Below are 115,343 nucleotides of genomic sequence, written 5' to 3' on the forward strand. Positions count from 1 at the left end.
TGAGGAACACAAAGATTACCTGAGTGGTTTACAGAATCTCGAATATGATATTCTATATGGTGACCAGTTAGTATATAGTGGTGTTAGTCCTTATAGTCCTACGGATATGACTATGGGAGTAGAGGAAATAGAGATAACTAAGATAGAACCTGTTACAGATGGTGATACAGAATATGTTGAGATTAAAGGTAAGAATTTTACAAAGTTTAGTAAAGTTTTTGTAAATGGTGATAAGCGCGATACTGAATTCATAGATACCTCGACACTTAGAATTAAGTATTCAGGATTACAGACACTGGATTCCTTTGTAGTCAGCCAGGTAGATAAAGATAGTGGCTATGTTGTAGGTTCGACAAAAGAATGTCTGTATTATGGTCAATAATATACAAAACAATATAAATTATAAAAAAGTATGATATATGAAAGAATGCATTTGATATAATTAGTGTATTTTGATATTATGATTTAAGAACTTATTAAGTAAGAAAAATAGAATATAAAAGTAAAATCCCCATATAATTAATTAAAAATATTAGTTAGTGGGGATTTTTTTGAAAAGAAACATAGTAGCCATACTACTTGTACTTACTATATTGATATGTAATAACCCGTATATTCAGAGGGCAGAAGCAAATCAGCCTGATATGATTGCAGTTAATGGAGAAAATTCAACAGATTTAGGAATTCAGTCAAAAGCTGCAATTTTAATGGAAGCATCCACAGGTAAAATTTTATATGAGAATAATGCGGATGAGATTGTATCGCCTGCGAGTATAACTAAGATAATGACTCTGATACTGATATTTGATGCGATTAACGAGGGCAAAATAGATTATGATGATGTAGTAACAACAAGTGAATATGCAAAATCAATGGGTGGTTCACAGGTTTTCTTAGAGACAGGTGAGAAACAGACTGTGGAAACACTTGTAAAATGTATTGTCGTAGCCTCTGGAAATGATGCAAGTGTATGTATGGCAGAGTACATAGCAGGAAGTGAAACAGAATTTGTCAGAATGATGAATGAAAGAGCCAGAGAATTAGGAATGACAAATACTGTGTTTAAGGATTGCTGTGGACTATGTGATTCTATGGAACATCATACTTCCGCGAGAGATGTCGCTATAATGAGCAGGGAGCTTATTACAAAATATCCTGAGATTCATAATTATTCTAAAATATGGATGGAAAATATCACACATGTTACTAATAAGGGAAGCATTGAATTTACACTTGCTAATACAAATAAGCTATTGAAACAATATGAATGGGCAACAGGACTTAAAACAGGAAGTACATCACTTGCAAAATATTGTCTTAGTGCAACTGCATGTAAAGACAATATTGAATTAATAGCTGTTATAATGGGAGCACCAGATTATAAAGTACGTTTCTCGGAGGCTGTCACGTTATTAAATTATGGTTATTCTGTAGTATCAATGTATAGTGATAAGAATGATGAAATTAATAGAGAGATTAAAATTTCAGGTGGAGTAAAAAAGACAGTTAAAATTGAACCTGAGAAAGAATTTGTATACATTTGTGGGAAAGATGAGGTGATAAATAATATTACGAAAAAGGTAAAATTAGAAAAGAAAGTTAAAGCACCGGCTAAATCAGGAAGTGTTGTGGGTAAAACTGAATATTATATTGGAGATAATATGATAGGCGAAGTAAACATATGTCTCATAGAAAATGTAAGAAAAGCAGGTTATGTGGACTATTTAAAAAAAATGTGGTATAAATATATAATGTAAAAAAGTATCATTAAATATTTGGTTGACTGATATATAAAAGGTATGCTTTATTTATCTGCTAACATTTAGAAATAATATACAATATATAAAATCATATATGTCATAATCAGAAAGACGAGGATAATTTACATATGAACTTAGAATTTAAGCTGCAGGTATTCGAGGGTCCGCTAGACCTTTTATTGCATTTGATAGATAAAAATAAAGTAAATATATATGATATTCCTATTGTTGAAATCACTGCACAATATATAGAATATGTTCAAAATATGGATAAACAGGATTTGAATCTTGTGAGTGAGTTCCTGGTTATGGCCGCAACTCTTTTAGATATAAAGGCTAAAATGTTACTTCCAAAAGATCCTGAAAACGAAGAGGAGGAAGAAGATCCAAGAGCTGAACTGGTTGAAAAACTTTTAGAATACAAAAGATATAAGTATATGTCATATGAATTGAGAGACAGACAGTTAGATGCAGAGAAAAGTATGTACAAGAAACCGACAGTTCCCGATGAAGTAAAAAAATATGAGCCACCGGTTGATTTAGACAAACTATTAGATGGAATTACATTGCGAAAGCTTAATGCTATTTTTAATGAAGTACTTCGCAGACAGGAGAATAAGATTGATCCTATAAGAAGTAAATTTGGTAAAATAGAGAAAGAAGAAGTAAACTTAGAGGATAAGATGTCTTATGTAGAAGAATATGCAATAAGAAATGGACATTGCAGTTTTAGACAGATTCTTGGCAGACAAAAATCCAAGATGCAGGTTATAGTAACTTTCCTTGCAATATTAGAGTTAATGAAAACAGGTAAAATTCATATAAAGCAGGATAATATATTTGATGATATCGAAATAGAAGCAGTCAGTGAAAATACACAACAAAATACAACTCAGGAGGAAAATTAATTGGAAATATCAAAGATAGAAGCAGCTATAGAAGCGATACTTTTCACGATGGGTGATTCAGTGGAAATAGAAAAGATTTCTATGGCTATTGGACATGATATAAAAACAACACGAAAAATAATACACAATTTAATGGATAAGTATGAGAGCGAAGAACGTGGAATTAAGATATGTGAACTTGAGAATTCGTATCAGATGTGTACTAAGAATGATATGTATGAATATCTGATAAAGGTGGCTTCTCAACCTAAAAAGAATGTGCTTACAGATGTATTATTAGAGACGTTATCGATAATTGCATATAAACAGCCGGTTACCAAAACAGAGATTGAGAAAATCAGGGGTGTAAAATGTGACCATGCGGTTAATAAACTTGTAGAATATAATCTTGTAGGAGAAGTTGGACGACTTGATGCACCGGGACGGCCAATATTATTTGGGACAACAGAGGAATTCCTAAGACAGTTCGGAGTATCTTCTATAGAAGATCTGCCTGAAATAAATGCTGAAAAAGATGAAGAATTTAAGGAAGAAGCAGAAGAAGAGGTGCAGCTTAAGTTAAATGTATAATTTGAATATATTAATAACTCAAAATCTGCATAGACATAACGCAGAAAAGTTAAATGTCAGACATTTTAAGATTTTAATATATGAAAAATATATAAAATAATGAGAAAAAAAACACAGGACGATTTTATGCAATATGCACAAAAAAATGTCCTTTTTTCTTGCTAATAATATTGACAATAATATTAGTGAATGATATACTTACAAAGAACAGTAATAAATAGTGTCAGGTTTTGCACATTTTTACTATTATTCAGTAATAAGGCACTTAATTTTATTAAGTAGTTATTGTGAATATTTACTAGAAATTATGCTTTATACGACATTTAATTTGCTGGGTGAAACATTTAGCTATTGTATATTTTTACTAATGTTAGTCACACCAAAGTTATGTAACAGTCTGCGAACGGACTATTATATGAACGAAAAGATACTGTTCGCAACAAGAAAATTTAAAGAACGTATAGTTCGGAAAGGTAAAAGGTATGAAAAAGAGAATTTTATCAGTTGCCTTAGTAGTAGCGATGGCAACAACAATGTTTGCTGGTTGTGGAAAAAAATCAGACAAGGAAGTTAAAGATGCTGTTTCAGGTATTGATGTAAAAGCAATCGATTTCAAGACAAATCAGCAGCTTACAAGCGACAAAGTTGAACTTACAGTTTGGGAGTCAACAGGTGGACCAGATAAGTTTATTGAAGCAGCAGGAAAGTGCTTCACAAAATTATATCCAAATATCACAATCAAATACGTTAATGTTGAGTCAAGAGATGCTAACTCAAAAATCGTATTAGATGGCCCTGGTGGAAATGGTCCTGACCTTTTCGCTACAGTTCATAACAATGCTGGTGTTATGGCAGCAAGTGCTTCTATTGCTCCAGTTCCAGATTCAGAAAAAGAAATCTTATCTGCTTCATGTAATGCAGCAACATTAGCAGGTGCTACACTTAGTAAAGCAGATGGTACAACACAGCTTTACGGTTATCCGGTATCAGTTGAGACATATGCTTTATTCTACAACAAAGATTTAATTAAAGAGGAAGAAATTCCTAAAACAATGTCAGATTTAGTAACATACATTCAGAATTATGATAAGAAAAGTGGTGTTCAGCCATTCTTATTTGATGCAGGTAATGCATACTATAGTGTAATGTTTACTTCAACACCAACAATTCATCTTTATGGTGAGAATGGTAACGATATCAAGAATACATATATGAATTCAAAAGAGTCAGTAGCACAGATGGCAGATTTCACAGCATTAGCTAAAGCAATTAATCAGAAATCTGGAGATATCGATTATAAACATAACGACTCACTTTTCGCAGCAGGCCAGTTAGCAATGAATGTTTCAGGTGCTTGGAATATCAGAATATTTGAAGAGAGTGGTATTAACTTCGGTATCACTTCAATTCCAGCTTTAACAGGTTCTACAAACCCACCTACAAACTTCATGGGTGTTAGATGTATGTTCGTTTCAGCATATTCTAAACATCAGCCAGAAGCAACAGCATTTGCTGAGTTCTTAATGACTAAAGAAATGCAGGCATTAAGATGTGAACTTACAAGCACAATGCCATCTAGAGATGATGTACTTGACATGATCGATAATGATAAAATCAAAACATACATGGAAGGCATAAATAAACAGATAGCATACTCTTATCCAATGCCAAATATGGCACAGGCAAGTTTATTCTGGACAGCATTTGAATCAGCATTTGCTAACATCTGGAATGGTGAAACAACAGATATCCAGGCAGAACTTGATACAGCTAATAAGTCAGCAACAAAGAAATAATTAAATATAGAATTTTAAATTGTTGTCAAATATGCCAACCAGATAATCTGGTTGGCATAATATAAAAAGGACTCTAGTAGTTACATGAATATGAAAGATAGGTGAGTTGAATGGGAGCATCACTTAAGACTGATGGTTCTTCAAGAAAAAACGTACTTGTATCATCTTGTATATTTATGGGATTAGGTCATATAATTTATCTTAAACAGTACATAAAAGGTGTGCTGTTCGCAATTATTGAAGTGATTATGTTATGTGCATCACCAAAACTTGCACAGATGATTAAAGATATGATTGAAATTTCAAGATGGTATCCAAAAATCAGACCAGCTACATTCAGATTAGTAGATGGTATTATGGCTTTGGCAGTAATAGCAGTATTCGTTATAGCATATATTATATCTGTAAGAAGCGCTTTAGCAGGATATGAGGATTATTGCCTTGATGGCAGATGTAAGAGTAATAAAGAATCAATGCAGGGTGCAGTTGGTAAAGCTTTCCCATTATTGGGATTAGCTCCATCGTTATTGCTTGTGGTATTCTTTGTTATTATACCACTTTTATTCTCTGTAATAGTTGGTTTTACAAACTGGTCGATGCCAGATCACTTGACACCAGGTGCACCAGTTAACTGGGTAGGACTTAAGAACTATTTCAATATGTTCGGTGGTGATTCAAGCTGGACTTCAGCATTTGGTCGTGTTGCAGCATGGACAGTTATCTGGGGATTTTTAGCAACATTTACATGTTACTTTGGTGGTATGGTATTAGCTACATTCTTATATGAAGCTAAATTAAAAGTAACACCAGTTTTCAGAGCTATCTTAATTTTACCATATGCTATTCCTTCAATTTTAACACTTAAGGTATGGCAGAACTTATTAAATGGTACAACAGGTGCAATTAATGCAACATTAAGAGATTTGAATATTATTCAGAATAACATTCCTTGGCTAACAGATAAAACGTTAGTTAAAGTAGTATGTATTCTTATAAATATGTGGGTTGGTGTTCCATACTTCATGCTTCTTATTACAGGTCAGATGACAGCTATTTCAACTGATGTATTTGAAGCAGCCACAATTGATGGAGCTAATAAGTTCCAGATATTCAAGTGTATTACATTACCACTTGTTTTATATCAAACAATTCCACTTGTTATTATGTCATTCACACATAATATCAACAACTTCGGTGCTATCTACTTCTTAACAGGTGGTGATCCAAAGATTAGAGATACTACTGTAACCGGTGCCGGTGCTACCGACTTGTTAGTAACGTGGATATACAAGTTGACTATGGATCAACAGAAATATTGTAATGCATCTGTACTTGCGATGCTCGTATTCGTTGTATTAGCTCCATTTGCAATATTTAACTTTAAAAATACGAAGTCTTACAAGGAGGGTGAATTATAATGAATACTAAAACAAAACAGACTGTATTTAAGACATTAGTTATAGTAATATTAACCATCTGCTCCTTGGTTGTATTATATCCAATTGTTTATGTTATAAGTAATGCATTTTCGCCAAAAGCAACAGCAGCAAACAGTAATCCAATACCATTTGCTGATGGATTTAGTACAATACAGTTTGAAAAGTTATTTAATGAGACAAATTATTTGCTTTGGTTCCAGAATACATTTATTATTGCGCTTTGTACAGCAATCTTAACAGTTATATGTTGTTCATTAGCAGCATATGTATTCTCAAGATTCAAATTTATGTTTAAAAAAAGTATGATGATGGCTATGTTAATCCTTCAGATTTTCCCATCATTTGTTGGTATGATAGCTATATTCGTTATTATTAACAGAATACATGCATACAACCAGTTATGGGGATTAGTACTTGTATATGTTGCAGGTAATATTCCATATAACACTTGGCTCGTTAAGAGTTACCTTGATACAATTCCTAAGTCACTTGATGAAGCAGCAAGAATTGATGGTGCTAACCACTTAAAGATTTTCTTCAGAGTCATTCTTCCAATTGCAAGACCAATGATTATTTTCCTTGCAATTACAAGTTTCACAGGACCATGGATGGATTGGATCTTCCCTAAGATGGTATTAGGACAGAATGAAAAGTATACGCTTGCAATCGGTCTTATCAGCTTTATCGATGGTACAAGAAACCAGTTTACATTATTTGCAGCAGGTGCATTAGTAATTTGTATTCCATTTGTTATTTTCTTCATCATTTCACAGAAAGCAATGACAACTGGACTTGGTGCAGCAGCTGTTAAGGAATAATTTTTCGAATTATTTAGTAATAAGCATATTAAGAACCTCTGGTTATACAGAGGTTCTTTGTTATATAGAAGTATTTTGTCCAATATAGAAATTGTGTGTATGCGATTCTATGTGATTCTATATAGAAAAAAGTATTGACAAATAAATACATATGAGGTAGTATGTATAAAAATAAATATGTAAACCGTTGATGTGGAGATAAAAATGGTTGTGCATTTACAGAGAGTCGTGATGCTGAGAATCGACAAAACGCAGATTATTAAATGGACCACAGAGGGCATGATGAAAAGTGTTTTACTTAGTATCTCATGACGTAGTGCATACGTTAGTTGCTAGGAATATGTTAGTATTCTGAATAAGGTGTACGATTTATCGTAAATCAAGGTGGTACCGCGAAAGTATATTCGTCCTTGACAGAACAGAGATGTTTTGTCAAGGACTTTTTTATTTACCAGGAAATTTCGTTGAAATTGTCCTGGTAAGTAAAAAATGCTCCGCGAGGATCGCACTGCGGCTGAGAATGTCGCAAGCAACATTCTTTATTCTTTAATATGAAAACAATACACAACAAAATACAAAATCAGAATAGAATGTAGTTTATTACCATATGATTTTACAGATAATTAAACATAATATACAACCTTCATTTTGGAATGTCTGACATAAAGAAATGGAGGTTTTTTAATATGAAATTTTTACCATCACTTGAAGAAGCGATTGAATTAAAGAAGTTAGAAGAATATAAGATTGTACCAATAAGCACAGAGATTTTATCAGATATAAAGACACCGATTGAAGTTATGAGATTATTAAAGAATGTAAGCAGTCATTGCTATATGTTAGAGAGTATAGAGGATAATAGAAACTGGGGAAGATATACATTCTTAGGTTATGAACCAAAGATGGAGATAACCTGTACAAATTCAAGATTAGTTATAAAAGGAGAAAAGAAATTAGAAGTTCTTACAAGTAACCCGGGACAATACATAAGAGAAATACTTAATGACTATAAGAGCAAGAAATATGATTATCTTCCAACATTTACAGGTGGACTGGTAGGATATTTTTCATATGACTATATAAAATACGCAGAACATTCATTAAATCTTGATTCTAAAGATGAAGAACACTTTAAAGATGTAGATTTAATGTTATTTGATAAGGTAATAGCATTTGATCATTTCAGACAGAAGATAATACTTATACAAAATGTTAAATTAGAAAATATCGAAAATGATTATGACAAGGCTGTTAAAGAGTTAGAAAAAATGATTGAACTTATTACAAATTATAAGGCTAAGGAGATACCTAAAGGAAGAAAGACTTCAGATTACAGATATCTGTTTGAAGAAGATGAGTATAAAAAAAAGGTTGAAATCACAAAGAATCATATTAAAGAAGGAAATATATTTCAATTAGTTTTATCTAATAGAATTGAAGCAGACTATGAAGGAAGCCTTTTTGATACATATAGAACTCTTAGAACACTTAATCCATCACCATATATGTTCTATTTTTCAAGTGGTGATATAGAAATGGCAGGTGCGTCACCAGAAACACTTGTTAAAGTAACAAACGGTGAAGTCAGAACATTTCCATTAGCGGGAACCAGACCAAGGGGAAAAGATGATGAAGAAGATAAGAAATTAGAAAAAGAACTTCTTGCTGATGAGAAAGAATTGTCAGAACATAATATGTTAGTCGATTTAGGAAGAAATGATTTAGGAAAGATTTGTAAATATGGAAGTGTTAAGGTAGAAAAATATATGGAGATACAGAGATATTCACACGTAATGCATATCGGTTCGACAGTATATGGAAAGATAAGAGATGATAAAGATACAGTAGATGCGATTGAAGCAGTGTTACCGGCAGGAACATTGTCGGGAGCACCTAAAATCAGAGCATGTAAGATAATAAATAAACTTGAGAACAATAAGAGAGGTGTATATGGTGGTGCAATCGGATACCTTGATTTCTCTGGAAATATGGATACATGTATAGCAATCAGACTTGCATTTAAGAAAAATGGTAAAGTATTCATAAGGTCAGGTGCAGGAATAGTGGCAGACAGTGTTCCGGAAAATGAATTTAAGGAATGTATTAATAAAGCAAAAGCAGTATTAACAGCACTTGAAATGGCAGAAAATATTTAAGAAATGGAGGAAAAGACAAATGATTTTATTAATTGATAATTATGATAGTTTTTCGTATAACCTGGTTCAGTTAATTGGTGAAATAAACAGTGACATTAAAGTTATCAGAAATGATGAACTATGTGTTAAAGAAATAGATGAACTACAACCGGAAGCAATCATTATTTCACCAGGTCCGGGACGTCCGTCGGAAGCAGGTGTATGCATAGATGTTATAAAAGAACTTGGCAGCAAATATAAGATTCTAGGCGTATGTTTAGGACATCAGTCAATCTGTGAAGCATTTGGAACAAAAATTATTTATGCTAAACAGCTGATGCATGGTAAACAATCAGAAATTACATTAGACAGTGATTCAAAGATATTCAAAGGACTTGATAATAAAATAAGAGTAGCCAGATATCATTCACTTGCAGCAGATAAAGGGTCTTTAGGTGATGAATTAAAGATTATTGCGTTGACAGATGACGATGAGATTATGGCAGTAGAACATAAGAAATATGATATATATGGTGTACAGTTTCATCCGGAATCAATACTAACACCAGATGGAAGAACGATAATTGAAAATTTCTTAAATATATAAAAATATGTAAGGCATATAGAAAAGAGGTAAATTATGATTAAAGAAGCAATATTAAAATTAGCAAAAAAAGAGGATATAGGATATGATATGGCAATGGAAGTAATGGACGAAATAATGAGTGGAAAAGCTACTGATGTTCAGATAAGTTCATTTCTTACAGCAATGAGTATGAAAGGTGAAACAATTGAAGAGATAACAGGCAGTGCTAAAGGTATGAGAGCGCATAGTGTAAAACTATTAGACCATCAGAATGTACTTGAAATTGTGGGAACAGGTGGAGATGGTTCTAACTCAATTAACATATCAACAATTGCATCAATTATTGTCTCGGCAGCAGGAGTTAAAGTTGCTAAACATGGTAACAGGGCAGCTTCAAGTAAATGTGGTACTGCTGATGTATTAGAAGCCTTAGGAGTAAATATTACTATTTCTCCTGAAAAAAGTACAGAAATACTTGAAAAGATTGGAATCTGCTTCTTGTTTGCCCAGAGTTACCATGCGTCTATGAAATATGTAGGTCCGGTAAGAAAAGAACTGGGAATCAGAACAATATTTAATATTTTAGGACCTTTAACTAATCCGGCAGGTGCAAATATGCAGTTGCTTGGTGTATATGATGAAGAACTTGTAGAACCACTTGCAAAAGTATTATTTAATCTTGGTGTAAACAATGCAATGGTAGTCTATGGTCAGGATAAGATTGATGAGATTTCGATGAGCGCACCTACAACTGTATGTGAGGTGAGAAATGGACATTATACTTCATATGAGATTAAACCTGAAGATTTTGGTTTCACAAGATGCGATAAGAAAGATATTGAGGGTGGAACTCCACAAGAAAATGCAGCTTATGCATTAGAAATTTTGAAAGGTGCAAAAGGACCAAAGACAGATGCTGTACTTATCAATGCCGGAGCTGCCATACATATTGCAAAACCTGATGTTAGTATAAGCGAAGGTATAAAAATTGCAAGAGAAACATTAGAGAGTGGAAAGGCATTAAAACAATTAGAAGAATTTGTTAAATTTTCCAATATGTAAAAAGGAATGAACTAAAATGATATTAGATAAGATAGTTGAAAGCACGAAGATTCGTGTCAATAAAATTTACGAGAATGAAAATGTTAATAAAATCAAGGAAGATGCAATAGAACTCGCAAAGAATGATAAGGATAAATACAGGTTTGAAAAGTCACTTAAGACAAAACCAATTGCATTTATATGTGAAGTTAAAAAGGCATCTCCATCAAAAGGCATTATAGCAAAAGATTTTCCGTATGTAGAAATTGCAAAAGAATATGAAGCTTCAGGTGCAAATGCGATTTCTGTGCTTACAGAGCCGGATTACTTTAAAGGAAGTGTGGATTTTCTTAAAGAAATAAGTAAAAATGTAGATATTCCATTGTTAAGAAAAGATTTTATAATAGATGAGATTCAGATATATGAAGCAAAGGTAATAAGAGCAAGTGCAATATTACTTATTTGTGCAATATTAGATGAAGATACATTAAAGAGATATTTTAAAATTGCAGATGACTTAGGAATGTCGGTACTTGTTGAAGCCCATGATGAAGAAGAAATACAGAAGGCTATAAGATGTGGAGCAAGAATCATAGGTGTTAATAACAGAAATCTTAAAGACTTTACTGTGGATATTAATAACAGTATTAATCTGCGAAAGTCAGTTGATGAAGATATTATATTTGTTTCAGAAAGTGGAATTAAAAATTCTAAAGATATAAAGAGACTTGTTGAAAATAATGTTAATGCTGTATTAATAGGTGAGACATTAATGAAATGCAGTGATAAGGCAGCAATGATTAAAGATTTAAAATCTGAAGTAGTCTGACCAGAAATAATCTAAGAAAGAAAAATAAGTTGCCTTATACATTTAAGAATGGAGAAATATATGTCTAAGATTAAGATATGTGGATTATCAAGAAAATGTGATATTGATTATGTAAATGAATTAATGCCTGACTATATTGGCTTTGTATTTGCAAAGAGCAGACGACAGATTGACAGAAGAAAAGCTGAGAAATTAAGAGAAATGCTTAATGAAAATATACAGACTGTAGGTGTATTTGTAAATGAAGACATTAACAAGGTTGCGTATATGGCAAATAATAGTATAATAGATATGATTCAACTTCATGGAAGTGAGGATGAAACATATGTTAAAAGTCTTAGATATAAGACTGATGCTAAGATTATTAAGGCATTTAAGATTAATTCATATGAAGATATTAAGATGGCTAATGAATCAGATGCAGAGTATATATTGCTTGATAATGGTAATGGTGGAACAGGTGAATGCTTTGACTGGAGTTATGTTGATAATATAGACAGGCCGTATTTCTTAGCAGGTGGAATTAACGAAAGTAATTTAGGAGCAGCGCTTAGGTTACAACCATATGCAATAGATCTTAGCAGTGGCATTGAAACGGATGGTTTTAAGGATTATAATAAGATTAAAAATGTCATAAGAACTGTAAGAGGTTCATTGCCTGACCACAATAAATATTAAATACCAAACCAAAATGACGGAAAGGATATACAATAATGGAAAACAGTTACTTGAAAAATGGACGATTCGGAGATTTCGGTGGACAATACATACCGGAAACACTGATGAATGAGATAAAGAAATTAGATGAAGCATATGCTTTTTATAAAAATGACAAAGAATTTAATGATGAATTGAATACATTATTAAAAGAATATGCAGGCAGACCATCACTTTTATATTATGCTGAAAAGATGACTAAAGATTTAGGTGGTGCTAAAATATATATTAAACGAGAAGACTTGAATCATACAGGTTCTCATAAGATTAATAATGTATTAGGTCAGGTCCTTATGGCCAAGAAGATGGGTAAGACAAGAGTTATAGCTGAAACAGGAGCAGGTCAGCATGGTGTGGCAACAGCTACAGTAGCAGCACTTCTTGGAATGGAATGCGAAATATTTATGGGAAAGGAAGATACCGAACGTCAGGCACTTAATGTATACCGTATGGAATTATTAGGAGCTAAAGTGCACGCAGTTACAAGTGGTACAATGACACTTAAAGATGCAGTTAATGAAGCATTTAAGGAATGGACAAGACGAGTTGACGATACTCAGTATGTTTTGGGTTCAGTTATGGGACCACATCCATTTCCTATGATAGTAAGGGATTTTCAAAGTGTAATAAGTAAGGAAGCAAGGGAACAGATATTAGATAAAGAGGGACGTTTACCAGATGCAGTAGTAGCTTGTGTAGGTGGTGGAAGCAATGCAATGGGAATGTTCTATAATTTCATAAATGATGAGAATGTAAAGCTTATAGGTTGTGAAGCAGCAGGACGAGGAATTGATACTGATAAACATGCGGCAACAATTGCAAAAGGAAGCCTTGGTGTATTTCATGGTATGAAATCGTTATTCTGTCAGAATGATGAGGGACAGATTGCACCTGTATATTCGATATCAGCAGGTCTTGATTATCCGGGAATAGGTCCAGAACATGCATATCTTAATTCTGTTGGCAGAGCAAAATATGTAAGCATTACTGATGATGAAGCTGTAAATGCATTTGAATATATTGCAAGAACAGAAGGAATTATATGTGCGATTGAAAGTGCTCATGCAGTTGCAGAGGTTATTAAATTAGCACCAACAATGAAGAAAGATGAGATAATAATAGTATGCCTGTCAGGACGTGGAGATAAAGACGTTGCGGCAATAGCAAGATATAGAGGAGTGGACTTACATGAGTAGAATAGAAAATGCATTCAAGAATGGTAAAGCATTCATAGGATTTCTTACAGCAGGAGATCCCAGTCTTGATAAAACAGAAGAATTTGTATTAGAAATGGCAAATGCAGGAGCAGACCTAATAGAAATAGGCGTACCTTTTTCTGATCCGATAGCTGAGGGTTCAGTAATACAGGAAGCTAATATAAGAGCGCTTAGTGCGGGTTGTACTGTAGAAAAAGTATTTGAAACAGTTAAGAAGATAAGAACTAAGACAGATATTCCACTTGTATTTCTTACATATTTAAACCCTGTATTTCATTATGGATATGAGGCATTTATGAAGAGATGTAATGAATGTGGAGTTGACGGATTAATTATACCTGATATGCCATATGAAGAGAAAGGAGAGATACTTCCTTTTGCAAAATCACACAATATAGATATTATATCAATGATTGCACCTACATCAGCTAAACGTATTGAGATGATAGCTAAAGAAGCAACAGGCTTTATATATGTAGTATCTTCAATGGGGGTAACAGGTGTACGTTCAGAAATTAAGACAGACCTTGAGTCAATAATAAAGGTAATTAAAGAAAGTACAAATACACCTGCAGCGATTGGTTTTGGTATAAGCACACCAGAGCAGGCTAAACATTTCTCGGAATTTGCAGATGGTGTAATAGTTGGAAGTGCAATTGTAAAAATTATTGCAGAATATGGTGAAGATGCAACACCACATCTTTATGATTATGTCAAATCAATGAAAGAAGCTAATGTGAAAAATACAGATTGATATCTGATTTTTCATACAGTTATTTATGTCGCAGGAATCACAAATAGCATCTTTCATAGAGCAAATTCTGAAATTTATCCTGCGATTCCTCCGGCGTTTTGCAACTGCAGAATGGAGAATATTATATAGATACGAATATTATATAGATAATATCTAATAGTTAACAAAAATTTTACTTTTTTATATAGATTAAAATTATGAATTGTAATATAATATGCCTGTCGTTTCGTGTAAAAAAATAATATGAATAGATTGGTGTGGAAATATGAATCAGAAGAAAAGTATTAAAAATATAATTATGCATGGCGGAATTCTTGCAATGGCCGGAATATTTGTAAGAATAATTGGTCTTGTATATAGAATTCCTATGGTAAATATAATAGGTGCAGAGGCTAATGGTATATATGGAGCAGCATTTAATGTATATAATATAATGTTAGTTCTGTCATCATATGGTTTACCTATGGCAGTTTCTAAATTGATTTCGGGACGTTTAGCTAACCACAGATACAGAGATGCCAGAAAGATATTTATTTCATCTGTAACAGTATCAATTTGTACGGGTGGAACGGCAGCATTTATTCTATATTTTGGTGCGAACTTTATTGAAAAACATTTCTATTCGGCATATTCAGGAATAGCTCTTCCTCTAAGAGTACTTGCACCTACAATATTTATAGTTTCGGTATTAGGTGTGTTAAGAGGTTTCTACCAGGGACAGGGTACTACAATTCCAACTGCCATTTCACAGCTTATTGAACAGATAGTAAATGCGGTTGTAAGTATAGCTGCGGGTGCATTTTTAGTAAAAGCATATAAAGGAACAGCAAAGGTTGATGGTTATGGTGCAGCAGGTGGTACTATGGGTACAGCCTTTGGTGCATTCTTTGGACTTGCATTCCTATTGATTTTATTTATTGTTTATTATCCTACATTTAAGAGAAAAGTTAAACGTGACATATATAGTGTTGATGAACCATACAAGAATATATACAAGGATATTATATTTACAATGATTCCAATAATTATTGGTCAGACTTTCTATCAGATAAGTGCATTGATAGATGATATATTATATGGAAAATTAATGACTGGTGCAGGTATGACTTCATCAGAGATAAAGACAAGTATCGGCAATTTTAATTCAAGTTATGTAATACTTACAGGTGTTGTAATGGGAGTAGCATCAGCGATGTCGGCATCATTACTTCCTAGTATTGTTGCATCAAAAGAGAAAAAGGAATATTCTACAATACGCGAGAAGATTTCAGCAACAATTGGTGCCAATATGTTCATTGCGATGCCATCATTTGTTGGTCTTGTAGTTCTTGGTAAACCAATGGTTCAATTATTATTTTCAAGATATGACAGTGATCAGGGTGGAATGATGCTAAAGATTGGTGCAATTGCAGTTGTATTTTATACTGTTTCAACGGTTACAAGTTCAGCACTTCAGGGCATTGATAAAATGAATATACCTGTAATTCACTCTTGTATATCTCTTATAGTTCATATTGTACTGGTATTTGGTCTGCTTAAGTTCACAAATCTTGGAATATATGCAATTGTAATAGGTAATGCAACATTTCCGATTGTTGTACTTGCACTTAATCTGGTAGCTCTTAATAAATATGTTGGATATACGCAGGAATATATTAAAACATTTCTTATACCAATGATTTGCTCAATATTTATGGGCGTTGTTACGGCACTTACTTATAAAATCTTCAATATTATAAGCGGACATAATATAGTTGCATTATTCTTTGCATTTATAATGGCTGCGATATCTTATTTTGGCTCGATATTTATATGTAAGAAAAAGAAATTATATTAACTTGCTTTTTTTCAGAATTTGAGATACACTATTCAAGGATTTTAAGTGAATAGTGCAAAAAAAAATATGAAGAAGGAGATGCACTGTCTTATAGCATTATTCTTATTAGAAGTGAATATGGAATATATTCTGAAATTTTTGTTAAGACAGAGTGCAGATTACAATTATGAAGAAGAAAATAGCATTATTATTAACAGCAGCTACACTTTCATTATGTGCATGTGGAAGTAGCAGTGTCCCTGCAAACAAGGTTAACAGTATTGATGACTTAGAGGGGAAGAAAATCGGTGTCCAGTTAGGAACAACAGGTGATATCTATGGTTCTGATGTCAAAGATGCTAAAATGGAAAGATATAACAAAGGTGCAGATGCGGTTCAGGCTCTTAAACAAGGTAAAATTGACTGTGTAATCATTGATGAGCAGCCGGCTAAAGTATTTGTTGAGAAAAATAGTGATTTAAAGATATTAGAAGAGCCATTTGAAGATGAAGAATATGCAATTTGTATTGCAAAAGGCAATGACGAGTTAAAAGGTAAAATAAATGATGCATTAAATGAATTAAAGGATAATGGTAAAGTAGATGAAATAGTAGCTAATTTCATCGGCGAAGATGCAGGAAAGAATCCTTATAAATCTGCAGATGATGTTGAGAGAAATAACGGTAAGTTAAGAATGGCTACTAATGCAGAGTTTCCACCATATGAATATGTTGAGGACGGTAAAGTAGTTGGTATTGATGTAGATATAGCACAGGCAATCGCTGATAAACTTGGTATGGAATTAGTTGTTGATAATATTGAATTTGATTCAATTATTACAGCAGTTTCAACAGGTAAAGATGATATTGGCGTTGCAGGTATGACAGTTACAGAAGACAGACTTAAGAATATCGACTTTACAGATAGCTATACAAAGGCTAAACAGGTTATCATCGTTAGAAAAAAATAATGATTAGAAAGAAATAGGGTTTGATAAAAATGGCTGAATTCAAAAGAAAATTTACTCAAAATTTTATAGATGACCATAGATACAGATACCTTTTAGATGGTTTAAAGGAAACACTTATTATTGCAGTATGTGCTGTAATTATCGGTATATTGATAGGTTTTATAGTGGCAATCATCCGTTCAACACACGATAAGAACCATTCTAAGAAAAAAGGTTTTTCAAGATTTATAATTGGATTACTTAACTTTATATGCAAGGTTTATCTTACAATAATCAGAGGAACACCTGTTTTAGTACAGTTACTTATTTCCTTCTACTGTATTTTTACAGCACCGGATACGAGCAAGACATTTGTTGCCATAATGGCATTTGGTATTAACTCAGGTGCATATGTAGCAGAAATCGTACGTTCAGGTATTATGTCAATAGATAATGGTCAGTTTGAAGCAGGAAGAAGCCTTGGTTTTAACTATATCCAGACGATGGTATTCATAGTTCTCCCACAGGCATTTAAGAATGTTTTACCTGCATTATCTAATGAATTTATTGTATTGTTGAAAGAGACTTCAGTAGCAGGATATATCGGAATACAGGATCTGACTAAAGGTGGAGATTTTATCAGAAGCCGTACATTTGAACCTTTATTTCCACTTATTGCAGTAGCGATTATTTATCTTATTATTGTAATGATACTTACAAGTCTTGTATCAAAACTTGAAAGGAGGTTGCGTAATAGTGATCACTAATGAGAATGTATTAATAAAAGTAGACAACCTTAAGAAGAGTTTTGGAGAAGTTGAAGTGTTAAAAGGAATTAGCACAGAAATCAAAAAAGGTGATGTAGTTGTAGTAATCGGACCGTCAGGATCTGGTAAATCTACATTCTTAAGAACACTTAATCTGTTAGAAGAACCTACTGATGGAACAATATGTTTTGAAGGAACGGATATTACAGATCCAAAGGTTAATATAAACGTTCATAGACAGAAGATGGGAATGGTATTTCAGCAATTTAATCTGTTTCCTCATATGACGATTCTAAAGAATATGACAATAGCACCTATGAAACTTTTAAAGAAGTCAAAAGAAGAGTCTGAAGCCAAGGCTATGGAATTATTAAAAAAAGTTGGATTAGATGATAGAGCCAACTCATATCCATCACAGCTTTCAGGAGGACAGAAACAGAGAATAGCAATTGTACGTGCTTTATGTATGGAACCTGACGTTATGCTTTTCGATGAACCTACATCAGCACTTGATCCTGAAATGGTCGGAGAAGTTCTTCAGGTTATGAAGAATTTAGCAGATGATGGAATGACAATGGTTATTGTAACACATGAGATGGGTTTTGCAAGAGAAGTAGCCAATCGTGTATTATTTATTGACGAGGGTATCATTATGGAAGAAAATGAGCCTAAGGAATTTTTTGATAATCCAAAGAATCCAAGATTAAAAGAATTTTTATCAAAGGTATTATAAGTGTGAAATTATTAGGTATGTGTAAATTTACGCATACCTAATTTAGTTGGCGAATATTTATATGAATACAATATAATTATATTTGTAAAACTATTAATAAGACACGTATTTTAGATAATATTTATAGTATGAAGTAAGTGAGAAATTATGAGAGAATTAAATTTTAGAAAGCCAACATTAGATGATATAGATAATATTAAGCATGCATTGAAATATGTAAAGCATAATGCATGTGATTATACCCCTACTAACATTATTATGTGGGGAGATGAATATAACACAGAGATAGCATTTGATGATAGTGACTTGTATATAAAATATAATGTAGATGGAATGACATTTTTTGGAATTCCATTTGTAATGACTGGTATGAAAAAAGGAATAGAAAATCTAATTAAATATACAGAAGATAATAATATTGAGCTGACTATTGGAGATGTTGAACCTGAAATTTTTGAAATTATAGATAGAATATATCCGGGACAATTCAAAGTATCTTATCAGAGAGATGGAGCTGACTATGTATACAATATAAAAGATATGGCTGAATTGTCAGGAAAAAAATATCATGGTAAGAAAAATCACATTAATAAATTCAAGAAAACCTATATTAACTGGTGTTATGAGAAGATGTCAGATGATAATACTAATGAGTGTATTGATATGGTGAAGGAATGGCGTGTAAAAAATGTTTGTGTGGATGATGTGGAGAAGGCAGATGAAATCTGTATAATGATTAACAGTATTAAGAATAGAGAAAGGTTAGGTCTTATTGGTGGGCTTATACGTGCAAATGACAGGGTTGTGGCAGTGACTCTTGGTGGAGCGATAAATGATGAAATGTTTGATATTAATTTTGAAAAAGCATTTTCAGATGTACCAGGAGCATATCCGATGATAAATCAACAATTTATTATTAATGAATTAATGAATTATAAATATGTAAATCGTGAAGAGGATATGGGACTTGATGGACTCAGAAAAGCGAAAGAATCATATCTGCCGGAATTTATGGTTCAAAAAGGTCTGGTGACGTTCAAAGATGCAAAGTAAGAATTTAGGCAATATTAATAAATTAAATTTAGATAATAACTTAACTGAAGTTCAAAATTTCAGATTGTCAGGTTTAAATGAAGGAAGTAATCAGGTTGATGAACTTAAGAAGTTATGGATTAATACATTTGGAGATACTAAGGAATATGTTAATACATTTTTTGATAAATTCTATAGTCCGGATAATGTAATTGTATATAAAGAAAATGGTAAAATAGTATCATCACTTTATATGATAGATTATTGTCTTAAATATAATGATAAATACTATAAAATAATGTATCTGTATGCCCTTGCGACTGATAATGAGTACAGATGCAAGGGGATAATGTCAATGCTTATAGATAAAGCTGATAAAATTATGCATAACAAAGGGTATGTAGGAGCTTTTTTGATTCCGGCCGAAGAAAGTCTATATGATTATTATGGTCGTTTCGGATTCACGGATATTATTTATAATAAAAAATATACTGAATTAAATAGTGATTATTTGTATAATTATTCTTATGTTGAATGTTATGATAATGACAAAGTGTATGAAATTGATAACAGTTACAGATATTTAGAAAATACAAGAATAGTTTTATCGGCAGAGCAGAATGAATTTATGTGTAAAACTTTCATAGATGAGGGTGGAAAGATATATATAAATTCTGATAAAGATAAATATATTATGGCTAATACATATGAATGTGATGAAAAACTTGTGATTTATTCCACTAATGATTATTCTTTATATGATAAGACATATGTAAAAGCAGGTTTGTTTAAGAAAAATGTAGAAGTATTTACTGGTAAATTTGATGTAAGTAAGTTAAATCTTGATAAGATTTTAGAATGATTTGTAGAAGTGAAGAAAATGAGCATATAAAGAAATAGATTATTATATGAGAAATTATGTTCCTTTTGATGTCGAGATGTTCTTAAGAAAATGATATTAAAGGGAATTATAAGACAGGTTTAATCGAGGTTTAATCAATATTGACATATTTTAGTATATATTATATTATTAATTACATATGAAAATATTGAAAATTATATAAAATGTATAGTTGTGGAATGGAGATTAATATGAGTAAAATTATTCTGACAGGAGACAGACCAACAGGAAAATTACATGTGGGTCATTATGTCGGTTCATTAAAGAGAAGAGTTGAATTACAGAATTCAGGAAATTATGATGAAGTATTTATTATGATAGCAGATGCACAGGCACTTACTGATAATGCGGACAACCCAGAGAAAGTAAGACAAAATATTATAGAGGTTGCACTAGATTATCTTGCATGTGGACTTGATCCAGAGAAATCCACTTTATTTATACAGTCACAGGTTCCTGAACTTACAGAGTTATCATTTTATTATATGAACCTTGTTACAGTATCAAGATTACAACGTAATCCTACTGTAAAATCAGAGATTCAGATGAGAAATTTTGAAGCAAGTATACCAGTGGGTTTCTTTACATATCCGATAAGCCAGGCAGCAGATATCACAGCATTTAAGGCTACAACGGTACCAGTTGGTGAGGATCAGCTTCCTATGCTTGAACAGACCAAGGAAATTGTACGTAAATTCAATTCGGTATATGGCGAAACACTTGTTGAACCTGAAATCTTATTACCTGATAACAAAGCATGCTTAAGACTTCCAGGTATAGACGGTAAATCCAAGATGAGTAAATCGTTAGGAAATTGTATATACCTTTCAGAAGATCCTGCTGAAATCAAGAAGAAAGTAATGAGTATGTATACAGATCCTGACCATATAAGAATAGAAGATCCTGGCAAAATAGAGGGAAATACAGTATTTACTTACTTAGATGCATTTAGTAAGAAAGAACATTTTGAAGAATTTTTACCGGATTATTCATGCCTTGACGAACTTAAGGAACATTATAAACGTGGTGGATTAGGTGATGTTAAAGTTAAAAAATTCCTCAATAATGTTATCCAGACAGAATTAGAGCCAATTAGAAAGAGGAGAGAAGAATATCAAAAAGACATTGCATATGTATATGATGTTCTTAAAAAAGGCAGTGAGAAAGCAGAGCAGGTGGCTGCTAACACATTAACAGATGTTAAGAATTCAATGAAGATTAATTATTTTGAAGACAGCGAACTTATAGCAGAACAGATTAAGAAATATGGTGAACAAAAATAAAAAAAATATTAAAAAATATATATGAATTTATGAAAATGGTTACAAAAAATTTAGTTTTAGAACACCAAAAAGACACAATTTATTTCTATAATTAAATCATCAAAGCGAAAGCATTGATATTAGCAAATATTTTTCTTTTCATATTTCTTTCCTCAAAGAGAGCAACTGTGGTAGTTGCTCTTTTTATTTTGTATGTAAGGATATAGAATAAAATATGAAAATACTTATATAATATTATAAATGACTATAATAAGGTGTTTATGTGAAAAGTGTCATTAAGAGAAAATTCAGTATTTTTATTTTATTAGTAAATTTTATGGTATTTTTTGCTGATTCATCATATTTACATATAAATATATTGAATATATGCGTAAATACATATGCGGCAGAGGAAATACGTGCAAATGATTTATATGCAAAATCAGCAATATTAATAGATGCGGATAGTAAAAGAGTTCTGTATGAGAAGAATGGATATGAGAAAATGGCTATGGCGAGTACTACTAAGATAATGACATGCCTTATTGCATTAGAGAATTCTAAGGAAGAAGATATAGTTGAATTTTCGACAAAAGCCTGTTCCATGCCAAAAGTTAAATTAGGTGCGGTTAATGGAAGAAAGTTTAGAATGCACGATATGCTGTATTCGTTGATGCTTGAATCACATAATGATACAGCAGTAGCCATAGCGGAGGCGGTGGCTGGAAGTACAGAGAATTTTGCGGTGCTTATGAATAAGAGAGCAAGAGAAATAGGTGCAGTAAATACTAACTTTGTTACACCTAATGGATTAGATGATGAACTACATTATACGACTGCATATGATATGGCAATAATTGCCGCAGAGGCAATTAAGAATGAAAAATTTCTAGAGATTGTGAATACATGCTCACATTCATTTAGTGATATTGAAGGCAAATGTAGTTATTCAGTATATAATAAAGATGCGTTTTTAGAAATGATAGAAGGTGCAATAGGTATAAAAACTGGTTTTACAGGCAATGCAGGATATTGCTTCGTTGGTGCTGTAAGAAGAAATAATAAAACCTTTATTTCAGTAGTGCTTGCAAGTGGTTGGCCTCCTAGTAAGACATATAAATGGAAAGATACAGTTAAACTTATGAATTATGGGTTTGATAATTATGAGTACCGGGTATTATTCAGTGGAATTGATCTGTATAAGAATATTTTAGTAGAAAATGGCATAGAGGATAATGTAAATACATATATCTCAGGAGAATGTCAGGCATTGGTGTCTGATAAAGATGTCATAGAATATGTATATGATGATATTAGTGAAAAGAAGATTTGTGCACCGGTCAGAGAGGGGCAAATTTTAGGATATATGCGAATTATGATTAATAAAAAGGAATTTGCAAAATATAAAATATGTGCAAGTAAAAATGTAAAAAAAATTGACATAAGATATAGTTTTATGGTAGTCTTTAAAAGGTTATTGTTTTAGATTTAATTGAAATATCGAATATTCTTTTATAAAGTGTGCCGTAAATGGACATTACATAAGTTTAAATTTAATTAGCATATTCTAGCAGCCGGATAAAAGCTGATTATGATATGCAGGTCAAAGATGACATTAGTTAAAAATGTCATCTTTTTTGTCGATTAAGATGAAAATCGCTTGCATTTTTCGGGTATGAAGTATACAATTATAATCGGCAGAGGTTTGGGAATTTGCCTGAATTAGATAACTGCTATAAAATGTGTAAAACAGGCATATTTGCAGGCTTTACACTTAATATATAACAATGGAGGTTTAAAAGATGAGTACTACATCAAATGTATCAGCAAGTAAGAGAATAGAAGCTTTACTTGATGATAATAGTTTCGTTGAAATCGGGAGTCTTGTTAAGGCAAGAACAACTGATTTTAATATGACAGAAAAAGAAACTCCTGCAGACGGTGTTGTTACTGGCTATGGTGTAATTGATGACAAATTAGTGTATGTCTACAGTCAGGACGCTTCTGTTTTAGGTGGTTCAATCGGGGAAATGCATGCTAAGAAAATTGTTAAATTGTATGATATGGCAATGAAAATGGGTGCGCCTGTAATTGGTCTCATAGATTGTGCAGGTTTAAGACTTCAGGAAGCAACAGATGCACTTAATGCATTTGGTAAAATCTATATGAAACAGGCATTGGCATCAGGTGTTATACCACAGATAAGTGCAATATTTGGTAATTGCGGTGGTGGACTTGCTATTGCAGCAGGAATGTCAGACTTTACACTTATGTCAGACAATGCACATTTATTTGTTAACTCTCCTAATGCATTAGATGGAAATTATACAGAGAAATGTGATACATCTTCAGCTAAGTTCCAGAGTGAAGAAACATCAAATGTTGACTTTACGGGTGATGAAGCAGAAGTAATCAATAAAATACGTGAGCTTGTAGCAATGCTCCCTGCTAATAATGAAGATGATATGTCATTTGAAGAATGTACAGATGATTTAAACAGAGTATGTTCAGGTATCGAGGGATACGTTGATGATATGCAGACATTATTAGAAATGGTTTCTGATAATGGAGTATTATTTGAGACAAAGAAAGATTTTGCAACAGATGTGGTTACAGGTCTTATAAGATTAGGTGGCAACACAGTTGGTGCAGTTGCTAATAATTCAGATTTAATTTCTGTAAAAGGTGCAGAGAAAATTGAAGAATTCATTAACTTCTGTGATGCATTCAGTATTCCGGTTGTATCATTTACTAATGTTACAGGTTTTGAGACAACTGTATGCCAGGAGAAGAAAATGGCTAAGGCAGCAGCAAAACTTACATATGCTTTTGCTAATGCAACAGTTCCAAAGATTAATGTAGTTGTAAAGAATGCATTTGGTAGTGCATATGTAATGATGAACAGTAAATCTATTGGTGCAGATATTGTTTATGCATGGCCTGAAACAAAAATCGGTATGATGAATTCTGAATCTGCTGCAAAGATTATGTATGCAGATGAGATAAGTAAAGCAGACAGTGCTAATGAATTAATTGCTAAGAAGGCAGCAGAATATGATGAACTTCAGTTAAGTGTTAATTCAGCAGCATCAAGAGGATATGTAGATTCAATTATCAATCCTGAAGATACAAGAAAATATCTTATCGGTGCAATTGAGATGCTGTTCACAAAGAGAGAGGATCGTCCGGGCAAAAAACATGGAACGGTCTAGTGAGAGGTGAAGAACATGAAAAAGATTAAAAAAATATTGGTATTTATGTGTGTTCTTACTTGTGTTTTTGCTTTGACAGCATGTGGAAATAGTAAAGCTAAAAAAGCTTCTTTCGATTATACTGAAAGTGATTTAGTTAGTGCAGTAACAACTAATACAGAAACAGTAGCTGAATGGGAAGATAAGACAATTGATGATGCGATGGAACAGTATGATGATAGTGATGAATCTGAAGCAGCATTAAAGAAAGGTCTTGAGCAGTTCAAAGCAGCTAGAAAAGAAGCTGGTGAATTCGTAGGATTCTATCTTGATAAAGATGAAAATCCTAAATACACATTAACAGAAGATACTGATTCAGTAACTATAAAGTTAAAAGCACAATTTAAGAAAAGAGATGTAAATATTACTTATACATTTGGTATGATTGATAAGAATTTAAGTATTACATCTATGACATATGAACCAAAGTATACAATTGGCGAGACAATGAAGAAAGCTGCTCTTAATACTGTAATGGGTATGGGAACAGTAATTATTGTATTAGTATTCTTAAGTTTATTAATTGGCTTATTCAAATATGTCGGAAAAGCTGAAAAAGCAATTGCTAACAAGAAGAATAGCAAGAAAGATACAGCAGTTGATAATACTGTTGAACAGATTACAACTAAGGAAGAAATTGAAACAACAAATGATGAAGAATTAGTAGCTGTTATAACTGCTGCAATTGCTGCATCTAGTCAGACATCAGGTGATGGATTCGTTGTTCGTTCAATCAAGAGAGTTCAGAACAGAAACTGGAAATAAATCAAAAATATAATAAATAGAAAGGACATTCAAAATGAAAAATTATAGAATCACAGTAAATGGAAATGTATATGATGTAGAAGTTGAAGAATTAGGAACAGGAGCAGCTACACAGACAGCAGCACCAAAGGCAGCTCCTAAGGCAGTAGCAGCACCAAAGGCAGCAGCACCTGCTGCAGCAGGTTCAGAGGGAGCTGTTAAAGTTAATTCTCCTATGCCTGGTAAAATTCTTTCAGTTAAGGCAAGTGTAGGACAGGCGGTTAAGAGAGGCGAAGTTATTATGATATTAGAAGCAATGAAGATGGAAAATGAAATCGTTGCACCTTCTGATGGAACAATTGCCAGCATAAATGTAAACGAAGGCGCAAGTGTTGAAGCAGGTAGCGTATTAGCATCTTTAAACTAAAATTTTAAAATTAATTTGAACAGGAGGCTTTACAATGGGTTACGTTGTTGACACACTTGGAAATCTATTGCATCAGACAGCTTTCTTTAATCTGACATGGGGTAACTATGTTATGATTTTAGTGGCGTTAGTATTCTTATATCTTGCAATAGCTAAGGAATATGAACCATTATTACTTGTTCCAATCGCATTTGGTATGCTTTTGGTTAATATGTATCCTGACATTATGCTTTCAATTAAGGATTCAGATAATGGAGTAGGTGGTTTATTACATTACTTTTACTTATTAGATGAATGGAGTATTTTACCATCACTTATCTTCTTAGGTGTTGGTGCGATGACAGACTTTGGTCCTCTTATCGCAAATCCAAAATGTTTCATACTTGGTGCAGCAGCACAGTTTGGTATTTATGTAGCTTATTTTCTTGCAATATTTATGGGATTCAGTGATAAAGCAGCAGCAGCTATCTCTATCATTGGTGGTGCAGATGGACCTACATCAATCTTTCTTGCAGGTAAATTAGGCCAGACTGCTTTAATGGGACCTATAGCAGTGGCGGCATATTCATATATGTCATTAGTTCCAATTATCCAGCCACCAATTATGAAATTACTTACAACTGAGAAAGAACGTAAGATTAAGATGGAACAGTTAAGACCTGTTTCTAAGTTAGAAAAGATTTTATTCCCAATTATTATTACTGTAGTAGTAGTTCTTATTTTACCTACAACAGCACCACTTGTTGGTATGCTTATGCTTGGTAACTTATTCAGAGAATGTGGCGTTGTTAAACAGCTTACAGAGACAGCATCAAATGCACTTATGTATATCGTAGTTATATTACTTGGTACAAGTGTCGGCGCTACAACAAGTGCAGAAGCTTTCTTAAATATGAATACAATCAAGATAGTTATCCTTGGCCTTGTTGCATTTGCGTTTGGTACTGCAGCAGGAGTAGTTATAGGTAAAGTTATGTGTAAGGTTACAAAAGGTAAGATTAATCCTCTTATCGGTTCGGCTGGTGTATCAGCGGTTCCTATGGCTGCCAGAGTATCACAGAAAGTTGGTTCTGAATCAGATCCTACGAACTTCTTACTTATGCATGCGATGGGACCAAACGTTGCCGGAGTTATCGGCACAGCGGTTGCAGCAGGTACATTTATGGCGATATTTGGAATTGGAGCATAAAAATTTTGTAAGTAAAATGCAGATAATAAAAAAGTATTTCAGATGAAGTACAGAAAAGAGGTATAATATGGCAGAACAGGTTAAAAAGCCAATTAAAATTACAGAGACAGTTCTTCGTGATGCCCATCAGTCATTAATTGCTACAAGAATGACAACAGAGCAGATGTTACCTATAGTTGATAAAATGGATAAAGTTGGTTACCACTCAGTAGAATGTTGGGGTGGAGCTACATTTGATGCATCACTTAGATTCTTAAAGGAAGATCCATGGGAAAGACTTAGAAAGTTAAGAGATGGATTCAAAAATACTAAATTACAGATGTTATTCAGAGGTCAGAATATCTTAGGATATAACCATTATGCAGATGATGTTGTAGAATATTTCGTACAGAAATCAATTGCAAACGGAATCGATATCATCAGAATATTTGACTGCTTTAACGACCTTGATAACTTAAAAACAGCAGTTAATGCTGCGAAGAAAGAAAAAGGTCATGCACAGGTTGCATTAGCTTATACATTAGGTGATGCATACACACTTGATTACTGGAAAGAGACAGCTAAAAGAATTGAAGATATGGGTGCTGACTCATTATGTATTAAGGATATGGCAGGATTACTTTTACCATATAAAGCAACTGAATTAGTCCAGGCTTTAAAAGATGGTACATCTCTTCCAATTCAGATGCATACACATTATACTTCAGGTGTAGCATCAATGACATATTTAAAAGCTGTAGAAGCAGGAGCAGATGTTATAGATACAGCTATTTCACCATTTTCAATGGGAACAAGCCAGCCTGCAACAGAAGTTATGGTTGAAACATTTAAGGGAACACCATATGATACAGGTCTTGACCAGAATCTTCTTGCAGAAATCGCTGATTACTTTAGACCAATCCAGGAAGATGCACTTAAGACAGGATTACTTAATCCAAAGGTTATGGGTGTTAATATTAAGACATTATTATATCAGGTACCAGGTGGTATGTTATCTAACCTTGTATCACAGCTTAAAGATGCTCATGCTGAAGATAAATACTATGATGTATTAGAAGAGATTCCAAGAGTAAGAAAAGACTTTGGTGAACCACCACTTGTTACACCATCATCACAGATTGTGGGTACACAGGCAGTTCTTAATGTACTTCAGGGTGAAAGATATAAGATGGTAACAAAAGAATCTAAGAAGATATTAAGTGGTGAATTTGGTAAAACAGTTAAACCATTTAATAAAGAGGTTCAGAAGAAATGTATTGGTGATACAAAACCTATTACATGCAGACCAGCAGATTTAATAAAACCACAGCTTGAAGAGTTTAAGAAAGAAGCTGAACAGTATGTTGAGCAGGACGAAGATGTATTATCATATGCATTATTTCCACAGGTTGCTACAGACTTCTTTAAATACAGAGAAGCACAGGAGACTAAAGTTGATTTAGCTAAAGCAGATACTAAAGATGGTGTATATCCAGCATAATTATTTATAATTAATTATTGTTAGTTAATTCAAATAGAAATATATATATTGAAATTGACAGGTCATTATGAAATTTAATGTTCATAATGACTTGTTTTTAAATTATGGGTCGAGACTCTGTTTAGCCGGTAAAGCGTATGGAATATATAAAATATTAAAGATTATAGCTGTGGATACCTCCTGAGTGGAATGTATTTACAGATAGAATCAAAATCTGGAAGATTATTTTCTGTTGGTATTTGATGAAATTAAATAAGTATAGTATAATGTCTATGAACGTTGCCTCCTTTAGTGTAAGGTTTGTTTGGCGATGGACATTATACAAAAAAAGAGGTTAATAATCTTTTTATGAGATTAGAATTGAACATCAACGATTTACCTAACGATTATTATAACAAAGAAATCAACAGGCAACTTGATAATATACTGGATAAAATTGGAGTACATATATGGCAGACGATAATATTGAAATTAATAAAGCAGAAATGGACAATGTAGAGATTGATAAAGAGGAAATGGGCAATATAGAGATTAACGGCGATTTAATATCGAGAATGAACGAAAGGTATCCTAAAATGAGTAAAGGACAGAAAAAACTTGCGGCATATATTACTTCTAATTATGATACAGCAGTATTTATGACAGCAGCTAAGTTAGGAGAGATGGTGGGCGTAAGCGAGTCTACAACGGTAAGATTTGCAACACTTTTAGGATATAATGGTTTCCCTGAATTCCATAAGGCATTAGAAGATGTTGTAAAAGATAAATTACATTCTGTGCAGCGTATAGAGATATCAGCTTCTAAGATGACTAAGGCACAGGTGTTAGAAACAGTTATGATGTCAGATGCCGAAAAAATAAAACTCACATTAGATACCATATCGAAGTCTAATTTTGAAGAGGCAGTAGAAAGCATAATGAATGCCAAACGTATTTATGTTGTGGGTATAAGGACCTGTATGCCACTTGCAACATTTTTAGGCTTTTATCTTAATATAATATTTGATGATGTCACGGTTGTAACTACGAATAATGCAAGTGAGATTTTCGAACAGATGATTAATATTAATAAAGATGATGTACTTATTGGAATAAGTTTTCCGAGATATTCAATGAGAACTCTTAAAGCTATGGAATTTGCCAATGACAGAAATGCAAAAGTCATATCGATTACAGATGACAAGAATTCGCCGCTTAATCTGTATTCATCATGTAATCTTTTGGCAAGAAGCGATATGGCAACGGTGGTTGACTCGTTAGTAGCACCATTAAGTGTTATAAATGCTTTAGTGGTATCGTTGTGTATGAAGAAAGCAGATTATGTGACAGAGAAGTTAGATACATTAGAGAGAATCTGGAGTGATTACCAGATTTATTCAAATGATGAGATAAATATGGTTGATGATGAAGTTGCAATTAGAAGTATTGAAAAATAACTTTTATCATATAGAGAACCCGATATCAGGTTCGGAAGTTTGTATTATATATAATATGGAATCAGGCTTTTTGCTTGAAATGTATGAAAAAATCAATAGAGTTCCGTATCATATTTTATATGGGATCAAGACTAAAACGAAAATGGTGGATTAAATGGCAGATAGAAAAGTTATAGTTATAGGAGCAGGTGCGGCAGGAATGATGGCTGCATATTCGTCTGCTTTGTGTGGAAATAAAGTAACTGTATTTGAAAGAAATGAGAAAGCAGGAAAGAAGTTATTCATTACTGGAAAAGGAAGATGTAATATAACAAATGATTCTGATGTGGAAACAATTCTTAATAATATAATTACTAACAGAAAGTTTATGTATAGTGCGATTTATTCGTTTAGTAATGAAGATGTTAAAGCATTTTTTGAAGAAAACGGATTACATCTGAAAGTGGAGAGAGGAAACAGAATTTTTCCTGTATCAGACAAGTCTTCAGATGTTATTAATACATTGAAGAAAGCACTTAGAAATGAAAATGTAGAGATAGAATATAATATACTTGTAAAAGACCTGGTAGTTGAGAATAATACAGTAAAAGGAGTTGTTCTTAAAGATGGCAGAAAAGTATATGCTGATAAAGTTATAATGGCTACAGGCGGTATGTCTTATCCGGTGACAGGTTCTGATGGAAAAGGTTTTGATATTCTTAGAAAATATGGGCATACGATAACTGATTTAAGTCCTGCACTTGTACCAATGAATGTAAAAGAAGAGTTCGCTAAGGAATTACAGGGTTTATCACTCAAGAATGTAGATATATCATTTTATCGTAATGAGGTTGATAAAAAGCCTGTATATGAGGAATTTGGCGAAATGCTTTTCACACATTTTGGCATCAGTGGTCCGATAGTGTTAAGTGGAAGCAGTGTTGCCGGCAAATATCTTAAAGAGGGCAATCTGATTGCTAGGATAGACTTAAAACCGGCACTTAGTAAAGAACAGCTAGATGACAGAATACTCAGAGAATTTACGAATGGAATTAACAAAGATATTGTAAATGTTATGGATAATCTGTTGCCTAAAAAGCTAATTCCTGTTATGCTAGATTATTGTGAGATAGAATCTCATAAAAAGGTCAATAGCATCTCTAAAGAAGAGAGAAACCGAATGGTCGAAGCATTTAAAGGATTAAAACTTACGATAACATCACTGAGAAGTTTTAATGAAGCGATAATTACTCAGGGTGGTATTAAGGTTAAAGAAGTAGATCCAGGAACAATGGAATCGAAAATTATCAGCAATTTATATTTAGCAGGCGAAATGTTAGATGTTGATGCACTGACAGGTGGTTATAACCTGCAGATAGCATGGTCTACAGGGAGACTTGCAGGTATGGAATATTAAAGCGGAATGGAGTTTAGTATGAAAAAAATAAATGTAGCAATTGATGGACCAGCAGGAGCAGGAAAGAGTACAATAGCAAAACTTGCAGCAGCAAAGAAGCATTTTATCTATGTGGATACTGGTGCTATGTACAGAGCAATGGCTCTTGCATGTATAAGAGAAAATATTTTAGCAGATGATGAAGCAGGTGTAGTTAGAGTATGCGAAAACTGTGACGTTAAGATTGAGTATGAAAATGGAGAGCAGAAAGTATTATTAAATGGTGAAAATGTTAATGCCTTTATAAGAACAGAAGAAGTTAGCCAGATGACTTCAGCAGTTTCAGCTTACTCACAGGTAAGGGCTAAATTATTAGAACTTCAGAGAAATATAGCCAAGACTGAAAATGTCATTATGGATGGAAGAGATATCGGTTCTAATGTACTTCCAGATGCCAATGTTAAGATATATCTTACAGCATCAGTGCATACAAGAGCTAAGAGAAGATTTATCGAACAGAAAGAAAAGGGATACACAGGAACAATTGAAGAGATAGAGACTGAAATTGAAAAGCGTGATTATAGAGATTCCCATAGGGAATGTGCACCTTTGACGGTTGCCGAGGGTGCTGTTATCATAGACTCTTCTGATATGACTATCAATGAAGTGGTTGATAAGATAATTGAATATATAGATGAAGCAATGTAGTATAATATAACTCTTAAGAATATGGAGAAAAGCATGAAAGACAATTTGAATGCAGCTAAGAATATAATTGTTGCTAAAAGTGCAGGCTTCTGCTTCGGAGTAAAGAGAGCAGTTGATAAAGTATATGAACAGATAAATGATAATTCCATGCACAAGCAAATATATACTTATGGACCTATCATACACAATGAGGAAGTAGTTAAGGATTTAGAAAGTAAAGGCGTCAGTGTTATTAATTCTAAAGAAGAGTTAGAAAACACGAAAGATGGAATCGTTATTATACGTTCTCATGGTGCAACAAAGGAAATATACGACATAATAGAAGAAAATAATCTTGTTTTGGTAGATGCAACATGTCCTTTTGTCAGAAAAATTCATAAGATTGTGCAAAATGAAAAGAATAATAATAAGCACATTATAATAATCGGTAATTCAGACCACCCTGAAGTAAAGGGTATAAAAGGCTGGGCAGGAGATGATACAACAATTATTGGAACCGCAGAAGAAGCTGAAGAATTTGAGCTAAAAGAACCAAAGAAGGTGTGTATTGTATCTCAAACGACATTTAATTACAAGAAATTTAATAATTTAGTTGAAATTATTTCAAAAAAGGGTTATGATATAAATGTTTTAGACACAATTTGTAGTGCTACACATGAGCGCCAGCGAGAGGCGAGAGAGATAGCAAAGCAAGTTGACACCATGATTGTAATTGGTGGAAGGAACAGTTCAAATACACAAAAGTTGTATGAAATATGCAAAAGCGAATGTAATAATACTTACTATATACAAACATTAGATGATTTAGAATTAGATAATATTGAAATAGGTAGCGTAGGTATTACAGCTGGGGCTTCAACCCCAAATAATATAATCGAGGAGGTTCATACTAATGTCAGAGTTAAGTTTTGAACAGTTATTTGAAGAACAGGGAATGAAACAAATAAGTACAGGAGAAGTCGTTGAGGGCACAGTAATCAGCGTTAAAGAAGACGAGATCGTCTTAAATATAGGTTACAAAGCAGATGGTATTGTTAGTCGTAGTGAATATACAAATACACCAAACGTTGATTTAAGAACATGTGTATCTGTAGGCGACACAATGGAAGCAAAAGTTGTTAAAGTTAATGATGGTGAAGGTCAGGTTGTACTTTCATACAAACGTCTTGCTGCTGAAAAAGGAAGCAAACGTATTGAAGAAGCTTATAACAACAAAGAAGTTCTCAAAGCAAAAGTTACACAGGTAAGAGCCGGTGGACTTACAGTTGTAGTTGACGAAACAGAAATCTTTATTCCAGCAAGTCTTGTATCAGACACATACGAGAAAGATTTATCGAAATATGCAGATAAAGAAATCGAATTCGTTGTTACAGAATTTACACCAAATTCTAATCCAAGAAAGAGAAGAATTATCGGTAACAGAAAGATTCTTTTAGTAGCAGCTAAAGAAGAAAAACAGAAAGCTTTACTTGAATCAATCAAAGAAGGCGATGTTGTAGAAGGCACAGTTAAAAATGTAACAAGCTTTGGTGCATTTGTTGATTTAGGTGGAATGGACGGATTACTTCATATCTCTGAGATGTCTTGGGGAAGAGTTGATAATCCACAGGATATTCTCAAAACAGGTGATAAAGTTAAGTGCATTATTAAAGAGATTAAAGGCAATAAGATTGCTTTAAGCTGCAAGTTTGATGAGACAAACCCATGGACAACAGCAGCAGATAAATATCATGTTGGTGATGTTGTTAAAGGTAAAGTTGCAAGAATGGCTGACTTTGGTGCATTTGTTGAATTAGAGCCAGGTGTTGATGCTTTACTTCATGTATCACAGATTTCTAAGACAAGAATCAACAAACCTGCTGATGTTCTTTCAATTGGTCAGGAAGTAGAAGCTAAGATCGTTGATTTTAATGCAGAAGCAAAGAAAGTAAGCTTAAGTATTAAAGCATTAGAAGCTGATTCAGCAGAGGAAGCTGATTCAGCAGATGAAGCAGAAACAGAGGCTGATACTGAAGAATAATTCAGGGAGGCTATAATGGATTACGAACAATTCAAGCTACCTGTATATGAATTAACTCATATTGATTTAAACTGCTATAAAGAGCGTCAGATGAAGAGAAGAATCGACGCTCTTATAGCGAAACATAATATTAACGGATACAGTGAATATGTAGAGTCACTTAAGAATAACAAGAAGATTTTCGAGGAATTCATAAGCTATATTACCATCAATGTATCCGAATTTTATAGAAACCCTGACCAATGGAAGATTTTAGAAGACAGTATACTTCCTGGACTTATGAAGAATTCAGTGAATGGTAAACTGAAGATATGGAGTGCGGCCTGTTCTACAGGTGATGAGCCATATTCATTGGTAATGTTGCTTTCTAAATATATACCTTTAAGTGATATATCAGTTATTGCAACGGATATTGATAAACAGGTTCTAGAGAAAGCAAATGTGGGTGTATATAATGCCAAAAGTCTTGCAAATCTTCCAAAAGACTTTATAGATATGTACTTTACGAAGATTGGCGAAAAAAATTATCGAATAAGTGATAGAATTAAGAAATGTGTTGAATTCAGACATCATAATTTATTACAAGATGAATATATTTCTAATTGTGATTTGATTCTATGCAGAAATGTTGTAATATATTTTACAGATGAAGCAAAGACTGAGATATATAAGAAATTCAATGAATCATTGAAACCGGGAGGAATTCTATTTGTGGGAAGTACTGAACAGATAATAAATTACCGCGAATTAAATTACTCATCGGTTAAATCATTTTTCTATCAGAAGCAAGATTAATTCATATGGTTGCCCGTTTTGGACAACCATATTTTCGATATAAAAGAAATTTTTATAAGAAAGGTAACTGACCGGAAAAATGAGAGTTATAGCTGGAACTGCAAAACGTCTTCAATTAAAGACGGTAAAGGGTGATAATACCCGACCGACTACGGATAGAATTAAGGAAACGTTGTTTAATATGTTGCAAAATGATATAGAGGGATGTAGATTTCTTGATTTGTTCAGTGGAAGCGGGGCGATTGGCATAGAGGCTTTAAGCCGAGGGGCTAAAGAGGCTGTTTTTGTCGAAAATAATAAAGAAGCAATTAATTGTATTAAAGAGAATCTTATATTTACAAAACTTGTTAATAGTGGTATTGTAATGTCATATGATGTAATGACTGCTATTTCAATGCTAGAGGGAAGAAATGCAAAGTTTGATATTGTATTTATGGATCCACCATATAATAAAGAGATAGAAAAAGAAGTTCTTGACAGATTGAAGCAATCTGAGATTATAGATAGTGATACAATGATAATTGTGGAAGCATCTCTTAATACATCATTTTCGTATCTTAGAGATATGGGATATGAGCTTTTCAAAGAGAAGAAATATAAGACAAATAAGCATATGTTTATATATAAGAATTAGGATGTTAAAAGTTCATTTGATGAATAACTATCTTGAATAAATATCTGTATTGTAATATATAAATTATAAATAATAAAAGTAATAATAGACAGGAATGATAATAAGATGAAAATAGCGATTTATCCGGGAAGTTTTGATCCTGTAACAAAGGGACATTTAGATATAATAGAACGTTCTGCTAAAATGGTAGATGTTTTGATAGTGGCTGTACTCAATAATAATTCAAAATCGCCATTGTTTTCTGTGGAAGAACGTGTTAATATGTTAAAGGAAGTTACAAAATATATGGACAACGTTAAAATCGACAGTTTTAGTGGATTATTAGTAGATTTTGCTAAAAAATATGATGCAACAATTATCATAAGAGGTTTACGGGCAGTAACAGATTTTGAGTACGAGTTGCAGATGTCCCAGACTAACAGAATAATGGACAAAAAAGTTGATACAATTTTCCTTACAACAAGTCTTGAATATGCATACCTGTGTTCTAGTACAGTAAAAGAGGTGGCTATGTGTGGCGGTGACGTTGATAAATTTGTTCCACCATATGTTGTAGAGAAAATACATGAAAAAATAGATTCAATTAAGAATAAACTTTAAAAGGTATGGAGGTAAAAAATGAGTAAGTATGAGCAGATATTAACAGAAATTGAAGAATTTATCGATAATTGTAAGAGACAGAAATTATCAGGAGTTAATATAATTGTTAATAAAGAGCAGTTAGAAGAGTACATATCTGAACTTAGAATGAAGACACCTGAAGAAATTAGAAAATATCAACGTATTATTAATAATAAAGAAGCTATTATGAATGATGCACAGGCAAGAGCTGAGGATATGTTACAGCAGGCAAGAGAAGAGACAAGTGAACTTATTTCAGAACATGAGATTATGCAGCAGGCATATGTTCAGGCTCAGAACCTTGTTGATGATGCTTCAGCACAGGCACAGCAGATACTTGATAATGCTGTTAATGATGCAAATGACATCAGAATGGGCGCAATGCAATATACTGATGATATTTTGGAAAATTTACAGAATATAATTAATCATACAATGGAAAATGTTACAATGAAATATGATGCATTTATGAAATCATTAAATACAAGTCTTGATGTCGTAACTGCAAATAGAAATGAACTTTATCCTAAGGATGAGGCAACTGAAAATGTAGAAGAACAGTCGGAGAATACTGAGGAGGCTGCAGAAGATACAGAATTTGAAGATTATACAGTTGATTTAAACGAGTATAAGAATTAAATCATTTGATTAAGTGAATTTGCATATATAAATATCGATACTTCTTACAAGGTGTATCGATATTTATATATGCAAATTTACTTTAACAGATGTACTTATATTAGTTAAATATAGTAAATAAAATAACATATAATATGATCATAATTATTAAAGAGACACATTTGGAATATAGGTAGTCTCTTTTTTTATATTCAAATTTAGATAAAACGCTATTAATCTGAAAAAATGTAGATACTCCACCAAGTATGCAGGCAGCTATAATACAAAGCAGTCTGAGAGGAAGACTGATATTTAATAATGACAGGTAATAAGTTCCAGAAGTTATCTCTAATAAGGCTACTATAATAACTTTAAAGATATCAGAGATAAATGTAATTTTCATAATAATACCTGCAATAGTGGTAAAAATAATTAGATAACCACCTATTTTAACAACAGTCAAAATGGCATTAGAAAGGCTGTCATCAAGTATTTTATTTATTGGATATTTTAACCTGGAAACTGAGATATCGATATTTTTATATGACTTATGTCGTCTGAAAATTATTCCGGTTATTACTTCGGGAAGATATGTAAGTATTATGGCGATAAATCTGTATTCGGGTGTATTTAATAATGAAAGTACAACATATCCCTGAATGAATGAGGGACTGGCGTGATTAACGAATTTCAGAATATAGTCGGCTTCAGCTTTAGTTATACTGCCATTAAGATATAGGTCAGAAGTTATTTTGGCACCGACCGGGTAACCACATAGAAAGCCCATAATGACAGCATAGGAACCATAGTAAGATACGCCAAAGAGAGTATGAGTAATAGGATAGAATAGCCGACCTATCTGCCATGAATAGTCAAGCTGAATCATAAAGTTAGAGAAAATTATAAATGGAAGAATAGCCGGCAATAATGAATTAATAAATAATTTGATGCCTAATAAGACACCGTCGGCACAATATGATGGAAAAAACAACAAAACAACAAGTGTAAGATAAAGAAATATACGTAGTAAGAAATTTTTCATTTTATTTTCTTTCTGAGTGCCTTTTCTTTAAGAGAAGATGAGAAATGTGCAGGCAAATTCGTATCTGTCATAAAGGCAATTCTTTTATTGGTTTATTATAATTTTATTAATTTATATTGTTAATATGACTAAATATATGGCATTTTGGTTTGACCTTGAATAACATTTATGATATGATTGCGACAGATATTTACATGTACCACAAATTATTTATGATTGGAGTGACTGGAATGTGTGGATTTGCCGGATATATTACAACCGATGGCAAAGGTAGTGAATATAAAGAAGATTTAATTGAAATGATGAATTCTATTAAACATAGAGGACCTGATGATGAGGGAACTCATATAGATGATATGGCAGGTCTCGGTTTTAGAAGACTTAGTATTATTGGTATTACTAATGGTAAACAGCCAATGTATAATGAAGACGGTTCTATTGTCGTTACATTTAATGGCGAGATATATAATTATCAGGATATTAAGGCTGACCTTATTGAAAAAGGACATATATTTAAAACTGATGCAGATACAGAAGTTTTAGTACATGGATATGAAGAATATGGTAAAGATTTATTGCAGAAATTAAGAGGAATGTATGCATTTGCAATCTGGAACAGAGAGAAGAAAGAGATGCTTATGGCAAGAGATATCTTCGGAATCAAGCCTCTTTTCTATACACAGACAGAGAATGATTTCGTATTTGGTTCAGAGATTAAGGCAATTCTTAAATTTCCGACTGTTAAGAAGGAATTTAATCCGGAAGCATTAGAAAGTTATCTTTCATTCCAGTATTCTATCTTAAAAGAGACATTCTTTAAAGGAATATTCAGACTTCCACCTGCACATTACCTTTTATGGAAAGATGGAAAAATCGAGATAGAGAGATATTATTCACCTGAATTCAATACCGATGAGAGTATTACATTTGATGAAGCTGTAAAGAAAGTTAATGATGTTATGGCTGATTCAATCGCAGCACATAAGATAAGTGACACAGAAGTAGGTGGCTTCTTATCAGGAGGTGTTGATTCAAGTTACATTGTTGCAAGAAGTAATCTTGACAAGACTTTCAGTGTAGGTTTTGATTATCCAAGATGTAATGAGATACCTTTAGCAAAGACATTATCAGATTATGTCGGTGTTAAGAATAAGAGTAAATTAATAACTACAGAGGAATATTTTGAAGAATTTCCAAAGATAATGAATCATGTTGATGAACCATTATCAGATCCATCATGTATCGCATTATATTTCTTATGTAAGCTAGCAAGCGAACAGGTTAAAGTTGTATTATCAGGTGAGGGCTCAGATGAGTTATTTGGTGGATATAATATCTATAAATCTCCAATTGCCTTAAAACCTATGATGGCAATTCCAAGACCTGTAAGAAGGGGTGTCAGAAAAATTCTTACTAAATTACCTGTTAATTTCAAAGGTAAGAATTATATGATAAGAGCAGGTTTAGATCTTGAAGAGAGGTATATTGGTAATGCTTATATTTTCCATACTCCTGAGGTATATAAGATGCTTAAGAAACCGATTAAGAAATATACACCTGAAAGCATTACAAAGCCAATATATGACAAGGTTAAGGATAAAGATGATATAACAAAGATGCAGTATCTTGATATCAATACCTGGTTATGGGGAGATATCCTTAATAAAGCAGATACAATGAGTATGGCTCACTCATTAGAAGTACGTGTACCTTTCCTTGATAAAGAGGTTGCAAAGGTAGCTTTCAGTATTCCTGTAGAGCATAGAGTTGACAAGCATGAGACAAAGAGATATTTCAGAAAAGCTGCAAGTGAATTTATGCCTGATATTACAGCAGAGAGAAAGAAATTAGGTTTCCCTATTCCAGTAAGAAACTGGTTAAGAGAAGATAAATATTATAATTTAGTCAAAGATACTCTTACATCTAAAGAAGCAGATTTATTCTTCAATACAGATTATCTTGTTAATCTGTTAGACAGACATTATCATGAGAAATGTGACAACTCAAGAAAAATCTGGACAGTATATGCATTTGTTCTTTGGTATCAGAAACATTTTGCTGCTGCATGCTAACAGATAGGAGGTTCAAATGAGAATATCTACTGTAGCAAGTGGAAGCAGCGGTAATTGTATATATGTAGGTTCTGATAATACTCATCTGTTAGTAGATGCAGGAATCAGCAAGAAGAGAACGGAAACCGGTCTTAATGCAAATGATATTGATATGAAAGATATAAGTGGAATATTAATTACACATGAGCATATAGACCATATTAACGGGCTTGGAGTTATTTCAAGAAAATATGAGATACCTATTTACGCAACACCTAAGACTGTAGAGGCTATAAAAAGCAATAATAAATTAGGTTATATACCGGAAGATTTATATGTAGAGATTAAATCTGATGAGCATTTTAATATCGGAGATATAGAAGTGTGCCCATTTAGTATATCACATGACGCCGCTGAACCTGTAGCTTACAGGTTCAATGAGGGCGGTAAATCGGTTGCAGTAGCTACTGATATGGGTAAATATGATGACTATATAGTGAATAATCTTAAGGAGCTTGATGCTTTGGTTATTGAGGCTAATCATGATGTCAGAATGTTATTAGCGGGTGCCTATCCTTATTATCTTAAACAGAGAATTCTAGGTGACAGAGGACATTTATCAAATGAGATGTCAGGAAAGCTTATTAATGATATCTTACATGATGGACTCAAATACATTCTGTTAGGACATCTTAGCAAAGAGAATAATTATGAAGAACTCGCATATGAAACCGTAAAATCAGAGATTGCGATAAGTGATAATAAATATAAGGCAAGTGATTTTGATATTGAAGTTGCCAGAAGAGATGTTAATTCAATGCTGTTTTGCGTTTGAAATATATTTAGAAATGAGGTAAAGAATAGAAATGAAGAAATCAATTATAACTGTAGTTGGAAAAGATACTGTAGGAATTATAGCAAAGGTATGTACATATTTAGCTGAAAATAATATCAATATATTAGATATTTCACAGACAATTGTACAGGACTATTTCAATATGATGATGATAGTAGATGCTAACAATGCAGATAAGAAAATTGGTAATATAGCTGATGAACTTGAAAAATTAGGTGAAGAAATCGGAGTTCAGATTAAAATTCAGCAGGAAGATATATTTAATTCAATGCATAGAATTTAATATTACAAAAGGAGTCAAATGTAATGATAAACATTTTTGAAGTAAATGAAACAAATAAAATGATAGACCAGGAGAATCTTGATGTAAGAACAATTACACTTGGTATCAGCCTTTTAGATTGTATTGATACAGATTTAGACAAGGTTAATGAAAATATTTATAACAAAATCACTAAATTAGCTAGGAATCTTGTATCTACAGGACAGGAGATTGAAAAAGAATTCGGTATTCCTATCGTAAATAAGAGAATTTCTGTAACACCTATTAGTTTAGTTGGTGGAAGTGCCTGCAAAACACCTGAAGATTTTGTAACTATAGCTAAGACACTTGATAAAGTGGCTCACGAGGTAGGGGTGAACTTTATCGGTGGATATTCAGCATTAGTAAGCAAGGGAATGACTAAAGCTGATGAGAATCTCATTAATTCAATTCCACAGGCACTTGCCTGCACAGAAAGAGTATGTAGTTCTGTTAATGTTGGTTCTACTAAGACAGGAATTAATATGGATTCTGTCAAGTTAATGGGTGAAATTGTTCGTAAGACAGCAGAATATACTAAGGAACAGGATTCATTAGGCTGTGCTAAGCTTGTAGTATTCTGTAATGCACCTGATGACAACCCATTTATGGCAGGAGCTTTCCATGGTGTAACAGAAGCTGATGCGATTATAAACGTAGGTGTAAGTGGACCGGGTGTTGTAAGAACAGCACTTACCAAGGTTCGTGGAGAGAACTTCGAGGTTCTCTGCGAAACTATTAAAAAGACAGCCTTCAAGGTAACAAGAGTTGGTCAGTTAGTTGCTAAAGAAGCATCTAAGAGATTAGGCATCCCATTTGGTATCGTTGACTTATCATTAGCACCAACACCTGCTATTGGAGACAGTGTTGCAGATATTCTTGAAGAAATTGGCTTAGAAAGAGTAGGAGCACCGGGAACAACAGCAGCTCTTGCATTATTAAACGACCAGGTTAAAAAAGGCGGCGTTATGGCATCATCTTATGTTGGTGGTTTAAGTGGTGCATTTATTCCTGTAAGTGAGGATCAGGAAATGATTAATTCAGTTACAGCAGGAGCACTTACAATTGAGAAGTTAGAGGCTATGACCTGCGTATGTTCAGTTGGTCTTGATATGATAGCAATTCCGGGAGATACTAAAGCTACAACTATTGCCGGAATTATTGCAGATGAGTCAGCAATCGGTATGATTAACCAGAAGACAACAGCAGTAAGAGTTATTCCTGTAATTGGCAAAGGCGTTGGAGAGACAGTAGAATTCGGTGGTTTACTTGGATATGCACCAATAATGCCTGTTAATAATTTCTCTTGTGACGCATTTGTAAACAGAGGTGGCAGAATACCGGCACCAATTCATAGTTTTAAGAACTAATAAGACCAGAATATATAAATAACTGAAACTTCGCACATATATAATAGAATCAAATCATCTGTATTAAGTGAATTTGCATATATAAATATCGAAACTTTTGTAAGAATTGCTAATTTGTAGATATCTTTTTCGGCTCTTTTGATTATTTGAGTTCATTCAATGCCATACACTTAAAACGATGTGTTCGTCTATGCTACACACTTGATTTACTTGTACTAGATAAGGGAATTATGAAAGTGTGTGTCATAGACGGACATCTCGTCTTAAGTGTATGTCTGTTGAATGTACACAAAATTTGAGCCGAAAAAGATATCTTGCAAATTTACGCAATTCTTACAAGGTGTTTCGATATTTATATATGTCAAATTTATTTTAAAAGATGAATATATGCTATGATATATATGTGAGAAGTTTGAGTAAAAAATGAGTTGATGTATAAATTAAAACATATGTCAACTCATTTTTATATAAGCAATTAAAGCAAATATTGTAGTAACAGACAGGAGGAATAAGAAGTGATTAGATTGAGACCATATAAAAGTTGTGATTCCAAAGTAATTGTAAAATGGTTAAATGATGAAGATGTATTTATAAAATGGGGTGGTGAGAGATTTGGTAAATATCCCATATCTGCTGATATTATTGATGATAAATACACTAAAGCTAATGGAGATTGTAAAGAACCTGATAACTTTTATCCTTGGACTGCAATTAATGAGGATAACAAAGTAGTAGGACATTTTATTATGCGATACACAGGTAGAGATAATAAGCAATTACGTTTTGGCTGGGTTGTAGTAGACAATACACTTAGAGGAAAAGGTTATGGTAAGCAAATGCTTATGAAAGGTCTTAAGTATGCATTTGATATTATGGGTGTTGAAAGGGTTACTATCGGTGTGTTTGAAAATAACGAGGCAGCTCATATGTGCTATAGAAATGTAGGTTTTGTTGAAACGGAGACAGTTGAAGATGAACCTTGGAATGTTATTGAAATGGAAATCTTGAGAAAAGATTATATTACTACTGAGAATAATTAATTTTGTATAGAATGAAAGGGTGGTGTTTGTGGCTTGAGATTAGATATTATTGGTTCTGTTGCAAGTGGAAAGACAACACTTGCAAAGAGAATATCACAGAGATTTAATACACCATATTATGAAAAAGATAATGTTGTGTGGAAAAGAACTTCTTCGGGTGATGAAAAAAGAAGTCACGAGGAAAGAGATAGATGTTTTAATGAAATTATTAATAAAAAGGACTGGGTTGTGGAGGGTTCACCAAGAGAATCTCTTAAGGAAAGCTTTGGGTGTTGTGACTATATTATAGTATTAGATGAATATACGTTGGTAAGATTAATAAGAGTATTTAAACGCTGGATAAATCAAAGAAGGGGAAAAGAATCATACAATTCAGAACCAACATTAGAATTCTTGTGGTGGAATATTAAATGGGTATTTGAGTTTAATAAGATTAGGAAAGGGTTAATTAAGGAACTTAATAGTTATGGTGAAAAAGTTAAGAGATTCAGACATTCTAAAGAAGCTTATGCATTTGTTGTTCAAAAATATGGTAATTAATTTTTATAACTCTTATAAAAATAGTCGCTGGCTGAATCAATCTTCATAGGTAATAAATTTATTTAATGGAGATTGTATCAGGTAGGCGGTTATTTTGTGTTTTTGATAATCTATCTTCTTATTATTTCAGCCTCTTACACAGTTATGAGCAAAGTAGCTATGCAAGAGGCTGAAATTCAAGAGGTTGAAATTCAAGAGGCTGAAATTCAAGAGATTATATCTTAAATCTGTCATAGATTAAACATTTCTGTAATTATTCATCTTTTATTATAACACCATATTGCTGTTCTTTTGGTATTGAGAAATTGTATTTATCAATACTTACTAATCTGTAAATCTCATCAGCCATCATATTAATTGATAACATACGTTTGCCATTCTCAGACAGAACTGAAAATGCATTAGATATTTTAGTGATAAGAGGAATGTCGGAGTTGGTTTTAATTTCAGTAAGTAAGCTGTTATGGGCTTTATTGAAACCGAGAACTCTGAAGTAGTAAACGTATCCCTCATCTTTAAAAGTAAAGTAATCATCTTTAGTATAATTGAATAGCAGATAGAACAGAATTCTTGAAATTCTTGATGATGTAAATATAGAAGAATTACAGGTATTAACAAAACTGTCGAAGGCTTCATATGAACCTGAGAGATTGGATATTCTGTTAGCTAAGTCATCTGTTATATCAAAGAGATTATTAGTCTCTGTGTTATTATATCTTGCTTTAATTAACTCATTACCGACTAATGGACTGAAATCATCAGAGACAATAGGGTAAGTTTTCTTGTATTCATTTTCAAGTAATTCCATACAATTTGCAGGGACGATATCAGAAAGTGTTTCTTTGACATTGTTGAATGTAAATATTGATTTGCCACCAAAGAGTTTTCTGATTGCACTTGCACTTGCAAAATGTCCGTCTAAATCAGATGAATGGTAGCCTTTGTCTAAACGTTTGATTGGAACCGGAACCATCTTGCTGCCTGACTTACGTATTGAAATAATATATTCAATTGCAAGAATAGAGTTTGGAGATGATATTATAAGCGAAAGCTCGTCTGAACTCATATTGACACCGCGCAGCGAAAGAGATTTTATAATTGCATTTTCGCGGCTTCTTGAGAAAGACATGCCGGTTTTTAAATATGACTGTAATGCTTCGCTATAACATTCATCTTCATCTATTATTATGTCTGCGATGAGATTTAACAGGTCTAAATTATCATTTTCACAGCCAAAACAAAGATAATCAACGACATTTAATTTATCTAAAGTTGCAACTGCACCGGTTGCAAAGTAAGCAGCACTTGACATAGAATAACAAACCGGAAGTTCGAGGACAAGGTCTACATTATTCTCAAGGGCAATGGCAGTTCTTGTGAATTTATCCATAAATGCAGGCGCACCCCTCTGGACAAAGTTGCCACTCATAACAACTATAACGTGGTCGGCATTGGTAAGTTCTCTTGCTTTTTCAATAAGATATGCGTGACCATTGTGAAATGGATTAAATTCAGCTATAATTCCAACGGTTTTCATTATAAACTCCTTTCATATCGTGTTTTAAAATACGTTATATGTATGATAACATTTTGTTAAAAAAATATCAATAAATGTATTGAATTTAGTACGTTTAAAGATATTGTATACAAAGTAAAAATGCGTTATAATATTATAAAGTGTGCGGATTAATTATACAGGAAAGGAAATTAAATTATGGGATTTATTGATAATATTAAAGAAAGAGCAAAAAAAGATATTAAGACAATTGTTTTACCTGAATCAATGGACAGAAGAACTTTTGAGGCGGCAGAGATTATTCTTAAAGAGAAAATTGCAAATCTTATTATCATTGGTACAGAAGACGTTATTGCAGAGAATAGCAAGGGATTAGATATCTCAGGAGCAAGAATAGTTAACCCATATACATTCAGTAAAACACCAGATTATATAGAAGTATTTTATGAATTAAGAAAATCAAAAGGTATGACTCCTGAACAGGCTAAAGACCTTATGATGAATGATTTTATGTATTATGCATGTATGATGGTTAAATTTGGTGATGCAGATGGTGTGGTTTCGGGTGCATGCCATTCTACAGCTTCAACATTAAAGCCATCACTCCAGATTATTAAGACCAAACCGGGAACAAAATTAGTATCAGGTTTCTTCGTAGTATGTGTACCTGATTGTGAATATGGTGCAGATGGTACATTTGTATTTGCAGATGCAGGACTTAACCAGAATCCTAATCCGGAAGAACTTGCAGCAATTACAGAATCATCAGCAAAATCATTTGAGATGTTAGTCGGTGAGAAACCAATTTGTGCATTGTTATCACATTCTACAAAGGGAAGTGCAAAACATCCTGATGTAACAAAGGTTACAGATGCAGTAGAGATATTAAAGAAGAATTATCCTCACGTAACAGCAGATGGTGAGTTACAGTTAGATGCGGCACTTGTACCGGAAGTAGCTAAATTAAAAGCACCTGGAAGTACAGTTGCAGGCAATGCAAATGTTTTAATTTTCCCGGACCTTGATGCAGGTAATATTGGATATAAGTTGGTTCAGAGATTGGGAAAAGCAGAAGCATATGGTCCATTAACACAGGGTATGGCTAAGCCTATTAATGATTTATCAAGAGGATGTTCATCATCAGATATCGTTGGTGTTGTAGCTATTACAGCAGTACAGGCACAGCAGAGAAAACTTGTTTAAGTTTTTTAAATATATTAATTTCAATTAATAATTATGGTAAGGAAAGGAAACTGAGTGAGAAAATGAAGATTCTTATTATCAATTGCGGAAGTTCGTCATTGAAATTCCAGTTAATTAATTCAGAAGATGATAGCGTATTAGCAAAAGGATTATGCGAAAGAATAGGTTTAGATGGCAGCCAGTTAGTATATCAACCGGCAGGTCTTGACAAGGAGATAGTGAAAGAGCCAATGCCAAATCATAAGAAGGCAGTTGAATTAGTTATCAATGCACTTACAAATGCAAAGACAGGTGTTATTAAAGACTTAAGTGATGTTGGTGCAGTAGGACACAGAATCGTACATGGCGGAGAGAAATTTGCTAAATCAGTAATAATTGATGATGATGTAATTGAAGCTATAAAGGAATGTAATGATTTAGCACCATTACACAATCCAGCTAATCTTATCGGAATAATGGCATGCAAGGAGTTAATGCCTGATACAAAGATGGTAGCTGTATTTGATACTGCATTTCACCAGACTATGCCTGCTAAAGCTTATTTATACGGACTTCCATATAAATATTATGAAGATTATAAGGTGAGAAGATATGGCTTCCATGGAACATCACACAGTTTTGTTTCAAAACGAGTTGCCGAAATCTTAGACAGACCATATGAAGAACTTAAGACTGTTGTATGCCATCTTGGAAATGGTGCAAGTATATGTGCTGTTGATGGTGGAAAATCAATAGATACGAGTATGGGACTTACACCTTTAGAAGGACTTATTATGGGAACACGTTCAGGAAGTATAGACCCTGCTATAGTAGAATTTCTTGCCCATAAAGAGAATAAGACGATAGATGAAGTTATGAATATCCTTAATAAAGAATCAGGTGTTCTTGGTCTATCAGGAATCGGCAGTGATTTCAGAGATATAACAGATGCTATGCTTGCAGGAGACGAAAGAGCAAGAATGACAATTGAAGCGTATTGCTACAGAGTTGCCAAATATATTGGAGCATATGCAGCAGCAATGAATGGAATAGATGCAATTGTATTTACAGCAGGACTTGGAGAGAACAATGCAATAGTAAGAAAAGAGATTTGTTCATATTTTACATTCTTAGGAGTGGAAATAGATGACGAACAAAATGCAAAAAGAGGAGAAGATGTTGTCATCTCTACAGAGAACTCAAAGATTAAGGTGCTTGTAGTACCGACAAATGAAGAATTAAAAATAGCTAAAGAGACATTAGAACTTGTAAAGTAATAACAAGTATTTAATGTGTAGACAAGTTTATACAAGATTTTGAAAATTTAAGGTTGACAAACACAATACCTATGGTTATAATATTCAAGTGCGATTAGAAAAGAGGTAATTTATGCTGATTGACTTATCCGAACTTTTATCAACTATTGATAAAGAGTTAGATGTTTGTGCAGACATAGAGATGTCAAGATTTACATCTAAGATGTGTGATTACGAGATAGTTAAGAAACAACCAGTTCTTATTAAGCTTCGTAACACAGGAAAGAGAACATTTACATTGACATCAGAGATTGATTTAACATTGATGATACCATGTGACAGATGTTTAGAAGATGTGAAGTATGATATGAACATCAAAGTAAATAAAGAGATTGACATGAATGAGTCGGAAAATGACAAGACAGAGTCGTTAGATGAGCAGTCATATATTCAGGATAATATGCTTGATGTAGAGAAGCTTATTTATAATGAAATACTTGTTAATTTGCCTATGAAGGTTCTTTGCAGTGAGAATTGTAAAGGAATTTGTAATAGATGTGGGGCAAATCTTAATTCACAGACTTGTAACTGTGATACCACAGAATTAGACCCTAGAATGTCAAAAATTCGTGACATTTTCAACAATTTTAAGGAGGTGTAACAGACCATGTCTATTTGTCCAAAGAATAAAAGCTCAAAGGCTAGAAGAGATAAGAGAAGAGCTAATTGGAAAATGAGTGCTCCAAACTTAGTTAAATGTAGCAAATGTGGAGCATTAATGATGCCACATAGAGTATGCAAAGCTTGTGGTTCATACAACAAAAAAGAAATAATATCAGTTGATTAATTATTAGAAATGAGTAGTTCGTATTACGGATAACTTATTTAGGAAATTTTTCTCAAAGGAATGTCATAACAGGCAGAAATGTATGTTATGACATTTTTTGTGTGTTAAATATTTGGATTAGTTAATGGTCAGATATTCAAATAAATACCTGGTTATGAATGTCTGACATTAACTGTATACAAAATTTAAAATTAATGTTGATTTTTATTTAGCTATTTAGTATATTATGTTAGAGACTTACATAAGTAAGTTTTATAAAGGTAAAGGAAAATAAAAAAGGACCCCAATATCCTTTACTTATATGGGTAGCAATATGCTGGGTATTTTATAAGTGGAGAAAGAGATTACAGTTGTAGCAGTAGATGCTATGGGCGGAGATAATGCTCCGACAGAAATTGTCAAGGGTGCAATAGATGCCGTTAATTCCTGTGAAGATATCAAGGTAATTCTGGTTGGTATGGAAGATGTTGTTAATCAGGAATTATCGAAGTATGAATATAACAAAGATAAAATAGAAGTTGTGAATGCAACTGAGGTTATACAGACAGAAGAACCACCGGTTAATGCGATAAGAAGAAAGAAAGATTCCTCGATTGTTGTAGCTATGAATTTAGTTAAGAACAATCAGGCGGATGCATTTGTATCAGCAGGAAGTTCCGGAGCGGTTCTAGTAGGCGGTCAGTTAATTGTTGGAAGAATTAAAGGAATTGAAAGACCACCTCTTGCACCTCTTATTCCTACGAAAGATGGAGTGGCTTTACTTATTGACTGTGGTGCTAATGTTGATGCACGACCATCGCATCTTGTACAGTTTGCGAAGATGGGTTCAATCTATATGGAGAATATTGTTGGTGTTAAGAATCCAAGAGTAGCTATAGTCAATATAGGCGCTGAAGAAGAGAAAGGAAATGCATTAGTCAAAGAGACATTTCCGCTTCTTAAAAATTGTCCTGATATTAATTTTATCGGAAGTATTGAGGCAAGAGATATTCCGTCAGGATATGCAGACGTAATAGTCAGCGAAGCATTTGTTGGAAATGTTATTCTTAAATTATATGAAGGCGTTGGTAACACATTAATTGCCAAAGTTAAAGAGGGACTTATGTCATCACTCAGAACTAAGATAGGTGCATTATTAATTAAACCAGCACTTAAAAAGACACTTAAATCATTCCAGACAGATGAATATGGTGGAGCACCATTATTAGGATTGAATGGATTAGTTGTAAAGACTCATGGAAGTTCTAAAGCTAAGGAAGTTTGTAATTCAATAATTCAGTGTGTTAATTTCAAAGAACAGAAGATTAATGAGAAAATCAAAGAGAAACTCCTGTTTAATGAAAAATAACATACATTTGAAAATGTTAAAAGCTGTTTGATAAATACTTAAAAACAAATTTATATTAAAAATATAAATCTGATTAATTATTATTTGAATTCAGAAAGGTGTGTATTATAATGGAATTTGAAAAATTACAGAAAATTATAGCTGAGGTATTAAGTGTAGACCCAGAGGATATAACAATGGAGACTACTTTTGTAGATGATTTAGGAGCAGATTCATTAGATGTTTTCCAAATTATCATGGGAATTGAAGAAGAATTCGATATCGAGATTCCAAACGAAGCTGCTGAGTCAATTGCAACAGTTGGAGATGCTGTAGAACAGATTAAAGCTGCAATGAACAACTAGAATTTTAAAGTGAATAGTAAAGAATTTGCAGAGTATTCTAAGAATACAGAATATTCAAAATATACGATTCTTTACTTTTCACTTTTATTATTTTAAAGGTAATAATTATATTTATAAGATATTTCCTTTAAAGTAATGGAAGTGATGTGAATACGTTTTTTTAAGCAGGAAGGATAGAAATGGAATATAGAATAGAAGAAATTCAACACATAATAGGGTATGAATTTGAAAATTTAGAGTTATTATACAGGGCAATGACACATAGTTCTTATGCAAATGATAATAAGATGAGTAAATTCAGTTGTAATGAGAGATTAGAATTTTTAGGAGATGCTGTATTGGAATTAATCTCAAGTGAGTATCTGTATGATAATTTTCCAAATAAACCAGAAGGAGAACTTACAAAATTAAGAGCGAGTCTTGTAAGTGAATATCCACTTGCTGCTGTAGCTAAGGAATTAGGCCTTGGTAAATATATTTTACTTAGCAATGGTGAAGAGAATACAGGTGGAAGAGAAAGGGCATCGATTACATCAGATGCAGTTGAGGCACTCTTAGGAGCAATATATCTAGATGGTGGAATAGAACATGCTAGAGAATTTGTATACAAATATGTTGTAAGTGATATAGAGAATAAACAATTATTTCACGACAGCAAGACAGTTCTTCAAGAGATTATACAGAAGTATAAGCTTGGTGAGCTTAGTTATGTTGTGGTCAGAGAAGACGGACCTGATCATCTTAAAGAATATGAAGTTAATTGTATGTTAGATAATAAAGTTATCGGAAATGGGATTGGCAGAACTAAGAAAAATGCCCAACAGCAGGCAGCATATAATGCCATTAAGAAATTAAAGAAAAGATAAATGTAATGACAGAAAGGTTGTTAATATATGTACTTAAAGAGTATAGAGGTTCAGGGCTTTAAATCATTTGCCAATAAGATAAATTTTGAATTTCATAATGGTATTACAGGAATTGTCGGACCAAATGGAAGTGGTAAGAGTAATGTGGCCGATGCAGTAAGATGGGTTCTTGGTGAGCAGAGAATAAAACAGCTTCGTGGTGCGAAGATGGAGGACGTAATCTTTGCGGGAACAGAGAACAGAAAACCACTTGGTTTTGCTTATGTTGCCATAACACTTGATAATTCTGATCATTCACTGGCAATAGATTTTGACGAAGTTACAGTATCAAGAAGATTATTCCGCTCAGGTGAAAGTGAATATATGATTAATGGTACAGTAAGCCGTCTAAAAGATATAAACGAATTATTCTATGATACTGGTATCGGTAAAGAGGGATACTCTATTATCGGACAGGGACAGATAGATAAGATTTTATCAGGAAAGCCGGAAGAGAGAAGAGAGCTTTTTGATGAAGCGGCAGGTATTGTTAAATATAAGCGCAGAAAGATAATGACACAGAAGAAGCTTGATGATGAACAGGCTAATTTAGTACGTGTTAATGATATCCTAGGCGAATTAGAAAAACAGGTTAAGCCATTAGAGAAACAGTCTGAAAAAGCCAGAGAATATTTGAAATACAAAGAAGAACTTAAAGCAAATGATATTAATATGTTCTTGTTAGAAGTTGAGAACATTAAGAACAGGTTATCCGAACTTGACGGTAAGAACGAGATTGCTGTTAATGATTTAGAAGAGACTAAGAAAGTATTTGAAAGAATTAAAACTGAATATGAACAGTTAGAATTAGAGATTGAAGAGATTACTTCTGATGTGGATGAGAAGAAAAATGAATTAAATAAGATTCAGTTGTTAAAAGAGAAATATGATGGTGAAATCAGATTATTAAATGAGCAGATTAATTCAGCTAAAATGAATGATTTGCATATTAAGGAAAGAATTAAGGCTATTAATGATAAACTAACTGAATTACAGAAAGAGAAAGAGTCTTATGTTAATGAGAAGAATAACATCAACAGCATATTAAAAGAAGCTGATGAGACGCGTAAGAAAGAATTTGATGCTTTAGCAGGAATTTCTGAAAATATTGAATCTATTTTAGCTGAAATTGAAGAAGCGAAGAATGAAATTATTGATTTGTTAAATCAGAAGTCAGCCGTTAAATCAAAAATACAGAGATATGATACAATGCTTGAACAGGTTTCTATAAGAAAATCTGAGATAAGCCAGAAACTAATTAAATTCTCAAGTGACAGAGAGAGTCAGGATAAGGTAATTGAAGAATTTGAAAGTGATTTGAAAGATGTGAGCATGCAGATTATCGAACTTTCGAAAAAGAATGATGAGATTACTGATAATATAAGTGAGAATAACAGAAATCTTTCAGAGTTAGATAAGAAATCTAAAGATTTATCTATGGAATACCAGCGTAACCATTCTAAGTTAGAGTCTCTTAAGAATATTACTGAGAGATATGAGGGATATGGTAACAGTATTCGAAAGATAATGGAAGTTAAAGAGCAGAAGAAAGGTGTAATCGGTGTAGTTGCTGATATTATTAAGGTTGATAAGCAATATGAAGTAGCTATCGAAACTGCATTAGGAGGTAGTATACAGAATGTGGTTACTGATACAGAAAATACTGCTAAAGAATTAATTGAATATCTTAAGAAGAACAAATTCGGCAGAGCAACATTTCTTCCACTTAGCAGTATTGCTAACAGGACAGGCTTTAACAATGAAAGAGTATTAAATGAAAGAGGCGTGTTAGGACTTGCCTGTGACCTTGTGCATATTAAGAAAGAATATGAGGCTATTGCAAAATATCTGTTAGGAAGAATAGTTGTAGTAGACCATGTTGATAATGCTTTGATAATTGCAAGAAAATATAACTACACATTAAGGATTGTTACACTTGAGGGCGAATTGCTTAATGCAGGTGGTTCAATGTCAGGTGGTGCTTTCAGAAATTCAAGTAATCTTCTTGGACGTAGAAGAGAGATTGAAGATTTAGAGAAGAGCATTAAAGAGAATCAGGAAAATTATAAGAAATGTGAAGAAGCTATTAAACAATATAAGAGTCAGCTGTTAGAGTATACTAATGAACTTGATAAAATTAAGAAAGTATTGCAGGAACAGTTCATTTTACAGAATACAATTAAGTTAAATCTTAATCAGGCAACTGAAAAGCGTGACGAATTACAGACCTCTTTCGAAGATTTCAAGAGAGAAAATGCTGAAATCGGAATACAGATTTCAGAAATTAAGGAAAGTAACAGTGAACTTAATTCTGAATTAAAGACCTATGAGGATCTGAATACAGCCTTAGAAGAGAAGATAAAATCTCTTACAGAGGATATGGAGAAAGAAAAAGCAAAAGAAGCTGCCCAGAGCGAGAAAGTAGACAGTATGAAGTTAGAATTTATGGAAATGAACCAGAAAGTTACTTTTGTTGCAGAGAATATCAGACGTATTGATGGTGAAATAGAGACTAATAATGCTGAACTTGAGAATATTCAGAAAAATGTTGAGGATTCTTATGGGGATGTCCAGAATAAACTAGATGAGATTGATAATATTAAGAAATCAATTGAAGAGGCTGATAAATCATTTAATAAATATTCTGAAGAAATTACTGAATTGTATCAGAAGAAAGAGAAGCAGTCTAATGAACATAAAGATTTCTTTGCTAAGCGTGAAAGTTTGTCAGAGAAAATGAATCAGTTAGATAAAGAAATCTACAGATTGAACAGTCAACGCGAGAAGTTAGAAGAACAGCAGGATAACCAGATTAACTATATGTGGAATGAATATGAAATCACATATAATATCGCATTAGAACTTAAGAATGATGAATATAATAATCTTCCTGAACTTAAGAAGAATATTGCTGAATTAAAGGCTAAAATAAGAGGACTCGGCGACGTAAATGTTAACTCTATTGAAGAATATAGGAGTGTTTCTGAACGATATGAATTCTTAAAGACACAGCATGATGATTTAGTAGAGGCAGAGAAATCATTAATTCAGATTATCGACGAATTAGATAAAGGTATGCGGGCACAGTTTACAGAGAAATTTGCACAGATTCGTACAGAGTTTGATAAGGTATTCAAGGAATTATTTGGTGGTGGTAAGGGTACTATAGAACTGAATGAAGACGAGGATATTTTAGAGGCAGGAATAACAATCATTTCACAGCCACCTGGTAAGAAACTTCAGAATATGATGCAGTTATCTGGTGGTGAGAAAGCACTTACAGCGATTGCGTTATTATTTGCTATTCAGAATCTTAAGCCATCTCCATTCTGTCTTCTTGATGAAATTGAGGCGGCCCTAGATGATTCGAACGTTTCAAGATATGCTAATTATCTTCATAAATTAACTAAATACACGCAGTTTATAGTCATTACCCATAGAAAAGGTACGATGGAGGCAGCAGACAGACTATATGGTATAACTATGCAGGAGAAAGGTGTATCTACACTCGTTTCTGTTGATTTATTAGATGCAGAACTGACAAATTAGGCGTATAACCAGAAAAGGAGAATAGTGTGAAAGAATTGTGTTGATGCACCAATTCTTTTACACAGCTAAATGTGTTGCAGGCACCACATTTAGAATCTATCGCAGAGCTAAATCTGATATTTGACTTGCGATTTCTCCAGCACTATGTGCCTGCGGAATGGAGAATTATATGAGTGAAGAAAAGAAAGGTTTTTTTAGAAGGTTAGTATCAGGACTTACTAAGACAAGAGATAACATTGTATCCGGAATTGACAATATATTTAGTGGATTTTCAAGTATTGATGATGATTTCTATGATGAAATCGAAGAGATACTTATAATGGGTGACTTAGGTGTTGCCACTACGATGAAGATTATTGATGATTTAAAAGAGAAAGTAAAAGCTAACAAAATCAAAGATCCAAAGGAATGTAAGCAGCTCTTAATTGACAGTATTAAAGAGCAGATGGACATAGGCGAGAATGCTTATGAATTCGAGGACAGAAAGTCAATTGTACTTGTTATAGGTGTAAATGGTGTGGGTAAGACTACTTCAGTTGGTAAATTATCTGCACAGATAAAAGGCAAAGGTAAGAAAGTAATAATGGCAGCGGCAGATACATTCAGGGCAGCAGCTATTGAACAGCTTACGGAATGGGCGCACAGAGCAGGTACAGATATAATTGCACAACAGGAAGGTTCAGACCCGGCAGCGGTTATATATGATGCTATTCAGGCAGCAAAAGCCAGAAAAGCAGATGTTCTTATCTGCGATACTGCAGGAAGACTTCATAACAAAAAAAATCTTATGGCTGAACTAAAAAAAATTGACAGAATCATTGAAAAGGAATATAGTGAAGCATATAGAGAAAATTTCATAGTATTAGATGCAACAACAGGACAGAATGCATTAGCACAGGCTAAGCAGTTTATGGAATGTGCAGATATAACGGGAGTAATCCTGACTAAAATGGATGGTACTGCAAAGGGTGGTATCGCTGTGGCAATTCAATCCGAACTCGGAATCCCTGTCAAATATATTGGGATTGGAGAGAAAATCGAGGATTTACAGAAATTTGATGCTAACAGTTTTGTCGATGCATTGTTTAATACAGAATCATCAAATGAATAAAAATATTTAGAAAGAAGAATAGAGATATGGATAAGATGACACTTGAAAAATTTGAAGAAGCAACAGAAGTAGTTAAAAAAGTAATCACAAAGACAAAACTTGTATATAGTGATTATCTTAGTGAACAGACAGGTAATAAAGTATATCTGAAACCTGAGAATATGCAGTTTACAGGTGCATATAAGGTAAGAGGTGCATATTATAAAATCAGTACATTAAAAGAAGAGGACAGAAAGAAAGGACTTATTACTGCATCAGCAGGAAACCATGCACAGGGTGTAGCATATGCAGCTAAATTATACGGTGTACCAGCAACAATCGTAATGCCTACTACGACTCCACTTATGAAAGTTAACAGAACAAAGAGTTATGGTGCGAAAGTTGTATTATATGGTGATGTATATGATGAGGCATGTGCAAAAGCATATGAACTTGCAGAAAAAGATGGATTAACATTTATTCATCCGTTTGATGATTTGGACGTTGCAACAGGTCAGGGAACAATTGCAATGGAAATTTTTAAAGAACTTCCAACAGTTGATTATATATTAGTTCCAATTGGTGGCGGCGGTTTAGCAACAGGTGTAAGTACACTTGCTAAATTATTAAATCCTAATGTCAAGGTAATAGGTGTAGAGCCAGAAGGTGCAAGTTGTATGAAGGCTTCGTTGAAAGCAGGCAAGGTTGTAACATTAGACAGTGCTAATACTATTGCTGATGGTACAGCAGTTAAGACGCCTGGTACAAAGATATTCCCATATATCCAGAAGAATCTTGATGATATTATTACAATACCTGATGAAGAGTTAATAGTTGCATTCCTTGATATGGTTGAGAACCATAAGATGGTAGTTGAGAATTCAGGTTTACTTACTGTAGCAGCACTTAAACATTTAGATTTTAAGAAGAAAAAAGTTGTATCAATACTTAGTGGTGGTAATATGGATATTATTACAATGTCCTCAACACTTCAGCATGGTCTTATTGAAAGAGGAAGAATATTTACAATTTCTGTATTACTTCCAGATAAGCCGGGTGAACTTGTTAAGGTTGCAAACGTTATCGCAGAGGCACAGGGAAATGTCGTTAAACTTGAACATAACCAGTTTGTAAGCATTAACAGAAATGCAGCAGTAGAGCTTAAGATTACACTTGAGTCATTCGGAAATGAACATAAGGCGAAAATTATTAAAGCTTTAGAGACGAAAGGATATAATCCTAAATTAGAGGTGCCTGTATTATAAGTCACATAGATAGTTAGGATTAATGATTATATTTGTCAAATTCAAAATACAATAATCTGTATATATGAATGACGGAGGGAAAACAGAAAATGGAAAAAGTAAGGAATTCACCGAAAGATAATATTTTAAAAGGTGATTTAACAAATGATAGCCGATTTCAATCAGTGTATGGAAAATTGCTTAATTGCATGTATGATGTAGTAATCATATATGATAATGAAAAAAATAAACTTTATTACGATTCAGATAAATATTTTGATTTATTTGGAGTAAAAACAAATTTTACAAACCTGGACCAGTGGTTCTGGCATATGTGTAGTAATTCTGTTATGCAAGAGGATACAGAATTATTAGATATATTTAGAAGCAATGATATATTTAAACGTATCAAATCAGGTAAATATGTGGTAGAAGATGACATAAGAATCAAGAATAAGGAAAAAGGTTATATATGGATAAGAATGGTTGTAGTCTTTATTCCAAATGATAGATTAGATAATATAGACAGTGTTTTTATAATGTTTAGAAACATAGATAATCGTAAGCGACTTGAGTTAGATTATATATATAAATCACAGAGAGATTCACTTACACATATTTATAACAAAGAGTATTCGAGCAGCATGATTAAAGAATTCTTAAGCGGAGTAAGAGAACAAAACAGTGTATATGGTATCTTAGATATAGATGATTTTAAAAATGTAAATGATACATTTGGACATATGGCTGGTGACGTTGTGCTTAAGAGAGTCGCAGATTTGTTATTCGAAAATGTGGATAATGACGATATTGTTGGAAGATTAAGTGGAGATGAGTTTGTTTTTCTGCTTAAAAAATGTGGCGATGTTGAAAAAGCTAAAAAGAGAATCGAAAGATTACTTAAACGTATAAGATTTGAATATACAGAAGGTGATGAAACTTTAAATATTCAATGCAGTATAGGTGCAGCTATTGTAGATAAGGATTGTAAAGAAACAGATGCACTTTATAAGAAAGCAGACAGAAATCTTTATGAAGCCAAAAATTATGGCAAAAATATGTTTATAATTTCATAAGTATATAATACAAAAAAATATGTCAAGAAAAAACACTTGACATATTTTTCTTTGTATTATATACTATGTCAAGTAAAGCAACTTGACGAAGCGAGGGATAGACTTGATTAAGATAGTTGAACAGTCAATGTTATATGATTTCTATGGTGAATTGCTTACTGAACATCAGAAGAATATATATGAAGATGTTGTATTTAATGATATGTCACCTAGTGAAATTGCCAGAGAAGAAGGCATTTCCAGACAGGGTGTACATGATTTGATTAAAAGATGCGATAAGATACTTAGAGATTACGAAGATAAGTTACACTTAGTTGAAAGATTTATGCAGACTAAGAAAGATGTTGAACTTATCAAGAAATATTCTAATGAATGTAAAGTTAATAATAATTTGAAAGAAATTGATGAGATTATAAGTATTTCTGACAAGATACTTAGTGAAATATAACTTCAGTATGGAGGAATAGTATGGCATTTGAAAGTTTATCAGATAAACTTCAGAATATATTTAAAAACTTAAGAGGCAAGGGAAAACTTTCAGAAGCAGATGTTAAGGCAGCACTTAAAGAAGTTAAGATGGCTTTATTAGAGGCTGACGTAAACTTTAAGGTTGTTAAGAAATTCGTTAAGTCTGTAGAGGAAAGAGCTATAGGTCAGGAAGTAATGACAAGTCTTACTCCGGGTCAGATGGTTATCAAGATTGTTAATGAAGAAATGGTTTCATTAATGGGAAGTGAGACAACTGAGATTAAGTTAAGACCACAGAATGAGATAACTGTAATCATGATGACTGGACTTCAGGGTGCAGGTAAGACGACTACTACGGCTAAGATAGCAGGAAAGCTTAAAGCTAAAGGAAGAAAACCTTTACTTGCTGCATGTGATATATATAGACCAGCAGCAATTGAGCAGTTACAGATAAATGGTGAGAAGCAAGGCGTTGAAGTATTTGCAATAGGAACAGGTCATAAGCCTGTAAATATTGTAAAAGCGGCAATTGAACATGCTGAGAAAAATGGTAATAATGTCGTTATTATTGATACAGCTGGTCGTTTGCATATTGATGAAGATATGATGAACGAACTTATAGAGATTAAGGAAAATGTAACAGTTGACCAGACAATTTTGGTAGTAGATGCCATGACAGGTCAGGATGCAGTTAACGTAGCCGGAACATTTAATGAGAAGATTGGAATTGACGGTGTAATCCTTACTAAATTAGATGGTGATACCAGAGGTGGTGCTGCACTGTCAATCAGAGCAGTTACAGGAAAGCCTATTTTATATATTGGTATGGGAGAAAAACTTTCGGATTTAGAACAGTTTTATCCTGACAGAATGGCTTCTAGAATATTAGGTATGGGTGATATACTCACACTGATTGAGAAAGCTGAAGCTGTTGTTGATGAAGAGAAAGCTAAAGAGTTAGAGAAGAAATTCAAGAAAGCTGAATTTGGATTTGATGATTATCTTGAACAGATGCAGCAGATAAAGAAAATGGGTGGATTAGAAGATATTATCAGTATGATTCCAGGAATGGGTGATCAGCTAAAAGGTGCTCAGATGCCAGATGAAAAAGTATTAGGCAGAACAGAAGCAATTATTTATTCTATGACACCAGAAGAGAGAAGTAATCCTGCAATTATTAATGTATCTAGAAAGAATAGAATTGCAAGAGGTGCAGGTGTTGATATTGCGGAGGTCAACAGACTTATGAAGCAATATGAACAAAGTAAAAAGCTTATGAAGCAGATGTCCGGAATGATGGGCAAAAAAGGTGGTAAAAAAGGCAGATTCAGACTTCCTTTTTAACATACACATAAAAAACCTAAGGAGGTGAAAAGACAATGGCAGTAAAGATTAGATTAAGAAGAATGGGACAGAAAAAAGCTCCTTTTTATAGAGTAATAGTTTCAGATTCAAGATCACCAAGAGATGGTAAGTTCATCGAAGAAATCGGTACTTATGATCCAAATGTTGAACCAAGTGCAGTTAAGATTGATGCTGAATTAGCACAGAAATGGTTAAACAATGGTGCTCAGCCAACAGACACAGTAGCTAAGTTATTAAAACAGGCTGGTATTGAAAAATAGTGGCTAGTGGAGGTGTAGTAGTAATGAAAGAATTAGTAGAAATACTTGCAAAGGCACTAGTGGACTCTCCTGATGAAGTTGTTGTGACTGAACATGAAGATGAAAAGGGAACAGTTATTGAATTAAAGGTTGCCCCATCAGATATGGGAAAAGTTATTGGCAAACAAGGACGTATTGCTAAATCAATTCGTTCTGTTGTTAAAGCCGCAGCTTTTAAAGAGAACAAAAAAGTTATTGTTGAAATAGTACAGTAATATAAAAGGCTATCACATAATATTTGTTTTGTGATAGCTTTTGTTATATGATATTGAAATGATAATTATAATCAGAGGAAAAATAACTGATTAAGATTAAAAGGATTGCTATGAGCTATATTGGATATGATATATATTCTGAAAGCACTATTATATAATATATGGAGGTAAGAATGGATAAAACAAGTGATATGTTCAGAGTCGGAGTTATTTCATCAACTCATGGAATTAAAGGAGAAGTAAAGGTTTATCCGACAACAGACGAACCTAAAAGATTTAGTAAGTTGAAGAAAGTATATGTAGAGTTTTGCAAAAAAGGTTTAAGAGGTAATTCCACAAGTGAATTAATAGAATTAGAAATTAGCAGTGTAAGATATTTTAAACAATTTGTAATTGTTAAATTCAAAGGCATTGATGATATAAATGATGTTGAAAAATATAAAGGAATGGACTTGTATGTAACAAGAGAAGAAGCAATTCCACTTGAAGAAAATGAATATTATATTGCAGATTTAATTGGATTAAAAGTTATAAGTGATGAAGACAGGGAAGTTGGAATACTTATTGATGTATTACAGACAGGTGCAAATGATGTTTATGAAGTGAAAGCAAATGAAGAATTTGGAGAGAAAGAGCTTCTTCTTCCTGCGATTAAGGAATGTATTAAAGATATAAATATTGATGAGGGAATAATGAGGGTACATATTATGGAAGGGTTATTAGATTTATGAGATTTCACATATTAACATTATTTCCTGAGATGGTTGAGGATTGTTTAAATACAAGTATAATTGGTCGCGCTATAAAAAATGGTAATATAGAATTAAACGTTGTAAATATAAGAGATTTTGCAACTAATAAGCATCACAAGGTAGATGATTATCCTTATGGTGGTGGCGCAGGTATGGTTATGCAAGCGGAACCAGTGTATTTATCATATAAATCAATAGAAGAGAAAATTTGCCAGTTAACAGATGCGAAACCAAGAGTTATATATATGACTCCACAGGGTAATGTATTTAACCAGAGAATGGCAGAAAAATTATCAGAAGAGGAAGATTTAGTATTCTTATGTGGACATTATGAGGGAATTGATGAAAGAGTTCTAGAAATGATTGTAACTGATAATGTTTCAATAGGTGACTATGTTCTGACGGGTGGAGAACTTCCAGCGATGGTTATGGTTGATACAATATCGAGATTAGTAGATGGAGTTCTTAATAATGATGAATCTGCTAAATACGAGTCATTTGCAGAAGATAAGTTAGAATATCCACAGTATACAAGACCGGTTGAATTTATGGGAAGACGAGTTCCTGATGTATTATTATCAGGTGACCATAAGAAAGTGAATGAATGGAGAGAAGCAGAATCCCTTAAGAGAACTAAAGAAAGACGACCCGATTTATTAAAAAATGATGATGTTTAATATTTTATATTGATTTTAAAGTTGGCTGATAGTATGAAGATGAAAACGTGAGGCTGAAACAGGTAAAAATCACTTGCATTATTATATGTATAGTGATATAATTTGAATATGATATAGTGAATTATGTTTAGAGAGTGGGCAAGCAAGTCCACTCTCTAATGTTTGTAAAGGCAAAAAGTTAAGGAGTGATTAAAGAAAATGTCAAAAAAAGATTTATACGAATCAAAGACTGAAGAGTTAGTTACACCTCTTATTGAGCAGAACAATTTCGAATTAGTAGACATTGAATATGTGAAAGAGGGTAGTAACTGGTATTTAAGAGTTTATATTGATAAACCAGGTGGAATAAATGTTGATGACTGTGAATTAATAAGCAGAGCATTGAGTGATAAGCTTGATGAAGAAGATTTTATCGATGATGCATATATATTAGAAGTAAGTTCACCGGGACTTGGCAGACCACTTAAGAAGGATAAAGATTTTGAGAGAAGTTTAGGTGAAGATGTAGAGATAAAACTTTACAGAATGAAAGATGGTACTAAAGATTATAGAGGTTTTCTTAAATCATATAATAAAGAAGAGATAGTAATTGAAGATAATGATGAAGAGATTACATTTAAAAGAAGTGAGATAGCACTTGTAAGACTTGCATTAGATTTTTAATTATGAAGTTGTAAAATATCTGACATAACTGACAGTTTTTGTTTATTATGTTTTAAATATAGATATAAATATAGAAAATGTATATGAATTTTTAAAATATAGAAAAGGAGATTAAAGAAATGAACAGAGAATTAATTGAATCATTAGAAATATTAGAAAAGGAGAAAGACATTAACAAAGAAGTGCTTTTCGAAGCTATTGAGAATTCATTATTAATGGCTTATAAGAATCATTATGGTAAATGTGATAATGTAGAAGTTAATGTAGACAGAGAAACAGGAGATTTCAAGATTATTGCAACTAAGAAAATTGTAGAAGAAGTTGAAGATCCATCGTGTGAGATTTCATTAGATAAAGCTAAAGAGATAGATATAAACAGTGAAGTCGGTGATGAGATTAAAGTTGATGTTAATTCTAAAGAATTTGGAAGAATTGCTACACAAAATGCTAAGAATGTTATCTTACAGAAGATAAGAGAAGAAGAAAGAAAAGTTGTATATGACCAGTACTATGCTAAGGAAAAGGATATCGTTACAGGTATTGTACAGAGAATAAATGGCAAGAATATTAGTATTAATTTAGGTAAGGCTGATGCTGTACTTCTTGAATCAGAACAGGTTAAGACAGAGAAATTTATGCCAACAGAACGTATTAAATTATACATTACTGAAGTTAAGGAGACTCCAAAGGGACCAAAAATCTGTGTATCAAGAACGCATCCTGATCTTGTAAAACGTTTATTTGAAGCAGAAGTTGCTGAAATCAGAGACGGCACAGTTGAAATTGTAAGTGTTTCAAGAGAACCTGGTGTAAGAAGTAAGATTACAGTTAAATCTAATAATAAGAATGTAGATCCATTAGGAGCATGCGTAGGTGTTAACGGAGCAAGAGTTAATGCAATCGTTAATGAATTAAGAGGTGAAAAGGTTGATATAGTACCTTACAGTGAGAATGCAGCTAATTATGTTGAGAATGCACTTAGTCCTGCGAAAGTTATTTCAGTAGTTGCAGATGATGAAGCAAAGACAGCCTCAGTTATCGTACCTGATTACCAATTATCACTTGCAATAGGTAAAGAGGGAATTAATGCAAGACTTGCTGCTAAACTTACAGGCTTTAAGATTGATATTAAGAGTGAAAGTCAGGCAAAAGCTGCTAAAGAAGCTGAGGAGCAGAATGAAAATTCAGAAGTAACAGAAGATATTAGCGAAGAATAAAAGCAGGTGTATATATGAGTGTTACAAAGAAACTTCCAATGCGTCAGTGTGTAGGCTGCGGTGAGATGAAACCTAAGAAAGAACTGATACGAGTACTTAAAACAGCAGAGAATGAAATTATTATTGATAAAACAGGCAAGAAAAATGGCAGAGGTGCATATATATGTTCTTCTAGGGAATGTTTAGAAAAAAGCATTAAAAACCATGGCCTTGAGCGTTCATTCAAAATGAAAATTGATGATTATGTATATGACTTGTTAAGAGAAAGCATATAATTATATATATGTTAAAAAGTTTATACAGAAAATTCATATGGAAAGGAAGTGCATGGCATTGCAAAACAAAGTATTATCAATGATTGGTTTAGCTACAAAAGCAGGTAAAGTGGCAAGCGGAGAATTTTCAGTTGAAAAAATGGTAAAGTCTAATAAAGCATATTTAGTTATCGTGGCAGATGATGCATCAGATAATACTAAGAAGATGTTTACAAATATGTGCACATTTTATAAAGTACCAATATATTTCTATGGAAATAAAGAACTATTAGGTAATGCGATGGGTAAAGAGACGAGAGCATCTTTAGCATTGTTAGATGAAGGATTTTCAAAAGCGATCGTGAACAAAATAAAAGCAGAATAAAATTAACGGAGGTAGAAGAATGGCAAATATTAGAGTATATGATCTTGCTAAACAACTTGGATTAGAAAATAAGGCACTAATGAAGATTTTAGCAGATAATGGAATAGAGAAAAAACCAACAAGTTCAATTACAGAAGAAGAGGCTGATATAGCAAGAAAAGCATTCAATGGATTGGATGGTCAAGGTATTAAAAAATCAGAAAATGATAAAGCAGACAAGAAATTTGACAAGAAATTTGACAATAAAGAAGCAGATAAGAAAGCTGTTAATAAGCAAGCAGATAAGAAAAAAGAATCAGTAAATACTGATAAAAATACTTCAAAAGAAGCATCAAATACAGATAAGAAAAATGCAGTAAAAGATAATAATGATGGAAAAAAAGCACATATAACACAGGTGTATAATCCACAGAACAGTAATAATAATTCAGCTACAGGAAAGAAAAAGAATAATGGTCAGAATAATAAGAAAAATGACTATAATTCTAATAATCAGAATAGAAATAATAACAATAACAACCAGAACAATAAAAATAATGGAAATAACCAGAAGAATAAGAACAATGGTGGGAATTCTAATAATGTAAATAGTCAGAATAATAACCAGAACGGTAATCAGAACAACAGAAATAATAATCAGAATAGAAATAATAACAATAACAACCAGAACAATAAAAATAATGGAAATAACCGTAATAACAGAAATAATAACCAGAATAGTAATAATTCATATGGTAAAAATAATGGAAAGAATAATGGAAAGAATAACAATTCACAGCCTGTTAAACAACAACCAGTGAAAGAAGAAGAGACAATCAAAGAGATTATTCTGCCAGAGACACTTACAATCAAAGAACTTGCTGATAAGATGAAGATTCAGCCATCTGCACTTGTTAAGAAATTATTTATGCAGGGACAGATAGTTACAATTAATCAGGAAATTGACTTTGATACAGCTCAGGAGATAGCATTAGAATATGATATCATTGCAGAGCAGGAAGAAAAAGTTGACATTATTGAAGAATTATTAAGAGAAGATGAAGAAGATGAAAGCAAGTTAGTAAAGAGACCACCTGTTGTATGTGTTATGGGTCACGTTGATCATGGTAAGACATCACTTCTAGATGCAATCAGACAGACAAATGTCATAGCTAAAGAAGCCGGTGGAATTACACAGCATATCGGTGCATACACAGTAACAGTTAATGGCGAACAGATTACATTCTTAGATACTCCTGGACATGAGGCATTTACAGCAATGCGTATGAGAGGTGCCCAGTCAACAGATATAGCTATATTAGTAGTTGCAGCAGATGATGGCGTAATGCCACAAACAGTAGAGGCTATTAACCATGCAAAGGCAGCAGGAATAAGCATTATCGTTGCTGTTAATAAGATTGATAAGCCAAGTGCTAACATAGATAAAGTTAAACAGGAATTAGCAGAATATGAATTAGTTGCTGAGGACTGGGGTGGAGATACAATATTTGTTCCTGTATCAGCACATACTAAAGAGGGTATCGATACACTTCTTGAGATGATTCTTCTTGAGGCAGAGGTATGTGAACTTAAGGCCAATCCTAACAGAAAGGCACGTGGTCTTGTAATAGAAGCACAGCTTGATAAGGGACGTGGACCTGTCGCTACAGTATTAGTACAGAAAGGTACATTACATGTGGGTGACGCAATTGCTGCGGGTTCATTTTATGGTAAAGTACGTGCCATGGTTAATGATAAGAGAATGAGAGTTAATACAGCTACACCATCAACTCCTGTTGAAATTTTAGGACTTAATGGTGTCCCAAATGCAGGTGAGGTATTTGTGGCAACAGAAAATGATAAAGAGGCAAGAAACTTTGCTGAGACATTTATCAAAGACGGAAGAGAAAAACTTCTCGAAGGTTCTAAAGCTAAAGCAAAGATGTCTTTAGATGACTTATTTAACCAGATACAGGAAGGTGAACTTAAAGAGTTAGATTTAATTGTCAAAGCTGATGTTCAGGGTTCTGTTGAAGCAGTTAAGAACAGTCTTACCAGATTATCTAATGATGAAGTTGTAGTTAAGGTTATTCATGCCGGTGTCGGTGCAATTAATGAATCAGACGTTATCTTAGCATCAGCATCAAATGCAATTATAATAGGCTTTAACGTACGACCAGATAATCTCGCTAAAGAGATAGCAGAAAGAGAAAAAGTCGACTTAAGATTATACAGAGTTATTTATCAGGCAATTGCAGATGTGGAAGCAGCAATGAAAGGCATGTTAGATCCTGTATATGAAGAGAAAGTAATTGGTCACGCAGAAGTAAGACAGTTATTTAAAGCTTCAGGCGTTGGAACAATCGCAGGTTCTTATGTACTTGACGGTGTATTCCAGAGAGGCTGCAGTGTAAGAATTACAAGAGAAGGCGAGCAGATATTCGAGGGTGCATTAGCATCACTTAAGAGATTTAAAGATGATGTAAAAGAAGTTAAATCTAACTATGAATGTGGTCTGGTATTTGAAAAATTCAATGACGTAAAAGAAGGCGATATCGTAGAAGCATATATTATGCAGGAAGTGCCAAGATAGATTATAGAAAGCAGGGTTTTGTCTATGAGAAAAAACAGCATAAAAAATACACGTATTAATGGCGAAGTAATGCGTGAACTTAGCAATATAATAAGAGGAGAGATTAAAGATCCAAGAATTAATCCTATGACGAGTGTTGTGTCTGTGGAGGTTTCACCTGATTTAAAACAGTGTAAAGCATATATAAGTGTATTAGGTGATGAAGAATCACAGAAAAGTACATTAGAAGGATTAAGAAGTGCAGAGGGTTATATAAGAAGAGAACTTGCACATACAATTAATCTTAGAAATACACCTGAAATTATTTTTATTATTGACCAGTCAATTGAATATGGTGTCAATATGTCTAGGTTTATCGATGAAGTAAATAAAGATATTAAAGATGACGGTGAGGAAAATGATATTGAAACAGAATAAAATATCTGACTATTTAGAAAAGGTGAAAACAATAGGTATGGGTGGACATATAAGACCTGACGGCGATTGCGTCGGGTCATGTATGGGACTTTATACATATTTGAAACATCAATATAGTGATATTAATGTTGATTTGTATTTAGAACCTATTCCGGATAAGTTTAAATTTCTTAAATATAGTGATGAGATTAAGAACAGCTATGATGGAGACAAAGAATATGATTTATTTATCTCATTAGATTCAAGTGACATTGACAGATTGGGTGAGTTTGAGCCATATTTTAATAATGCTAAAAAAACATTATGTATAGACCATCATATAAGCAATACAGGATTTGCGATGGATAACATTGTATTTCCTAAGGCTAGTTCAGCAAGTGAAGTTGTATACACACTTTTAGACGAAGATAAAGTGGATTATGATGTGGCTTGTGCTTTATACCTTGGAATAATTCACGATTCTGGAGTGTTTAAATATTCGAATACATCGGCAGCTACAATGACAATTGCTGGTAAACTTATGGAAAAAGGCATTCCTTTTACAAATATAATCGATAATACATTTTATACAAAGACCTATATACAGAACCAGATACTTGGAAGGGCATTATTAGAAAGCGTATTGTTCTATGATGGTAAATGTATTTTTTCTGTAGTAAAGAAAAGTGAATTTGATTTTTATAACATTACTAACAAAGATTTAGATGGAATAGTAGAGCAGCTTAGAATTACAAAAGGTGTTGAATGTGCAATATTCCTGTATGAAGTTGGAGAACTTGAATACAAAGTAAGTCTGCGTTCAAATGAAATCGTAGATGTAAGTGCTATTGCAACATATTTCGGAGGTGGTGGTCATATAAGAGCAGCAGGCTTTAATATGAAAGGCACAGTATATGATGTAATAAATAATATTTCAGAGCAGATAGAGATACAGTTAGGTTAGTCAGGTTTGTGAGAAAAATCGTCTATTTGCGATTAATCGCTTGGAAATGAGGATTAGAATGAACAATAATATTAATGGTGTAATTAATGTATATAAAGAAAAAGGTTTTACATCACATGATGTTGTTGCGAAATTAAGAGGTATACTAAAAACTAAAAAAATTGGGCATACAGGCACACTTGATCCGGAGGCGGAGGGTGTGCTTCCAATTTGTATAGGAAATGCGACAAAATTATGTGACCTTATAATGGAAAAGAGAAAAACTTATGAAGCAGAGTTAGTTCTCGGATTAAAGACAGATACACAGGACATGACAGGTGAAATTATAGAAAAATATAGTGATACAATTGAACTATCAGATACAGAGATATCTAATGCCATTAAGAGTTTCGAGGGTGATTATGCCCAGATTCCACCAATGTATTCGGCACTTAAAGTAAATGGCAGAAAGCTATATGATTTAGCACGTGAGGGAATTGTAGTAGATAGGAAGCCAAGAAATATTTATATATATGGAATTGATATATTAGAAATAAAACTACCTGTTATAAGAATCAGAGTTAATTGCAGCAAAGGAACATATATAAGAACTTTATGTAACGATATAGGTGAGAGGTTAGGTGTATATGGCTGTATGGGATATTTACTAAGAACCCAGACAGGTATATTTAAGCTTGACGACAGTGTAAAACTTTCGGAAATTGAACAGATTGTGACTGATGACAGATTAGAAGAGTCAGGAATATTAGTTAAAACAGAGGATATCCTTGACTATCCGAAATTAATTGTTAAGGATAGATTTAAAAAGCTATTATTAAATGGAAATGTATTAACTTCTGAAATGTTTATGGAAAGGAATAAAGTGGCTGATAATACTGATGGAAATACTGGTGCAATAAATTATGAAACCAGAGCTTATGATAATAATCAGATATTATACAGAGTCTATTGTGAGGGAAGATTTTATGCAGTATATAAAATAGATAAGGAAAGTGGATTGTATAAACCAGAGAAAATGTTTATGGCTTAATACCGAGAAACGGAGAAAGTGTGAAAGAATATGCATATCTATGATGAGACAAAGGATATTCGTGTTAATAATTCGGCAGTAACATTAGGTAAATTTGATGCATTTCATTTAGGACACCAGAGACTTATTAACATTATTAATGAGAAAAAGAAAGAATATGGTTATGAAACAGTACTTTTTTCATTCGATACAACAGGAATAAAACATCTGCCGAGTGTGACAACTAAGGCTGAAAGAATAGATATATGTAATGAATTAGGTATAGATAATCTTGTGTTCTATCCTGTTAATAAAGAAACCATGGCAATTGAGCCTGAAAATTTTATTAAAGAAGTATTAGTTAAAAGTATGGGTGCAAAGGTAATTGTGACAGGCAGAGATTTCTGTTTTGGAAGAAACAGACGTGGAAATGTAGAGATGCTCGAGAAATATGCGGTTGAGTCAGGATATGAACTTATAGTTGCAGATGATGTTATGTCAAATGGTGAAAAGGTCAGCAGTTCAAATATAAAGGATTATCTGACTTCGGGTAATATAGAGATGTCAAACAAAATGCTTGGTTATAATTATTTTATAAAAGGACAGGTTGTAGCAGGAAAACAGAATGGAAGAAAGATAGATACCAGAACTATTAATATAAGTCCTGATGAGAATAAAATTCTGCCTCCAAGAGGTGTATATAAGACTAATACACACATAGATTCAAGAGTCTTTAAGAGTATTACAAATGTCGGAATTAATCCAACAGTTAAAGAAGATGGAAGAATTGTAGTCGAAACTCATATATTAGATTTCAATGAAGATATTTATGATAAAGAAGTGAAAATTGAGTTTATAAAATTCATAAGAGAAGAGAGAAAATTCCCTGATTTAAATGCATTAAAAAGGCAGATATTACTTGACATATCGGAAGCAAATTTATAAAATAGAATCATGAATTTGTGAGGTTGTTTTATGTGAAAATAAAAGAAAAGGAAAGGTACTAGTATGCAAATCAGGGTAGCAATTTTAGATCAGGATCAGAACTATCAAAACAGGGTATTAGTTGCTTTGCGTGAAAAATTTTCTAAAAAATTACAGGTATTCCCATGTAATAGTACAGAAGACGTTTTATCGGTAATAGAAGCACATGAAGTAAAGGTTTTTGCAATTAATAAGATGATTAACTATGATATTTCCCAGATACCGGAGGAATGTGCAATAGTATATTTATCAGAATTAAAATCAGTTAAAGAGGAAGATGGAACACCAGTAGTATGCAAGTATCAGAAAGTTAAGAATATTGCTGGTGAATTATATAATATCGGCAAGAACTATGATAAATTATTAGCTGAGAAGAAAGAAGCAGAGAGAAAAGCTGAAGAGGAAAGACTAGAAGCTGAAAGAAAAGCTGAAGAAGAAAGATTAGAAGCTGAAAGAAAGGCTGAAGAAGAGAGAAGAAAAGCCGAAGAAGAAAGACTAGAGGCAGAAAGAAAGGCTGAAGAAGAAAGATTAGAGGCAGAAAGAAAAGCAGCTGAAGAAGAGCAGAAGAGATTAGAAGAAGAGAGAAAAGCTGAGGAAGAAAGAATCAGAGAGAAACGTAGAACTCCAGATGTGTACGCATTTATTTCGGCAGGAAACAGTGAGGGCAGCACGACAACAGGTATTTCTCTTGCAATTGCTAATGCAGATGATAATACTAATATTTTATATCTTGATTTCAAACAGTTCAGCACAATGAGAAGATTTTTTGATGTTTCAAGAACGGATGTACCATTTAGTGATATTTTAACTAAGGCAGCAAACGGGGAACTTACTAAGGAAGATTTAGAGAAAGCCATAATAACAGATATGAAATTTGGCTTTGACTTCATTAATAATGAAGATTGTGCTTTTGAATTAGTTATGTATTTGGAAAATGGATTTAAAAAGTTATATGAGACAATTGGAGAGTTAGAGAATTATGATATCATCATAGTTAACTTAGAGAGTGCAATTTCTAAGATTAATTTCTCAGTTCTTGATGTAGCTAAGAAAGTTATATTTGTAGGAAGTGGATTACCTGATTCTAATAAGAATATTGAGAGAAACATTGAGATTATCAAAAAATATGATGAAGTGAATGATTGCTCTTATATAGAGAAAACTAATATACTCTATAACAGATTTGTTAATAGAAATTGTAGTGTACTACATCTTTCAGGCGTTAATGTAATAGGTGAAATTAATGTTATTAAAGAGAAAACGGAACAGAGAGTATTAGATACAATGTCTAAGATGGCGATATTTGGACAGATCGTTGAATAGTTACATACATATTGAAGATTACAGAAAGGTTAGGTAATAATATATGATAGATTTAAACATAAAGAACGATGAAGAAAAAGTTACTGCTGAATATCTCCTTAAATCTAACGACAGAATTGACAATCTTACATTAGGTATGATGGTTAACAATGATATAGAAGGTTTCTTACCAGTACAGCCGGTACAGGTAGAGAATGACAGATATTTCAGATATGATATAACGGGATTGGTTACAATGAAAGAATATCTCGGTGAATATGTTAAAAAAGACAGATTATTAAAAGTATTCTATGGTATTGCTAATACGATTAGGGAATCATCAGAATATATGATTAACTGGACATCATTTTCACTAGAGAGAAAAGAGATATACGTTAATCCTGAAAATGGAGATGTCAGGTTATTATGTCTCCCATTACTTACAGTTATTAATGATGGTAATATATGCAACTTTTTTAAGAATGTATTATTTAGTTCACAGTTTGATTTAGATGAAAATGGTGATTATGTAGGTAAACTTATCACATTTCTTAATCCTAAATCATATACGTTGGACAAGTTCATATATGAATTAGAAGATATGCTCGGACTTGAACATAAAGAAGTGGTTGAGGAAGAAGACGAAGAAGATACAACTGTAGAAGCTGAAACAGAAGAAGATAAAAATGATGCAGATGTAGAAAAAGAGCCAGCAGAAGATACCGAGCAGGAAGCTGCTAATGATGACGATACAGAGATTCAACCTGAATTAGAAGAGAATGTTGCAGAGACATCAGATGAAGTTATAGATGAAAAAGTAACTGAAGAGACAATAGAGATAGATGAAGTATCTGGGAAAGATGCTGAAACAGAAGAAGTTCCTCCAACTGTTTCAAAACCAGAGATAGAACCATATCTAATAAGATTATCTAATAATCAGGAGATAAAGATTGATAAAGATTCATTCTATATTGGTAAAGATGAGAAAAATGTTGATTATTGTATATCAGATAACTTAGCTATTGATGATAAACATGCTTATATTATAAGACATGGTAAAGAATACTTTGTTGTAGACAATAATTCGAAGAATCATACATATTTAAACAGAGTATTAATAGGAACTGATGAGGAAGTCTTTATTCCACACGGAGCTCAGCTTAGATTTGCTGACGAAGATTTTGAATTCAGAATGCATAAATAAGTTTTAAATATTTTTGGATTTATAAGACCTTTTATAGTTTATATATTTTAAGATATAATATATAACTTTAAAAGGTCTTTGTAATTTATGTATGAATTTATGTGAAATCGAATTTAAAATTAGGTAAAATTTTACTTGTTTATTTCCGGAATATAGGTTATTGTATATAAGGATGCTTTTTTTTGATAAAAAATGTCTATACTATAATTGAATATTAGAAAATACATAACTATATGTATATTGAAAGGAAAATTATGAGCAGTACAATGATAATAAGTATGCTTGGGGGATTAGGACTATTCCTTTATGGAATGAAGCTTATGGGTGAAGGAATAGAAAAAGTAGCAGGTTCTAAGATGAAAACAATCTTAGAGTGGTGTACCAAGAACAGACTTATAGGTGTTATCGTCGGTACAATTTTTACTGCTATTATTCAGTCTTCAAGTGCAGCTACTGTTATGGTTGTAAGTTTTGTTAACTCAGGACTTATGAATCTTATGCAGGCTGTAGGTGTAATTATGGGTGCTAACATTGGTACAACAGTAACAGCACAGATTGTAGCATTTGATCTTGATAGTATTGCACCAATATTTGTAATTACCGGTGTTGTTATGATTATGTTCTTTAAGAATGAAACGGTCAACAAAGTCGGCGAGGTGCTTTTTGGTTTTGGCGCATTATTTTTAGGAATGAGCCTTATGAAAAATTCTATGGCAGATATAAAAGATTCTGTTACAGTAATGAAGATGATTAGTTCACTTAAGAATCCTTTAGTTGCAATCTTGGTAGGACTTGTTATTACTACGATATTACAGAGTTCATCTGCGTCGGTAGGTATTCTTGTAACGATGGCCGGAAGTGGACTTGTAGAATTACCAATGTGTTTCTATGTTATTTTAGGTTGTAACATAGGTGCCTGTACATCTGCTGTATTAGTAGGTCTTACAGGTAAGAAAGATGCTAAGAGAGCTGCCCTTATTCATCTTATGTTTAATATTATAGGTTCAATAATAATGTTACTTATTTTATTACCATTTGGAGGATATGTTGAGCATTGGATTAATGCTATTTCAGCTGATCCTAAACGTGCCGTAGCTAATACACATACTATATTTAAGGTATTCCAGGTTATTATCTTATTCCCATTTGCAGGCTGGATAGTAAAACTTACACAGTGGCTTGTACCTGGCGAAGATAAACAAAAAGAAAAATATGAATTAAAATATATTAGTCTTGATTCAGCGGTATCTCCGGCTATTGCTATGATAGAGGTAACAAATGAGATTAAGAGAATGGGTGAGATTGCTAATTATAACCTTGAAAGAAGTATGGAAGCGTTAATGAAAGGCAATAAGGATATAATTAATGAAGTGTTTGAACGAGAACATGAAGTTGATTTCCTTAGCAGGAAGATTACCGATTTCTTAGTTAAGATAAATCAGATGCTGCCAGTAAGTGAGACAAAGAACATAGCTGGCTATTACCATGTTGTAAGTGATATTGAACGTATAGGTGACCATGCAGAAAATATTGCGGAATTTGCACAGACAAAGCTTAATGAATCAATAGAATTCAGTAAAGTGGGTGCGGAGGAATTACAACATATGTTTGATGTTATGAATAAGGAAGTGAAACTTGCATTAGAAGCATTTACTGAGAGAAATGAAGAACATCTTAAAGAAATTATGGATTTAGAAGATGAAGTAGATGATTTAGAAAAACAGTTACAGAGAAATCATGTACGTCGTATGTCTAAGAACGAATGTAGTCCTAAGGCAGCAATATTCTCTGATTTGATTTCAAACTTCGAAAGAGTATCAGATCATGCTACAAATATTGCATTTGCTACATTCAGAGAAGAAGAATATATTTAAGAATTTTGAATACAGGTCATATTATATGGCCTGTATTTGTTTGTGAAATTATATAATGAAAATAAGTTATCAATGTATTGTATCTTATAACTCTGAGAATAAGGAAAGGTATGAAAATGAAGAAATTAATATATCTAATTGCGTTAATAACAATGACAGTAGTATTAGTTGCCTGTGGAGGTAGTAAGAAGAGTAAAAATAATAAAAAAGATGGAAACACAACAAAGTCAGTAAATACTACGCAAACAACAGAAGCGACAGATAAGAATGTAGAAACAAATAAATTAGAAGAGACCGCTGAACAAACTACAACAGAAGAGATCATAACAGAAGAATCCACAACTACTACGGTGGCTGAAACTACACCAGAACCTGTCACAACCGCACAAGAGACAAGTTCATACATACCAAGAACTGGTGGACATCTAGTAGCAATTGATGCAGGACATCAGGCACATGGCAATAATGAAAAAGAACCGGTAGGACCGGGTGCATCAGAAGTAAAAGCTAAAGTAAGCAGTGGAACAGCAGGTTGCGTTAGCGGACTTGCTGAATATGAACTTAACTTAAGTATTGCCCTTAAATTACAGAAAGAATTAGAAACCAGAGGATATAATATCATAATGATAAGAAGTACCAATGATGTTAATATCAGTAATAGCGCAAGAGCACAGATTGCAAATAATGCAGGTGCAGAAGCATTTATCAGGATACATGCTAATGGTTCTGAGAACAGTAGTACAAATGGTGCGATGACAATATGTCAGACACCATCTAATCCATATAATGGTAATATATATGGATTAAGCAGAAAATTATCACAATGCGTATTAGATAAATATATTGAAAGTACAGGTGCAAGAAAACAAAAGGTATGGGAAACTGATACTATGAGTGGAATTAACTGGGCATCCGTACCTACCACGATTATAGAAATGGGATATATGTCTAATCCGACTGAAGATGGATTAATGGCTACGGAGGATTATCAGAATAAAATTGTGATTGGAATTGCAAATGGAATAGATGCATATTTTAACAGTTGAAAACAGGAGCTGTGTGAAGAGTCTCTTATTTTCTGATTCCTTAATCGGGTGTGAGTAAATGCCGCCCTCTGCAAAGTCTATTATGTGCAGTAAATCAAACGTACTTTGCTTGAACGGTGATTTGCTGCACCTACCTTTTGCATCTGGCGGCATATAACTCACACACACGATATGTCATAAATCAAGTGTGTGTCATAGACGGAATCATTGGTTTAAATGTCTGTGAATTGAATCAGAATATTATTTATTCAGCACCATTTACATGTTTTTTTAGTGCTTCAAATGTTTCTTTACTAAGTACGTGTTCCATCTTGCAGGCATCTTCATCTGCAACTTCAGGATTAACGCCTAATTTGACAAGCCATTTTGATAATAACTCATGTCTTTCATAAATCATTTCTGCTATTTCACGACCAGTATCAGTTAAGTATATGTATCCTGCATCTGTAACTGTAATATGGTCTTTTTCGCGAAGATGTTTCATTGCAATACTTACACTTGATTTCTTAAAGCCTAATTCATTAGCAATATCGACAGAACGAACAACAGGTAATTTCTTACTTAATACCAAAATTGTTTCTAAATAATTTTCAGAAGATTCGTTTATAAACGCTCTCATTATTAAAGCTCCTTTTATTTATTATTTTAAATAATTTTTAAATTCACATTCCTTAAGATATCATATCATTATATAATACTATACCACAAATTTCTAAAATTAGATAGTATATATTTTCCTAATAATATAGAACTAAAATATTAAATATATTTGTAAAGAAAATAGATATACAATATATTGAATTCAAAATATATAGAAAAATATGCAGAAAAAATTAAAAAAGTTATTGACACCTAATGAATGTTAGACTATACTAACTTTCGAAGAAAAGAGTTTTGAAAAATATTATCAATATAGAAAGAGGATGATATGATGCCTTTAACAATGGTTAATGCAGGTGAACCTAATGTAATTAAAAAGGTTGGCGGTAAAGAAGAAACACGTAGATTTCTGGAGAACCTCGGCTTTGTAGCAGGTGGAACGGTAACAGTTATATCAGAAATTGATGGTAATATGATTGTTAATGTTAAGGATTCCAGAGTGGCTATAGGTAAAGATATGGCTAATAAAATAATGGTATAAAATATAACTGATAATAAAAAGAGTTCTATAAGTATTAATTATTAGCATAGTTACATATAAATGTAACTGATAGTGCAGTATTATTAGTTCCTAACAATTATGACAAGATAACATTTATATGTTATTTGTATAAAAAAAGTATTTATATACTTTACAAAAAGGCAAGAATGGAGGAAATGCATTATGACACTTAGAGAAGTGGAGTGCGGAACAACTGTTAAAGTTAAGAAACTTACAGGTGATGGTCCGGTTAAAAGAAGAATTATGGATATGGGAATTACAAAAGGTGTTGAGATATTTGTAAGAAAAGTTGCACCTCTTGGAGATCCTGTAGAAGTAACTGTAAGAGGCTACGAATTATCATTAAGAAAAGCCGATGCAGAAATGATAGAAGTAGAATAAAATCTGTTTTACAGATTTTATTTCAGACAAATTTTTTTTGCCCCCGTGTTAGTTAACACTAACAAAAATAAGACAAAACGTACAATGAAAAGTTATAACAGTTATATATTCAGAAGTTTATAATAGCGACACATATATAAACTAATTAATCTGAATTAAAGAAGTGTCGCAGAAATGAGGAGATTTATGTCAATTAAAATTGCATTAGCAGGTAATCCAAACTGCGGAAAAACCACATTATTTAATGCGTTGACAGGTTCAAACCAATTCGTTGGTAACTGGCCTGGTGTAACAGTTGAGAAAAAAGAAGGTAAGTTAAAAAATCATAAAGATGTAGTAATAACTGATTTGCCTGGTATTTATTCTTTATCACCTTATACATTAGAGGAAGTTGTAGCAAGAAACTATCTTATTAATGAGAAACCAGATGCAATTATTAATATTGTAGATGGTACTAATATTGAAAGAAACTTATATTTATCAACACAGATTATGGAACTTGGTATTCCGGTAATTATGGCAGTAAATATGATGGACGTTCTTGAGAAAACAGGTGACACAATTAATACTGATAAATTAAGTCAGAAACTTGGATGCGAAGTGGTTGAAATATCTGCTCTTAAAGGAACAGGAATTCAGAAAGCAGCAGAGAAAGCAGTTGCTTTAGCAAGTGACAAGAAGAGAGTTGCTCCTGTACATAGCTTTGACAAAGATGTTGAAGCTGTAATTACTAAAGTAGAAGAAAAGCTTGCAAATGTAGTTACAGAAGAACAGAAACGTTTCTTTGCAATCAAATTACTTGAGAAAGATGATAAAATTCAGACTTTATTAGATATCGTTCCTGAAGTTGATGATGAAATTAAAGAGTTAGAAGATAAATTTGATGATGATACAGAAAGTATTATTACAAACGAAAGATATGTATATATTTCTTCTATAATCGGAGATTGCTTAAAGAAAGCTAAGAAGAAGACATTAACAACATCTGATAAGATTGATAGAATCGTTACAAACAGATGGCTTGCATTACCTATATTTGCAGCAATAATGTTCCTCGTATACTATATTGCAGTAAGTACAGTAGGTACATTCGTAACAGACTGGACAAATGATGGTTTATTTGGTGATGGCTGGCACTTATTTGGAAATGGTTCAAGTGCTTATGAAAAAGCAGCAAATGACTATGCAGTAGAAAACATCTGGACAGATGATGTAGTTGAAACGGTTAAAGCAGCAGATGAAGCAGGTGTTATCGGTGCCGATAATATTCTTGGCGCAATTAAAGATGAAGATTATGCTACATTTGAAGAAGAATATGGTACATATGGTGAATCATTAACAGAAGCAGGATATGATATTTCAGAAACTGTTGACGAAGCCATGGAGGATGCTCCTGATACAGCAGATTATGGTATCTGGGTACCTGGTATTCCTGTACTCGTAGAAAAAGGTCTTGATGCAGTACATTGTGCTGGATGGTTAAAAGGACTTATCCTTGACGGTATTGTAGCCGGTGTTGGTGCTGTACTTGGTTTCGTACCACAGATGCTTGTCTTATTCATTTTACTCGCATTTCTTGAAGCTTGTGGTTATATGGCCAGAGTTGCATTTATTATGGATAGAATTTTCCGTAAATTCGGTTTATCAGGTAAATCATTTATTCCAATGCTTATCGGTAGTGGTTGTGGTGTTCCTGGTGTTATGGCATCGAGAACAATCGAGAACGACAGAGACCGTAAGATGACAATTATGACAACAACATTTATCCCTTGTGGTGCTAAATTACCAATTATCGCTCTTATTGCAACAGCATTATTCCAGGGAGCATGGTGGGTAGCACCTAGTGCTTACTTCGTAGGTATCGCAGCAATTATCTGCTCTGGTATCATACTTAAGAAAACAAAGATGTTCGCAGGAGATCCTGCACCATTCGTTATGGAGTTACCAGCATATCACATGCCAACAGTTGGAAATGTATTAAGAAGTATGTGGGAAAGAGGATGGTCGTTCATTAAGAAAGCCGGAACAATAATTCTTCTTTCATCAATCATTATCTGGGCTGGTTCATCATTCGGTTTCGAAGGTGGCAAGTTTGGATTTAACCCTGATATAGCTCTTGAAAGCAGTATCCTTGGTAAGATTGGTAACGCAGTAAGCTTTATCTTTGCACCTCTTGGTTTCAACAACATCAAAGCAACAATTGCTACAATTATGGGATTAGTTGCAAAAGAAGAAGTTGTAGGTGTATTCGGTGTACTTGACTTTGAGAATATGACAAAGATTGCAGCGTATTCGTTCCTTGTATTCAATCTCCTTTGCGCGCCTTGTTTTGCAGCTATGGGTGCTATTAAGAGAGAGATGAACAATACAAAATGGTTCTGGTTCGCAATTGGATATCAGACATTACTTGCATATGTTGTTTCGCTTTGTATTTACCAGATAGGTGCATTAATTATCGGAGAAATAAGCTTTGGTATAGCAACGGTAGTAGCTATCTTATTAATCATAGGATTCTTATATCTTCTCTTCAGACCATATAAAGAGAGTAAGACACTTAGATTTGATAGTGCTAAGTTAAATAAAAAGTAAGATTAAACAGATTGTAAAATGTAAATGTGTGCTTTTGCGAAGTTAGTAAACTTCGGATTGGAGGAAATTATGGGAACAATTTTTGTAGCAGTTCTTGTAGCGGTAATAGTTGGATTAATAATTTATAGTATGGTTAGAGACAAGAAAAATGGTAAGTCAATACAATGCGGAGGCGATTGCAAGCATTGTGGAGGTCATTGCCATTAAGAAAATGTCTGTGACGAAACTATAGAGAAAGGAGATTAACCGGAATGGAAAAATGTAATCAGGTAGTAAATAAAAATGATTCACAGAATTATCTCAGAACGGAAATGCAAAGAGAAATTGTGATAGATCGTTTAAAAGAACGCGGTTGTAGAATTACTAAACAGAGATTGATTTTATTGGATATTATATTAAATGAAGATTGCTCATGCTGTAAAGAAATATATTATCAGGCATCAAAGATAGAACCATCTATAGGAACTGCAACTGTATACCGAATGGTTAATACCCTTGAAGAAATTGGCGCCATAAGCAGAAAAAATATGTATAAAATTGCGTGTGGTTCGACGTGCGAAGTAAAAGATGCGTGTGTTATTAAATTAGATGATGATACAACACATCATTTGTCGGCAAATAAATGGAACAAGGTTATCTTAGAAGGTCTTAAAGCATGCGGATACATTATTAATAATCAGAATATACAAAGTGTTGAGGTTCAGCCTTGTATATGTGATTAAAACAAAAGAGATGTTGATAAAAAATATCAACATCTCTTTTTTGATTGACAATGAAAAAATAAGATGATAGTATACACATATGAACAGACATTCATATGAAAGTGAGGTAAAGAAATGTTTTTAGAGATAAAAGATTTGAAAAAAAGTTTTGGAACTGATTCTAATAAAACAGAGGTTTTAAAGGGAATTAACTTTGAAGTAAATAAAGGTGAGTTTTGTGTACTGTTAGGACCATCTGGTTCAGGTAAATCTACATTACTTAATATAATCGGTGGAATAGATGGTGCTGACAGTGGATATATCTCAATAGACGGTGAGAAGATAAAGGATATGGATGAGAAAACTCTTACTAAATACAGACGTAAACATTTAGGATATATTTTCCAGATGTACAATCTCATTCCTAACCTTAATGTTAAGGAGAATATAGAGGTAGGTGCATATCTTAGTGATAATCCCTTAGATATTGATGATTTGCTTAAGACATTAGGACTGTATGAACACAGACACAAACTTCATAACCAGTTGTCCGGTGGACAGCAGCAGAGAACTTCAATAGGCCGTGCAATTGTCAAAAATCCTGATATTTTGTTATGTGATGAACCAACCGGAGCATTAGACTATAACACTTCGAAGGAGATACTTAAACTTATTGAGGAAGTAAGTCATAAGTATGGTACAACTGTAATAATGGTAACACATAATGATGCAATTAAAAATATGGCAGACAGAGTAGTAAAACTCAGAGATGGACAGATTCGTAAGTCTTATATAAACGAAGAAAAGATATCAGCAAGCGAGCTTGACTGGTAATTAATCTATAGTGATAAGTGAAATATGAAAATAAATTAAGGAAAAGACTTAATTTTTGAAAGGAAAGATATGATGAAAAATCCATTACGCAAAAGACTGCCAAAAGAATTTGTGAGTGAAATCGGAAAATATTTAGTTATTTTCTTATTTATGACTATTACAATCGGTCTTATATCGGGATTCTTAGTGGCAGATTCAAGCATGATAAAAGCTTATGATGAAAGTTTTGATAAGTATAATATTGAAGATGGTAACTTTGAGCTTATGGAAAAAGCTGATGATAAATTGATATCTTCATTAGAAAACTATGGAGTAACAATTTATGATAATAACTATATTGAGTGTGATACAGATAACAATCTGAATGGAGAAATTGACAGCACACTCAGAATTTTTAAGAATAGAGAAGAGGTTAATAAAGTATGCCTTATGAAAGGTAAGATGCCTAAAAAGGTTGATGAAATTGCAATAGATAGAATGTATGCTGATAATAATAAGGTATCTGTAGGTGATAAGATAGAAGTAGCAGGAAGAAAGCTTGAGGTTACAGGTCTTGTAGCCTTATCAGACTACAGTGCATTATTCTCTGATAATGGAGATGTAATGTTTGATGCGGTTAAATTCGGTGTTGCAATTGTTACTGAAGATGGATATGAAGTATTTGACAACGCAAAAGTACATTATGATTACTCATGGATATATAATGATAAGCCGGCAAATGATACAGAGGAAAAGAAGTTATCAGACGGATTTATGAAGGAATTAAACAGTAGTGCTGAAATTGTCAAATACATACCTAGATATGGTAACCAGGCAATACAGTTTACCGGAGAAGATATGGGAAGCGATCAGGCAATGATGATTATGCTTCTATATATTCTTATAACAATTTTAGCGTTTGTATTTGCAGTAACTACTAATAATACAATTACTAAAGAATCTACGGTAATAGGCACTCTAAGAGCTTCAGGATATACAAGAGGTGAATTGTTAAGACATTACATATCATTACCTGTTATAACAACATTAATAGCTGCCCTAGTCGGTAATATACTTGGTTATACAGTATTTAAAAATATAATGGCAGCAATGTATTATGGAAGTTACAGCCTGCCAACTTATAAAACAATATGGAATGCAGAAGCATTTATTCTGACAACAATAATACCCTTAATTATAATGATTGTAATAAATATGGTGCTTATTTCTATAAAACTTAAGCTATCACCACTTAAGTTTTTAAGACATGATTTATCTAAGTCAAAGAAAAAGAAAGCAGTACGATTACCACATTTTAAGTTTCTTCAGAGATTCAGACTTAGAATAATACTCCAGAACATACCAAGTTATGCTACGTTATTTGTCGGAATATTATTTGCATATGTATTATTGATATTTGGCATGGGAATGAGTCCTCTTTTAACACATTTCCAGAAAGAAACACTTGATAATATGATTTCTAAATATCAATATGTTCTGAAAGCACCTGTTGAAACTGGAAATGGAGAGGCTGAAAAATATTGTTATACATCACTTGATATTTCATCAAAGAAGTTTAACGATGAAGGAGTTGGTATCTATGGAATTAATGAAAACAGTAAATATATTGACCTTAAGTTAAGCGGCGATGAAGTATATATTTCTGATTCATTTGCTGATAAATATCTACTTAAAAAGGGTGATAAATTCAAATTACATAATAAATATAGTGGTGAAAAATACGAATTTAGGATAAAAGGAATCTATACATATCCATCATCTATAGCTGTATTTATGAATGAGGATTATTATAGGGAATTATTTGAAGTTCAGGACGGATACTTTAACGGATATTTCTCGAATGAAGAGTTAACAGATATAGAGGATAATTATGTGCTTACAAAGATTACTGAAGATGATTTAACTAAGGTATCAAGACAGTTAAAAGTTTCAATGGGAGAGATGTTTAACATAATCAATATATTTGCAATCATATTATTTGTCCTTCTGATTTATCTTCTGACTAAGCTCATAATTGAGAAGAATGCGACATCTATCTCGATGGTTAAGATATTAGGTTATGAAAACAGGGAAATAGCAGGTCTGTATATTATGTCAACATCAATAGTGATAGTTATCTCAATGATTATCGGTATGGTATTATCAACATATATATTAAGAATATTATATAGAAGTATGATGTCATCATTGACAGGCTGGCTAAAGTTTTATATTGAACCTAAGATATATCCTCAGATGTTTGTAATTGGAATTATATCATATGTTGTTGTAGCAATGTTGCAATATAGAAAGATTAAGAATGTTCCAATGGACGAAGCACTTAAAAATGTAGAATAAAGAAGTATAATGTATTATAACAACCGCCCTGTTGATAAAGTTTATCAACAGGGCGGAAAATGCGTGAAATTTGATTAAATAGAGCCATACAGAACTTGAAAAAAAAGATAAAATATATTATAAAATATGTAACGATTAAAGACCAGATGATGGTCTTTAATTACATTGTAAACATTATATTGTTAGCAGAATAGTAAAATATAGAATAATATAAGATTGATTATATGAATTAGTTGGAAATATTCTAATATGTTGTATCTGCAGAATGGAGGACTATTATGTTAAAGAAATTATCAAAAATCGATTTAAAGAAGACAGGAATATTTGCATCAGGCGTATTATTTGGTACAGCAGGAATTAAGATTCTTTCAAGTAAAGATGCTAAGAAGCTCTATACTAATTGTACAGCAGCAGTTTTAAGAGCTAAAGAAACTGTAATGAAAGTTACAACTAATATCCAGGAGAATGCAGAGGATATTTTGGCAGAAGCAAAGATTATTAACGAAGAAAGAGCTGCCAGTGAAGCTGTTGTAGAAGATGAAACAACCGAAAATGTAACAGAAGATGTAACAGAAAAAGAAAACGAAGAAACTGCACAGACTGAAGCAGAATAGTGTTTCTTAAGAGGTTTAAACATTGAAATTTATTATTAAGCATGAAATAAAAGGTCGTATAAGGGTACATATAATTCAAAACAAGATGACTTATGCACAGGCAGATATATTAGCTTTTTACCTGAATAATAATAAATATGTCACATTTGCAAAAGTGTACGATAGAACTTCTGATGCAACAATTAATTATATAGGAGACAGAGAAGAGATAGTTACACTTCTTAAGCACTTCAGATATGATGAAGTGGAAGTCCCTACAGGATTAGTTGAGAATTCAGGAAGAGAATTGAATGCTAAATATCAGGAAAAATTAGTTAATAAAGTAATTTTAAGATATGCAGGCAGATTGTTTCTGCCATATCCTGTAAGAGCGTGTGTTACAACTGTTATGTCTGTTAAATATATTTGCAAAGGACTTAATTGCTTATGGCATAGGAAGATTGAAGTACCAGTATTAGATGCAACTGCAATTGGTGTATCTGTTATCAGAAGTGATTTTGAAACAGCAGGTTCAGTAATGTTCTTACTTGGAATCGGTGAAATTTTAGAGGAATGGACCCATAAGAAATCAGTAGATGATTTAGCAAGAACAATGTCTTTAAATGTTGGCAAAGTATGGTTGGTTAAAAATGATAATGAAGTGTTAGTTCCGTCTTCTGAGATTAAAGTCGGCGACAAAGTGGTTGTGAGAATGGGTAAGATAATCCCTTTTGATGGTCAGGTAACTGACGGTGAAGCTATGGTTAACCAGGCATCACTTACAGGCGAATCTGCACCTGTACGAAAGTGTGAAAACAGTTACGTATATGCAGGAACAGTTGTGGAAGAGGGAGAAATTACCATTAAAGTTAAAGAAACAGGTGGTTCAAGTAAGTTTGAGAAGATAGTTACGATGATTGAAGAATCGGAGAAACTTAAATCTGCACTTGAAAGTAAGGCAGAACATATAGCAGATAAGCTTGTTCCGTATACTTTAGCAGGAACGGGAATTACATATCTCTTAAGCAGAAATGTAACAAAAGCATTGTCCGTATTGATGGTTGATTTCTCATGTGCACTTAAGTTAGCTATGCCTATTTCAGTACTTTCTGCAATCAGGGAAGCAAGTATGCATAATATAACTGTCAAGGGTGGTAAATTCCTAGAAGCAGTTGCTAATGCCGATACTATAGTATTCGACAAGACGGGAACACTTACTAAGGCTAAACCTACTGTAGCAAGGGTTATTTCATTCAATGGCTATGAGACAGATGAATTATTAAGAATAGCAGCATGCTTAGAAGAGCATTTCCCTCATTCAATAGCAAATGCGGTTGTAGAAGCAGCAAGAGCTAAGAAGCTTGACCATGAAGAGATGCATTCTAAGGTTGAATATGTCGTAGCACATGGAATCTCAACAAAGATAAATGATAAGAAGGTTATTATTGGAAGTTATCATTTTGTATTCGAAGATGAAAAATGTGTTGTTCCAGAAGGTAAAGAAGAATTATTTAAAAATTTACCAAATGAATATTCCCATCTATATCTTGCAATAGGTGACAGTTTAGCTGCCGTAATATGTATCGAGGATCCATTAAGGGAAGAGGCAGAAGCAGTTATTAACTCTCTAAGAAGAGCAGGAATCAGTAAAATCGTAATGATGACGGGTGACAGTGACAGAACAGCCAAAGTAATTGCTAAGAAGGTTGGCGTTGATGAATATTATTCAGAAGTGCTTCCAGAAGATAAGGCAAAATTTGTAGAAAAAGAAAAGGCTAAATCAAGAAAGGTAATAATGATTGGAGATGGTATAAATGATTCTCCGGCATTATCGGCTGCTGACGTAGGTATCGCTATAAGTGATGGAGCAGAGATAGCAAGAGAAATAGCAGATATAACAATTGGTTCTGATGATTTATATAATATTGTTACACTTAAACTGTTAAGTGACAGTTTAATGAAAAGAATAAGTAAGAATTACAGAAATATTGCATGTTTTAATACCGGACTTATATTATTAGGTGTTAGTGGTATTATACAGCCTACAACATCAGCATTGTTTCATAATACGTCAACATTATTTATAAGTATTAAGAGTATGCAGAATCTTTTGAATTAATTAGAAATATTTATATTGAATATAGTTGGATAATTTGAAGTATACTTAAAATTAGTTAAGTAAATAATTAAACAAAAAGCTAAATGATAAGAACTCTCATAACCGAATATGGTTTTGAGAGTTCTTATCATTTAGACTACTTGACGAATAAATAATAATTAGCTAGAATAAACATCAGTTAGACAAAACTAACTAAATGAAAATATGGAGGTATTATGAGTCAGGAAATATACGAGATAGTCAAGGGAATGGATTTAGAAAATATTGAAACCCAGCTTGCGTTACAATGTGCACCACTCATAACAGGACTAAAGGTTTCGAATCTTTTGATTATTTCAAAAGGTAATGAGGAAGTTGTGAAAAGAATACTAAATCGTACTGGGATTTCATATTACAGACTTATACAGACCAGAACTAAAACCACATTTTTACTATTCAGACGAAATGAATTAGAAGAATTTCTGTCAGATGAGAACGTTAGAAATGTACTTATGAAAGCAGGCTATAAGTCGTTACAGATTGATAAAATTCTTAGAACATTTAGTCTCAGATATGAAGCATATATACAGGGCGATAAGAGTTTTCCACATGAAATGGGATTGTTACTTGGTTATCCTGTAGAAGACGTAGTTGGTTTTGTGGAGAATAATGGTAAGAACTTTTTATATTCCGGATATTGGAAAGTCTATGAGAACCAGAAAGCCAAAGTTAAATTATTTGATAAATTTAAAGTCGCCGAGGAAACATTGATTCATTTACTTTCAAATGGGCTTAGTATGTCAGATATAATTGACATTTATGCAACATAAAAAATTATTTTAAATAAAACGGAGGACATAAAAATGAGCAAAGTAGAAGTAATATTCTGGTCACAGTCAGGAAATACACAGGCAATGGCAGAGGCAATTGGAAAAGGTATAACAGATGCAGGTAAAGAAGCTAATGTGGTATTCGTAAGCAGCGCATCAGTAGATGATGTTAAAAATGCTAAGGCATTTGCAATGGGGTGTCCGGCAATGGGAGCTGAAGTTTTAGAAGAATCTGAAATGGAGCCATTCGTACAGGATATCGAGAGCTTCATAAATGGTAAGACAATTGCACTTTTTGGTTCATACGGCTGGGGTGATGGTCAGTGGATGAGAGACTGGGAAGATAGAATGACTGCTGCAGGAGCAACAGTATTAAATGGTGAGGGACTTATCTGTAATGAAGCTCCTGATGCTGATGCAATTGCAGAATGTGAAGAACTAGGTAAACAATTGGCTGCATTAGTTTAAAATGGAGGTCTATAGTGAGTGTAGTTATAATAGGTGGCCATGACCGTATGGTCTGCCAATATAAAAAGATATGTAAAGAGCATAATTGTAAAGCTAAAGTATTTACACAAATGTCTGGTAATCTTAGTACAAAGATAGGAAGTCCGGATTTGATTATACTTTTTACAAACACTGTATCTCACAAAATGGTTCATTGTGCAATAACAGAAGCTGAAAAATGTAATGCTGAAGTTGTAAGATGCCATACGAGTAGTGGAAATGCATTAAATGAAATATTAAATACAGCAGTGGGTTTCTAGAATAAAATAGTAATTATTGCTAAAATTATAAAGAGAGTGAATTAAGGCTATATGTTATTTAGTTGATGTATAGATTAGCCACTCTCTTTTTATTATTTGAGTTTACTCATTGCCAGATGCTTAAAATGGGGTCTCCATCTGTGATATACTTGATTTATGATGTATCGTGTGCAAGTTAATGCTGTCAGATGCAAAAATTATGAAAAAACTATTGACGAAAATATTCCTAGATGTTATTATAATAAAAACAGTAATAATTATTGATTTAAAATTCATATTTTGTATATTTATTATAAATATTTACATACTACATAGATATAAGCAGTTTATACGCATATATTCAAAATGTGGGAAATGGAGGTAAGAGATGAGAATATTATTTTACGATGCTAAGAAATATGATGTAGATTCATTTGATAAGGAATTAGTTAAATTTAGTAATATAGAGGTGGAATATTTAGATACTGATTTATCAAGGTCAACAGTAGCACTTGCGAGAGGATATGATGCCGTATGTGCATTTGTAAACTCTGATTGCAGCGCAAAAGTATTGGAGAAGTTAAATGAATTTGGAATCAAATTATTGCTTCTTAGATGTGCGGGTTTTAATAACGTAGATGTAGAAGCCGCTAATAAATACGGAATTACAGTACTCAGAGTTTCTGGATATTCACCTGAGGCAGTAGCAGAATTTGCCATTACAATAGCACTTGCGGTAAACAGACATCTTCATAAAAGCTATATTAAGGTAAGAGAGAATAATTTTGCACTTACAGGTCTTACCGGCATTAATTTCTTCGGTAAAACAGCAGGAATCATCGGTACAGGTAAAATTGGAGCAGCAATGTGCAGAATATGCCAAGGTCTTGGTATGAAAGTAATTGCTTATGATGCCTATGTTAATCCTAATCTTGATTTTGTGGAATATAAGTCATTTGATGAAGTTCTAGCAGAAAGTGACCTGATATCACTGCATTGCCCATTAACAGAGGACAATTATCATATGATTAACAAAGACACAATTGCTAAGATGAAAGATAATGTGATTTTAGTAAATACATCAAGAGGCGCATTAGTTGATACAAATGATTTAATTCAGGGAATAAGAGCTAAGAAATTCTTCGGTGTGGCATTAGATGTATATGAAGAAGAGACTAACAATGTATTTGAGGACAGGGCAGATGATATCTTAGATAATTCAGTTGTAGCACGCCTGTTATCATTTCCAAATGTCATCGTTACATCACATCAGGGCTTTCTGACAGAAGAAGCATTAGAATCAATAAGTAATACAACACTTCAGAATGCAACTGATTATATGAATGGAAATATAAATGAGGCTAATCAGGTAAAATAATTATTATCTGCATTAAGTAAATTTGTAGCTGTCAAATTTATTTTAACAGACGAATATAAGTTGCAAAATTCAGTGTATAGTTTGAGTTATAAATAAAAATGAGTTATAAATAAAAATGAGTTATAAATAAAAAGAGTAAAGGCAATTTCTTAAGTAAATTATGGGCTTAAGAAGTTGCCTTTTTGATAAAACTATTTTTTGAAAAGCTAATTAAGAAAATTATCTAATATCTTAGTAAGAATATTAGATATAGTATTTAGATAATATATTTAGTAAATGCATTCAAAGGTATATTTAACTAAATTATTTAGTACCACATTCTTTATCAATTGCTGGATTGCAGAAGTAGAAGTTATTGGAGTCTAAATGTTCCTGGACTATTCTAAGTGCCTCACCGAAACGCTGGAAGTGAACGATTTCTCTGGCACGCAGGAATTTGATTGGTTCTACTACATCAGGATCTTTAATTACACGTAGAATGTTGTCGTAGGTAGATCTGGCTTTCTGTTCAGCAGCGAGATCCTCAGTAAGGTCTGTTATAGGATCGCCCTTAGACTGGAATTCGCAGGCGTTAAATGGAATTCCTCCGGCAGCCTGTGGCCACAGTGCAAGAGTGTGATCTATATAGTAATTACCAAAGCCTGAATTATTTATCTCTTCGGGAGTCAGGTTTCTTGTGAGCTGATGAACAATAGTGGCAATCATTTCAAAATGAGCCAGTTCTTCGGTACCTATATCAGTCAATAAGCCAGCTACTTCTCTATAAGGAATGGTATATCTTTGAGACAGGTATCTCATTGAAGCACTAAGTTCTCCATCAGGTCCTCCATATTGGCTGATTATATACATTGCTGCTTTAGGATCAGTCTGTTTAATATTAATAGGATATTCAAGTCGTTTTTCATAATTCCACATAAGTTAACACTCTCCTTCCCATGGCCATGGGTCAGTTGCCCAGTTCCAGAAATTAGTATTTGCTATATTATCTAACAATAACGGACCAAATTGGTTGTTATATAATCTGAGGGCTTTCTGACGTTCGGCATTGTATTTCATAAAGAATGCTAATGCATCTTTATCATCAGGGTGTGTATCGAGATATAATGAGATATCAGTTACGGCAAAACTGACTTCATTAATCCATTGTAATAATTGACTTCTATTCATTGTCTGCATCCGCACTTTTTACCTCCTTTAGAACCTCTGAATGGTTTATTTAATTCAGGAAATATAGTTCCTGCCTGTAAAGCCATAGGCAATTCATAGACCTGTGTGAAATATTGCCATGGTACATAAGCCATTGCGGCAGGCAGGTCAGAACAATTGTCTTGTGGTCTTTGCATGGATGCCATACCACAAGGACATTCACGTCTGTCATTCGTCTGATAGGTGTTAAAATTGTTGTACATATTACTCTCCTTTTTTTAGTATATAATTAGATTATGATAATAAGAAAAATTCGTTACTTATAAATATTTAGCATTTACTTAAATAATAACTATGAAAAAACAACCAATTATGTTATCATTAAACTACTATGTATCGTATATCTTATGAAGATATTCAGAGGTATGGAGTACCAACGGAAATGGAGGATTTAAAAATGAGTAAAGAGATACCTTATAAGATTTATTTAGAGGAAAATGAGATGCCAAAGCAGTGGTATAATGTGCGTGCTGATATGAAGAATAAACCAGCTCCAATACTTAATCCTGCGACACTTAAACCTGTAACAGTTGATGAGTTATCAGGAATTTTCTGTACGGAATTAGCTAAACAGGAGCTTGATGATACAACAGCATATATTGATATCCCTGAAGAGATAAGAAATTTCTATAAAATGTACAGACCAGCTCCACTTGTAAGAGCATATTGTCTTGAGAAGAAGTTAGGAACACCGGCACATATTTATTATAAATTCGAGGGAAATAATACCTCAGGAAGCCACAAACTTAATTCAGCAATAGCCCAGGCATATTATGCTAAGAAGCAGGGATTAAAGGGTGTAACTACAGAGACAGGAGCAGGACAGTGGGGAACAGCACTTTCTATGGCTTGTTCATATTTTGATTTAGATTGTCAGGTATATATGGTAAAAGTCTCTTATGAACAGAAACCATTCAGAAGAGAGGTTATGAGAACTTATGGTGCTAAAGTAACACCATCACCATCGATGACTACTGATGTCGGAAGAAGAATAAATGAGGAATTCCCGGGAACAACAGGAAGTCTTGGCTGTGCTATTTCAGAGGCAGTAGAAGCAGCTACATCACAGGAAGGCTACAGATATGTATTAGGTTCTGTATTATCCCAGGTATTATTACACCAGTCGATAATCGGACTTGAGACAAAAGCAGCACTAGATAAATATGGAATTAAAGCTGATATGGTTATTGGTTGTGCAGGCGGCGGTTCTAACCTTGGAGGTCTTATTTCACCATTTGCAGGGGAAATGTTAAGAGGAGAGGCAGATTATAAATTAATCGCAGTAGAACCTGCTTCATGCCCAAGTCTTACAAGAGGAAGATATGTATATGATTATTGTGATACCGGAAAGGTGTGCCCATTATCTAAGATGTATACATTAGGAAGTGGCTTTATACCATCAGCAAATCATGCAGGCGGATTAAGATATCATGGAATGAGTTCAACAGTTTCACAGTTATATCATGACGGATTAATTGAAGCAAGAAGCGTTGAGCAGACAGAAGTATTTAAGGCAGCAGAACAGTTTGCAAAAGTAGAGGGTATACTTCCTGCTCCTGAAAGCAGTCACGCAATAAAAGTTGCGATAGATGAAGCTATGAAATGTAAAGAGACAGGAGAAGCTAAGAATATCGTGTTCGGACTTACCGGAACAGGTTATTTTGATATGGTCGCTTATCAGAAATATAATGATGGATTAATGAGCGATTATATACCAACAGATGAAGAGATAGAAAAGAGTCTGTCAGATTGTCCTAAAGTTGATTAAGAGATAAATAATATGGTATAGTGAAAAAGCTGTAATATTAGAAAGTTTAAATTTTCAATATTACAGCTTTTTATTATAAAAAATTGTCGTTCAGGGCTTTATAATTGCCGTTCAGGGCAAGTTGGTCTATAAATATTGAAATATGTAGTTGAAGATGATATAAAAGTTATAATAAATATAGCTGATGGTAATGCAGAATTTGGTGCATATGTTTTAAGATTCGTATATGATAATCAATGTATGGCATACCATTCACAGCCTGATGCATGGCAAAGAAATTTTGGATATAATGTTTTTTATGATGAAATTTTTAAAATAGGCTCATATATGAATAAAGGGAGATTAAAAGCGAATATTGATGATAAGCAATATGCACTTTGGATATGGAAAGGTGATTATTGGAATCTTCAGTCAGGTGCAGAAATAGGATTATATGAATACAAAGGTGAATATTCAGAAACAGAACAATATGATGCAATAGATTATGAGGTTCCAATGGAATTATATTTATATAATTATTATGATAATGGTAATATAGAAAATGTATTTAGCTGGAAACCAATAGTTAATCAATGGTGGATTACAGGTTTTAATGTAAAGTATACAGAACCTGATCCGGATAAAATGATTACTATAGGAAAAATAGATTTATCTGAACATAAAGATTTGTATTATTTATTTGCTAAAAGTACAGAATATCAAGATATAGATAAAGAAAATCTTGTTTTTGACAGTATAAACAAATGTATTTATGTAATATGGTATAATGAGGAATATGTGAAATGAGAAAGAAAGCAACGATAGCAATAACATTAATTTTAGTAAGTATTTTTATGCTTGCGTGTACAAGTGAAATTAAAACAACAATTTCTGAATTAGCAGATAATAACGAAAGTAAAACAACTGATGAGCAAATATGGGATATGGCTTTAGAAATATATGAAGGATTGAAAAATAAAGATAAAGACAGAATAAAGTCAGTTTTTTCAGAAAATCAATTAATGAATCATAGTAGAAAGATAGATAGAAATATTGACAAGATATATGAATTTATAGATGGCGAAATAGTTGAATATAAAGAAATAACCGGAAGTTGTGGAGGTGGAGAACAAAGATATTACGAATGGATTTATAGATATTTTGGTGGACATATTTTTGGAATAAAAACTGATACCGGAAGAGAATATACAATAAGTTATGGGGGATGTATGGTAGATAAAAACGATAGTGATAATATAGGAATTTCCCACTTTATAATATGGGAAGAAGGCTCTGAAAGTGATGAAAGTATATTGGTAGGAACGGTTGATTAATTTATACTATAATTTTGTAAGGCTATTACATTGAGAAATGTGATAGCCTTTGATGAAAGAGTTTCTAATAATATAGAAATTATTTAGAATATGTAGAGGAATAGAAAATGAATAAAATAAGAAAAAGACTAGAGATATCAACGATAACAATAACATTAATTTTAGTAAGTATTTTTATGCTTGCGTGTACAGGTGAAAATAAGTCAAAAACATCTGAAATTGAAAGCGAAAAAGAGACAAAATTAGATAATGAAGAAATCAACAATATAGGATTAGAAATATATGAGGGATTAAAGAATAAAGATAAAGACAGAATAGAGGCGGTTTTCTCTGAAAATCAGATGTTAAAACATCACAGGAAGATAGATAAAGGAATTGACGAAGCATTTGAATTTATAGATGGTGAAATAGTTAACTATAAAAGTATATATGGAGGAGGTGCAGGAGGAAAAGTAAGAAATTACGAATGGATTGAAAAATTTTATGATGGATATATAGATTTAATACAAACGGATACTGGCAAAGAATATATGATAAATTATGGAGGCTGTTTGATAGATGATAAAGATAGTGACAATATCGGAATTTTCTACTTTGAGATATCAGAAAAAGACTCTGACAGCAATGAAAGTATATTTGTAGGAACATATAATTAGGTGATGTCATAATGTTGTAAGGCTATTACATTGAGAAATGTGATAGCCTTTGATGAAAGAGTTTCTAATAATATAGAAATTATTTAGAATATGTAAAGGAATAGAAAATGAATAAAATAAGAAAAACACCAAAGAAAGCAACGATAGCAATAACATTAATTTTAGTAAGTATTTTTATGCTTGCGTGTACAGGTGAAAATAAAACAACAATTTCTGAATCGACAGATAATAACGAAAGTAAAACACCTGATGAACAAGTCTGGGATATGGGTTTGGAAATATATGAAGGATTAAAAAATAAAGATAAAGAAAAGATAAAGTCAGTTTTTTCAGAAAATGAGTTAATGAATCATAGTAGAAAGATAGATAGAAATATTGACGAGATATATGAATTTATAGATGGCGAAATAGTTGAATATAAAGAAATAACCGGAAATTGTGGAGGTGGAGAACGAAGATATTATGAATGGATTTATAGATATTTTGGTGGATATATTTTTGGAATAAAAACTGATACTGGAAGAGAATATACAATAAGTTATGGAGGATGTATGATAGATAAAAACGATAGTGATAATATAGGAGTTTTCTACTTTAAAATATGGGAAAAAGACTCTGACGGTGATGAAAGTATACTTGTAGGAACATATAATTAAATGATACTATAATACTGTAAGGCTATTACATTGGGAAAATGTGATAGCCTTTGATGAAATAGCTTTTAATGAAATAGAATTTATTTGTAATATTTCAGAAAATATAAAATGAATAAAATAAGAAAAAGACTAAGGACAACAACTATATCATTAATTCAACAAATTTTTCCTAAGTCCCTTTGGATAATGATTCTTCATTGTGCCATTTGAATATTTTCCAAAGCCAATGCTATATCCATCAACGGTAATAAGATACCAGCCGTTATGTTCTAACTGGACTTCAAATGCTTCTCCGTTAATATAGTTATATATGGTTTTGGTGGTAGAAGCAGAAGAATTATCAGTGTCAGTATTGTTCAGCGTGAAATTAAAGCTGTATTTTACTTCATCGGGCTTAAGTGCAAGAGCTAGAGAATGTGATGGCTCAAATCTGCCTTTAAGCGAAGTACCAAGATGAAGTCCCGGTCTTAGAACACGTAATCCATTAAGTGATGGTGCATATTCAGGGAGAGAATATAACTGGTCACCAAACTTAATTAAAGTTTTAGCAGGATTAACATTAAGAAATTTATTGCAAAACTCAAGGTAATCTTTGCAATCCTTTGGAGAAAGTCCCTTGATAGGGCGTACTTTTTTATTGTGTTTATTAGAAGCAGTATCAGCAATATCTGTATCAGTATTATCAACTTTTTGTAATATTGTTAAGAAATGTCCCTCGCCATTTAATTTATGCGGCCATAATCTTATAGTTCCCGGAATAAAACCATCAGACATTTGAGAGGCTTTATTAATATGTACAATGTTAAAATCATTATGCTCTTTAAGGAAATTCTCGATTGTTCCCTCATTTTCGGCATAGGAGAAAGTACAGGTAGAATAAGCCATTTGTCCACCGGGTTTTAACATTGAAGCGGCATTGTTAAGAATTTCGAGCTGTCTGTCGGCACATAATTCAACATTTTCAAGACTCCATTCATCGCAGGCATCTGAATTCTTACGGAACATTCCCTCACCTGAGCAGGGAGCATCAACCATAATTTTATCGAAATATTCAGGAAAATGCTTTGCTAATGTGTCAGAAGATTCATTTGTGACAATAGCATTTTTTACGCCCATACGTTCGATGTTTTCGGATAAGATTTTTGCTCTTGCAGAATTTATCTCATTACTTATAAGCAATCCGTCATTTTGAAGTCTTGCTGCAATCTGAGTACTTTTTCCACCGGGAGCAGCACATAAATCTAATACAATATCTCCGGGAGTGATTGGAAGATAACTTGCCGGAGACATTGCACTGGGCTCTTGAATATAATAGACACCGGCTTCGTGATAAGGGTGTTTTCCGGGTTTAATATCATCAGTATAATAGAAACCTGTATCAGCCCATGGAACTTTTACAAAATCATATCTGAATCTGTCAGTAAAATCTTTAACAGAACCTTTTAAAGTGTTAACTCTAAGTGCATAAAAACGTGGTTTATCATAACTTGCCATGAAATCATCATATTCAGCATCTAACATTTCTTTCATTCGTGTTTGAAAATCTATTGGAAGCATACTAATCCTCATTTCTTATTATAAATCTTGTAACTTTATTAATACCACAGACTTTACACATTCATTATAAACTTTATTATCTATTACAGGTAATTGACATATATAAAGATTGAACATTCTGTATTAATAAACTATACAATTATAGCATATATGAATTTGTATGAATAGCCTTATAAATGTTTAAACTTTACAAATGCATATATTTTTAATAAAATATAAGGTGAGAAATAATGATTATGATTGGAGATATACATATGAGAAACAAACAGTCACTGGGGGAGGAAAGAGTTACAAAATTATTATCTGAGTTTGCGGTACCAAGTATAATTGCAATGCTTGTTAGCTCATTATATAATATTGTGGATCAGTTTTTCATAGGAAGAAGTGTTGGTGAATTAGGAAATGCAGCAACTAACATATCATTTCCATTTTCAATAATGTGTGTAGCGATTGCATTGTTATTTGGAATTGGTGGTGCCTCACAGGTTAACTTATCAATGGGTAAGGGTAAAAAAGAAGAAGCAGTCTACTATATGGGTAATTCGGCAGTAATGTTGTTCTTATGCGGAATAGTGCTAAGTTTTATTATATTAATATTCTTAGAGCCATTATTAAAATTCTTCGGTTCACCTGTAAATGTTTTAGGGTATGCCAAGACTTATACAAGAATTACAGCAATTGGTTTTCCATTTCTGATACTTGCAACAGGTGGCGGACACCTTATAAGAGCTGATGGAAGTCCTAGATTTACTATGCTATGCAATCTTACAGGTGCGGTTATTAATACAATTTTAGATGCATTATTTGTATCAGTTATGGACTTTAAGATGGCAGGAGCGGCAGTTGCTACAGTTATAGGACAGATTGTTTCAGCTATAATGGTAATTATATATTTAAGACATTGCAAGACAATGGCATTAGAGAAGAGGCATTTATTACCAAAGAGAAAATATGTTTCTAAAATTGCAGCCCTTGGTGCAGCACCTTTTAGTAACCAGCTGGCAATGATGGTTGTTCAGATTGTAATGAATAAGTCACTTAAATATTATGGAAGTCGTTCAGTATATGGTGAATCGATACCAATAGCGTGTGTTGGAATCATAACTAAGATAAATCAGGTATTTATGGCATTTATCATTGGAATATCACAAGGATTACAACCAATTGTAAGCTATAATTATGGTGCGGGCAAGTATAAACGTGTTAAAGAGGCGTATCTGAAGGCTATATCTGTAGGAACTGGATTGGCAGTAATTGCATTCCTGGCATTTCAATTTTTTCCAAGACAGATTACAGGTATATTTGGTAATGGAACAAAGGAATATTTCGATTTTGCAATAAGTTATTTTAGAATATTTTTGTTCTTTACATTCATAAACTGTATGCAGCCAATTACTTCTAATTTCCTGACAGCAATTGGTAAACCTAAACAGGGTATATTCTTATCCCTTACAAGACAGATTATATTCCTGCTGCCATTAATACTTATTATGCCGCTTATAATGGGAATAGATGGTATAATGTATGCAGGACCTGTAGCAGACTGTATGGCGGGATTAGCAGCAATAATTATGGCGACAATAGAATTAAAGAGACCAGAATATACAAAATAGTATGTATGGATAGTGTAAAAAATAATGCTGATGCGATTATTTTTTACACAGCTATTTACTTTTGCTTCAAAGCAAATAGCCTTTATCGCAGAGCAAAATCTGAAATTTTGCTCACGATTACTCCGGCATAAATGCCTGCAGAATGGAGGTTGGTATGAAATGGCAAATATTATAGATTATATTATTTGGCGGGGAGATTTAAGTTTTGAGACCGCACCATTTAATGAAGTGGATAATCTGATTCTGTCAGAGTTATCGTATTTGAATTTTGAGGGAATAGTGGCTGGTGATGGTGATAAAGAGATACCTTTATACAAAGCAGCCGAAATATATTTTAATGAAGAAAGAGATTTAGAACATAATACTGGAGATTTAACAGATGAGAATTTCTATAAGATGTTAAAACTAATGGCCGAAAGTAAGAGATATGGAGAGATAAGGCTCTTATATTATGTAAAGAAAACTGACACTTTAAAGGAAATGCAGTTTTCGGCAATTACCCTTGATATTGGTAATAAGACTCTATTCATATCATTCAGGGGAACGGATGATACATTAATTGGCTGGAAAGAAGATTTTATGATGAGTGTTATGGATGTAGTTCCATCGCAGAAAGAAGCATTGAAATATTTTAATAAAGTCGCTGATAATTATATGCATCATAAATTATACTTAGGAGGCCATTCTAAAGGTGGTAATCTTGCTGTATATTCTGCTGCATATGCCAAGGCAAGAAATAAAGCAAGAATCATAAATATATATAATAATGACGGTCCGGGTTTTAAAGAGACTATTTTAGAAACTAAGAATTATATGGAGATATCAGACAGAATAATTACCTTAGTTCCACAGTCTTCAGTTATCGGAATGTTATTAGAGCATGAAGAGAATTATACGGTACTTAGAAGTAACCAGAAAGGTATAATGCAGCATGATGGATTTAGCTGGGAGGTAAAAGGGCCTAAATTCATTCATCTTAAGAAAGTAACAAGAGAAAGTGTTATAGCTGATAAGACGATTAAGAACTTTCTTAATGGGATATCGGTTGAGAGAAGAAGAGAATTTACTAATACTTTATTTGAAGTTCTAAGTACGAATGAATATAAGACGCTTACAGATATCAGGGATAGCAGATGGAAAGCTTTTACTGCGATGATTAAAACATATGATAAGCTTGATGCAGAATTAAAAAAAGCTGTTAAGAATACAGTAGCCCTATTGCTAAATGAGGGAATGAGAAATATAATAAAGGTAGACTATCCTGACGAGTGGAAAGGAAAGTTACCTAAAATAAACAAATTAATTCAACAGAGGAGAAGAAGTGAATGAATATATTTTTAGTTTTGGCATTTTTATTTTTTATAGGAAGCCTGTTTGGGTGGTGCCTTGAAGTTATATATAGAAGATTTTTCTCGGGAGCTAATCCTGAAAGAAAGTGGATTAATCCAGGCTTCTTAACAGGTCCGTATCTTCCATTGTATGGATTCAGTCTGTGTGCTTTGTATCTGCTTGCTCAGATAAAGGTAACATTTATAAGTAATGTAATTCTGCAAAAGATTGTCCTGTTTATAATAATGGCAGTTGTAGTAACTATTATTGAGTATATTGCAGGTATTATATTTATTAAGAGAATGAAGATTAAGTTATGGGATTATGATAACCAGTGGGGTAACATCCAGGGTGTTATCTGCCCTAAATATTCATTTTTCTGGGCTGTTTTAAGTGCAATATATTATTTTCTGATACATCCAAATATTTTGAAATCACTTTTCTGGTTATCAAATCATTTAGCATTCTCATTTGTAATGGGTTTCTTCTATGGTGTATTTGTTTTAGACTTCTGGTATTCAATGAATATTACATCAAGAATCAAGCAGTTTGCCGTTGAAAATGATATTGTTGTACGTTATGAAATGCTTAAAGAAAGTATACGTGAGAAGAATGAAGAACAGAAAGAGAAGAGAAAATTCATTTTTGCTTTCCGTTCTGAGACAATTCCATTTGCAGAGAGTCTGAAGAATTATTTCGAGAAAGAAGAAGGGATATTAGCTGAAGCTAAGAAAAACATTCAGGATAAAATTAAGAAGACTGTAGAAAAAGCAGACAAAAAATAACTTAAATTGGCTAGATAAAATCAAAGAAAGACATGGTATAGATTTATGACTTTAAAAGACTTAGAAATCGGGAAAAGTGCGATAATACACAGTGTTGGTGGTGAAGGTGAGTTAAGACAACATTTTTTGGATATGGGTGTAATTCCGGGAACAGAAGTTACAGTAATTAAATTTGCTCCGATGGGAGACCCGGTTGAATTAAGAATACACGGATATGAGCTGACTCTGAGGCTGGCAGATGCCGAAAAAATAGAGATAAAATCTGTACACAATGATGTAGAAGAGAAAAAGACAGTAAAAAATCAAAAGAAACTTCTACATCCAGGACTTGGAGAAGGTGGTATTTATCATACAAAATCTTCAGGTGAAGAAGTCCCACAGAGTGAAATACTTACATTTGCACTTGCAGGAAATCAGAACTGTGGTAAGACGACATTGTTCAATCAACTTACAGGTTCTAATCAGCACGTTGGTAACTTTCCAGGAGTTACGGTTGACAGAAAAGATGGTATTATTAAGAATTTCAGTAATACACTTGTAACAGATCTTCCAGGAATATATTCTATGTCGCCATATACGAGTGAAGAAGTGGTTACGAGACAGTTTCTTTTAGATAACAAACCGAAAGGAATCATAAATATTGTTGATGCAACAAATATTGAACGTAATCTTTATCTTACGATGCAGCTTATGGAATTAAATATTCCTATGGTATTGGCCCTGAATATGATGGATGAAGTCAGACAAAATGGTGGCTCTGTAAGAGTTAATGAAATGGAGAATATGCTTGGAATACCTGTAATTCCAATATCAGCTGCTAAGAATGAGGGTATTGCCGAACTTGTAGATCATGCATTACATGTTGCAAGATATCAGGAAAAACCTGGACGACTAGATTTCTGTAGTCCGGATGATAATGATGGTGCAGTTCACAGATGCCTCCATGCGATAATGCATCTGATAGAAGACCATGCAAAGAAACAAGGAATACCTATTAGATTTGCGGCGAGTAAAGTTGCAGAAGGCGATAAACTTATTATTGACAAATTAGGTCTTGATAAAAATGAGAAGGAAATGTTAGAGCATATCATTAAACAGATGGAAGATGAAAGTGGTATGGATCAGGCAGCAGCAATAGCAGATATGCGATTTAAGTTTATCAGCGATGTATGTGACAATTGTGTAGTTAAACCAAAAGAAAGCAAAGAACATATAAGAAGTGTAAAAATTGATAAAATTCTGACAGGAAAATATACAGCTATTCCTTCGTTTGCTATAATTATGGCATTTGTATTCTATATGACTTTTGGAGTTATTGGTAAATTTCTTTCAAATGTATTAGAAATGGGAATAGATAGTTTGACGAGGCTTATCGACAGAGGACTTACAGTTTATGGAATCAATCCGGTTGTACATTCATTAGTAATAGATGGAATCTTTAAAGGTGTCGGAAGTGTACTAAGTTTTATGCCTACAATAGTAACGTTGTTCTTCTTTTTATCAATATTAGAAGACAGTGGATATATGGCAAGAGTTGCTTTTGTCATGGATAAATTATTAAGAAAAATAGGCTTATCAGGAAGAAGTATTGTACCTATGTTAATAGGTTTTGGCTGTACAGTTCCTGGAGTTATGGCGAGTAGAACACTGCCATCTGAGAGAGACAGGAAGATGACAATTTTATTAACTCCTTTTATGAGTTGTTCAGCAAAATTGCCAATATATGCATTTTTATCGGCAGCATTTTTTCCTAAGTATGCAACATTGGTTATGATTGCATTATATTTTACAGGAATAATAATAGGATTAATTTTTGCACTTATAATGGGTGAAACATTTTTCAGGGGCGAACCGGTACCTTTCGTTATGGAATTGCCTAATTACCGTATGCCGGGAACTAAAAATGTAATTCAGCTTCTCTGGGAGAAAGCGAAGGATTTTATAACAAGGGCATTTACGGTAATATTTGTTGCCACAATTATAATATGGTTCTTGCAGACGTTTGATTCAAGAATTAATGTGGTGACAGATTCTAAGGACAGTTTACTTGCAATGCTTGCAGGATTAATAGCGCCTGTATTTAAACCGCTTGGTTTTGGTAACTGGAAGATTACTACAGCTCTTATTACAGGTTTTATGGCTAAAGAAAGTGTTGTGTCAACGTTGACAGTTCTAGTTGGCAGTAGTGCTTCAAGTCTTACAACCTTCTTAACACCATTAACATCTGTAACTTTACTTGTATTTATACTATTATATACACCTTGTGTGGCAGCAATAACTTCAGTAAAGAGAGAATTAGGAAGTAAGTGGGCCATATGCGTAGTTATAGGTCAGTGTGTAATTGCATGGCTTGTAGCAGGATTTGTTAATATTATAGGAATGTTGTTATAAAGAAAAGTATTGAATAATTATCAGAAGATATGCGAAATATAAAGTTTTAAAGACAATATTGAAATTTATATTTTTGCGGACTTCTGATATTTGTCTGAAATGAGGAAATACATGAATATACCAAGTATAGTTGTAATTTTGATAATAGGTATCGCATTTATATTTGCAATCCACAGTATAATTAAAAATAAAAATGGTTGTGGTAATTGCAGTAGTTGTGATATATGTAATAATAAATGTGATAGATATGTAAAGAAATGAGGTTCAAAATGAGTATGGAATCAGCAGATTTTACATGTGGAAAGATATTTCCAAAGATGATTAAATTTATGCTTCCGATATTAGGTGCATTAGTGCTACAGGCTATGTATGGTGCTGTAGATATACTAATAGTTGGCTGGTTTGGTACTAAGTCAGGTATATCAGCAGTATCGACGGGAAGTAATATAGTTAATCTTGTTATATTTACAATAGCAGGATTATCTATGGGAATAACTGTTCTGATAGGCAGATATATAGGTGAGAAAAGAGAAGATAAAATAGGCAGGGTAATAGGTGGCGCAATCTGTCTGTTTGCAGTTCTTTCGGTAATAATTGCAATATTTATGTTAGTCTTTGCTAAAGGTCTTGCTAATCTTATGCAGGCACCACAGGAAGCTGTAGATTTGACAGTGCAATATGTAAGAATCTGTGGTGGTGGGATATTCTTCATAATTGCCTATAATGTTATAAGCAGTATTTTCAGGGGAATGGGCAATGCAAAACTTCCATTGATTTTCGTATCAATAGCATGTGTGACTAATATAGTAGGTGACTTAGTGTTTGTAGCAGGCTTTAATATGAATGTAGCAGGTGCAGCACTTGCTACTGTTTTAGCACAGGCAGTAAGCGTTATCTTATCACTTATAATAATACGAAAACAGAAATTACCGTTTACGATGAGAAGAGAGGATATCTGCTTTAACCCTGAGATTAAAACATTCGTTATTCTCGGTGCACCAATAGCATTTCAAGAGGTGCTTACACAGTTTTCTTTCTTAGCATTGTGTGCATTTATTAATAAGCTTGGGATTGATGCATCATCAGGTTATGGTGTGGCGAATAAAATAGTAAGTTTCATTATGTTAGTTCCAAGTTCATTAATGCAGTCAATGTCAGCTTTCGTAGCACAAAATGTTGGCGCAGGAAAGGAAAAGAGAGCAAGACAGGCTATGGTTACGGGAATGTGTACAGGTGCTGTGATAGGTATATTTATTGCAATTTTTGCATTTTTAAGAGGAGATATATTAGCTTCAATATTTACAAATGATGCAGCAGTTGTAGAAAAAGCGGCAGGATACCTTAAAGGTTTTGCGCCAGAGGCAGTGGTTACGTCAGTATTATTCAGCTTTATCGGCTATTTTAACGGACACAGTAATACGGTATTTGTAATGTGTCAGGGAATTGCTCAGACATTTTTAGTAAGACTTCCCATGTCATATTTTATGAGTATCAGGAAGAATGCAAGTCTTATGCATATTGGTTTAGCTGCACCATCAGCAACAGTATTTGGAATATTGATTAATGTTACATTTTTCATAATCTATATAAATAAACAGAAGAAAAATGTTAAAATATAATGAGATTAAGTGAGGAATAAAATGAGTAATGAAGAAATGAAAAGTAAGCTAGACGGATTTAAAAAGACCTATTCTGATTTCATGATGGGCAATATTGATGATGAAGAGTTAGCTAAAGATACAACTCAGCCATTCTGGCAGAGTATGTATCTTAGTAAAAAAAGATTAGAAAGTAATGACATAGAGGAAGATATAAAAGTAACTTCTGAAACAACTATAGGGATTGATAATATTTCAACTGATTTAACAGACAGATGTATTGTTGGAATATACAGAGAGCCGGTTATTGAAGAGAAAATTTTAAGAAGAAATGGCAGAAAAATATATAATTACAAAGGTAAAAAGGTATGTATAGGAAGTGTAATTAAACCAAAGCAGGAGGGAAATATGGTAGCTTGTCCTAACTGTGGTAATATGGGCGAAATATCAAGTTACATAAATGGTTGTGATTATTGCAATTCAAGGTTTCAGGTAGAAGATTTAGAAGAAAAAATTTCCTCATATATGATTACAGAAGATAATAAAGAAAAAGTAAAGACTATCGGAAAAAGATTCTTCATAGGATCATTTGCAACCGGTGCGGTATTAGCGGCTGCATTTGTATTCTCGATTTTTGCAATGATAATACAGACAATGATTAATCCTGACAGAGTCAGTTTTGTTTTTGGCCTTATGTTTGTAGTGCCGATGTTGGTGTTACCTGTATTTATACCATTATTTATAGTTGTTCTTATTGTACTAGGAATAATTATTCTACGTGCGGCATTTGCACAACAATCTGAGAGAATAGAAGTTAATTCAGGATATTATGCTGTAAAAAGTGTTAAAGGAATAAACAGAGAAAAATTTATTCAGAATCTTGAATATAAGTTGAGAAATATTCATTTTGCAGAAAATTCAGAAGAAATAAGTGCATTTGTAAGCTTTATACCTGATAAATTAGTAGAAAGCTATAAAGATGTCATAGAATGTAGTCTTTATAAGGCAACATTTGAACATATATCAGAAGTTGATGGCAGATATATTATGAATTTTAGCTGCATTATGTTAGTGTCAAGACTCAAGAATGGCAGAGTTAAAGAAGAAAGCGAGAAAGTTACTTTAGAACTTAGTAAGAAAACGGATGTGCCTGAACAGAATTTTGAGACACTCAGGTTATATACTTGTCCCAGCTGTGGCTCAAGTATTAATATGTTAAATGGTGGCAGATGTGACTACTGTGGCAAAAAGTTAGATTATGAGAATTATGACTGGATTATTGATAAATATTATTCTAATATTAATGAAAAACATATAAGAGAAGTAAAAGCCACAGATGACGTAGCAGTAGGCAGGAGAAAATATAAAGATCCATTTAAGAAAATTAAAATTGAAATGATAGCAGGATTTATTGCCGCTGTAATTATTGGCTTAGGAGCAGTATTTCTGGTTAATAAAAGTACAATAATGTTTTTGCTCAATGAAGATAAATACATTCAGATATTAGAAGATAAATATGATGAATTACCTGCATTATCAGATATTTATCCGGATATTGAACTAAAGGATGAAAAGTATGATGACTTCGAAAGGACATATACATATTCTAATACAGATACATATATGAGTGATGAATATTTAGATAAATTATTAAATGAATATGGATATAAAAAAGATACCAATGAAGGAAATATGAAATCAGTTGTAAAATTATATGAACTTGATAAATATGTCAAGGCATATATAACAGTTACAGTTGAACAGAAAAATGATGAAACAATTGTTAAATTTGTAGCTGATGAAAAAAGAGATTATGAAGACAGTAAAAGGGATGATGATTCCGACGATTGATAAATAGTAAAGAAGGAATGGAGAATAATATGAGTGACAACGAAATGTTAGGTAAAATTGAAGATTTTACGAAAACTTATTCTGACTTTATGTCAGGAAAGATTGATGATGAGCAGTTAGCTAAGGATACAACACAACCTTTTTGGCAGAGTATGTATTTGAGCAAAAAGCGTCTCAACAATAAAGGTTTAGATGTTGATATACGATTTAGCGAAGAAAAAGGTAACAGAATTAACACAATTTCGGTAGTTAATGATGGTAAAAATATTATAGGTACATATAAAGATAATATAATTGAAGAGAAATCATTTAAGAAAGACGGAAGAACTATATATGACCACAAAGGAAAAAAGATGTGGATTGGTAATGTCATAAAGGCAAGAGGTGAAAATAATATGGTTGCCTGCCCTAATTGTGGTAATATGGGTGATATTTCAAGTTACATAAATGGTTGTGATTACTGTAATTCCAGATTTCAGGTAGAAGATTTCGAAGAAAAGGTCTCTTCATTTGTAGTAAGTGATGACGAAAAAAGAAAAGTACAAAATATAAGTACAAGATGCTCATTAGGTGCGATTATTGCAGGAATTGTAATGATTATAGCTATGGTCGTTTCATTTATTGTTGTAATAATTAATCAGGTTAATTATAAACCGGGTAATTATAATACGAATGCAACTATAATATTTGCTTCGCTTATTACGGGATTTCCAATATTTATCAAGGTATTTATAGGACTTATAATAGTATTTGTATTGATAGCTGTTGTAGTAAACAAAATCAGGAAGAATGAAGTTATAGAGAAGAATGAAGTATATTACAGACTTAAGAATATCAATGGTTTTGTACCTGAAAAATTCATACAGAATTTAGAATATAAGCTAAGAAATATTCATTTTGCTGAGAATGTAGAAGAAGTAAGTGCATTTGCAAGCGTTCCTGTAGATAAAATAATTGAAAAATATCAGGATATTATAGAATGTAGCTTATATAAGGTTAAATTTGAAGACTATAAATCTGTTCAAGGTAAAGATATAATTAAATTAAGCTGTATTATGCAGATATCTAAGATGATAAATAATAAAATACATGAAGAAGGCGAGAAAATTGTCATATATCTCAGTAAAAAATCTGATATCACAGAAAAAGATTTTGGTGCTATCAGATTAATCTCATGTGGAAATTGTGGTTCGAGTATCAATATCTTAAATGGTGGTGTATGTGAATATTGTAGTACACGACTGAATTATGCAGATTATGACTGGATAATTGACAGATATTATTCAAATACAGAAGATAATACGTTATCAGAAATTGAAGAGCATACTGAGGTATATATAGGTAATAAGAAATATATTGATCCATTCAAAAAACTTCGCCTACAGATGATATCAGCTTACTTAATATGTATAATATTTGTAGTTGGCTTTACATTTATAAGGAACAGGGAGGGATTAATACTTATGGCAAATAGTGATAAATATCTCAACCAGGTAGCAGGTGATATTACTGATTTACCTAAGATAACAGATATAGTGTCTGATTTAGAATTAGCTAAAGAGAAAGAGGAAATCTTAGGCAGAACATATACATATAAATATGATGGAGATACTGAATCTGCACTATCGTATGCCTTAAATTATAGTAGTTATATGGTTGAAAATTATGGTTATACGCTTAGATATAACAATAATGATGAAATCAGAGTCAGCAAGAAATATAGATATGACAAATATCTTGATGGTTATATGTGGATATCGATTAAAGTTGATGGAAACAAAGTAATAGTTAAATATGTCTTAGAAGATGAAAACAGTTATGATGAATAAATTTATAGATATGAAATATATAAAACAGAGGTGATATTTATGGCGGGTCTGTATGACGATTTGGCAGAAATAATAGTTAGAAATGTTGGAGGAAGAGATAATATCATAAGCATAACACATTGTATTACAAGACTAAGATTTGAATTAAAAGATGAGTCAAAAGCCAATACAGATGTTCTAAAATCTACATATGGGATAGTAACCGTCATAAAATCGGGTAGTCAATACCAGATAGTTATAGGTAAGGATGTGATTTCGGTATATGATGCTGTATGTAAAGCTTCGGATATGAAAGGTAAGCTGAAAAATATTACAGAAGCAAATATTACAGAAGTTAAATCTTCTGCTGATGCTACTGAAAAGTTGTTTAGTAATGCTTTAGAAAAAGCTGTAATAGAGACATTAGTTGCACCTTGCGACGGAGTAGTTAAAGACATTACAGAAGCAGAGGATGAAGTGTTTTCATCGGAAATATTAGGAACAGGGATTGTAATTGTTCCTGATGATGGCAAGATTTATGCACCGTGTGATGGAATAATTACATCATTTTTTTCAACAGGACACGCAATAGGTATACATAGTATAGAAGGTTCAGAGATATTAATACATATAGGTGCAGACACTGTTAAATTAGATGGTAAGGGTTTTGAAAAAAAGAAATCACAAGGAGAAAAAGTTAGCAAAGGTGAAATATTGTTAGAATTCGACATAGAAATGCTAGAAAATGAGGGATATTCAATAAGTACACCTATGATAATAACTAATAGCGATGAATATACAGATGTAATTATAGAAAAGTTTGGAAAGGTTAATAAGGGAGAAGAGATACTGATACTCATATAAATAAAGTAAAAAGAAAGAATTTCAAGATTATAGTTAATTTTGAAATTCTTTCTTTTATTATTATATATGAAACTGCACCGTAATAGCCTTTGAAGAGAAAGGCATTTATTCACTTTAGATAAAGGAATATGAAAGTGTATATCATATACAAACAATTGGCTGAATAGTATAAGTATAATATACAAAATTAATTGCCGGTTGAAGAGGCATTGCTATTCGCATTACCAGTAGCCGGATTAACGTTATTAGTACCACCATTCTCTGAAGCTGCAGCAGTGCTTGGTATCTGTCTCGAATGAATATTACACTGGTCTTTTGGAATAGAACCTTTTGAAAAATATTCTGTAGTAGAAGGACACACACCCTCAATTGCTAATTGGCCTGATGACTTACATATTGTAGCAGATTGAACTGATTCAGGAGCTGGGAAACCGATATCTTCTTTATAACCTTTAACATCATCAATTCGTGTTACAATTTTACTCCACATGTCTTCGTGGAATACACCGTTTGTTAATGGTGCATTTTCATCATAACCTGCCCAGATAGTAGCTGTCAGGTATGGAGTATATCCTGCGAACCATAAGTCGTTATCTTTACTTGAGGTACCTGTTTTGCCGGCAACCGACATTCCATCAACCTTACAATGTGTACCTGTACCACTTTTAACTACATCTTCCATAGCACTTGTAAGAAGCCATGCTGTAGAATCTTTAATTACTGTATGTGTAGATGGGTTAGACTCTAAGATAACTTTGCCATTATGGTCTAAAACTTTTGTATATAATACTGGTTCTGTATATACACCACCATTTGCAATAGTTGCATATGCTGCACATAATTCTAAGTTAGTGACACCATATGTTATACCACCTAGTGCAAGAGACTGGTTAACGTCACTTACGACACTTCCGTCATCTAATGTTTTATTAGAAATTAAAGTGGTAATACCAAAGTCTTCAACATAATCAAAACCTAGTTGAGGAGTTATAGCAGTTAATAGCTTAACAGTAACAACGTTCATGGAATCTCTGATACCCTCACGAAGAGTAGAAGTTCCTCTGTAAGAAGAACCCCACCAGTTACTTACCGGACGACCATTAACATCATTAAATGGCTCATCGACAATAGTAGAAGCAAGAGTATATCCAGCAGTATCTAGCGCAGGCGCGTATGATGTAAGTACCTTAAAACATGAGCCAGGCTGTCTCTTTGTACTTGTTGCTCTGTTAAGAGTAAGGCTTCGTGTTTTTTCGCCACGTCCACCAACAATGGCTTTAACATAACCTGTTTTTTGATCCATAACTGTAAATGATGTCTGAGGCTGAATTGTATATTCAAGATTTTCATCGATTTCAGTTTCACCCTCTTTTAAATACTCCTGTTTAAATGCAGCTATAAGGGCATCGCATTCTTCAGTAGACTTAAATATCAGTTTAAATGATGAATTCCCAAGAAGTACCCTGTTATAGTAATCTAAATCAACCTCGGAATAATTCTGGATTGTGCCATCAGTTTTCTTAACTGACCATGCCCAGCTTATTGAATACGAAATAGACATTGGATAATTAGCAGAGTTATTAATTTCTTCATCACAGATATTCTGAATAGCTGTATCTTGTGTGGTATATATACTTAAACCGCCACTGTATAATACATTATATGCCTGAGTCTGCGTATATCCTTTCTGTTCCATAAGATCATTTAATATCTCATCTATTAATTCATCTACGAAATATGAATAAGGAGAAGAGGTAGATGTCTCTAAGTTGATTGACTGTATTCTTGAATATACGTCATCAGCCATCGCTTCATCATATTCACTTTGTGTAATATGTCCATTTTTCTTCATATTATCAAGAACTTTTTTGCGACGTTTTGCATTATCTTCAGGATGAGTTACAGGATTATATATTGATGGGTTCTGTGTTATTGCAGCTATAACAGCACTTTCTGAAATGTTTAATTCAGAAGCATTTTTATTAAAATATCGTTTAGCTGCGGACTGAACACCAAGACAGTTAGAACCTAAGTTAATTGTATTAAGATAACTTTGAAGAATATAAGCTTTAGTTGTCGTCTTTTCTAATTCAAGTGCTAAATATTGTTCCTGGAACTTACGTTTGAAAAGGGCAGCATTAGTAGATTCACGACCACCATCTTCAAAAACATTATTCTTTAGAAGCTGCTGTGTAATTGTACTTGCACCTTCTGAAAGCCTTCCGGTTGTAAGTGCCATAAAGCCGGCACGGATAATACCTTTTACATCGATACCATTATGTTGTAGAAAACGTTCATCTTCGATATCAATAAATGCATATTGCAGACATTTAGGAATATCATCAATACTGACCTCCTGTCTGTTAGAACCGGATTTAAGGAGTGTGGTTGTAATATTTCCATCACTATCGTAAACAGTGGTAGAGTATCCTGTAGGTGTAACATTCAATGTTGACACATCAGGTGCATTGTCAATGATACCTTTAATCATTCCTAATCCTGTGAAACCTACTACAACTATAATGAGTACAATTGCATATAATACAAATTTTAAAGCTGTTATTAATATTGAAGTTACACGTTTATTCTTCTTAGAAGCCAGATTACGGCGTTTGTCAGCAACTTCTTTATATCCAAAATTCATTAAAAAACCTCTTTTCTAGAAATGTTAAAAACCATTATGATTATACCAAAATTTAGGTATTTAATAAAGTTAAATATTTATTACATAAGTTATATTTATTATATAAGTAAGTTAAGTTCTGTTTATAACATAAATATGTCATATTTACAGGAAACTGAAAGTTGTGTTATATGTTACATAGTATTATTAAACATTTATATAAGATTTAATCAAATTTATTGAAAAAAAATAATATATAAGTTATATTAAGCTAATGATATGTCTTAAACTATATCAGAATGTAAAAAAAGATGATGTGAATTGACAATCATCAAAATAATTATTTAAAAAATATGAGAAAAAATATAAGACAGATGAGGTAAAAACTTTGGAAAGAATCATTATAAAAGATGGAACAGGAGAAATAGTCGAGAAGAAATCAAGGTTTATTGCAAATGTTAAAGCTGTTAAAAGTGAGGAAGAAGCAATAGCATTTATAAATGAAATTAAGAAGAAATATTGGGATGCAAGACATAATTGTATGGCATATGTAGTTGACGGCATACAGAGATTCAGTGATGATGGGGAACCGTCAGGAACAGCGGGAAAACCCATATTAGATGTAATTACGGGAAGAGAACTTACTAATGCAGTTATTGTGGTTACCAGATACTTTGGAGGTGTATTATTAGGAACCGGAGGATTAGTACGAGCTTATCAGAAAGCAAGTATAGAAGCACTTGAAGATGCTGTGATAGCAGAAAAGAAACAGGGAAAGGAATTTAGTATCATAACAGATTATACGGGACTTGGTAAGATTCAATATATTGCAGCAAATGAGAAAGTTAATATTATGGACACACTGTATACGGATAATGTAAATATAATTATTGTGTGTGACAGTGAGAAATATGAAGCATTTACGAAAAAAGTAATTGAAGTAACGGCAGGAAAAGTGAATATAACAAAAGCAGAGGATGTAGTATTCTATGAAACAAAAACTTGCATACAGATTGTTGATTAACGTCTGTATGCAAGTTTTTCTATTTTATAGGATTTTATATATCGATAAAATTTTATATATGACAAATTAATTAAGAGTTTTTCTTATTAAATGCAGCACGTTTTCTAAGAGTAGGATCAAGGATTTTCTTTCGGATTCTTAAACTCTTAGGTGTAACTTCAAGTAATTCGTCAGTATCAATGAATTCAAGGCACTGCTCAAGACTTAAATCTCTCTTTGGTGAGAGTTTAAGGGCATCATCTGAACCTGAAGCACGGGTATTAGTAAGCTGCTTTCTCTTACATACGTTAACTTCGACATCATCAGTTTTACCATTTTGACCAACAACCATACCTGAGTACACTTTTTCACCAGGACCAATGAAGAGTGTACCACGCTCCTGGGCATTATATAATCCGTAAGTTATAGCTTCACCGGCTTCAAATGCTATTAATGAACCCTGTTTTCTATATTGGATATCACCTTTATAAGGACCATATCCGTTAAATATTGTATTAATGATACCATTACCTTTAGTATCTGTCATAAATTCTCCACGATATCCGATTAAGCCTCTGGCAGGAATAGAGAACTCAAGTCTTGTATACCCGCCATTAGCAGTAGACATAGAAAGAAGTTCACCTTTACGTTCACTTAACTTCTGGATAATTGAACCTGAGAATTCCTCAGGAACATCAATGTAAGCTAATTCCATTGGTTCAAGTCTTTTACCATTTTCATCTGTCTTATATAGAACTTCGGCTTTACTCACAGAGAATTCATAACCTTCACGTCTCATATTCTCAATAAGAACTGATAAATGCAATTCTCCACGTCCCGATACTTTGTAGCTTTCAGTTGTATCTGTTTCTTCAACTCTAAGACTTACGTCTGTATTAAGCTCACGGAACAATCTGTCTCTTAAATGTCTTGATGTTACATATTTACCTTCAAGACCTGCAAGTGGACTGTCATTAACGTTAAATTGCATAGAAATAGTAGGTTCTGATATCTTCTGGAAAGGTATAGCTACAGGATTCTCAGGTGAACATATTGTATCTCCAATATGAATATCTGCAATACCGGAAATTGCTACGATAGAACCAACAGCAGCTTCTGTAACCTCAACTTTGTTAAGACCTTCGAATTCATATAATTTACTGATTTTAACACGTTTTCTATAATCAGGATCATGATGGTTAACAATAACAACATCCTGATTAACTTTTAATTTACCATTATCAACCTTACCGACACCGATACGCCCAACATACTCATTATAGTCTATAGTACTTATAAGAACCTGTGTATCAGCATCAGGATCTCCCTCTGGAGCAGGAATGTAATTAATAATTGTCTCAAATAATGGATCCATATTCTTTGGAGAATCGTCTAATTCAAGTATGGTATAACCTGATTTAGCAGACGCATATACGAATGGGCAGTCAAGCTGTTCATCAGAAGCATCAAGTTCAATAAATAATTCAAGAACTTCATCAATAACTTCAGCAGGACGCGCTTCAGGTCTGTCAATTTTATTTATACATACAATAACAGGCAAGTTAAGTTCTAATGCTTTTTTAAGAACGAATTTTGTCTGAGGCATAGCACCTTCAAAAGCATCAACAACTAAAACAACACCATTAACCATTTTAAGTACACGCTCAACCTCACCGCCGAAGTCTGCATGTCCTGGAGTATCAATAATATTAATTTTAATACCTTTATAATTAACAGCTGTATTTTTTGAAAGAATAGTAATACCACGTTCTCTTTCAATATCATTTGAGTCCATGACTCTTTCGGCTACTTCCTGATTTTCACGGAAAGTACCGCTTTGTTTTAATAACTGGTCAACTAATGTTGTTTTACCGTGGTCAACATGGGCTATAATTGCGATATTTCTGACATCTTCTCTTTTTATTTTCATAAAAAATTGTCATTCCTTTCTTAGTTTTCTCCATAATCAGTTGTATGTAAAATTAGTGCTGCAAAATATATATTTTACAATAACCTGCTTTATCATACTTTGTAAGTATATGGAAAATAGGATAAAATTTACACGTTAAAACGCATATCTTAACAAGTTTAACACAATATTAAAAAATTTCAAGAAAAATAGAGAAAAAACGTCAATTTGCC

At 32.9% G+C, this 115,343-nt stretch carries 110 protein-coding genes and 1 other annotated feature (1 of these 111 running past the window's edge); of the genes, 101 read left to right on the plus strand and 9 right to left on the minus strand.

What is annotated here, in order from left to right; all coding sequences use genetic code 11:
* The 37 genes from OCV48_RS02875 to OCV48_RS03055 form a co-directional block, all read left to right on the plus strand.
* Positions 1-382, plus strand: the final stretch of a protein-coding gene (locus OCV48_RS02875; RefSeq protein WP_147591098.1) for an LTA synthase family protein. The gene continues 1,652 nt to the left of window position 1, outside the view; the window shows 382 of its 2,034 coding nt (coding positions 1,653-2,034); the start codon falls outside the window, past its left edge; it ends in the stop codon at positions 380-382.
* A 169-nt stretch (positions 383-551) separates the two neighbouring features.
* The gene (locus OCV48_RS02880) at positions 552-1,757 is read left to right on the plus strand and encodes a D-alanyl-D-alanine carboxypeptidase family protein (protein ID WP_394803220.1); all 1,206 of its coding nucleotides are present in this window, start codon (positions 552-554) and stop codon (positions 1,755-1,757) included.
* 131 nt (positions 1,758-1,888) lie between these two features.
* Complete coding sequence (locus OCV48_RS02885) at positions 1,889-2,668, plus strand: segregation and condensation protein A (protein ID WP_021983092.1); 780 nt, start codon at positions 1,889-1,891, stop codon at positions 2,666-2,668.
* The gene (scpB, locus tag OCV48_RS02890) at positions 2,669-3,238 is read left to right on the plus strand and encodes an SMC-Scp complex subunit ScpB (RefSeq protein ID WP_021983093.1); all 570 of its coding nucleotides are present in this window, start codon (positions 2,669-2,671) and stop codon (positions 3,236-3,238) included.
* Positions 3,239-3,720: 482 nt separating this feature from the next.
* On the plus strand, positions 3,721-5,034 hold the full coding sequence (locus tag OCV48_RS02895; protein WP_021983094.1) for an extracellular solute-binding protein: 1,314 nt from the start codon (positions 3,721-3,723) through the stop codon (positions 5,032-5,034).
* Between the two features lie 110 nt (positions 5,035-5,144).
* Positions 5,145-6,452, plus strand: a complete 1,308-nt coding sequence (locus tag OCV48_RS02900) for a carbohydrate ABC transporter permease (RefSeq protein ID WP_021983095.1) — start codon at positions 5,145-5,147, stop codon at positions 6,450-6,452.
* Positions 6,452-7,291, plus strand: coding sequence for a sugar ABC transporter permease (locus OCV48_RS02905; RefSeq protein ID WP_021983096.1), 840 nt, complete (start codon positions 6,452-6,454; stop codon positions 7,289-7,291). The genes OCV48_RS02900 and OCV48_RS02905 overlap by 1 nt, the downstream gene beginning before the upstream one ends.
* A 178-nt stretch (positions 7,292-7,469) precedes the next feature.
* Positions 7,470-7,706: a binding site (T-box leader), on the plus strand.
* Between the two features lie 271 nt (positions 7,707-7,977).
* A complete protein-coding gene (trpE, locus tag OCV48_RS02910; protein ID WP_147591099.1) occupies positions 7,978-9,447 on the plus strand; it encodes an anthranilate synthase component I in 1,470 nt (489 codons plus the stop codon).
* Positions 9,448-9,466: 19 nt separating this feature from the next.
* Positions 9,467-10,033: an anthranilate synthase component II gene (locus OCV48_RS02915; protein WP_147591100.1), complete on the plus strand. Its 567-nt coding sequence runs from the start codon at positions 9,467-9,469 to the stop codon at positions 10,031-10,033.
* A gap of 33 nt (positions 10,034-10,066) precedes the next feature.
* On the plus strand, positions 10,067-11,074 hold the full coding sequence (gene trpD, locus OCV48_RS02920) for an anthranilate phosphoribosyltransferase (RefSeq protein ID WP_021983099.1): 1,008 nt from the start codon (positions 10,067-10,069) through the stop codon (positions 11,072-11,074).
* Positions 11,075-11,090: 16 nt separating this feature from the next.
* Positions 11,091-11,882, plus strand: coding sequence for an indole-3-glycerol phosphate synthase TrpC (trpC, locus tag OCV48_RS02925; protein WP_021983100.1), 792 nt, complete (start codon positions 11,091-11,093; stop codon positions 11,880-11,882).
* Positions 11,883-11,942: 60 nt separating this feature from the next.
* Positions 11,943-12,560 carry a phosphoribosylanthranilate isomerase gene (locus tag OCV48_RS02930; RefSeq protein ID WP_021983101.1) on the plus strand — a complete coding sequence of 206 codons (618 nt, stop codon included), beginning with the start codon at positions 11,943-11,945 and terminating at the stop codon, positions 12,558-12,560.
* Positions 12,561-12,610: 50 nt separating this feature from the next.
* A complete protein-coding gene (gene trpB, locus OCV48_RS02935) occupies positions 12,611-13,795 on the plus strand; it encodes a tryptophan synthase subunit beta (protein WP_147591188.1) in 1,185 nt (394 codons plus the stop codon).
* Positions 13,788-14,570: a tryptophan synthase subunit alpha gene (gene trpA, locus OCV48_RS02940; protein WP_021983103.1), complete on the plus strand. Its 783-nt coding sequence runs from the start codon at positions 13,788-13,790 to the stop codon at positions 14,568-14,570. The genes trpB and trpA overlap by 8 nt, the downstream gene beginning before the upstream one ends.
* A 265-nt stretch (positions 14,571-14,835) precedes the next feature.
* Positions 14,836-16,407: a putative polysaccharide biosynthesis protein gene (locus OCV48_RS02945; RefSeq protein WP_147591101.1), complete on the plus strand. Its 1,572-nt coding sequence runs from the start codon at positions 14,836-14,838 to the stop codon at positions 16,405-16,407.
* Positions 16,408-16,573: 166 nt separating this feature from the next.
* Complete coding sequence (locus tag OCV48_RS02950; protein ID WP_021983105.1) at positions 16,574-17,356, plus strand: transporter substrate-binding domain-containing protein; 783 nt, start codon at positions 16,574-16,576, stop codon at positions 17,354-17,356.
* Between the two features lie 29 nt (positions 17,357-17,385).
* A complete protein-coding gene (locus tag OCV48_RS02955) occupies positions 17,386-18,102 on the plus strand; it encodes an amino acid ABC transporter permease (protein ID WP_021983106.1) in 717 nt (238 codons plus the stop codon).
* Positions 18,092-18,835 carry an amino acid ABC transporter ATP-binding protein gene (locus tag OCV48_RS02960; RefSeq protein ID WP_021983107.1) on the plus strand — a complete coding sequence of 248 codons (744 nt, stop codon included), beginning with the start codon at positions 18,092-18,094 and terminating at the stop codon, positions 18,833-18,835. Before OCV48_RS02955 ends, OCV48_RS02960 begins: the two co-directional genes overlap by 11 nt.
* Before the next feature lie 147 nt (positions 18,836-18,982).
* Positions 18,983-19,888, plus strand: coding sequence for a DUF2156 domain-containing protein (locus OCV48_RS02965; protein WP_147591102.1), 906 nt, complete (start codon positions 18,983-18,985; stop codon positions 19,886-19,888).
* Entirely contained in the window at positions 19,878-20,729 is an 852-nt protein-coding gene (locus OCV48_RS02970) for a GNAT family N-acetyltransferase (protein ID WP_147591103.1), read from the plus strand. The genes OCV48_RS02965 and OCV48_RS02970 overlap by 11 nt, the downstream gene beginning before the upstream one ends.
* A 230-nt stretch (positions 20,730-20,959) precedes the next feature.
* On the plus strand, positions 20,960-22,051 hold the full coding sequence (gene trpS / locus OCV48_RS02975; protein ID WP_021983110.1) for a tryptophan--tRNA ligase: 1,092 nt from the start codon (positions 20,960-20,962) through the stop codon (positions 22,049-22,051).
* A 262-nt stretch (positions 22,052-22,313) separates the two neighbouring features.
* Entirely contained in the window at positions 22,314-23,516 is a 1,203-nt protein-coding gene (locus OCV48_RS02980; protein WP_021983111.1) for a D-alanyl-D-alanine carboxypeptidase family protein, read from the plus strand.
* Between the two features lie 316 nt (positions 23,517-23,832).
* A complete protein-coding gene (locus tag OCV48_RS02985) occupies positions 23,833-25,242 on the plus strand; it encodes an acyl-CoA carboxylase subunit beta (protein ID WP_147591104.1) in 1,410 nt (469 codons plus the stop codon).
* Between the two features lie 15 nt (positions 25,243-25,257).
* Positions 25,258-26,046, plus strand: a complete 789-nt coding sequence (locus tag OCV48_RS02990; protein ID WP_021983113.1) for an OadG family protein — start codon at positions 25,258-25,260, stop codon at positions 26,044-26,046.
* 34 nt (positions 26,047-26,080) lie between these two features.
* A complete protein-coding gene (locus OCV48_RS02995; RefSeq protein WP_147591105.1) occupies positions 26,081-26,452 on the plus strand; it encodes a biotin/lipoyl-containing protein in 372 nt (123 codons plus the stop codon).
* Between the two features lie 34 nt (positions 26,453-26,486).
* The gene (locus OCV48_RS03000) at positions 26,487-27,641 is read left to right on the plus strand and encodes a sodium ion-translocating decarboxylase subunit beta (protein ID WP_147591106.1); all 1,155 of its coding nucleotides are present in this window, start codon (positions 26,487-26,489) and stop codon (positions 27,639-27,641) included.
* Between the two features lie 67 nt (positions 27,642-27,708).
* Positions 27,709-29,121, plus strand: coding sequence for an oxaloacetate decarboxylase subunit alpha (locus tag OCV48_RS03005; protein WP_021983116.1), 1,413 nt, complete (start codon positions 27,709-27,711; stop codon positions 29,119-29,121).
* 348 nt (positions 29,122-29,469) lie between these two features.
* Positions 29,470-29,619 carry a hypothetical protein gene (locus OCV48_RS03010; RefSeq protein ID WP_262558739.1) on the plus strand — a complete coding sequence of 50 codons (150 nt, stop codon included), beginning with the start codon at positions 29,470-29,472 and terminating at the stop codon, positions 29,617-29,619.
* Positions 29,571-30,557, plus strand: coding sequence for a MurR/RpiR family transcriptional regulator (locus OCV48_RS03015; RefSeq protein WP_021983117.1), 987 nt, complete (start codon positions 29,571-29,573; stop codon positions 30,555-30,557). The genes OCV48_RS03010 and OCV48_RS03015 overlap by 49 nt, the downstream gene beginning before the upstream one ends.
* Positions 30,558-30,711: 154 nt before the next feature.
* Positions 30,712-31,953: a BaiN/RdsA family NAD(P)/FAD-dependent oxidoreductase gene (locus OCV48_RS03020; protein WP_147591107.1), complete on the plus strand. Its 1,242-nt coding sequence runs from the start codon at positions 30,712-30,714 to the stop codon at positions 31,951-31,953.
* Between the two features lie 18 nt (positions 31,954-31,971).
* Positions 31,972-32,640, plus strand: a complete 669-nt coding sequence (gene cmk / locus OCV48_RS03025; RefSeq protein ID WP_147591108.1) for a (d)CMP kinase — start codon at positions 31,972-31,974, stop codon at positions 32,638-32,640.
* 33 nt (positions 32,641-32,673) lie between these two features.
* On the plus strand, positions 32,674-33,552 hold the full coding sequence (gene ispH / locus OCV48_RS03030; protein WP_021983120.1) for a 4-hydroxy-3-methylbut-2-enyl diphosphate reductase: 879 nt from the start codon (positions 32,674-32,676) through the stop codon (positions 33,550-33,552).
* A complete protein-coding gene (rpsA, locus tag OCV48_RS03035) occupies positions 33,533-34,660 on the plus strand; it encodes a 30S ribosomal protein S1 (protein ID WP_021983121.1) in 1,128 nt (375 codons plus the stop codon). Before ispH ends, rpsA begins: the two co-directional genes overlap by 20 nt.
* A 15-nt stretch (positions 34,661-34,675) precedes the next feature.
* Positions 34,676-35,455: a CheR family methyltransferase gene (locus tag OCV48_RS03040; protein WP_147591109.1), complete on the plus strand. Its 780-nt coding sequence runs from the start codon at positions 34,676-34,678 to the stop codon at positions 35,453-35,455.
* Between the two features lie 79 nt (positions 35,456-35,534).
* Complete coding sequence (gene rsmD, locus OCV48_RS03045; protein ID WP_021983123.1) at positions 35,535-36,089, plus strand: 16S rRNA (guanine(966)-N(2))-methyltransferase RsmD; 555 nt, start codon at positions 35,535-35,537, stop codon at positions 36,087-36,089.
* 105 nt (positions 36,090-36,194) lie between these two features.
* Positions 36,195-36,689 (plus strand): pantetheine-phosphate adenylyltransferase, encoded by a 495-nt coding sequence (coaD, locus tag OCV48_RS03050; RefSeq protein WP_021983124.1) that lies wholly within the window; start codon positions 36,195-36,197, stop codon positions 36,687-36,689.
* A gap of 18 nt (positions 36,690-36,707) precedes the next feature.
* Positions 36,708-37,349, plus strand: a complete 642-nt coding sequence (locus OCV48_RS03055; RefSeq protein WP_147591110.1) for an ATPase — start codon at positions 36,708-36,710, stop codon at positions 37,347-37,349.
* Positions 37,350-37,449: 100 nt separating this feature from the next.
* On the opposite strand, the gene OCV48_RS03060 is transcribed toward OCV48_RS03055, so the two are convergent.
* On the minus strand, positions 37,450-38,370 hold the full coding sequence (locus OCV48_RS03060) for a sporulation integral membrane protein YlbJ (protein ID WP_021983126.1): 921 nt from the start codon (positions 38,368-38,370) through the stop codon (positions 37,450-37,452).
* 194 nt (positions 38,371-38,564) lie between these two features.
* Between OCV48_RS03060 and asnB the strand changes: the two genes are divergently transcribed.
* The 6 genes from asnB to OCV48_RS03090 all read left to right on the plus strand — a co-directional run bounded on the left by asnB (position 38,565) and on the right by OCV48_RS03090 (position 44,528).
* Entirely contained in the window at positions 38,565-40,442 is a 1,878-nt protein-coding gene (gene asnB, locus OCV48_RS03065) for an asparagine synthase (glutamine-hydrolyzing) (protein ID WP_262558750.1), read from the plus strand.
* Positions 40,443-40,458: 16 nt separating this feature from the next.
* Positions 40,459-41,256 (plus strand): MBL fold metallo-hydrolase, encoded by a 798-nt coding sequence (locus OCV48_RS03070; protein WP_021983128.1) that lies wholly within the window; start codon positions 40,459-40,461, stop codon positions 41,254-41,256.
* A gap of 31 nt (positions 41,257-41,287) precedes the next feature.
* The gene (locus OCV48_RS03075; protein ID WP_021983129.1) at positions 41,288-41,560 is read left to right on the plus strand and encodes an ACT domain-containing protein; all 273 of its coding nucleotides are present in this window, start codon (positions 41,288-41,290) and stop codon (positions 41,558-41,560) included.
* A 23-nt stretch (positions 41,561-41,583) separates the two neighbouring features.
* Positions 41,584-42,948 carry a PFL family protein gene (locus tag OCV48_RS03080; RefSeq protein ID WP_021983130.1) on the plus strand — a complete coding sequence of 455 codons (1,365 nt, stop codon included), beginning with the start codon at positions 41,584-41,586 and terminating at the stop codon, positions 42,946-42,948.
* 515 nt (positions 42,949-43,463) lie between these two features.
* Positions 43,464-43,988 (plus strand): GNAT family N-acetyltransferase, encoded by a 525-nt coding sequence (locus tag OCV48_RS03085; RefSeq protein WP_021982547.1) that lies wholly within the window; start codon positions 43,464-43,466, stop codon positions 43,986-43,988.
* A 33-nt stretch (positions 43,989-44,021) separates the two neighbouring features.
* Positions 44,022-44,528 carry a P-loop NTPase family protein gene (locus OCV48_RS03090; protein ID WP_147591111.1) on the plus strand — a complete coding sequence of 169 codons (507 nt, stop codon included), beginning with the start codon at positions 44,022-44,024 and terminating at the stop codon, positions 44,526-44,528.
* Positions 44,529-44,781: 253 nt separating this feature from the next.
* On the opposite strand, the gene OCV48_RS03095 is transcribed toward OCV48_RS03090, so the two are convergent.
* Positions 44,782-46,065 carry a nucleotidyltransferase gene (locus tag OCV48_RS03095; RefSeq protein WP_147591112.1) on the minus strand — a complete coding sequence of 428 codons (1,284 nt, stop codon included), beginning with the start codon at positions 46,063-46,065 and terminating at the stop codon, positions 44,782-44,784.
* Between the two features lie 177 nt (positions 46,066-46,242).
* Here OCV48_RS03095 and pta point away from each other — a divergent pair, with 177 nt between their 5' ends.
* The 30 genes from pta (at position 46,243) to OCV48_RS03245 (ending at position 76,531) form a co-directional block, all read left to right on the plus strand.
* The gene (pta, locus tag OCV48_RS03100; protein ID WP_147591113.1) at positions 46,243-47,247 is read left to right on the plus strand and encodes a phosphate acetyltransferase; all 1,005 of its coding nucleotides are present in this window, start codon (positions 46,243-46,245) and stop codon (positions 47,245-47,247) included.
* A gap of 62 nt (positions 47,248-47,309) precedes the next feature.
* Positions 47,310-48,503 carry an acetate/propionate family kinase gene (locus tag OCV48_RS03105; protein WP_147591114.1) on the plus strand — a complete coding sequence of 398 codons (1,194 nt, stop codon included), beginning with the start codon at positions 47,310-47,312 and terminating at the stop codon, positions 48,501-48,503.
* Positions 48,504-48,615: 112 nt separating this feature from the next.
* Positions 48,616-49,143: a YceD family protein gene (locus OCV48_RS03110; protein ID WP_021982542.1), complete on the plus strand. Its 528-nt coding sequence runs from the start codon at positions 48,616-48,618 to the stop codon at positions 49,141-49,143.
* A 6-nt stretch (positions 49,144-49,149) separates the two neighbouring features.
* Complete coding sequence (rpmF, locus tag OCV48_RS03115; RefSeq protein WP_006780373.1) at positions 49,150-49,329, plus strand: 50S ribosomal protein L32; 180 nt, start codon at positions 49,150-49,152, stop codon at positions 49,327-49,329.
* A gap of 331 nt (positions 49,330-49,660) precedes the next feature.
* Positions 49,661-50,677 carry a phosphate acyltransferase PlsX gene (gene plsX, locus OCV48_RS03120; protein ID WP_262558764.1) on the plus strand — a complete coding sequence of 339 codons (1,017 nt, stop codon included), beginning with the start codon at positions 49,661-49,663 and terminating at the stop codon, positions 50,675-50,677.
* A gap of 110 nt (positions 50,678-50,787) precedes the next feature.
* The gene (gene acpP / locus OCV48_RS03125; protein WP_021982540.1) at positions 50,788-51,021 is read left to right on the plus strand and encodes an acyl carrier protein; all 234 of its coding nucleotides are present in this window, start codon (positions 50,788-50,790) and stop codon (positions 51,019-51,021) included.
* 179 nt (positions 51,022-51,200) lie between these two features.
* Positions 51,201-51,887 carry a ribonuclease III gene (rnc, locus tag OCV48_RS03130; RefSeq protein WP_021982539.1) on the plus strand — a complete coding sequence of 229 codons (687 nt, stop codon included), beginning with the start codon at positions 51,201-51,203 and terminating at the stop codon, positions 51,885-51,887.
* Between the two features lie 27 nt (positions 51,888-51,914).
* On the plus strand, positions 51,915-55,475 hold the full coding sequence (gene smc, locus OCV48_RS03135) for a chromosome segregation protein SMC (RefSeq protein WP_147591115.1): 3,561 nt from the start codon (positions 51,915-51,917) through the stop codon (positions 55,473-55,475).
* 169 nt (positions 55,476-55,644) lie between these two features.
* Positions 55,645-56,586 carry a signal recognition particle-docking protein FtsY gene (ftsY, locus tag OCV48_RS03140; protein ID WP_021982537.1) on the plus strand — a complete coding sequence of 314 codons (942 nt, stop codon included), beginning with the start codon at positions 55,645-55,647 and terminating at the stop codon, positions 56,584-56,586.
* A 35-nt stretch (positions 56,587-56,621) separates the two neighbouring features.
* Positions 56,622-57,830 carry a threonine ammonia-lyase gene (gene ilvA, locus OCV48_RS03145; protein WP_394803227.1) on the plus strand — a complete coding sequence of 403 codons (1,209 nt, stop codon included), beginning with the start codon at positions 56,622-56,624 and terminating at the stop codon, positions 57,828-57,830.
* An 89-nt stretch (positions 57,831-57,919) separates the two neighbouring features.
* Complete coding sequence (locus tag OCV48_RS03150) at positions 57,920-58,885, plus strand: GGDEF domain-containing protein (RefSeq protein ID WP_262558769.1); 966 nt, start codon at positions 57,920-57,922, stop codon at positions 58,883-58,885.
* A gap of 103 nt (positions 58,886-58,988) precedes the next feature.
* Positions 58,989-59,333, plus strand: a complete 345-nt coding sequence (gene ylxM, locus OCV48_RS03155; protein WP_147591118.1) for a YlxM family DNA-binding protein — start codon at positions 58,989-58,991, stop codon at positions 59,331-59,333.
* 20 nt (positions 59,334-59,353) lie between these two features.
* A complete protein-coding gene (gene ffh / locus OCV48_RS03160) occupies positions 59,354-60,697 on the plus strand; it encodes a signal recognition particle protein (protein ID WP_021982533.1) in 1,344 nt (447 codons plus the stop codon).
* 35 nt (positions 60,698-60,732) lie between these two features.
* Entirely contained in the window at positions 60,733-60,978 is a 246-nt protein-coding gene (gene rpsP / locus OCV48_RS03165; RefSeq protein WP_021982532.1) for a 30S ribosomal protein S16, read from the plus strand.
* 23 nt (positions 60,979-61,001) lie between these two features.
* Positions 61,002-61,232: a KH domain-containing protein gene (locus tag OCV48_RS03170; protein ID WP_021982531.1), complete on the plus strand. Its 231-nt coding sequence runs from the start codon at positions 61,002-61,004 to the stop codon at positions 61,230-61,232.
* Between the two features lie 173 nt (positions 61,233-61,405).
* Entirely contained in the window at positions 61,406-61,963 is a 558-nt protein-coding gene (gene rimM, locus OCV48_RS03175) for a ribosome maturation factor RimM (RefSeq protein ID WP_147591119.1), read from the plus strand.
* Complete coding sequence (gene trmD, locus OCV48_RS03180) at positions 61,960-62,661, plus strand: tRNA (guanosine(37)-N1)-methyltransferase TrmD (protein ID WP_147591120.1); 702 nt, start codon at positions 61,960-61,962, stop codon at positions 62,659-62,661. The genes rimM and trmD overlap by 4 nt, the downstream gene beginning before the upstream one ends.
* A gap of 198 nt (positions 62,662-62,859) precedes the next feature.
* Positions 62,860-63,324 (plus strand): ribosome maturation factor RimP, encoded by a 465-nt coding sequence (locus tag OCV48_RS03185; RefSeq protein WP_021982528.1) that lies wholly within the window; start codon positions 62,860-62,862, stop codon positions 63,322-63,324.
* 119 nt (positions 63,325-63,443) lie between these two features.
* A complete protein-coding gene (gene nusA / locus OCV48_RS03190) occupies positions 63,444-64,541 on the plus strand; it encodes a transcription termination factor NusA (RefSeq protein WP_021982527.1) in 1,098 nt (365 codons plus the stop codon).
* 14 nt (positions 64,542-64,555) lie between these two features.
* The gene (rnpM, locus tag OCV48_RS03195; RefSeq protein WP_021982526.1) at positions 64,556-64,816 is read left to right on the plus strand and encodes an RNase P modulator RnpM; all 261 of its coding nucleotides are present in this window, start codon (positions 64,556-64,558) and stop codon (positions 64,814-64,816) included.
* A 52-nt stretch (positions 64,817-64,868) separates the two neighbouring features.
* On the plus strand, positions 64,869-65,180 hold the full coding sequence (locus tag OCV48_RS03200; RefSeq protein ID WP_147591121.1) for a L7Ae/L30e/S12e/Gadd45 family ribosomal protein: 312 nt from the start codon (positions 64,869-64,871) through the stop codon (positions 65,178-65,180).
* Positions 65,181-65,199: 19 nt separating this feature from the next.
* Positions 65,200-67,752, plus strand: coding sequence for a translation initiation factor IF-2 (infB, locus tag OCV48_RS03205; protein WP_147591122.1), 2,553 nt, complete (start codon positions 65,200-65,202; stop codon positions 67,750-67,752).
* A gap of 24 nt (positions 67,753-67,776) precedes the next feature.
* Positions 67,777-68,169 carry a 30S ribosome-binding factor RbfA gene (rbfA, locus tag OCV48_RS03210; RefSeq protein WP_021982523.1) on the plus strand — a complete coding sequence of 131 codons (393 nt, stop codon included), beginning with the start codon at positions 67,777-67,779 and terminating at the stop codon, positions 68,167-68,169.
* Positions 68,156-69,112 (plus strand): DHH family phosphoesterase, encoded by a 957-nt coding sequence (locus tag OCV48_RS03215; protein WP_394803221.1) that lies wholly within the window; start codon positions 68,156-68,158, stop codon positions 69,110-69,112. Before rbfA ends, OCV48_RS03215 begins: the two co-directional genes overlap by 14 nt.
* Before the next feature lie 58 nt (positions 69,113-69,170).
* Entirely contained in the window at positions 69,171-70,142 is a 972-nt protein-coding gene (gene truB / locus OCV48_RS03220; protein WP_147591124.1) for a tRNA pseudouridine(55) synthase TruB, read from the plus strand.
* A 30-nt stretch (positions 70,143-70,172) separates the two neighbouring features.
* Positions 70,173-71,066, plus strand: coding sequence for a bifunctional riboflavin kinase/FAD synthetase (locus OCV48_RS03225; RefSeq protein WP_147591125.1), 894 nt, complete (start codon positions 70,173-70,175; stop codon positions 71,064-71,066).
* Positions 71,067-71,129: 63 nt separating this feature from the next.
* Positions 71,130-72,428 (plus strand): P-loop NTPase family protein, encoded by a 1,299-nt coding sequence (locus OCV48_RS03230; RefSeq protein WP_262558782.1) that lies wholly within the window; start codon positions 71,130-71,132, stop codon positions 72,426-72,428.
* Between the two features lie 43 nt (positions 72,429-72,471).
* On the plus strand, positions 72,472-73,611 hold the full coding sequence (locus tag OCV48_RS03235) for a DUF6382 domain-containing protein (protein WP_021982518.1): 1,140 nt from the start codon (positions 72,472-72,474) through the stop codon (positions 73,609-73,611).
* Between the two features lie 254 nt (positions 73,612-73,865).
* On the plus strand, positions 73,866-75,485 hold the full coding sequence (locus OCV48_RS03240) for a Na/Pi cotransporter family protein (RefSeq protein WP_021982517.1): 1,620 nt from the start codon (positions 73,866-73,868) through the stop codon (positions 75,483-75,485).
* A gap of 116 nt (positions 75,486-75,601) precedes the next feature.
* Positions 75,602-76,531: an N-acetylmuramoyl-L-alanine amidase family protein gene (locus tag OCV48_RS03245; protein WP_147591126.1), complete on the plus strand. Its 930-nt coding sequence runs from the start codon at positions 75,602-75,604 to the stop codon at positions 76,529-76,531.
* A gap of 244 nt (positions 76,532-76,775) precedes the next feature.
* Here OCV48_RS03245 and OCV48_RS03250 read toward each other — a convergent pair whose 3' ends face one another.
* Entirely contained in the window at positions 76,776-77,150 is a 375-nt protein-coding gene (locus OCV48_RS03250) for a metal-dependent transcriptional regulator (RefSeq protein WP_021982515.1), read from the minus strand.
* A gap of 309 nt (positions 77,151-77,459) precedes the next feature.
* Here OCV48_RS03250 and OCV48_RS03255 point away from each other — a divergent pair, with 309 nt between their 5' ends.
* From OCV48_RS03255 to OCV48_RS03315, 13 genes are all read left to right on the plus strand, one after another.
* Positions 77,460-77,672 (plus strand): FeoA family protein, encoded by a 213-nt coding sequence (locus OCV48_RS03255; RefSeq protein ID WP_021982514.1) that lies wholly within the window; start codon positions 77,460-77,462, stop codon positions 77,670-77,672.
* Positions 77,673-77,852: 180 nt separating this feature from the next.
* Entirely contained in the window at positions 77,853-78,074 is a 222-nt protein-coding gene (locus OCV48_RS03260; protein WP_147591127.1) for a FeoA family protein, read from the plus strand.
* Positions 78,075-78,260: 186 nt separating this feature from the next.
* A complete protein-coding gene (gene feoB, locus OCV48_RS03265; RefSeq protein ID WP_147591128.1) occupies positions 78,261-80,663 on the plus strand; it encodes a ferrous iron transporter B in 2,403 nt (800 codons plus the stop codon).
* Between the two features lie 69 nt (positions 80,664-80,732).
* The gene (locus tag OCV48_RS03270) at positions 80,733-80,870 is read left to right on the plus strand and encodes a FeoB-associated Cys-rich membrane protein (protein WP_021982511.1); all 138 of its coding nucleotides are present in this window, start codon (positions 80,733-80,735) and stop codon (positions 80,868-80,870) included.
* A 44-nt stretch (positions 80,871-80,914) separates the two neighbouring features.
* On the plus strand, positions 80,915-81,385 hold the full coding sequence (locus tag OCV48_RS03275; RefSeq protein ID WP_147591129.1) for a transcriptional repressor: 471 nt from the start codon (positions 80,915-80,917) through the stop codon (positions 81,383-81,385).
* Positions 81,386-81,499: 114 nt separating this feature from the next.
* Positions 81,500-82,198 carry an ABC transporter ATP-binding protein gene (locus OCV48_RS03280; protein ID WP_147591130.1) on the plus strand — a complete coding sequence of 233 codons (699 nt, stop codon included), beginning with the start codon at positions 81,500-81,502 and terminating at the stop codon, positions 82,196-82,198.
* A gap of 72 nt (positions 82,199-82,270) precedes the next feature.
* Positions 82,271-84,535 (plus strand): ABC transporter permease, encoded by a 2,265-nt coding sequence (locus tag OCV48_RS03285; protein ID WP_147591131.1) that lies wholly within the window; start codon positions 82,271-82,273, stop codon positions 84,533-84,535.
* A 278-nt stretch (positions 84,536-84,813) separates the two neighbouring features.
* Positions 84,814-85,149 (plus strand): DUF6110 family protein, encoded by a 336-nt coding sequence (locus OCV48_RS03290; RefSeq protein ID WP_147591132.1) that lies wholly within the window; start codon positions 84,814-84,816, stop codon positions 85,147-85,149.
* 22 nt (positions 85,150-85,171) lie between these two features.
* Positions 85,172-87,247 carry a heavy metal translocating P-type ATPase gene (locus OCV48_RS03295; protein WP_147591133.1) on the plus strand — a complete coding sequence of 692 codons (2,076 nt, stop codon included), beginning with the start codon at positions 85,172-85,174 and terminating at the stop codon, positions 87,245-87,247.
* Between the two features lie 215 nt (positions 87,248-87,462).
* Positions 87,463-88,056: a DUF3793 family protein gene (locus OCV48_RS03300; RefSeq protein ID WP_021982505.1), complete on the plus strand. Its 594-nt coding sequence runs from the start codon at positions 87,463-87,465 to the stop codon at positions 88,054-88,056.
* A 33-nt stretch (positions 88,057-88,089) separates the two neighbouring features.
* Entirely contained in the window at positions 88,090-88,524 is a 435-nt protein-coding gene (locus OCV48_RS03305; protein ID WP_147591134.1) for a flavodoxin, read from the plus strand.
* Between the two features lie 14 nt (positions 88,525-88,538).
* Positions 88,539-88,823, plus strand: a complete 285-nt coding sequence (locus tag OCV48_RS03310; protein ID WP_021982503.1) for a DUF2325 domain-containing protein — start codon at positions 88,539-88,541, stop codon at positions 88,821-88,823.
* A 367-nt stretch (positions 88,824-89,190) separates the two neighbouring features.
* Positions 89,191-90,180: a 2-hydroxyacid dehydrogenase gene (locus tag OCV48_RS03315; RefSeq protein ID WP_147591135.1), complete on the plus strand. Its 990-nt coding sequence runs from the start codon at positions 89,191-89,193 to the stop codon at positions 90,178-90,180.
* 303 nt (positions 90,181-90,483) lie between these two features.
* On the opposite strand, the gene OCV48_RS03320 is transcribed toward OCV48_RS03315, so the two are convergent.
* The 3 genes from OCV48_RS03320 to OCV48_RS03330 are packed head-to-tail and all read right to left on the minus strand — an operon-like array spanning position 90,484 to position 91,589.
* On the minus strand, positions 90,484-91,095 hold the full coding sequence (locus tag OCV48_RS03320; RefSeq protein ID WP_147591136.1) for a manganese catalase family protein: 612 nt from the start codon (positions 91,093-91,095) through the stop codon (positions 90,484-90,486).
* Between the two features lie 3 nt (positions 91,096-91,098).
* Positions 91,099-91,356 (minus strand): spore coat protein CotJB, encoded by a 258-nt coding sequence (locus OCV48_RS03325; RefSeq protein ID WP_147591137.1) that lies wholly within the window; start codon positions 91,354-91,356, stop codon positions 91,099-91,101.
* Positions 91,344-91,589, minus strand: coding sequence for a spore coat associated protein CotJA (locus OCV48_RS03330; RefSeq protein WP_317246804.1), 246 nt, complete (start codon positions 91,587-91,589; stop codon positions 91,344-91,346). Before OCV48_RS03330 ends, OCV48_RS03325 begins: the two co-directional genes overlap by 13 nt.
* A gap of 194 nt (positions 91,590-91,783) precedes the next feature.
* Here OCV48_RS03330 and OCV48_RS03335 point away from each other — a divergent pair, with 194 nt between their 5' ends.
* The 5 genes from OCV48_RS03335 to OCV48_RS03355 all read left to right on the plus strand — a co-directional run bounded on the left by OCV48_RS03335 (position 91,784) and on the right by OCV48_RS03355 (position 95,779).
* The gene (locus OCV48_RS03335) at positions 91,784-93,154 is read left to right on the plus strand and encodes a TrpB-like pyridoxal phosphate-dependent enzyme (RefSeq protein WP_147591138.1); all 1,371 of its coding nucleotides are present in this window, start codon (positions 91,784-91,786) and stop codon (positions 93,152-93,154) included.
* A gap of 135 nt (positions 93,155-93,289) precedes the next feature.
* Entirely contained in the window at positions 93,290-93,940 is a 651-nt protein-coding gene (locus OCV48_RS03340; RefSeq protein ID WP_147591139.1) for a DUF4474 domain-containing protein, read from the plus strand.
* Entirely contained in the window at positions 93,937-94,467 is a 531-nt protein-coding gene (locus tag OCV48_RS03345; protein ID WP_147591140.1) for a DUF5104 domain-containing protein, read from the plus strand. The genes OCV48_RS03340 and OCV48_RS03345 overlap by 4 nt, the downstream gene beginning before the upstream one ends.
* Before the next feature lie 107 nt (positions 94,468-94,574).
* Entirely contained in the window at positions 94,575-95,123 is a 549-nt protein-coding gene (locus tag OCV48_RS03350; RefSeq protein WP_147591141.1) for a DUF5104 domain-containing protein, read from the plus strand.
* A 107-nt stretch (positions 95,124-95,230) separates the two neighbouring features.
* Positions 95,231-95,779 carry a DUF5104 domain-containing protein gene (locus tag OCV48_RS03355; RefSeq protein WP_147591142.1) on the plus strand — a complete coding sequence of 183 codons (549 nt, stop codon included), beginning with the start codon at positions 95,231-95,233 and terminating at the stop codon, positions 95,777-95,779.
* 150 nt (positions 95,780-95,929) lie between these two features.
* Here the strand turns inward: OCV48_RS03355 and OCV48_RS03360 are convergent, their stop codons facing one another.
* Complete coding sequence (locus OCV48_RS03360; protein WP_147591143.1) at positions 95,930-97,336, minus strand: RsmF rRNA methyltransferase first C-terminal domain-containing protein; 1,407 nt, start codon at positions 97,334-97,336, stop codon at positions 95,930-95,932.
* A 254-nt stretch (positions 97,337-97,590) separates the two neighbouring features.
* On the opposite strand from OCV48_RS03360, the gene OCV48_RS03365 reads away from it, so the two are divergent.
* The 9 genes from OCV48_RS03365 (at position 97,591) to OCV48_RS03405 (ending at position 109,575) form a co-directional block, all read left to right on the plus strand.
* Positions 97,591-98,949 (plus strand): MATE family efflux transporter, encoded by a 1,359-nt coding sequence (locus OCV48_RS03365; RefSeq protein WP_147591144.1) that lies wholly within the window; start codon positions 97,591-97,593, stop codon positions 98,947-98,949.
* Between the two features lie 159 nt (positions 98,950-99,108).
* The gene (locus OCV48_RS03370) at positions 99,109-100,278 is read left to right on the plus strand and encodes a DUF2974 domain-containing protein (protein ID WP_262558802.1); all 1,170 of its coding nucleotides are present in this window, start codon (positions 99,109-99,111) and stop codon (positions 100,276-100,278) included.
* A complete protein-coding gene (locus tag OCV48_RS03375) occupies positions 100,275-101,063 on the plus strand; it encodes a putative ABC transporter permease (protein ID WP_021982491.1) in 789 nt (262 codons plus the stop codon). The genes OCV48_RS03370 and OCV48_RS03375 overlap by 4 nt, the downstream gene beginning before the upstream one ends.
* A gap of 45 nt (positions 101,064-101,108) precedes the next feature.
* Positions 101,109-103,454, plus strand: coding sequence for a ferrous iron transport protein B (feoB, locus tag OCV48_RS03380; RefSeq protein ID WP_147591146.1), 2,346 nt, complete (start codon positions 101,109-101,111; stop codon positions 103,452-103,454).
* A 111-nt stretch (positions 103,455-103,565) separates the two neighbouring features.
* Positions 103,566-103,715 (plus strand): FeoB-associated Cys-rich membrane protein, encoded by a 150-nt coding sequence (locus OCV48_RS03385; RefSeq protein WP_021982489.1) that lies wholly within the window; start codon positions 103,566-103,568, stop codon positions 103,713-103,715.
* Between the two features lie 8 nt (positions 103,716-103,723).
* The gene (locus tag OCV48_RS03390; RefSeq protein WP_147591148.1) at positions 103,724-105,073 is read left to right on the plus strand and encodes an MATE family efflux transporter; all 1,350 of its coding nucleotides are present in this window, start codon (positions 103,724-103,726) and stop codon (positions 105,071-105,073) included.
* 21 nt (positions 105,074-105,094) lie between these two features.
* Complete coding sequence (locus tag OCV48_RS03395; protein WP_147591149.1) at positions 105,095-106,903, plus strand: hypothetical protein; 1,809 nt, start codon at positions 105,095-105,097, stop codon at positions 106,901-106,903.
* A 29-nt stretch (positions 106,904-106,932) separates the two neighbouring features.
* Positions 106,933-108,732, plus strand: a complete 1,800-nt coding sequence (locus tag OCV48_RS03400; protein ID WP_147591150.1) for an Asp23/Gls24 family envelope stress response protein — start codon at positions 106,933-106,935, stop codon at positions 108,730-108,732.
* Between the two features lie 39 nt (positions 108,733-108,771).
* Positions 108,772-109,575, plus strand: a complete 804-nt coding sequence (locus OCV48_RS03405) for a glucose PTS transporter subunit IIA (RefSeq protein WP_021982485.1) — start codon at positions 108,772-108,774, stop codon at positions 109,573-109,575.
* 187 nt (positions 109,576-109,762) lie between these two features.
* Here the strand turns inward: OCV48_RS03405 and OCV48_RS03410 are convergent, their stop codons facing one another.
* Positions 109,763-112,219, minus strand: coding sequence for a transglycosylase domain-containing protein (locus OCV48_RS03410; RefSeq protein WP_147591151.1), 2,457 nt, complete (start codon positions 112,217-112,219; stop codon positions 109,763-109,765).
* A gap of 367 nt (positions 112,220-112,586) precedes the next feature.
* Here OCV48_RS03410 and OCV48_RS03415 point away from each other — a divergent pair, with 367 nt between their 5' ends.
* Positions 112,587-113,222 carry a YigZ family protein gene (locus tag OCV48_RS03415; protein WP_262558812.1) on the plus strand — a complete coding sequence of 212 codons (636 nt, stop codon included), beginning with the start codon at positions 112,587-112,589 and terminating at the stop codon, positions 113,220-113,222.
* 70 nt (positions 113,223-113,292) lie between these two features.
* Here OCV48_RS03415 and typA read toward each other — a convergent pair whose 3' ends face one another.
* Positions 113,293-115,131 (minus strand): translational GTPase TypA, encoded by a 1,839-nt coding sequence (gene typA, locus OCV48_RS03420; RefSeq protein ID WP_021982482.1) that lies wholly within the window; start codon positions 115,129-115,131, stop codon positions 113,293-113,295.
* Positions 115,132-115,343: the final 212 nt, after the last annotated feature.

The sequence above is a fragment of the Bovifimicola ammoniilytica genome (assembly GCF_025567085.1).
GTDB lineage: Bacteria > Bacillota > Clostridia > Lachnospirales > Lachnospiraceae > Bovifimicola > Bovifimicola ammoniilytica.

Bases quoted from the DNA above. Each gene is read 5' to 3' on its own strand.
- OCV48_RS03350 (WP_147591141.1), top strand. From the start codon at position 94,575: ATGAATAAAATAAGAAAAAGACTAGAGATATCAACGATAACAATAACA.
- OCV48_RS03325 (WP_147591137.1), bottom strand. From the start codon at position 91,356: ATGCAGACAATGAATAGAAGTCAATTATTACAATGGATTAATGAAGTC.
- OCV48_RS03245 (WP_147591126.1), top strand. From the start codon at position 75,602: ATGAAGAAATTAATATATCTAATTGCGTTAATAACAATGACAGTAGTA.
- OCV48_RS03330 (WP_317246804.1), bottom strand. From the start codon at position 91,589: ATGTACAACAATTTTAACACCTATCAGACGAATGACAGACGTGAATGT.
- OCV48_RS03250 (WP_021982515.1), bottom strand. From the start codon at position 77,150: ATGAGAGCGTTTATAAACGAATCTTCTGAAAATTATTTAGAAACAATT.
- OCV48_RS03020 (WP_147591107.1), top strand. From the start codon at position 30,712: ATGGCAGATAGAAAAGTTATAGTTATAGGAGCAGGTGCGGCAGGAATG.
- OCV48_RS03315 (WP_147591135.1), top strand. From the start codon at position 89,191: ATGAGAATATTATTTTACGATGCTAAGAAATATGATGTAGATTCATTT.
- OCV48_RS03110 (WP_021982542.1), top strand. From the start codon at position 48,616: ATGCTGATTGACTTATCCGAACTTTTATCAACTATTGATAAAGAGTTA.
- OCV48_RS03255 (WP_021982514.1), top strand. From the start codon at position 77,460: ATGATGCCTTTAACAATGGTTAATGCAGGTGAACCTAATGTAATTAAA.
- rimM (WP_147591119.1), top strand. From the start codon at position 61,406: ATGGATAAAACAAGTGATATGTTCAGAGTCGGAGTTATTTCATCAACT.
- trpD (WP_021983099.1), top strand. From the start codon at position 10,067: ATGATTAAAGAAGCAATATTAAAATTAGCAAAAAAAGAGGATATAGGA.
- OCV48_RS02995 (WP_147591105.1), top strand. From the start codon at position 26,081: ATGAAAAATTATAGAATCACAGTAAATGGAAATGTATATGATGTAGAA.
- OCV48_RS03320 (WP_147591136.1), bottom strand. From the start codon at position 91,095: ATGTGGAATTATGAAAAACGACTTGAATATCCTATTAATATTAAACAG.
- OCV48_RS03230 (WP_262558782.1), top strand. From the start codon at position 71,130: ATGCAAATCAGGGTAGCAATTTTAGATCAGGATCAGAACTATCAAAAC.
- trpE (WP_147591099.1), top strand. From the start codon at position 7,978: ATGAAATTTTTACCATCACTTGAAGAAGCGATTGAATTAAAGAAGTTA.
- OCV48_RS03355 (WP_147591142.1), top strand. From the start codon at position 95,231: ATGAATAAAATAAGAAAAACACCAAAGAAAGCAACGATAGCAATAACA.
- OCV48_RS02985 (WP_147591104.1), top strand. From the start codon at position 23,833: ATGAGTACTACATCAAATGTATCAGCAAGTAAGAGAATAGAAGCTTTA.
- OCV48_RS03390 (WP_147591148.1), top strand. From the start codon at position 103,724: ATGAGTATGGAATCAGCAGATTTTACATGTGGAAAGATATTTCCAAAG.
- OCV48_RS02930 (WP_021983101.1), top strand. From the start codon at position 11,943: ATGTCTAAGATTAAGATATGTGGATTATCAAGAAAATGTGATATTGAT.
- OCV48_RS02895 (WP_021983094.1), top strand. From the start codon at position 3,721: ATGAAAAAGAGAATTTTATCAGTTGCCTTAGTAGTAGCGATGGCAACA.
- OCV48_RS03005 (WP_021983116.1), top strand. From the start codon at position 27,709: ATGGCAGAACAGGTTAAAAAGCCAATTAAAATTACAGAGACAGTTCTT.
- OCV48_RS03280 (WP_147591130.1), top strand. From the start codon at position 81,500: ATGTTTTTAGAGATAAAAGATTTGAAAAAAAGTTTTGGAACTGATTCT.
- OCV48_RS03200 (WP_147591121.1), top strand. From the start codon at position 64,869: ATGGCATTGCAAAACAAAGTATTATCAATGATTGGTTTAGCTACAAAA.
- typA (WP_021982482.1), bottom strand. From the start codon at position 115,131: ATGAAAATAAAAAGAGAAGATGTCAGAAATATCGCAATTATAGCCCAT.
- OCV48_RS03365 (WP_147591144.1), top strand. From the start codon at position 97,591: ATGAGAAACAAACAGTCACTGGGGGAGGAAAGAGTTACAAAATTATTA.
- feoB (WP_147591128.1), top strand. From the start codon at position 78,261: ATGTCAATTAAAATTGCATTAGCAGGTAATCCAAACTGCGGAAAAACC.
- OCV48_RS03080 (WP_021983130.1), top strand. From the start codon at position 41,584: ATGATAAACATTTTTGAAGTAAATGAAACAAATAAAATGATAGACCAG.
- rnpM (WP_021982526.1), top strand. From the start codon at position 64,556: ATGAGTGTTACAAAGAAACTTCCAATGCGTCAGTGTGTAGGCTGCGGT.
- asnB (WP_262558750.1), top strand. From the start codon at position 38,565: ATGTACCACAAATTATTTATGATTGGAGTGACTGGAATGTGTGGATTT.
- OCV48_RS02900 (WP_021983095.1), top strand. From the start codon at position 5,145: ATGGGAGCATCACTTAAGACTGATGGTTCTTCAAGAAAAAACGTACTT.
- OCV48_RS02970 (WP_147591103.1), top strand. From the start codon at position 19,878: ATGCAAAGTAAGAATTTAGGCAATATTAATAAATTAAATTTAGATAAT.
- OCV48_RS03305 (WP_147591134.1), top strand. From the start codon at position 88,090: ATGAGCAAAGTAGAAGTAATATTCTGGTCACAGTCAGGAAATACACAG.
- smc (WP_147591115.1), top strand. From the start codon at position 51,915: ATGTACTTAAAGAGTATAGAGGTTCAGGGCTTTAAATCATTTGCCAAT.
- OCV48_RS03300 (WP_021982505.1), top strand. From the start codon at position 87,463: ATGAGTCAGGAAATATACGAGATAGTCAAGGGAATGGATTTAGAAAAT.
- OCV48_RS03335 (WP_147591138.1), top strand. From the start codon at position 91,784: ATGAGTAAAGAGATACCTTATAAGATTTATTTAGAGGAAAATGAGATG.
- trpS (WP_021983110.1), top strand. From the start codon at position 20,960: ATGAGTAAAATTATTCTGACAGGAGACAGACCAACAGGAAAATTACAT.
- OCV48_RS03015 (WP_021983117.1), top strand. From the start codon at position 29,571: ATGGCAGACGATAATATTGAAATTAATAAAGCAGAAATGGACAATGTA.
- OCV48_RS03290 (WP_147591132.1), top strand. From the start codon at position 84,814: ATGTTAAAGAAATTATCAAAAATCGATTTAAAGAAGACAGGAATATTT.
- trpC (WP_021983100.1), top strand. From the start codon at position 11,091: ATGATATTAGATAAGATAGTTGAAAGCACGAAGATTCGTGTCAATAAA.
- OCV48_RS03225 (WP_147591125.1), top strand. From the start codon at position 70,173: ATGCATATCTATGATGAGACAAAGGATATTCGTGTTAATAATTCGGCA.
- trmD (WP_147591120.1), top strand. From the start codon at position 61,960: ATGAGATTTCACATATTAACATTATTTCCTGAGATGGTTGAGGATTGT.
- OCV48_RS03055 (WP_147591110.1), top strand. From the start codon at position 36,708: ATGAGTAAGTATGAGCAGATATTAACAGAAATTGAAGAATTTATCGAT.
- OCV48_RS03075 (WP_021983129.1), top strand. From the start codon at position 41,288: ATGAAGAAATCAATTATAACTGTAGTTGGAAAAGATACTGTAGGAATT.
- acpP (WP_021982540.1), top strand. From the start codon at position 50,788: ATGGAATTTGAAAAATTACAGAAAATTATAGCTGAGGTATTAAGTGTA.
- OCV48_RS03400 (WP_147591150.1), top strand. From the start codon at position 106,933: ATGAGTGACAACGAAATGTTAGGTAAAATTGAAGATTTTACGAAAACT.
- OCV48_RS03285 (WP_147591131.1), top strand. From the start codon at position 82,271: ATGAAAAATCCATTACGCAAAAGACTGCCAAAAGAATTTGTGAGTGAA.
- OCV48_RS03360 (WP_147591143.1), bottom strand. From the start codon at position 97,336: ATGCTTCCAATAGATTTTCAAACACGAATGAAAGAAATGTTAGATGCT.
- OCV48_RS03405 (WP_021982485.1), top strand. From the start codon at position 108,772: ATGGCGGGTCTGTATGACGATTTGGCAGAAATAATAGTTAGAAATGTT.
- OCV48_RS03150 (WP_262558769.1), top strand. From the start codon at position 57,920: ATGGAAAAAGTAAGGAATTCACCGAAAGATAATATTTTAAAAGGTGAT.
- OCV48_RS03070 (WP_021983128.1), top strand. From the start codon at position 40,459: ATGAGAATATCTACTGTAGCAAGTGGAAGCAGCGGTAATTGTATATAT.
- OCV48_RS03370 (WP_262558802.1), top strand. From the start codon at position 99,109: ATGGCAAATATTATAGATTATATTATTTGGCGGGGAGATTTAAGTTTT.
- OCV48_RS03185 (WP_021982528.1), top strand. From the start codon at position 62,860: ATGTCAAAAAAAGATTTATACGAATCAAAGACTGAAGAGTTAGTTACA.
- infB (WP_147591122.1), top strand. From the start codon at position 65,200: ATGGCAAATATTAGAGTATATGATCTTGCTAAACAACTTGGATTAGAA.
- OCV48_RS02950 (WP_021983105.1), top strand. From the start codon at position 16,574: ATGAAGAAGAAAATAGCATTATTATTAACAGCAGCTACACTTTCATTA.
- feoB (WP_147591146.1), top strand. From the start codon at position 101,109: ATGACTTTAAAAGACTTAGAAATCGGGAAAAGTGCGATAATACACAGT.
- OCV48_RS03105 (WP_147591114.1), top strand. From the start codon at position 47,310: ATGAAGATTCTTATTATCAATTGCGGAAGTTCGTCATTGAAATTCCAG.
- OCV48_RS03345 (WP_147591140.1), top strand. From the start codon at position 93,937: ATGAGAAAGAAAGCAACGATAGCAATAACATTAATTTTAGTAAGTATT.
- OCV48_RS03040 (WP_147591109.1), top strand. From the start codon at position 34,676: ATGGATTACGAACAATTCAAGCTACCTGTATATGAATTAACTCATATT.
- OCV48_RS03010 (WP_262558739.1), top strand. From the start codon at position 29,470: ATGAGATTAGAATTGAACATCAACGATTTACCTAACGATTATTATAAC.
- OCV48_RS03275 (WP_147591129.1), top strand. From the start codon at position 80,915: ATGGAAAAATGTAATCAGGTAGTAAATAAAAATGATTCACAGAATTAT.
- OCV48_RS03375 (WP_021982491.1), top strand. From the start codon at position 100,275: ATGAATATATTTTTAGTTTTGGCATTTTTATTTTTTATAGGAAGCCTG.
- OCV48_RS03395 (WP_147591149.1), top strand. From the start codon at position 105,095: ATGAGTAATGAAGAAATGAAAAGTAAGCTAGACGGATTTAAAAAGACC.
- ffh (WP_021982533.1), top strand. From the start codon at position 59,354: ATGGCATTTGAAAGTTTATCAGATAAACTTCAGAATATATTTAAAAAC.
- ispH (WP_021983120.1), top strand. From the start codon at position 32,674: ATGAAAGACAATTTGAATGCAGCTAAGAATATAATTGTTGCTAAAAGT.
- coaD (WP_021983124.1), top strand. From the start codon at position 36,195: ATGAAAATAGCGATTTATCCGGGAAGTTTTGATCCTGTAACAAAGGGA.
- nusA (WP_021982527.1), top strand. From the start codon at position 63,444: ATGAACAGAGAATTAATTGAATCATTAGAAATATTAGAAAAGGAGAAA.
- rbfA (WP_021982523.1), top strand. From the start codon at position 67,777: ATGAGAAAAAACAGCATAAAAAATACACGTATTAATGGCGAAGTAATG.
- OCV48_RS03240 (WP_021982517.1), top strand. From the start codon at position 73,866: ATGAGCAGTACAATGATAATAAGTATGCTTGGGGGATTAGGACTATTC.
- OCV48_RS02965 (WP_147591102.1), top strand. From the start codon at position 18,983: ATGAGAGAATTAAATTTTAGAAAGCCAACATTAGATGATATAGATAAT.
- truB (WP_147591124.1), top strand. From the start codon at position 69,171: ATGAACAATAATATTAATGGTGTAATTAATGTATATAAAGAAAAAGGT.
- rpmF (WP_006780373.1), top strand. From the start codon at position 49,150: ATGTCTATTTGTCCAAAGAATAAAAGCTCAAAGGCTAGAAGAGATAAG.
- OCV48_RS03000 (WP_147591106.1), top strand. From the start codon at position 26,487: ATGGGTTACGTTGTTGACACACTTGGAAATCTATTGCATCAGACAGCT.
- OCV48_RS03060 (WP_021983126.1), bottom strand. From the start codon at position 38,370: ATGAAAAATTTCTTACTACGTATATTTCTTTATCTTACACTTGTTGTT.
- rpsA (WP_021983121.1), top strand. From the start codon at position 33,533: ATGTCAGAGTTAAGTTTTGAACAGTTATTTGAAGAACAGGGAATGAAA.
- OCV48_RS02885 (WP_021983092.1), top strand. From the start codon at position 1,889: ATGAACTTAGAATTTAAGCTGCAGGTATTCGAGGGTCCGCTAGACCTT.
- OCV48_RS03235 (WP_021982518.1), top strand. From the start codon at position 72,472: ATGATAGATTTAAACATAAAGAACGATGAAGAAAAAGTTACTGCTGAA.
- OCV48_RS02945 (WP_147591101.1), top strand. From the start codon at position 14,836: ATGAATCAGAAGAAAAGTATTAAAAATATAATTATGCATGGCGGAATT.
- ilvA (WP_394803227.1), top strand. From the start codon at position 56,622: ATGACACTTGAAAAATTTGAAGAAGCAACAGAAGTAGTTAAAAAAGTA.
- OCV48_RS03385 (WP_021982489.1), top strand. From the start codon at position 103,566: ATGAATATACCAAGTATAGTTGTAATTTTGATAATAGGTATCGCATTT.
- OCV48_RS03410 (WP_147591151.1), bottom strand. From the start codon at position 112,219: ATGAATTTTGGATATAAAGAAGTTGCTGACAAACGCCGTAATCTGGCT.
- trpA (WP_021983103.1), top strand. From the start codon at position 13,788: ATGAGTAGAATAGAAAATGCATTCAAGAATGGTAAAGCATTCATAGGA.
- rnc (WP_021982539.1), top strand. From the start codon at position 51,201: ATGGAATATAGAATAGAAGAAATTCAACACATAATAGGGTATGAATTT.
- OCV48_RS02905 (WP_021983096.1), top strand. From the start codon at position 6,452: ATGAATACTAAAACAAAACAGACTGTATTTAAGACATTAGTTATAGTA.
- OCV48_RS03270 (WP_021982511.1), top strand. From the start codon at position 80,733: ATGGGAACAATTTTTGTAGCAGTTCTTGTAGCGGTAATAGTTGGATTA.
- OCV48_RS02955 (WP_021983106.1), top strand. From the start codon at position 17,386: ATGGCTGAATTCAAAAGAAAATTTACTCAAAATTTTATAGATGACCAT.
- rsmD (WP_021983123.1), top strand. From the start codon at position 35,535: ATGAGAGTTATAGCTGGAACTGCAAAACGTCTTCAATTAAAGACGGTA.
- OCV48_RS03095 (WP_147591112.1), bottom strand. From the start codon at position 46,065: ATGAAAACCGTTGGAATTATAGCTGAATTTAATCCATTTCACAATGGT.
- pta (WP_147591113.1), top strand. From the start codon at position 46,243: ATGGGATTTATTGATAATATTAAAGAAAGAGCAAAAAAAGATATTAAG.
- cmk (WP_147591108.1), top strand. From the start codon at position 31,972: ATGAAAAAAATAAATGTAGCAATTGATGGACCAGCAGGAGCAGGAAAG.
- OCV48_RS02915 (WP_147591100.1), top strand. From the start codon at position 9,467: ATGATTTTATTAATTGATAATTATGATAGTTTTTCGTATAACCTGGTT.
- ftsY (WP_021982537.1), top strand. From the start codon at position 55,645: ATGAGTGAAGAAAAGAAAGGTTTTTTTAGAAGGTTAGTATCAGGACTT.
- rpsP (WP_021982532.1), top strand. From the start codon at position 60,733: ATGGCAGTAAAGATTAGATTAAGAAGAATGGGACAGAAAAAAGCTCCT.
- OCV48_RS03170 (WP_021982531.1), top strand. From the start codon at position 61,002: ATGAAAGAATTAGTAGAAATACTTGCAAAGGCACTAGTGGACTCTCCT.
- OCV48_RS02990 (WP_021983113.1), top strand. From the start codon at position 25,258: ATGAAAAAGATTAAAAAAATATTGGTATTTATGTGTGTTCTTACTTGT.